General features: G+C 51.3%; 93 protein-coding genes, 3 tRNA genes and 3 pseudogenes. 52 read left to right on the forward strand and 47 right to left on the reverse strand.

Features of this window, described 5'->3' with window-relative positions; all coding sequences use genetic code 11:
• Window positions 1–556 precede the first annotated feature (556 nt).
• The 7 genes and pseudogenes from QOX26_RS14340 to QOX26_RS10665 all read left to right on the forward strand — a co-directional run bounded on the left by QOX26_RS14340 (window position 557) and on the right by QOX26_RS10665 (window position 5,843).
• Window positions 557–912: pseudogene (locus QOX26_RS14340) on the forward strand (ABC-three component system protein).
• Window position 913: 1 nt separating this feature from the next.
• Window positions 914–1,411 (forward strand): three component ABC system middle component, encoded by a 498-nt coding sequence (locus QOX26_RS10640; protein ID WP_154666380.1) that lies wholly within the window; start codon window positions 914–916, stop codon window positions 1,409–1,411.
• Window positions 1,408–3,324, forward strand: coding sequence for a DUF3732 domain-containing protein (locus QOX26_RS10645; RefSeq protein ID WP_050696809.1), 1,917 nt, complete (start codon window positions 1,408–1,410; stop codon window positions 3,322–3,324). Before QOX26_RS10640 ends, QOX26_RS10645 begins: the two co-directional genes overlap by 4 nt.
• Window positions 3,325–3,731: 407 nt before the next feature.
• Complete coding sequence (locus QOX26_RS10650) at window positions 3,732–4,130, forward strand: NifB/NifX family molybdenum-iron cluster-binding protein (protein ID WP_283674961.1); 399 nt, start codon at window positions 3,732–3,734, stop codon at window positions 4,128–4,130.
• Window positions 4,131–4,185: 55 nt separating this feature from the next.
• The gene (locus QOX26_RS10655; RefSeq protein WP_283674962.1) at window positions 4,186–4,509 is read left to right on the forward strand and encodes a rhodanese-like domain-containing protein; all 324 of its coding nucleotides are present in this window, start codon (window positions 4,186–4,188) and stop codon (window positions 4,507–4,509) included.
• Window positions 4,510–4,848: 339 nt separating this feature from the next.
• On the forward strand, window positions 4,849–5,265 hold the full coding sequence (locus tag QOX26_RS10660) for an RrF2 family transcriptional regulator (protein ID WP_283674963.1): 417 nt from the start codon (window positions 4,849–4,851) through the stop codon (window positions 5,263–5,265).
• A 35-nt stretch (window positions 5,266–5,300) separates the two neighbouring features.
• Window positions 5,301–5,843 carry an NADH peroxidase gene (locus QOX26_RS10665; protein WP_283674964.1) on the forward strand — a complete coding sequence of 181 codons (543 nt, stop codon included), beginning with the start codon at window positions 5,301–5,303 and terminating at the stop codon, window positions 5,841–5,843.
• A 211-nt stretch (window positions 5,844–6,054) separates the two neighbouring features.
• On the opposite strand, the gene QOX26_RS10670 is transcribed toward QOX26_RS10665, so the two are convergent.
• The 5 genes from QOX26_RS10670 to QOX26_RS10690 form a co-directional block, all read right to left on the reverse strand.
• Window positions 6,055–6,462, reverse strand: coding sequence for an arsenate reductase ArsC (locus QOX26_RS10670; protein ID WP_283674965.1), 408 nt, complete (start codon window positions 6,460–6,462; stop codon window positions 6,055–6,057).
• Window positions 6,463–6,529: 67 nt separating this feature from the next.
• On the reverse strand, window positions 6,530–6,895 hold the full coding sequence (locus QOX26_RS10675) for a thioredoxin family protein (RefSeq protein ID WP_442870230.1): 366 nt from the start codon (window positions 6,893–6,895) through the stop codon (window positions 6,530–6,532).
• A gap of 149 nt (window positions 6,896–7,044) precedes the next feature.
• Window positions 7,045–8,058, reverse strand: coding sequence for a permease (locus QOX26_RS10680; protein ID WP_283675049.1), 1,014 nt, complete (start codon window positions 8,056–8,058; stop codon window positions 7,045–7,047).
• Between the two features lie 91 nt (window positions 8,059–8,149).
• Window positions 8,150–8,470: an ArsR/SmtB family transcription factor gene (locus tag QOX26_RS10685; protein ID WP_283674967.1), complete on the reverse strand. Its 321-nt coding sequence runs from the start codon at window positions 8,468–8,470 to the stop codon at window positions 8,150–8,152.
• A gap of 90 nt (window positions 8,471–8,560) precedes the next feature.
• The gene (locus QOX26_RS10690; protein ID WP_283674968.1) at window positions 8,561–8,890 is read right to left on the reverse strand and encodes a winged helix-turn-helix transcriptional regulator; all 330 of its coding nucleotides are present in this window, start codon (window positions 8,888–8,890) and stop codon (window positions 8,561–8,563) included.
• A 158-nt stretch (window positions 8,891–9,048) separates the two neighbouring features.
• On the opposite strand from QOX26_RS10690, the gene QOX26_RS10695 reads away from it, so the two are divergent.
• Both QOX26_RS10695 and QOX26_RS10700 read left to right on the forward strand, forming a co-directional pair.
• The gene (locus QOX26_RS10695) at window positions 9,049–9,450 is read left to right on the forward strand and encodes a pyridoxamine 5'-phosphate oxidase family protein (RefSeq protein ID WP_283674969.1); all 402 of its coding nucleotides are present in this window, start codon (window positions 9,049–9,051) and stop codon (window positions 9,448–9,450) included.
• Window positions 9,451–9,679: 229 nt separating this feature from the next.
• Entirely contained in the window at window positions 9,680–10,222 is a 543-nt protein-coding gene (locus QOX26_RS10700; RefSeq protein ID WP_283674970.1) for a flavodoxin family protein, read from the forward strand.
• A 169-nt stretch (window positions 10,223–10,391) separates the two neighbouring features.
• Here QOX26_RS10700 and QOX26_RS10705 read toward each other — a convergent pair whose 3' ends face one another.
• On the reverse strand, window positions 10,392–11,072 hold the full coding sequence (locus tag QOX26_RS10705; protein ID WP_283674971.1) for a Crp/Fnr family transcriptional regulator: 681 nt from the start codon (window positions 11,070–11,072) through the stop codon (window positions 10,392–10,394).
• Between the two features lie 69 nt (window positions 11,073–11,141).
• Between QOX26_RS10705 and QOX26_RS10710 the strand changes: the two genes are divergently transcribed.
• Window positions 11,142–11,492, forward strand: a complete 351-nt coding sequence (locus QOX26_RS10710) for a TIGR04076 family protein (RefSeq protein WP_283674972.1) — start codon at window positions 11,142–11,144, stop codon at window positions 11,490–11,492.
• Between the two features lie 94 nt (window positions 11,493–11,586).
• Here the strand turns inward: QOX26_RS10710 and QOX26_RS10715 are convergent, their stop codons facing one another.
• On the reverse strand, window positions 11,587–11,985 hold the full coding sequence (locus QOX26_RS10715; protein ID WP_331488479.1) for a hypothetical protein: 399 nt from the start codon (window positions 11,983–11,985) through the stop codon (window positions 11,587–11,589).
• A 90-nt stretch (window positions 11,986–12,075) separates the two neighbouring features.
• On the opposite strand from QOX26_RS10715, the gene QOX26_RS10720 reads away from it, so the two are divergent.
• From QOX26_RS10720 to QOX26_RS10755, 8 genes are all read left to right on the forward strand, one after another.
• Window positions 12,076–12,327, forward strand: coding sequence for a hypothetical protein (locus tag QOX26_RS10720; RefSeq protein WP_283674973.1), 252 nt, complete (start codon window positions 12,076–12,078; stop codon window positions 12,325–12,327).
• Window positions 12,328–12,382: 55 nt separating this feature from the next.
• The gene (locus QOX26_RS10725) at window positions 12,383–12,760 is read left to right on the forward strand and encodes a DUF3783 domain-containing protein (RefSeq protein ID WP_283674974.1); all 378 of its coding nucleotides are present in this window, start codon (window positions 12,383–12,385) and stop codon (window positions 12,758–12,760) included.
• On the forward strand, window positions 12,757–13,566 hold the full coding sequence (locus tag QOX26_RS10730) for a DNA-3-methyladenine glycosylase family protein (RefSeq protein ID WP_283674975.1): 810 nt from the start codon (window positions 12,757–12,759) through the stop codon (window positions 13,564–13,566). Before QOX26_RS10725 ends, QOX26_RS10730 begins: the two co-directional genes overlap by 4 nt.
• Window positions 13,567–13,586: 20 nt before the next feature.
• On the forward strand, window positions 13,587–13,895 hold the full coding sequence (gene trxA / locus QOX26_RS10735) for a thioredoxin (protein ID WP_442870227.1): 309 nt from the start codon (window positions 13,587–13,589) through the stop codon (window positions 13,893–13,895).
• Window positions 13,896–14,099: 204 nt separating this feature from the next.
• Window positions 14,100–14,627 carry a sigma-70 family RNA polymerase sigma factor gene (locus QOX26_RS10740; RefSeq protein WP_283675050.1) on the forward strand — a complete coding sequence of 176 codons (528 nt, stop codon included), beginning with the start codon at window positions 14,100–14,102 and terminating at the stop codon, window positions 14,625–14,627.
• Window positions 14,628–14,638: 11 nt separating this feature from the next.
• Complete coding sequence (locus tag QOX26_RS10745) at window positions 14,639–15,424, forward strand: SPOR domain-containing protein (protein WP_283674977.1); 786 nt, start codon at window positions 14,639–14,641, stop codon at window positions 15,422–15,424.
• A gap of 277 nt (window positions 15,425–15,701) precedes the next feature.
• Entirely contained in the window at window positions 15,702–16,250 is a 549-nt protein-coding gene (locus QOX26_RS10750) for a hypothetical protein (protein WP_283674978.1), read from the forward strand.
• A gap of 4 nt (window positions 16,251–16,254) precedes the next feature.
• Window positions 16,255–17,793 carry an esterase/lipase family protein gene (locus QOX26_RS10755; RefSeq protein ID WP_283674979.1) on the forward strand — a complete coding sequence of 513 codons (1,539 nt, stop codon included), beginning with the start codon at window positions 16,255–16,257 and terminating at the stop codon, window positions 17,791–17,793.
• Between the two features lie 8 nt (window positions 17,794–17,801).
• Here the strand turns inward: QOX26_RS10755 and QOX26_RS10760 are convergent, their stop codons facing one another.
• From QOX26_RS10760 to QOX26_RS10775, 4 genes are all read right to left on the reverse strand, one after another.
• Complete coding sequence (locus QOX26_RS10760; RefSeq protein ID WP_283674980.1) at window positions 17,802–18,146, reverse strand: GIY-YIG nuclease family protein; 345 nt, start codon at window positions 18,144–18,146, stop codon at window positions 17,802–17,804.
• Between the two features lie 155 nt (window positions 18,147–18,301).
• Window positions 18,302–19,510 carry an MFS transporter gene (locus QOX26_RS10765; RefSeq protein WP_283674981.1) on the reverse strand — a complete coding sequence of 403 codons (1,209 nt, stop codon included), beginning with the start codon at window positions 19,508–19,510 and terminating at the stop codon, window positions 18,302–18,304.
• 94 nt (window positions 19,511–19,604) lie between these two features.
• Complete coding sequence (locus QOX26_RS10770) at window positions 19,605–20,462, reverse strand: NAD(P)/FAD-dependent oxidoreductase (RefSeq protein ID WP_283674982.1); 858 nt, start codon at window positions 20,460–20,462, stop codon at window positions 19,605–19,607.
• 50 nt (window positions 20,463–20,512) lie between these two features.
• Window positions 20,513–21,358: an aminotransferase class IV gene (locus tag QOX26_RS10775; RefSeq protein WP_283674983.1), complete on the reverse strand. Its 846-nt coding sequence runs from the start codon at window positions 21,356–21,358 to the stop codon at window positions 20,513–20,515.
• Between the two features lie 101 nt (window positions 21,359–21,459).
• Here QOX26_RS10775 and QOX26_RS10780 point away from each other — a divergent pair, with 101 nt between their 5' ends.
• On the forward strand, window positions 21,460–22,017 hold the full coding sequence (locus tag QOX26_RS10780) for an epoxyqueuosine reductase QueH (protein WP_283674984.1): 558 nt from the start codon (window positions 21,460–21,462) through the stop codon (window positions 22,015–22,017).
• 43 nt (window positions 22,018–22,060) lie between these two features.
• Window positions 22,061–22,137 (forward strand) — tRNA-Arg (locus QOX26_RS10785).
• A gap of 186 nt (window positions 22,138–22,323) precedes the next feature.
• On the opposite strand, the gene QOX26_RS10790 is transcribed toward QOX26_RS10785, so the two are convergent.
• From QOX26_RS10790 to QOX26_RS10800, 3 genes are all read right to left on the reverse strand, one after another.
• Window positions 22,324–22,470, reverse strand: a complete 147-nt coding sequence (locus QOX26_RS10790) for a hypothetical protein (RefSeq protein WP_283674985.1) — start codon at window positions 22,468–22,470, stop codon at window positions 22,324–22,326.
• An 83-nt stretch (window positions 22,471–22,553) separates the two neighbouring features.
• Entirely contained in the window at window positions 22,554–22,820 is a 267-nt protein-coding gene (locus QOX26_RS10795) for a substrate-binding domain-containing protein (RefSeq protein ID WP_283674986.1), read from the reverse strand.
• Between the two features lie 470 nt (window positions 22,821–23,290).
• Window positions 23,291–23,596 (reverse strand): helix-turn-helix transcriptional regulator, encoded by a 306-nt coding sequence (locus tag QOX26_RS10800; RefSeq protein ID WP_283674987.1) that lies wholly within the window; start codon window positions 23,594–23,596, stop codon window positions 23,291–23,293.
• A 224-nt stretch (window positions 23,597–23,820) separates the two neighbouring features.
• Here QOX26_RS10800 and QOX26_RS10805 point away from each other — a divergent pair, with 224 nt between their 5' ends.
• Entirely contained in the window at window positions 23,821–24,732 is a 912-nt protein-coding gene (locus tag QOX26_RS10805) for a trimethylamine methyltransferase family protein (protein ID WP_283674988.1), read from the forward strand.
• A gap of 150 nt (window positions 24,733–24,882) precedes the next feature.
• Here the strand turns inward: QOX26_RS10805 and QOX26_RS10810 are convergent, their stop codons facing one another.
• A complete protein-coding gene (locus tag QOX26_RS10810) occupies window positions 24,883–25,518 on the reverse strand; it encodes an SGNH/GDSL hydrolase family protein (protein WP_283674989.1) in 636 nt (211 codons plus the stop codon).
• Between the two features lie 229 nt (window positions 25,519–25,747).
• Here QOX26_RS10810 and QOX26_RS10815 point away from each other — a divergent pair, with 229 nt between their 5' ends.
• The 6 genes from QOX26_RS10815 to QOX26_RS10840 all read left to right on the forward strand — a co-directional run bounded on the left by QOX26_RS10815 (window position 25,748) and on the right by QOX26_RS10840 (window position 33,319).
• Window positions 25,748–26,851 (forward strand): ROK family transcriptional regulator, encoded by a 1,104-nt coding sequence (locus QOX26_RS10815; protein WP_283674990.1) that lies wholly within the window; start codon window positions 25,748–25,750, stop codon window positions 26,849–26,851.
• 31 nt (window positions 26,852–26,882) lie between these two features.
• Window positions 26,883–28,883 carry a fructose-1,6-bisphosphatase gene (locus tag QOX26_RS10820; protein ID WP_283674991.1) on the forward strand — a complete coding sequence of 667 codons (2,001 nt, stop codon included), beginning with the start codon at window positions 26,883–26,885 and terminating at the stop codon, window positions 28,881–28,883.
• 307 nt (window positions 28,884–29,190) lie between these two features.
• A complete protein-coding gene (locus tag QOX26_RS10825; protein ID WP_283674992.1) occupies window positions 29,191–30,450 on the forward strand; it encodes a Glu/Leu/Phe/Val family dehydrogenase in 1,260 nt (419 codons plus the stop codon).
• Window positions 30,451–30,519: 69 nt separating this feature from the next.
• Window positions 30,520–31,965, forward strand: a complete 1,446-nt coding sequence (locus tag QOX26_RS10830) for an aldehyde dehydrogenase family protein (RefSeq protein ID WP_283674993.1) — start codon at window positions 30,520–30,522, stop codon at window positions 31,963–31,965.
• 22 nt (window positions 31,966–31,987) lie between these two features.
• Window positions 31,988–32,866 carry a sugar phosphate isomerase/epimerase family protein gene (locus QOX26_RS10835; RefSeq protein ID WP_283674994.1) on the forward strand — a complete coding sequence of 293 codons (879 nt, stop codon included), beginning with the start codon at window positions 31,988–31,990 and terminating at the stop codon, window positions 32,864–32,866.
• 21 nt (window positions 32,867–32,887) lie between these two features.
• Window positions 32,888–33,319 carry a hypothetical protein gene (locus QOX26_RS10840; protein ID WP_283674995.1) on the forward strand — a complete coding sequence of 144 codons (432 nt, stop codon included), beginning with the start codon at window positions 32,888–32,890 and terminating at the stop codon, window positions 33,317–33,319.
• A 90-nt stretch (window positions 33,320–33,409) separates the two neighbouring features.
• On the opposite strand, the pseudogene QOX26_RS10845 reads toward QOX26_RS10840, so the two are convergent.
• The 4 genes and pseudogenes from QOX26_RS10845 to QOX26_RS10865 form a co-directional block, all read right to left on the reverse strand.
• Window positions 33,410–33,844 (reverse strand): annotated as a pseudogene (locus QOX26_RS10845) (aldo/keto reductase); the annotation flags it as partial.
• 108 nt (window positions 33,845–33,952) lie between these two features.
• Window positions 33,953–34,138 (reverse strand): hypothetical protein, encoded by a 186-nt coding sequence (locus tag QOX26_RS10850; protein WP_283674996.1) that lies wholly within the window; start codon window positions 34,136–34,138, stop codon window positions 33,953–33,955.
• 28 nt (window positions 34,139–34,166) lie between these two features.
• Window positions 34,167–35,500, reverse strand: a pseudogene (locus tag QOX26_RS10860) (MATE family efflux transporter).
• 6 nt (window positions 35,501–35,506) lie between these two features.
• On the reverse strand, window positions 35,507–35,959 hold the full coding sequence (locus QOX26_RS10865) for a MarR family winged helix-turn-helix transcriptional regulator (protein WP_283674999.1): 453 nt from the start codon (window positions 35,957–35,959) through the stop codon (window positions 35,507–35,509).
• A 343-nt stretch (window positions 35,960–36,302) separates the two neighbouring features.
• On the opposite strand from QOX26_RS10865, the gene rbr reads away from it, so the two are divergent.
• On the forward strand, window positions 36,303–38,351 hold the full coding sequence (rbr, locus tag QOX26_RS10870) for a rubrerythrin (protein WP_283675000.1): 2,049 nt from the start codon (window positions 36,303–36,305) through the stop codon (window positions 38,349–38,351).
• Between the two features lie 64 nt (window positions 38,352–38,415).
• Window positions 38,416–38,973, forward strand: a complete 558-nt coding sequence (gene bilS / locus QOX26_RS10875) for a flavodoxin family protein BilS (RefSeq protein WP_283675001.1) — start codon at window positions 38,416–38,418, stop codon at window positions 38,971–38,973.
• 841 nt (window positions 38,974–39,814) lie between these two features.
• Here the strand turns inward: bilS and QOX26_RS10880 are convergent.
• From QOX26_RS10880 to QOX26_RS10890, 3 genes are all read right to left on the reverse strand, one after another.
• Window positions 39,815–39,899: transfer RNA gene (locus QOX26_RS10880), tRNA-Tyr, on the reverse strand.
• 30 nt (window positions 39,900–39,929) lie between these two features.
• Window positions 39,930–40,005: transfer RNA gene (locus QOX26_RS10885), tRNA-Thr, on the reverse strand.
• A gap of 108 nt (window positions 40,006–40,113) precedes the next feature.
• Window positions 40,114–40,770 (reverse strand): helix-turn-helix domain-containing protein, encoded by a 657-nt coding sequence (locus QOX26_RS10890; protein ID WP_283675002.1) that lies wholly within the window; start codon window positions 40,768–40,770, stop codon window positions 40,114–40,116.
• Window positions 40,771–41,107: 337 nt separating this feature from the next.
• Between QOX26_RS10890 and QOX26_RS10895 the strand changes: the two genes are divergently transcribed.
• The 3 genes from QOX26_RS10895 to QOX26_RS10905 are packed head-to-tail and all read left to right on the forward strand — an operon-like array spanning window position 41,108 to window position 43,058.
• Entirely contained in the window at window positions 41,108–41,524 is a 417-nt protein-coding gene (locus QOX26_RS10895; protein WP_283675003.1) for a PaaI family thioesterase, read from the forward strand.
• Entirely contained in the window at window positions 41,524–42,576 is a 1,053-nt protein-coding gene (gene mutY / locus QOX26_RS10900; protein ID WP_283675004.1) for an A/G-specific adenine glycosylase, read from the forward strand. Before QOX26_RS10895 ends, mutY begins: the two co-directional genes overlap by 1 nt.
• Window positions 42,573–43,058, forward strand: coding sequence for a DNA-deoxyinosine glycosylase (locus QOX26_RS10905; RefSeq protein ID WP_283675005.1), 486 nt, complete (start codon window positions 42,573–42,575; stop codon window positions 43,056–43,058). Before mutY ends, QOX26_RS10905 begins: the two co-directional genes overlap by 4 nt.
• A gap of 46 nt (window positions 43,059–43,104) precedes the next feature.
• Here the strand turns inward: QOX26_RS10905 and QOX26_RS10910 are convergent, their stop codons facing one another.
• Both QOX26_RS10910 and QOX26_RS10915 read right to left on the reverse strand, forming a co-directional pair.
• The gene (locus tag QOX26_RS10910; RefSeq protein WP_283675006.1) at window positions 43,105–43,695 is read right to left on the reverse strand and encodes a dipicolinate synthase subunit B; all 591 of its coding nucleotides are present in this window, start codon (window positions 43,693–43,695) and stop codon (window positions 43,105–43,107) included.
• On the reverse strand, window positions 43,692–44,234 hold the full coding sequence (locus tag QOX26_RS10915) for an NAD(P)-dependent oxidoreductase (protein ID WP_283675007.1): 543 nt from the start codon (window positions 44,232–44,234) through the stop codon (window positions 43,692–43,694). The genes QOX26_RS10910 and QOX26_RS10915 overlap by 4 nt, the downstream gene beginning before the upstream one ends.
• 13 nt (window positions 44,235–44,247) lie before the next feature.
• Between QOX26_RS10915 and QOX26_RS10920 the strand changes: the two genes are divergently transcribed.
• Window positions 44,248–44,379: a hypothetical protein gene (locus tag QOX26_RS10920; RefSeq protein WP_283675008.1), complete on the forward strand. Its 132-nt coding sequence runs from the start codon at window positions 44,248–44,250 to the stop codon at window positions 44,377–44,379.
• The gene (locus QOX26_RS10925; protein ID WP_283675009.1) at window positions 44,376–45,992 is read left to right on the forward strand and encodes a recombinase family protein; all 1,617 of its coding nucleotides are present in this window, start codon (window positions 44,376–44,378) and stop codon (window positions 45,990–45,992) included. The genes QOX26_RS10920 and QOX26_RS10925 overlap by 4 nt, the downstream gene beginning before the upstream one ends.
• 57 nt (window positions 45,993–46,049) lie before the next feature.
• Here QOX26_RS10925 and QOX26_RS10930 read toward each other — a convergent pair whose 3' ends face one another.
• From QOX26_RS10930 to QOX26_RS10985, 12 genes are all read right to left on the reverse strand, one after another.
• Entirely contained in the window at window positions 46,050–51,095 is a 5,046-nt protein-coding gene (locus QOX26_RS10930; protein ID WP_283675010.1) for a DUF5057 domain-containing protein, read from the reverse strand.
• 83 nt (window positions 51,096–51,178) lie between these two features.
• On the reverse strand, window positions 51,179–51,700 hold the full coding sequence (locus QOX26_RS10935) for a PilW family protein (RefSeq protein ID WP_283675011.1): 522 nt from the start codon (window positions 51,698–51,700) through the stop codon (window positions 51,179–51,181).
• A 14-nt stretch (window positions 51,701–51,714) separates the two neighbouring features.
• A complete protein-coding gene (locus QOX26_RS10940) occupies window positions 51,715–52,227 on the reverse strand; it encodes a type II secretion system protein (RefSeq protein ID WP_283675012.1) in 513 nt (170 codons plus the stop codon).
• A 26-nt stretch (window positions 52,228–52,253) separates the two neighbouring features.
• On the reverse strand, window positions 52,254–54,317 hold the full coding sequence (locus QOX26_RS10945) for a hypothetical protein (RefSeq protein ID WP_283675013.1): 2,064 nt from the start codon (window positions 54,315–54,317) through the stop codon (window positions 52,254–52,256).
• Between the two features lie 34 nt (window positions 54,318–54,351).
• A complete protein-coding gene (locus QOX26_RS10950) occupies window positions 54,352–55,572 on the reverse strand; it encodes a prepilin-type N-terminal cleavage/methylation domain-containing protein (protein WP_283675014.1) in 1,221 nt (406 codons plus the stop codon).
• Between the two features lie 33 nt (window positions 55,573–55,605).
• Window positions 55,606–56,262: a hypothetical protein gene (locus QOX26_RS10955; RefSeq protein ID WP_283675015.1), complete on the reverse strand. Its 657-nt coding sequence runs from the start codon at window positions 56,260–56,262 to the stop codon at window positions 55,606–55,608.
• A 15-nt stretch (window positions 56,263–56,277) separates the two neighbouring features.
• Window positions 56,278–57,963: a pilus assembly protein PilM gene (pilM, locus tag QOX26_RS10960; RefSeq protein WP_283675016.1), complete on the reverse strand. Its 1,686-nt coding sequence runs from the start codon at window positions 57,961–57,963 to the stop codon at window positions 56,278–56,280.
• An 87-nt stretch (window positions 57,964–58,050) separates the two neighbouring features.
• Window positions 58,051–58,791 carry a prepilin peptidase gene (locus tag QOX26_RS10965; RefSeq protein ID WP_283675017.1) on the reverse strand — a complete coding sequence of 247 codons (741 nt, stop codon included), beginning with the start codon at window positions 58,789–58,791 and terminating at the stop codon, window positions 58,051–58,053.
• A gap of 41 nt (window positions 58,792–58,832) precedes the next feature.
• Window positions 58,833–59,294: a prepilin-type N-terminal cleavage/methylation domain-containing protein gene (locus QOX26_RS10970; RefSeq protein WP_283675018.1), complete on the reverse strand. Its 462-nt coding sequence runs from the start codon at window positions 59,292–59,294 to the stop codon at window positions 58,833–58,835.
• Between the two features lie 92 nt (window positions 59,295–59,386).
• The gene (locus QOX26_RS10975) at window positions 59,387–60,604 is read right to left on the reverse strand and encodes a type II secretion system F family protein (protein WP_283675019.1); all 1,218 of its coding nucleotides are present in this window, start codon (window positions 60,602–60,604) and stop codon (window positions 59,387–59,389) included.
• A gap of 57 nt (window positions 60,605–60,661) precedes the next feature.
• Complete coding sequence (locus QOX26_RS10980) at window positions 60,662–61,717, reverse strand: type IV pilus twitching motility protein PilT (RefSeq protein ID WP_283675020.1); 1,056 nt, start codon at window positions 61,715–61,717, stop codon at window positions 60,662–60,664.
• A 29-nt stretch (window positions 61,718–61,746) separates the two neighbouring features.
• Window positions 61,747–63,453 carry a GspE/PulE family protein gene (locus QOX26_RS10985; RefSeq protein WP_442870228.1) on the reverse strand — a complete coding sequence of 569 codons (1,707 nt, stop codon included), beginning with the start codon at window positions 63,451–63,453 and terminating at the stop codon, window positions 61,747–61,749.
• A gap of 371 nt (window positions 63,454–63,824) precedes the next feature.
• Between QOX26_RS10985 and QOX26_RS10990 the strand changes: the two genes are divergently transcribed.
• From QOX26_RS10990 to QOX26_RS11000, 3 genes are all read left to right on the forward strand, one after another.
• Window positions 63,825–65,258, forward strand: coding sequence for a vWA domain-containing protein (locus QOX26_RS10990; RefSeq protein ID WP_283675021.1), 1,434 nt, complete (start codon window positions 63,825–63,827; stop codon window positions 65,256–65,258).
• A 142-nt stretch (window positions 65,259–65,400) separates the two neighbouring features.
• A complete protein-coding gene (locus QOX26_RS10995; protein ID WP_283675022.1) occupies window positions 65,401–66,801 on the forward strand; it encodes an MATE family efflux transporter in 1,401 nt (466 codons plus the stop codon).
• Window positions 66,773–67,210 (forward strand): MarR family winged helix-turn-helix transcriptional regulator, encoded by a 438-nt coding sequence (locus tag QOX26_RS11000; RefSeq protein ID WP_283675023.1) that lies wholly within the window; start codon window positions 66,773–66,775, stop codon window positions 67,208–67,210. The genes QOX26_RS10995 and QOX26_RS11000 overlap by 29 nt, the downstream gene beginning before the upstream one ends.
• Here QOX26_RS11000 and QOX26_RS11005 read toward each other — a convergent pair.
• From QOX26_RS11005 to QOX26_RS11015, 3 genes are all read right to left on the reverse strand, one after another.
• Window positions 67,198–67,737: a dipicolinate synthase subunit A N-terminal domain-containing protein gene (locus QOX26_RS11005; RefSeq protein ID WP_283675024.1), complete on the reverse strand. Its 540-nt coding sequence runs from the start codon at window positions 67,735–67,737 to the stop codon at window positions 67,198–67,200. The genes QOX26_RS11000 and QOX26_RS11005 overlap by 13 nt on opposite strands.
• A gap of 90 nt (window positions 67,738–67,827) precedes the next feature.
• Window positions 67,828–69,924: a hypothetical protein gene (locus QOX26_RS11010; protein WP_283675025.1), complete on the reverse strand. Its 2,097-nt coding sequence runs from the start codon at window positions 69,922–69,924 to the stop codon at window positions 67,828–67,830.
• Complete coding sequence (locus QOX26_RS11015) at window positions 69,911–72,208, reverse strand: efflux RND transporter permease subunit (protein WP_283675026.1); 2,298 nt, start codon at window positions 72,206–72,208, stop codon at window positions 69,911–69,913. Before QOX26_RS11015 ends, QOX26_RS11010 begins: the two co-directional genes overlap by 14 nt.
• A gap of 190 nt (window positions 72,209–72,398) precedes the next feature.
• On the opposite strand from QOX26_RS11015, the gene QOX26_RS11020 reads away from it, so the two are divergent.
• The gene (locus tag QOX26_RS11020) at window positions 72,399–72,953 is read left to right on the forward strand and encodes a TetR/AcrR family transcriptional regulator (protein WP_283675027.1); all 555 of its coding nucleotides are present in this window, start codon (window positions 72,399–72,401) and stop codon (window positions 72,951–72,953) included.
• Between the two features lie 47 nt (window positions 72,954–73,000).
• Here QOX26_RS11020 and QOX26_RS11025 read toward each other — a convergent pair whose 3' ends face one another.
• Complete coding sequence (locus QOX26_RS11025; RefSeq protein WP_283675028.1) at window positions 73,001–74,140, reverse strand: MGDG synthase family glycosyltransferase; 1,140 nt, start codon at window positions 74,138–74,140, stop codon at window positions 73,001–73,003.
• A 55-nt stretch (window positions 74,141–74,195) separates the two neighbouring features.
• Window positions 74,196–74,456 (reverse strand): septation regulator SpoVG, encoded by a 261-nt coding sequence (gene spoVG / locus QOX26_RS11030; RefSeq protein ID WP_283675029.1) that lies wholly within the window; start codon window positions 74,454–74,456, stop codon window positions 74,196–74,198.
• Between the two features lie 128 nt (window positions 74,457–74,584).
• On the opposite strand from spoVG, the gene murC reads away from it, so the two are divergent.
• Both murC and QOX26_RS11040 read left to right on the forward strand, forming a co-directional pair.
• Entirely contained in the window at window positions 74,585–75,958 is a 1,374-nt protein-coding gene (gene murC / locus QOX26_RS11035; protein WP_283675030.1) for a UDP-N-acetylmuramate--L-alanine ligase, read from the forward strand.
• A gap of 154 nt (window positions 75,959–76,112) precedes the next feature.
• On the forward strand, window positions 76,113–76,724 hold the full coding sequence (locus QOX26_RS11040; protein WP_283675031.1) for a cytidylate kinase-like family protein: 612 nt from the start codon (window positions 76,113–76,115) through the stop codon (window positions 76,722–76,724).
• Between the two features lie 101 nt (window positions 76,725–76,825).
• Here the strand turns inward: QOX26_RS11040 and QOX26_RS11045 are convergent, their stop codons facing one another.
• Window positions 76,826–77,401 carry a hypothetical protein gene (locus tag QOX26_RS11045; RefSeq protein WP_283675032.1) on the reverse strand — a complete coding sequence of 192 codons (576 nt, stop codon included), beginning with the start codon at window positions 77,399–77,401 and terminating at the stop codon, window positions 76,826–76,828.
• Window positions 77,402–77,527: 126 nt separating this feature from the next.
• Here QOX26_RS11045 and QOX26_RS11050 point away from each other — a divergent pair, with 126 nt between their 5' ends.
• The gene (locus tag QOX26_RS11050; protein WP_283675033.1) at window positions 77,528–77,908 is read left to right on the forward strand and encodes a metallopeptidase family protein; all 381 of its coding nucleotides are present in this window, start codon (window positions 77,528–77,530) and stop codon (window positions 77,906–77,908) included.
• Window positions 77,909–77,918: 10 nt separating this feature from the next.
• Here the strand turns inward: QOX26_RS11050 and QOX26_RS11055 are convergent, their stop codons facing one another.
• Together QOX26_RS11055 and QOX26_RS11060 are read right to left on the reverse strand one after the other, a co-directional pair.
• Complete coding sequence (locus QOX26_RS11055; RefSeq protein ID WP_283675034.1) at window positions 77,919–78,455, reverse strand: transcription repressor NadR; 537 nt, start codon at window positions 78,453–78,455, stop codon at window positions 77,919–77,921.
• Window positions 78,456–78,534: 79 nt separating this feature from the next.
• The gene (locus QOX26_RS11060) at window positions 78,535–79,221 is read right to left on the reverse strand and encodes a 3D domain-containing protein (protein WP_283675035.1); all 687 of its coding nucleotides are present in this window, start codon (window positions 79,219–79,221) and stop codon (window positions 78,535–78,537) included.
• A gap of 564 nt (window positions 79,222–79,785) precedes the next feature.
• Between QOX26_RS11060 and QOX26_RS11065 the strand changes: the two genes are divergently transcribed.
• On the forward strand, window positions 79,786–81,444 hold the full coding sequence (locus QOX26_RS11065; RefSeq protein WP_283675036.1) for a ribonuclease J: 1,659 nt from the start codon (window positions 79,786–79,788) through the stop codon (window positions 81,442–81,444).
• Window positions 81,445–81,522: 78 nt separating this feature from the next.
• Window positions 81,523–82,329: a 4Fe-4S dicluster domain-containing protein gene (locus QOX26_RS11070; RefSeq protein ID WP_442870229.1), complete on the forward strand. Its 807-nt coding sequence runs from the start codon at window positions 81,523–81,525 to the stop codon at window positions 82,327–82,329.
• A 34-nt stretch (window positions 82,330–82,363) separates the two neighbouring features.
• Here QOX26_RS11070 and QOX26_RS11075 read toward each other — a convergent pair whose 3' ends face one another.
• Both QOX26_RS11075 and QOX26_RS11080 read right to left on the reverse strand, forming a co-directional pair.
• Window positions 82,364–82,903, reverse strand: coding sequence for a hypothetical protein (locus QOX26_RS11075; protein WP_283675038.1), 540 nt, complete (start codon window positions 82,901–82,903; stop codon window positions 82,364–82,366).
• Window positions 82,904–82,924: 21 nt separating this feature from the next.
• Window positions 82,925–83,905 carry a biotin--[acetyl-CoA-carboxylase] ligase gene (locus tag QOX26_RS11080; RefSeq protein WP_283675039.1) on the reverse strand — a complete coding sequence of 327 codons (981 nt, stop codon included), beginning with the start codon at window positions 83,903–83,905 and terminating at the stop codon, window positions 82,925–82,927.
• Window positions 83,906–83,987: 82 nt separating this feature from the next.
• Between QOX26_RS11080 and QOX26_RS11085 the strand changes: the two genes are divergently transcribed.
• Together QOX26_RS11085 and QOX26_RS11090 are read left to right on the forward strand one after the other, a co-directional pair.
• A complete protein-coding gene (locus QOX26_RS11085; protein WP_283675040.1) occupies window positions 83,988–84,785 on the forward strand; it encodes a YlmH family RNA-binding protein in 798 nt (265 codons plus the stop codon).
• A gap of 70 nt (window positions 84,786–84,855) precedes the next feature.
• The gene (locus tag QOX26_RS11090; RefSeq protein ID WP_283675041.1) at window positions 84,856–86,931 is read left to right on the forward strand and encodes an S-layer homology domain-containing protein; all 2,076 of its coding nucleotides are present in this window, start codon (window positions 84,856–84,858) and stop codon (window positions 86,929–86,931) included.
• A 45-nt stretch (window positions 86,932–86,976) separates the two neighbouring features.
• On the opposite strand, the gene QOX26_RS11095 is transcribed toward QOX26_RS11090, so the two are convergent.
• Entirely contained in the window at window positions 86,977–88,284 is a 1,308-nt protein-coding gene (locus tag QOX26_RS11095) for an alpha-amylase family glycosyl hydrolase (RefSeq protein ID WP_283675042.1), read from the reverse strand.
• 207 nt (window positions 88,285–88,491) lie between these two features.
• On the opposite strand from QOX26_RS11095, the gene rplS reads away from it, so the two are divergent.
• The 7 genes from rplS (at window position 88,492) to iolE (ending at window position 96,238) form a co-directional block, all read left to right on the forward strand.
• Window positions 88,492–88,833, forward strand: a complete 342-nt coding sequence (rplS, locus tag QOX26_RS11100; protein ID WP_283675043.1) for a 50S ribosomal protein L19 — start codon at window positions 88,492–88,494, stop codon at window positions 88,831–88,833.
• A gap of 201 nt (window positions 88,834–89,034) precedes the next feature.
• On the forward strand, window positions 89,035–89,454 hold the full coding sequence (locus tag QOX26_RS11105; RefSeq protein ID WP_283675052.1) for an RrF2 family transcriptional regulator: 420 nt from the start codon (window positions 89,035–89,037) through the stop codon (window positions 89,452–89,454).
• A gap of 104 nt (window positions 89,455–89,558) precedes the next feature.
• A complete protein-coding gene (locus QOX26_RS11110) occupies window positions 89,559–91,466 on the forward strand; it encodes an acyl-CoA dehydrogenase family protein (protein ID WP_283675044.1) in 1,908 nt (635 codons plus the stop codon).
• 21 nt (window positions 91,467–91,487) lie between these two features.
• On the forward strand, window positions 91,488–92,699 hold the full coding sequence (locus QOX26_RS11115) for an FprA family A-type flavoprotein (RefSeq protein WP_283675045.1): 1,212 nt from the start codon (window positions 91,488–91,490) through the stop codon (window positions 92,697–92,699).
• Window positions 92,700–92,846: 147 nt separating this feature from the next.
• Window positions 92,847–93,899: a LacI family DNA-binding transcriptional regulator gene (locus QOX26_RS11120; RefSeq protein ID WP_283675046.1), complete on the forward strand. Its 1,053-nt coding sequence runs from the start codon at window positions 92,847–92,849 to the stop codon at window positions 93,897–93,899.
• Window positions 93,900–94,294: 395 nt separating this feature from the next.
• The gene (locus QOX26_RS11125; protein WP_283675047.1) at window positions 94,295–95,320 is read left to right on the forward strand and encodes a LacI family DNA-binding transcriptional regulator; all 1,026 of its coding nucleotides are present in this window, start codon (window positions 94,295–94,297) and stop codon (window positions 95,318–95,320) included.
• 27 nt (window positions 95,321–95,347) lie between these two features.
• Window positions 95,348–96,238, forward strand: a complete 891-nt coding sequence (gene iolE, locus QOX26_RS11130; RefSeq protein ID WP_283675048.1) for a myo-inosose-2 dehydratase — start codon at window positions 95,348–95,350, stop codon at window positions 96,236–96,238.
• Window positions 96,239–96,459 lie beyond the last annotated feature (221 nt).

Raw genomic sequence — 96,459 nt, forward strand, 5'->3', positions numbered from 1 at the left:
GGCTGGCTTCATTTTACCAACTCCTCGGAGGTTGTGCAGTCTTGGCGAAAAACTGTGCACTTTATGTGTCGAAAAACTGTGCAGTTCTATTGGCTGAAAAGTGTGTACTTTATCTTACCATTTACAAGAATCTCAGAACAAAGGTCACCAAAGTTATTATAAAGCATTTACCAGTATGCCAGAATCGCAAATTCAGCAATTGTTAGATTGTATTTATGTAATTGACAAGAGCAGCAATATTGTCGATGTTGAATCTGATATAAAAAAAGCCATTAGATATAGTAGCCTTCCTCAATATATTGATAAAATATGTGAACGTTTGGAAGGTTGGTGGTACAAAAAAGCAATAGAAGCTTTATGCTCAGAAACACCAATATTCATATCTCAGAGTCAAGTGCGTTCACACATAGTTTCTATAGGATTGGAATATGCACCCGACAATTTGCCTATTGATGTGGACGAATCCGAAAACTTCGAATTAGATGAGTTGTCTCCAAATGATCAAATATTTTATGAACAATTAAAGCTGATTTGCTTAGGAAGCAATAGACTGAGAATGGCAATTAGAGATTATTATCGTGCCTTCAAACAGCGAGCAAACTGGGTCAGGGAAGAATTGTTATATACAAATGAGCTGGACAAATATGAAAAAAACTTATTGATGAATGGGAACATTCATTTTATGCAATGCAAGACGAATTGTCAGATTATGGAGATCAAATTACAGAAAATACTAAAGTATTAAATGCAAAAAAACTCTATAAGGAAATTGAAGAAAAGGATATACGTATTAGAGATCGCTGCAGTGATGCATTTGTAATGAGAGGCAGTTATCATATCTTAGCGAATCAGCTTAGAGTAGGATGGCATATTGATTTTTATGAGCGTTTGGCGCAATTATTAAAGAACTGAGGTGATTTATTTGAGGAATTGGGGGCTTAGGGCAAAGGAAGTCGCTTATTTACTTAATCCGGCGTTTTGTGGTAGGTTATTATACAGTTGCATTAAAACATATAATGAGATAACAAAAAGAGCTTTTCCATTTCCTCTTATTTATCTGATTCTTCCATTGATACTTCATAAAAAAACTAGAGAGTGCATATCAAGTCGTACACAATTGATCATATGGCAACAACGATATCCTGAATTATTGATAGGTTTTGCAGAGAGAACAAAAGATATGGTTCAAATAACCAATGAGGCTATGGAGTTTTTGCTCCAAAGTGGTGTCGTACTGTTAACGAACGCTGCAGAGCTTGAAATATCTCAAACGAGCCGACCACTCAGTAAGACAAAATATGTTAATGACGAAATCAGAGATTGCCTTAATAAAAGCGAACACGTTGCAAAATGGTTTGCTGCAGCAGGAAAAGTTGAAACAGTATATGTTGGTTTGGGGGTAAGACCATGATGCAGATACGAGAATTAGTCATATACGGATTAAATGGACAAGTAAGGCATTTGCCATTTCAATTAGGAAAAGTGAACATAATATCCGGAAAATCGAAATCCGGAAAATCGGCTGTAGGCGACATAATTGACTATTGCCTAGGCGGGAGTTCTTGTGATATTGCAGATGGCGTAATTAGAGAAAATGTGTCGTGGTATGGATTGCTATTGCAGTTTGATAGCGAAAGAGTGTTTGTAGCTCGCCAAAATCCGCCTCCTGGTCAACAGTCGACGGGATTTTGTTATATTGAGGTCGGAGAAAAGATTGAAGTTCCTGAAAAATGTGATTTTGTTTCCAATACTAATGTTGCTGGATTGGAGGAGGCCTTAACTAAGAGATTAGGCATTTCTGAAAATCTAAATATACCGCCGGACGGACAAAGCCGTGATCCTTTAGCAGCTAATATTCGACATGCATTATACTACTGCTTTCAAAATCAAGATGAGGTAGCAGCAAAAACTTTTTTATTTCATAAGCAGTCAGAGGATTTTATTACGCAAGCCATAAAAGACACTTTGCCATATTTTTTAGGTATAGTGAATGAGGAAGCGTTAGCCTTAGAAAATGAAAGAAGTATTCTAAAAAGAAGATTAGCAATTGAAAGACGTAGGCTAGAAGAAAATAGAATGCTTCAAGGAGGAGGCTTGCAAAGAGCCATTTCGTTAATATCTGAAGCAAAGTATGTAGGTCTCGTATACGATAATATTGAAGTGGATTATGATAGTTACGATTCTGTCTATAAAGTTTTAAAAAACGTGAATGAATGGACTCCTGTAAATGCTGAAACGGTTGGTATGGATCGTTTAAGCTTTTTACAGTCAGAACTAAAAAAAGCCGAGGATGAATTAGAACAACTGAATCAGGATATTAGTAATGCAAAAACATTTGCGGGAGAAACAAGCGGCTATGCAAATGAAGTCGAGCATCAAAAAATTAGGCTAAGCTCAATTGGTTTATTCGAGCAACTTGATTTTAGACCGGATCATTGCCCCTTATGTGCCAATGAACTAGAAACACCTTTACCAAATATCGACATGATAAGAACCGCTATAAAAAACCTAGATGACAATATACAAAATGTTACCCGGGAAAAACCGAAATTACGAAAATATATTGACTCCCTTGAATCAGAGAGGGAAAAAACACGGCAAGACATTATCCAAGTAAAGTCTGAAATTGATGGCATTTATACTCAGAATCAGGATGCCATTGCATTAAAAGATTTAAATTCTAGGCGTGCAAAAGTAGTTGGTAGAATTAGTCTATGGCTGGAAAGCGTAGAGCAACATGATGACTCTACAGGTAAAGAAAAAGTCATAAAAAAGATTGAGGATAGAATATGTGAAATTAATGAAACGTTAGATAAAGACTCACTAGAAGATCGTAAGCAATCTGTATTATCACGAATATCTGTAGATATGACTGAATGGGCTAAGGAGCTGAACTTAGAACATTCGGATAACCCATATCGTCTAGATATGAACAAAGTTACAGTTATTGTCGATAAAGCTGATCGCCCTGTTCCTTTAAAACAGCTCGGCAGTGGATCAAATTGGGTTGGGATACATCTAATAACTTACTTTGCGTTACATAAATATTTTATTACGCTTAAAAGGCCAGTGCCTAATTTTATATTTTTGGATCAACCTTCACAAGTATATTTTCCATCTGAGTTAGATGAAAAAAATACAGATTGGAATATGGTTGGCACCTTATATAACTTTATATCCGATAGGGTATCGGAACTAAAACAAAAGCTTCAAGTCATAATAGTAGATCATGCTAACCTCAAAAATGAAAGTTTCCGTAACTCTGTTATTGAAGATTGGTGGAATGAAAATAACTTGATACCGGAAGATTGGTACAAAAAATAGATTATTAACAATGCTTTTGGCCTGCATCTATTTTGTACTAACGACACAAGGCGAGTGGTCTTATAGCATTTGAGATGCTATAAGACCATTCGCTTTTTATATGCCTTTTCGCAAAGGGTGTCGTCTATCACTGTCCCTTGCTTGTTTTTTGGAAAGAATGAGAGTATACTACAAATAGTACGTGGAATTGAAGGGTGAAATGGGCTTTGCGTATTCCATGCTGAAATGCCGGTACAGCAAGACGTTTTGCATATTTGGCGGCATTTTAGGAAAGACTTTACGCAGACATGAACTTGCGGAAACAGTACATCATAGAATCCTGCACATCACAGGATTATTTTTTAGAATTGATGACTTCTGTTGAAAATAAAACTATAATGGAAACAGAAAGAAATTGGAGGTAAGATATGAAGCTTGCAGTCGCATATGAGGATGGTCAGGTCTTTCAGCACTTTGGCCATTGTGAATATTTTAAGATTTATGACGTTTCGGATAAGAAGGTAGTTGCGGCAGCCGTCGTAAGCGCTGTCGGCAGCGGACATGGTGCGCTGGCCGGATTCCTGCAGACAAACGGCGTGGACACACTGATCTGTGGCGGAATTGGCGGCGGTGCACGTGTGGCACTGGAGCAAGCAGGCATCCGACTGTATCCCGGTGTGGTCGGCGATGCAGACGAAAGCGTTGCTGCTCTTCTCGCGGGAACGTTACAGTATAATCCGAATACGCTTTGCAGCCATCATCATGAGGATGGGCATGCAGAACATCACTGTGGTGAGAATAAACACGGCTGTGGCGGTAACCACTGAATAGGAGCATATATGATGACGATTCAAAATCGTGCACAACAGCAGGTGGGGTAGTATGGGATTGTTTGATATGTCAACAAAGCGCATGACACTTTCCCGGGGAATAGAGCTGGCGCAGAGCACGCCGCATGCTGTGCTGCTGGATGTGCGAACTGTGGAGGAATTCGAACAGGGGCATTTGCCCGGCAGCGTAAATCTTCCGGTGAACCGCATACAGAGTATTGCATTTGATAAGCAGATTCCGCTTTTTGTATATTGTCAAAGCGGAATGCGCAGTGGACGCGCTTGCAGCTATTTGCAGCAAGCAGGGTATACGGCAACCAATATCGGCGGTCTCGCGGGCTATCAGGGCACGTTGGAATCCGGTAGGACAACCTGAAAAGTCGTAGATGCAGAGGGATTATCCGTAAACTACTCTGCAAATAGGCTGAAAGCTCCTTTTGAAACGGATCAGAAGGAGCTTTCTTTCATTTATCATGCGTAGAAGCAGGGGTGGTTACATTTGTGCGATTTTCGTGCAAAAGTTTCTGAAAATGAAATCGACAAAAAGGACAAGCCGTGGTATACTTTAGATGTAAGGAAATTTAATGAAGAAATGTGTAGTAAGGCACTTTAATTGATAATAATTATTAATTGAAATATTTTATTAAAAAGCTCTTGACATTATGAGGGTTTGATACTATACTAAAGATGTTCCCAATAGAAAGGAAGGATCGAATTGAGAATCACGCACGAAGCAGATTACGCAATTCGCGTAACCTACTGCCTCGGACTTGCAGGCGGTAAGCAGTGCGCAAAAGACATTTCAGAAATGACGGGAGTTACATTGCGTTTCGCCCTTAAAATTTTGAGAAAGCTGACGCAGTCCGGCATTACCAAATCCTATAAAGGCGTTGCGGGTGGGTATGAACTGAACCGTGACCCTGCGGAAATCAGCCTCGGTGAAATCATTGAGTGCATTGACGGACCGATTGCGATTAATCACTGTCTGTCCAATGAATTTCAGTGCACACGCGTAGGCAATCGAAATGAATGCGATTTTCATCTTGTCTTTAGCGAAATCAACAAATCCTTACGGAATGAGTTGTTCGCGATTCGGATGGATCGATTCCTTCCACAAAAGCTAACCAACTAATTTTTTATAAACATTTATTTTAGGAGGAAAAAATCATGAAGAAGTTTGTTTGTTCCATCTGCGGTTATGTACACGAAGGCGACTCCGCTCCGGCTGAGTGCCCGATCTGCCACGCTCCGGCTTCCAAGTTCACCGAGCAGTCCGGCGAGCGCGTCTGGGCTGATGAGCACAAGGTCGGCGTTGCTCAGGGCTGCGACGAAGAGATCCTCAAGGGTCTGCGCATGAACTTTGAAGGCGAATGCACCGAGGTTGGCATGTACCTGGCAATGGCTCGTGTTGCACATCGTGAGGGTTATCCGGAAGTCGGCATGTACTACGAGAAGGCCGCTTACGAAGAGGCTGAGCACGCTGCAAAGTTCGCTGAGCTGTTGGGCGAAGTGGTAACTGACTCTACCAAGAAGAACCTGGAGCTGCGTGTTGACGCTGAGTGCGGCGCAACCGCGGGCAAGAAGGAGCTGGCTTCGCTGGCTAAGAAGCTGAATCTTGATGCGATTCATGACACCGTTCATGAGATGGCAAAGGACGAAGCTCGCCACGGCAAGGCATTTGAAGGCTTGCTGAACCGCTACTTCGGCTAAGCATAAAGTCCTCATTCGGTCGCTAAGATACGCCTCAGTACTGGCTAATTGCGAAGAATAAAGAAAAATAAATACGAGAAGTTATGCTTTTCACTTAAAATGCGGTTCACGATCAGTCGTGAACCGCATTTTTGCGCTTAAAAATAAAATCTTATTTTTTAAAGAAGATAATGGGCATACAGGCATAAAACGCCTGGTTTGAGAGTGGAGGTTACAACGCATGCATTAGCAATCGGTTTCGCAACTCTTGAATTTTGGTGTATATCACTCCTATCACGTGTTCAAATGCCGCATCACCTTGCCCGGTGGGATCGTCAATGCCCCAATCCTCGCGGTGCTTACAGGGCAGGGAGGGACATTGGACGTTGCACCCCATCGTTACCACGATGTCGACAGGCGGAATATCGTCAAGCAGCTTACTGCACTGGGTTCGCTCCATATCAATGTCATAAAGCTGCTTCATAAGGCGCACGGCATCGGCGTTTATCTGTGGCTTGGTTTCTGTGCCGGCAGAATAGCTGACGAACACGTCTGAAGCCAGATGCTCGCCCAAGGCTTCGGCAATCTGGCTGCGGCAGGAGTTGTGTACGCAAATAAAGGCGACTTTGGGTCTATTCATGCAGAAAATTATCCTTTCGTTTTGGTAGAAAAGCGGTGCTTAAAGGTGTGTGTGCAGAGGGGAACGCTTACTGCTGTACTGTGGGTAAAAGTTTTATGATTTCATCTTTTTTCAGAACCTTACCAAAAGAAACGACCTTGTCATCGACCCCCAAAGCCGGGGTGCTCATCACGCCGTAAGCGGCAATCTGAGTAAAGTCAGTCACGTGCTCGATTGCGGTATCCAGACCAAGCTCCTTCAAGGCTTCCTTCACAGCTGCTTCCAACGCGTTGCACTTTGCACAGTTCGAACCAAGCACCTTAATTGCCGAACCATTGATCGGTGCAGGTTCTGCCTTGACCGGCGTTTTGTCATTACAGCGGTTACCGCAGCAGCAGCTTGTATGTTTTTCTTCATCGGTTGGCTTTAATGCAGCCTCAGTAGGCTTGCATATGCCGCCGCACTTGCATTGTGAAGTCTTATCTGCGGTATCTTTTTTCTTTCCAAAACCGAATAATCCCATAATCGATTCCTCCAAATCATATTTTGCGGTTGAGAATGTGATGGTAAATGATGCCCGACGGTGGTGTATACGCCCAATCCTTACACAAGAAGATACTGAAAGATATTGAACAGATAACCTACGATGATAATGCCAACGGTGCAAATTGCAATAAAGGTGCCTAACAGCTTCGGCTTAACGGCCTTGCGCAGCATAATCATGGACGGCAGGCTCAGCGTTGTCACCGCCATCATGAAGGCAAGAACCGTACCAAGCTGCGCGCCTTTGAAAAGCAGAGCCTCGGCCACGGGGATTGTACCAAAGATATCGGCATACATTGGCACACCCAGTAAAGTGGCCAGTACAACACCAAAGGGATTACGGCTGCCGAGAACGGATGCAACCCAACCTTCCGGAATCCAATTGTGGATGATTGCCCCGATGCCGACGCCAATCAGAATGTAGGGGAAAACTTTTTTGAAAGTGGATGTCACCTGATCCTTTGCAAAAAGCAGCCGATCCTTTCTGGTTAAATCGGGAGAGGCAATATCAATGTTACTTGCAGACCGAATGAATTCTTCTACTTGCGTTTCCATATGAAGCTTTTCAATCAACGTACCGCCAATCACGGCAATCATCAGCCCGACGACTACGTAGACAATCGCAACCTTTGCGCCAAAGATGCTCATCAGCAGCACCAAGGAACCAAGATCCACCATGGGGGAGGAGATTAAGAACGAGAAGGTCACGCCCAACGGCAGACCGGCGCTGCTAAATCCGATAAACAGCGGAATAGACGAGCAGGAACAAAACGGCGTTACGGTACCCAGCAGCGCCGCAATAATATTTGCCCACACACCATGAAAATGCCCTAAAATTTTCTTGCTGCGCTCCGGCGGGAAATAACTCTGAATATATGAGATGATAAATATAAGAACACAGAGCAATACGGTGATTTTAAGCACATCGTAAATAAAGAATTGCAGGCTGCCGCCAACCCGATCAGCTACGTTTAGCCCGAGCATCGAGAGCAGGCTGCCAATTGCGGTGTTAAGCCATTGCATGCCCAGCACCTGATTCTGAAAAAACAGCCATACAGCTTGAACAGATTCCATCCGGTAAATACCTCGCTTTCTAAAAAAGAGAATCATATCAAAAAAGTTGATATGAAATCCTGAATAAAAGCCATCTCTCACCGGATGGCTTTTATTCCTGGCAGCACCCGATATCCGCCGCTGTTGCCGCCGCATATGGGGTGGTGATTGCTTTCAGCAACAGCAAAGCTTGGTCGCTGCCCTGCTCGCTGATTTTATAGTGTGTCCATTTGCCTTCCTGCCGACTCTCAACGATGCCGGACTCGCACAGGATTTTCATGTGGTATGACAAGGAGGACTGACCGATTTCCATTTGCTCAATTAAAACACAAGCACATTTTTCACCGCTGCGCAGTAGTTCTAAAACGGCCAGGCGTTTTTCATCACAAAATGCCTTAAATACCTTGGCGTTTTGCGTGGGAGTCAAATCCATACTTGCTCACCTCACATCAAATTATTTCGATATATCACAGTATATGCCTGAAATCAAAAAATGTCAATGTAAAATGAGACACAAGTTCACTTACTTATTCTGCAACTGATACTGCTCTCCCCAATCCTCCATGGAATCCAAGATGGGCTTCAGGCTGTATCCGGTTTCCGTCAGGGTGTATTCCACGCGCGGCGGCACTTCTGCGTAGACTTTTCGAGTGAGAAGGCCGCATTGCTCCATGGTGCGCAGCTGAGCGGTTAATACCTTTTGGGTGACGCTGCCAATCGACTTTCGAAGTTCACCAAATCGCTTTGTTCCCGGCATCAAATCCCGCAAAATAAGGATTTTCCACTTGTCTCCAATTAGTGCCAGCGTTGTTTCCACGGGGCACGCGGGCAATATCTTTTTTTCTTCCGTCATTTTATCCTCCGAAACCGTTGGTATGGCGCAATAGTATCTAAAAGGTAACTATGGCGCAATATTGTGCTTACTTTACGATTACGCTGTATGGAATTATTATAATATCAGCGGTAAACAAACGCAAGCCGCACAAGCCGAAATCTTTGGAGGTATTTTCAATGAACGAAGTCGTAAAATTTTTGCAGGAAAACCCCGTGCAGTATCTAGCAACCGTAGGGCGTGATGAAAAGGCAAAATGCCGTCCCTTTATGTTTTGCTTTGAGCAGGATGAGAAATTGTGGTTCTGCACCAACAACACCAAGGATGTTTATCAGGATTTGCAGAAGAATCCCTACATTGAGGTCTCTGTGTCCAGTCCCTCCTATGCCTGGATTCGTTTGAACGGCAAGGCGGTTTTTGAAAACAATATGGCGGTCAAGGCCGAATGCATGAACAACCCCATTGTCAAGGGACAGTATCAGAGCGCAGAAAACCCTATTTTTGAGGTGTTCTACCTGGCGGACGCAAGAGCGGTGATTGCCGACTTTTCCGGCAATCCGCCCAAGGAGTACACGCTGTAAAAGATAAAGGCTCGGCAGGAAGGCGAAAACGCCCTGCCGAGCTTTTTACATGCACGGGTTAGAAAAAATTCAAAAAGGCTCTTGACTTGAAGTGCACTCCAAGAAGTAAAATAAGGAAGTGGAAAAAGGCTGCGGCGATAAAAGATACAAGGAATAGGCAGGTTAAGCGTGTTTGTTTTGAGAAGAACGGAGAAAATGCTGCCTCCCAAGATTGAAAGAAGGTATTTTAATGAGTAAGAATGTTTTGGTGATTTCTGCAAGTCCTCGTAAGGGCGGTAACTCGGACACCCTGTGTGATGAATTCGTCCGAGGTACGCAGGAGAGCGGACATCACGCAGAAAAGACTTTCCTGCGTGATCATCAAATCAACTACTGCACAGGCTGTGGCGTTTGCAATACCACGCATCAGTGTGTGCAGAAAGATGATATGGCGAAAATTCTCGATAAAATGGTACATGCAGATGCAATTGTACTGGCGACTCCGGTCTATTTCTACACCATGGACGGACAGATGAAGACCATGATTGACCGTACGGTGCCACGCTATCTGGAGATTGCAGATAAGGATTTTTATTTTATCGTAGCCGCAGCAGACACGGAACAGGCGGCAATGGAGCGCACAATCAGCGGCTTCCGCGGCCTCACGGAAGATTGTCTGCCCAATGCGCATGAAAAGGGTATTGTTTATGGCACCGGCGCATGGCAGGTGGGCGAGATTAAGAGCAGTCCCGCCATGCAGCAGGCATATGAGATGGGCAGAGCGATCGTCTAACAGCACAGATACGGTTTTCAAAAAGCGAGGATACGGAAGCGTATCCTCGCTTTTTTCGTGCAGGCAAAAAATTGGAGACTTATAAAGAATGCGTTGTGTATCATTTTTAGCAGACAGAACGCAGAAGCGCCCGTACAATACAGAGGAAGAATAGGAAGTTATTGCGTAGTTAAAGCGTTTCCAGTGAGCAGTATTCCATCAATGCTGTGGGGTTGATAACCGTGATTTTCCGTCGCTCGGTATGGATGATATTTTCGCTGCGAAGCCGGGCCAGTCCGCGTGTCAGGTTGACTCGGCTCGTGCCGAGAATGTCGGCGATGGCATCCTGCGTAATGCAGCCGACACAGGTTTGTTTTCCGGCTTCACTGACCAAAAGAAGGTATAGCAAATTACACAGTTTTAGAAAGGAACTGTTATATTCCTGATGGGCGGTTTCGTAGAGCAGCAGATTTACGTATTTTGAAAACCAGTCAATCACCTGCGCCTGCAACTCGGTATTTTCATAAAACATGGTGCGAAATTCTGCTTTGGTGAATTCCAATACTTCCATGTTGGACAATGCGACGGTGATAAGCGAGCTTTCGATTTTGTAATCTATCTCATGGTATCCTGGAAACACGGTTCCGGTTGCATGAAAGGATACAATTTTTCGATGCCCGTTTTCATGTTCAACGTAGTTCTGCGCAATGCCGGAAAGAATAAAATGAATTCTCCCAAACGGCTCGTTTGGCTGCCATAGAAAATCATCCGTTTGAAAGGTACGCCTAACATGCGGTTTTGATAAAAAGTACGCATGGAACGGCTCGAAATCTTGCGTAAAAATGTAGCTTGGAGTCAGCAGAAAAATCATTCCTTTCCATTGCTGCCGGTTGAGCAAACAGGGTTCCTATTTTCAGACTATTTATACGAAGGAGAATGAATGTTGACGCATCAATGCAAAATTACAGTTTTAGAAACGAAGGTGTTTCCTGACTATCAGGAGACATACTTAGCCGATCCGAAATCCGGTCCCTGCCCTTGCTTTAAGCCGGGCGATACCTTTTTGCTGGAACGAACCGGACAAAGGGATGATTTCTGGCACATGCTGGATGGCAAGTTCTGCTCCGAAGCGTGGGACGCCATCAGCCGTTATGTGTATGCGACGCTGCAGGGCGGTTCTATCATGAAGGGCTGGACGAACGATGAAAAGATGATGATTGCCTGCTGCAGCGATGGCACACGACCCGTTATCTTCAAAATTCAGCGGATTGACATTGAAGATGCCCAATGAAAACGACAGCTGTATGATCGAGTACCTGCCTACGGAAAAGACCCGGGGGAGAGTTAGGGACATCGGCCGTGATATTCACTGCGGATGATTTCGTTCATCTCTTCGGGAGTCTCCCGACATCCGCCATTGAGCCATCTTTTGAAAAATGTAATCTGATAGGCGTTGCTGTTGAACTTTTGCTCGACTTCCGAGGCATACAGTTGATTGAACTCATCTTCCAAATGCGCCCTTGCTTGATCGGAAAGGGCGTAAATGTCCACAAAATTGGCAAAAAGGAACTGCGGTTCATTTCGGCAGCTTTGCAGACGTCCGAAACGCTGATTTGGCTCAGTTTCTTCGCCTGCAGTGCTTCCACGAACGCGTTTTCAATCTTTTCCACCGATTGGCAGTGGCGCTCTGCGATCCGCCGGCCTTCCGGCTGAGCATCGCCCCAAGCATGGGTTTTGCGGCCTGCAATCAACAAAAAACGTTTCGAACCAGAAACCGCGGCCATTTCGGCACTTCCACGGGGTTAGACAGAGCAGTTCCTGATGTGGATATTTTCACAGACGCTGCCGGGGCGGAGTCTATGTTGGACGGTTACATGAAGCTGGGAAAGTTTGAATCCCGCTTTGTGTCCGTCGCCGTCAACAGCGCCATCCGAACGGCAGCCAAAACGGAGGAGGCGTTCAATGTTATGATTTGCTTTCCGTCACCCGTGCAAACGAGTAAGTCATACGGACAAACCAAGCAGCCGGGCAATCGGCTGCTTTTTGCGTTGTCCAAGAGAGAAGGGATAGATAAGTCAAAGTGCTGTCATTCGCAGCGGTTTTGGAAGTGGCACCAGTCTCTGTAAAATCAGTTGACAGACGTGTTATAATGAAGAAAAACAAAGATAAAGGAGAATGAACATGCCTTCCTCTAAAGAAGTAGCGTTATATTTTGATCCAAACGGCGGCGAACAGACAGCTTTGCTAAAGAGCATTCTCGTGCGCATGGGTGCACGCATTAAGAATGTAGCAGCCGATCAGGTTGGGCAGACGGTTGGCTGTCTTCTGGGCCGAAAGGGATATGATGCACGTGAAAACGCCGAATCTCCCGCTCTCGAGCAGCCCATGCTGGTGCTGGATGGCTTTACGGATAAACGTCTGGAGCTCCTGCTGCTTGAGATGAAAAAGACGGGCGTAACCGTTCCGTATAAGGCGGTTGTGACCGAGAGCAATCTCGGCTGGCTGCTGCATCAGCTGTATGAGGAGCTGCGCGCCGAGCATGAGGCCATGCAGCAATGATTGAGCGGCGCATTCCTGATTTTGATCTCGACCAGATTGCACGGTCGGGTCAATGCTTCCGCATGGAGCGGACAGGGGAGGACAGCTTTTCCCTGATTGCACATGGGCGCTACTTAACGTTGGCGCAGCAGGGGGACATAATCACCTTTGGCTGTGAAGAAGACGAATTTCAGCAGCTATGGCGGCATTATTTTGATTTGGATACCGATTATGGCGCCATCAAGCGTGCAGTGTCCAAGCGGGATAAGTACTTGCAGGCCGCGGTAGAAATCGGCGGCGGTATCCGCATCCTGCGGCAGGATTTGTGGGAGACGATTGTATGCTTCATTATTTCACAGCAGAACAACATCACAAGAATTAAGAAATGTGTCGAAAAATTGTCTTTGCTTTTGGGAGAAACCTGCTATAATAAGAGCAAAGAAGTGTATTATTCTTTTCCGACCCCGGAAGCACTTGCACGTTGTGAGGTTGAGAATTTGGCCGATTGCCGCTTGGGCTACCGCGCCAAATACCTGATTCGCTCCGCACAGCAGGTGGCGACGGGAGAGGTCGATTTGGAAGCGATTCGGCTTATGCCGTATGAGCGAGCCAAGGAGGAGCTGCTGCGCTTCACTGGCGTAGGGGTGAAGGTTGCTGAGTGCATTTGCCTATTTGCGCTGCACCATGTAGACGCATTTCCGATTGACACGCACATTCGTCAAATGCTGGATGAACATTACCCGAAAGGATTCCCGATGAAGCGATACAAAGGATTTGCGGGAATTTTGCAGCAATACGGATTTTTTTATGAACTTCAGGCAAACTAGACAAAAAGGAGATGACAGATATGGCAGTTCATACCATTACCAAGGATAATTTTCAAAATGAAGTGATGCAGGCGGACAAGCCTGTGCTGCTGGATTTTTGGGCGAGCTGGTGCGGTCCGTGCCGCATGGTTTCACCGATTGTGGACGCAATCGCTGAGGAACGCGAGGATATCAAGGTCGGCAAGATTAATATTGATGAGCAAATGGAGCTGGCACAGCAGTTTGGCGTTATGAGTATTCCGACTTTAGTTGTAATCAAGGACGGCAAAATCGCCAACCAGACCGTTGGGGCAATGCCCAAGGAAAACATTCTGGCTCTGCTGGATTAACGAGAAACGAGCCGGAAAATACCCGTTCGGTCAGAATGTAAAGCAGCATGATGTGCGAAAGTATATCACGCTGCTTTTTCTTTCGGCGTGAGAACCTGTCAAGGGTGCGCATGCGAGAAATCGCTAAAACGGCGTAGTGCCGCGTAAGGATGGTGAGAAACGGTGAAAAAAACCTGCATAGACAAATACCGATTTGCTGAGCTGGTGCAGGCAGACAAGCAGAAGTATTATCGGATGGCATATTGCTATGTGAAAAATGAACATGACGCGTTGGATATTGTGGGAGATGCGGTTTATAAAGGATTCAAGGATTTGCATACCCTGCGGCAGCCGGAATATTTTACGACATGGATGACCCGCATTGTGATTCATGCGGCGATTGACTTCCTGCGGAAAAATTCTCGCTGCACGGCTTGTGAAGACGACGTGCTGGAAACGGCAGCAGTGCCGGAAAAAGCGTTGACACCGGAGGACACACTGGATATTTATGCCGCGCTTGACGCCCTCAATGAGCGGGATCGATCCGGCGTGGTGCTGCGATATTTTGAAGGGTATTTCTTTCCGGAAATTGCAGATATTTTGAAGGAGCCTGTGCCCGCCGTGAAGTCACGGCTGTATCGCGCATTAAAAAAGATGCGTATCCTTCTGGAGAAAGGGGTTAGCGGAAAATCACGAATCAGGGAAAGGAAAAGTATGAGCAGATCCCAATCCCGGAAGAACTGGATCGGGTAATTTGGAATGGCATGAAACGCGCAGAGCGTGAGAAACAGCGAGCGACGGCAAGAAAGTGGATTGCCGCTGCTGCTGCGGTTTTTTGTCTCTGTTTTGCCGGTGCCAATATAGCGCCGATTTACGCATATGCTTCCGATCTGCCGGTGATTGGTACGATTGTTCGGGTGCTGCATATCGGAACCGGCGGAGCGCGTACAGACGGCGCGCACATCACCGCAAACAAGCAAGGAGAGATCGTAGATTTTCGGTTTGAGAGCAATGCGGGGGAGCTGGATGCCGTGCCGGTTTACACCGCGATACAGGAGCGCGCACCCAATCGGCTGGTTCTGACCTTGCATGGCGTGCGTACCATGGACGCGGCGGCCATTCTGAATAGCCCATTGGAGACGGACGCTGTGCAGGATGCTTACTTAGGCATCCTTGGGGATGATTCTGCATATGAGTTTGTGATTGTGCTCAACACGGGTTATAATTACGAGATTACCGAATACGAAAATCCATCTTCACTCGCGGTGCGCTTTTACCCGGACGAAGCTGACGGGTCGGAGCAGACGGTATACTATCTGCGGACAGCGGCGATGCCGTATGGTGAGGAATTGGGGTTGACGGCAAAACAGTTTTATCCGCACCATGCAACGCAGCTGAAAACAAAGAGCGGGGAGTATATCGTCGTGGTCGGACAGTACGCTACGGAGGACGAGGCTGCAGCCGCACTGAAAACATTGGAGACAGAGGTCGGCGGTGAAACGGGATTGTTTATCGCATCCGGCACGGCAGACGCGTTACCGGAGCAATAATTAAAAAGCTGCACAAGTGGTGGCGTGCCGCTAAAAAAATTTCGACAGAGGATGATATTTTTTGTAGTATTGCATAGCCTAGTTCCGAGGGCTTTATTGCCGCTGGAGGCAAAAGGCCGCAAAAAGTAAGTGGGTTTTCATATGGAAGCAATATCTGATATGTAGCTGAGACGTTAAAAAATAAGAAAAATAAGTGAGACGTTTTGCTGCTGACCGCCGTCTAACAGGTGTCACGACAGAATCTGTCGGTAAAACTATGAAAAATGAGGACTACAAAATGCAAATCAAAAGAAATATGGTACGCTTTACTTCCGCACTCGCACTGTTTTCGCTGCTCTTATCCGGCTGTGGCAAGGCGAATACAGAATCGCAGACACCGCCGGCAAATCAGCCGGACTCCTCGGTATCAGACGGACAGAGCACACAAAACGGGCAGGGAGATGCGCTGATGCAGGTGGCCGATATGCTCGGAAAGTCGGACGACGAAGTCAAAGACCTCTATAACGGCGGAACAGAAAATAAGACAGAGGACGGATCTATGCTGCTGGGGCGTACCTATGCAACGACGTTGGACGGAAATGCAGTCACCCTAGAGACTATTTATTCGGATACGCTTTCCGTCGATTACATCTCGGCCTCGTTTACCGACAAAACTGCTGAAGAAGTAAAAGGAATCCTGACCAACGCTTTTGGAACACCGGAAGTAGTGGAGGAAAAGGATGCCGTGGAGGCGAAGTATCTCAAATGGACGAAGGATAAGGTGCAGATTACGGTAAATGAAAGCTATGGAATGGCTGCTGTAAACTTTTCTCCAGTTATGGGGTGATTAAATGAAAAAGGTATCTATGCTTTTGACCGGTCTTCTGCTGATTGTGATGACCGGCTGCGGCACGCAAAAACAGCCGACACTGGACGGTCGGCTGCTGAACTACGATTTGGGAGAGAGTACGCTGACTGACTCCACCGGAAGAGAGGTGCCCTATCAAATGCAAGGCGTGCTGGGCATACCGGAGGAAAAAAACTGCCCGGTGGTTGTTCTGATTCACGGCGCACATCCCATTGAGAAGGCCTCTGAGGATCGGTATGATACTGGATTTAACTATCTTGCGCAGTCCTTGAGCGAACAAGGAAATCTGGTTATTAGTATGAATGTGGCCATCAACTATTCCTTTGAGGATGGAGAGCCCAATGGCAACGAGCGCACCCGACAGGTCGTTGCGCAGCAGCTTGAACGGCTGAAAAAGGCGGTGGACGGCGATAAAGAACAGTTTGGCTATGATTTATCCGGGGTCGGTGACTTTACCAAGGTTGTTTTGATGGGACACTCCCGCGGCGGGTTGGATGTGCTGGAGTGCGCGAAAAGCCTGCCGTCGGACGCACAGCTGGCGGGCATCGTCTCCGTAGCGCCTGCCACCTATAAAGTGCGGGAAACTGATTTCCCGAATGTTCCGATCGGCATTATCATTCCGCAGATGGATGGCGATGTCATTTCACTCGATGGCAGCGATATTTATGAGGAGCTCCTCGCCGATGAACAGTATACCGGCGATGCAGAATTGATTTACCTCAAAGATGCAAACCACGCATATTTCAACACACAGCTGACACAGCCTGACTTGAATCACAATGATGCAGACATTGCAAAGCTTATGCCTGCGGAGCAGCAGCGCAGCTTCCTTACAGGCTACCTTGCTGACTTTGTGAAAAGTGTGACCACGACAGGAAAACCTGTGTTTGCATCGGCCTCGGAGTTGGAGAGCGAAGCCTACGGCTGCGATGTTTTACTGCGGGTTCATTCCGGTACGGAGAAAAGGCTTTATACTGTAGGAAATAGCGCTTCTCTTGTCACCGCAGGCGCGGTGACTGCCACACAGGAGATTGCCAGCAGCCTGCCGGCAGAGCACACGGTGAAAACCTTTAAAATGCCCGGTCTGGCCTTTGATCACTATGCGCTGCAGCATATCGTGTGGACGGAAACGGGTTCAAATGTTACGATTCCTCTTGCAGGGGGGATTGGGAACTCCCGCTTTCTGGATATCGATATGGCGGTTGACAGTACGGATTTGAAAAATATAAACGGTCAGTCTATGAGACTGTCCTTTACCGATGCGGATGGAAATATAGCCTCCTATGCGGTGGATAGCAGCGCTGCTGCACTGCGTTGGCAGCAGGGAGAGCTTGTGGAACAAATGGGATGGGACGGAAAACCCATGCAGGAGTATTCCACATATACCCCACTGGTTACGCTGCGTATTGACCTGAGCCAATTTAGCAGTATCAACCTAAGCGGGATTGCAAGCCTCAAGCTGTCTTGGGAGGAGTCTGCCGCCGGCAGTATCATGCTGCGCAGCATCAGCAGCGTTGTTTGATATGGGTATTAGTATTGTGGGGCACTGCCTAGCTTTTGCTGCCACAGCTCATACAGCGTTTCAATATCGGCACGAAACTCAGCAGGGGTCTGCGTTTCCTTCTGCTCGAGTGTTTCAAGCACTTCCCATACAAAGATTTGTTTGCCGTACTGCCGCCAGTCGGCTTGAAGAGCATAGTCGACACAGCTGTCGGTAAGTTGGGCGAATTGAAACCGGTTTTTACTGCCTTGCAATTCGGTTGTTCGACCAAGCAGGATACGTCCGGTTTGCGTATTGCGAATTTGATAGATACCGCCTTGAAGCGGCGTTGCCTTATAGGCGGCGACCGCCTCACGGCGGTTTTTCTTATCCATTTTAATTACTCCTTTCAAAGCAGAATTACTAAATTACTAATTTACTAATATGATAAGCGCTTTTGAGCGCTTTGTCAAGATGCATGGTGAGTAGATTCTCGTAAACACATCAAAAAGCAGCCGACAAATCTTTGTCGGCTGCTTTTGATGATGTGTTATTGGTGCAGCCTGCGAATAACAAACAGGCTGAGCAGGGGGAGAATCGTAATGGCCACACCGGATACGATGAACCAAAAGTCTACGCCATAGCCCTCGGCAAATGGGCCGGAAACCAACAGGCCAATCGGCATGGTTAGTGATAACATGCTGCCAATCAGCGAGAATACGCGTCCCTGTGCGTGCGGCGGAATGCTCTCCTGCATATACGCAACCATCGGAATGGAATAGAAGTTGCTGCTAGCACCCATCAGCCCACAGCAGACTGCAAAAATCCAGAAGCCGGTGAGTGTTGGGGGCACAAGGCCGGAGAGCAGTGTGGTCACACCGATGCCGAGCAATCCCAGATGCGCCATCAGCAGTTTGCGATGGATTTGCCCAAACAGGCTGACGATAAATGAAACCAGCATCATGCCGGCGGCGAAGGTGAATTCCACGACGCTGCCATAAAGTGCGGACAAGCCGAAATAGTCGCTGGACATCAGCGGGTAATAGGAGGACAGCGGCATGAAAAATACCATGCAGCCTGCGACAGAAAGCAGCAGCACACAGAGTGAACGGTCGGTGGTGAGTGCCTTCCAACCATCGCGAAACTCTTGAATGAAGTGGTGCTTTTCCGTGTGCGTATGCGGCGTCTCGTTGATGCGGACAAACCCGAGCGTCAGGTTTGCGGCAATCGCTCCAAGCAAATCGCTCAGCAGAATAACGGGCAGCGGCAGCACGCCATACATGATTGCGCCTAATACGGGCCCGAGCATAAATGCACCGGACTGCAAAAACTGCTGCCATGCGCCGACGCGCACCAATTCATCGGTCGGCACAAGCTGAGGAATCAGTGCCTGCATCGCCGGCGCTTGAAAGACAGAGCCAATCGCGCGCACGCCGAGCACAAGGCAGGCTGTCCAATAGGGCGGCGTATGCACCAGAAAAGCGGCAGCAAAGGCGACGGCAACCAGACCCTGAAACATATCCGAGATCAGAACGACTGTTTTGCGTTTCATGCGGTCAATCCACACACCGGCAAAGGGGCCTAAAATAGCCTGCGGCAGAAACGCAACCAGACCGGAGAGCGCCATCATCAGGGGAGAACCGGTTTCACTTGCAAGCCACCAAATCAGTGCGAACTGCACAGCAGATGAGCCAACCAGCGATACTGTCTGTCCGGCCATGATGGTAAAGAATTGGGACTTCCATTTGGGTTGTGACATAAAGTGCTCCTTGCGCAAAATGGGGTACAAAAAACAGGCGGAACGCACTGAAATAAGGGCATTCCGTCTGCCTGTAAAACGGAGAAAACGGTAATTAAGTGCGCATGTGTTTGACCGCCGTCATCGCTGCTGCCGCACCGTCATGCACGGCCTTGGCAATCTGCAGCATACCGCCGGTGCAATCGCCTGCGGCAAACAGACCGGGAACGCCGGTGGCCATAGCGGCATCCGTCTGAATGCGGCTGCCTTCGGTCATTGCACCCAGTTTGCGGGCAAAATCCGCGCTGCCCGCGGTGCCGTAGGCAATGAACAGACCGTCGATCGCCAGAGAATCTCCCTCGGTGAACTCAATTCGGCCGATTTTGTCGTCCCCTGCGGCGGCTGCAACAGGTCTGGTATCAACCAACAGGTTGGCGGGTAGGCCTTCGGGCGGCTGCTGACCGTTGGTCAGCAGCGTGACGGAGGCCGCAACCGGAAGCAACGTGCGCGCCTCTTCAATTGCATATTCGCCCTGTCCCAGCACGGCAACCGATTTGCCGCGGTAGAAAAATGCATCGCAAACAGCGCAGTAGCTGACGCCATGCCCCTCAAAATCTGCGATGCCCGCAATCTTGGGCACTGCGCGGGGCGCGCCGGTTGCAAGCACGATTGCCTTAGCGGGATAGCTGCCGTCAATCGTTTTGACGGTAAAGCCCTCGTCCGCGTATTCGATGCCGGTCACCTCGGTTTCGACCAGTGTCACACCCAACCGGGCGGCTTGCGCGCGACCCTGCTCCAGCAGGTAAGCGCCGGTGACGGGCTCGGGAAAGCCAAAGTAGTTTTCGATTTTATCGGTTTTCTGCAGTGCGCCGCCGTCCTTGTACAGAACAAAGGTCTTGATATTGGCGCGGGCGGCATATATTGCGGCGGAAAGTCCGGCAGGGCCGCCGCCGATGATGACTAAAGATGACATGTTTGATTTCCTCGCTTTTCTATATCAGATAGTATGCCGAGAATTTGCAATTATCGGGCAGTTTCTGCATCAAATTTCTGCTGATAGGCATTTTGCAGTGCCTGCATTAAGACGGGTTCTTTACCGCCGACCGGCTTGCCGTCAATATGGCTGACGGGGGCGCCGAGACAGCCGGAGGAAAGGACAAGCACCTCGTCTGCCGCAAATAGCTGCTCCAGGCTGATAGGGTCTTCATTTGTGGGAATGCCAAGCGACGCACAGAGTGCAAGGCAATGCTTGCGGGTAATGCCGGGCAGAATCAGCTGATTCAGCGGAGGAGTGCAGAACACGCCGTCCTTAAACATTGCTATGTTGGAGTGCGCGCATTCGGTAACATTATCACCACGGTGGAACACGACTTCGTCGCAGCCGGCCTCCCGCGCCGCCTGTGTAGCGAGAATATTGGGAATCAGGTTGAGCGTTTTGATGTTGCAGTGGAAAAAGCGGGTGTCTTCCACGGTAATCAGCTTCATGTGCTGCCTAACATCATCTACGGTGGTTGGCTCAATAAAGGCCATCAGACGTGGTGCTGTATCCTGCGGAAAGGAATGCTTACGGTGCGCCGCACCGCGCGTCGCCTGCCAGTAGCAGATGTAGTCACCGTTGGTGTCCAAGCGTGTGCACAGGTCACGCAGCAGGGCATCCAGTTGTGCGCGAGGCATGGGGGATTCGATTCGCAGCAGGCGCAGGCTGTTATAAAACCGGTCAAGGTGATCGTCGAGTGCAAACGGCTTTTTGTTGCGCACGCAGGCGGCGTCATACACACCGTCACCAAAGTAAAAACCGCGGTCGGTAATTGGGGCCTTTATTTCATCAATCCGGCCGATTTCGCCATTGTAATATGCGATGTCCTTCATGGTTGATCCTCCTCAGTTGTCGATACACACAGTATACTGGAAATATGCGCACTTTGCAAGAAGAGTCGACTGTGCTACAATGAGTACGGGAGAGTGATAGGATGAAAACACTGCTGCATATTTGCTGTGCGCCGTGTTCGATTGTATGTATCGATACACTGCGGCAGGAAGGCATTGAGCCGGTGGGATTTTGGTATAATCCGAATATCCATCCGTTCACTGAATATAAGATGCGGAAAAACACTTTGGTTGAGTACGCCAAGAGTATTGATCTAAAGCTGGAAATCGAAAATGAATATGGTCTGCGCCGCTTTATTGAGGGCGTATATCCGGATTTTGATAAGCGATGCGCGTTTTGCTATGCGATTCGGTTTGAAGAAACGGCGCGATATGCTGCCGAGCATGGCTTTGACCAGTTTACTTCAACGCTGTTTGTCAGTCCTTATCAGAATCAAGAACTGATGCGCACGGTGGCAGAACAGGCCGCGGAGAAATTTGGGATACAATACCTGCACCGCGACTTTTCAACGCGCTTTCGAGAAGGACAGGATCAGGCTCGCGAATTGGGGCTTTATATGCAGAAATACTGCGGCTGCATCTTCAGTGAAGAGGATCGGTATAAGAAAAAGCCTAAGAAACCAAAGACAGAGGTAGAATAGCTTTACAAACCGGGCAGGGTCTGCTATAATACATAGCATACCCGCGCCCGTAGCTCAGCTGGATAGAGCGTTGGACTCCGACTCCAAAGGTCGCAGATTCGAATTCTGTCGGGCGTACCATATAAGACTGCTTATTCGCAAGAATAGGCGGTCTTTTTTATTCATTGGCGGGTATGGCATGAATGGAGTTGTCAGACGATGTGCATTGGCTCAGCCACCTGCGCATACACGGTGCCTTGGGCTACTTGTAGCCAGTGCAGTCCTTATAAAAACCGGATGGAAAAGTGTTGACGTTCCGCGTCGCATTTAAATCCGAAACACTACTACAAGCATGCAATCAACCCCAGCGGCGGTAAAGTTGGATGCATTGTCCGCTTCGATGCAGATATTAGGCGTAACCGTCTCCTTGGCAACTTTGTCACCGTCGCCGTTCAAATACGCGAGCGCAGCCATGATTTGAATCTGCGTGTTGGTCGAAAATCCTGCATGGACGTGCCGACAAAACAGCCGCCGGACGCAATAACGTCTAGGGCGCCCTATGTGCCGTCGACCGAAAAGAACATGATGTCGTCATCGCGGCCGACGTTGTGGGTTGCTTGGATTGCCGCCAGCGTCGTCAAATCAAATTGACCGAAAACAGCATCGCTTTCGGGATATTTAGATAAGTAAGACTCTATCACATTTATCGCTTCCACGGTGGGGCATTGAGCTGTCTGCTCTTTCAAAATCTCATATGCCGGATGGCTTTGCAGCACACCGCGGAAACCGGCGGTGCGGTTGACCTGGCAGGTAGAACCGATCATGCCATCAATCTGCCGCCATCGGGCAGCTTTTCCATCAGCATGGTCGCCGCCTGCTGCCCTGCCATTTCACGATGCGAAATGCTTTTACAGGACGAATCGTCTATCTGACAACAGGTCCTAGCAGACGTGCAGGAACTCTTTGCTTTTATAAATACAAAATCGCAAGGGCTGCCTTTGAGAAGATTGAATTATACCATAAAAATGTTAGAAAACAGCATGTTTTGGTGTCTTATATCGTTGTTCAAAGCATATGTCTACACAGTGGATTTGTCAACACTTCGCAGGAAGGATGACAGTATTTTAATAAAATATTCCAGATTTTAAACATTTACTCTGACACCTGTTTGCATGACTCATTGAAACAGGTGCCGTATGCAGAGCATGCTAAGAATCCATCGATAATCGGCATTACTCTCGTGACGGAGTTGACTTTTGTCACTGGCGTGGATACTCTGTAACCAGTTTCAAAGTCAACGCTTACCGAACCGAACCACAATATTATGTTGGGGTTTGCCCAATGCGCTTTTAAACGTAGAAGCAAAATGCTGGCCGTCGGTATATTGCAGACGCTGTGCAATTTTTTGTATGGACATTTCAGAGGTCAGCAGATAAAGATTGGCGGCATTGATTCGCTTGTCCATTAAGTATTCATACGGCGTGAGCCCGAATTGCTTTTTAAAGATGCGTGTGATTTGCGACTCGGATTTAAATGCAATGCGGCACAGATCCTGCATGAAGACGACGTTTTTCAAATTGCAGTCCAGGTATTCTTTCACCTGCAATGCCGCCTGAGAACTAAGGGTTGGCTGCGCTATTGATGGTGAACTTGTCAAAATCCCTGCAGATATCACCCGTAAAGCGATTGAAGGCACTCCTTCCGGCTGGACGATTTATGATAAGCACGGCAATTCGCGGATGGATATCGGCACGGGTCATACTTGCTATGGAACTGCGGATGTTGCTGTGGAAATTTTAAATTATCGCACCAACAAAAAGCGGCTTGCAAGATACGAGGGATGCAGCACGCGTCGTCAGCCAACTGCCTAACATTGATTTCGTCTGTCCATTCGGCACTCCAAACGATGTCCCGGAAGATCAGGCGACTCCGGTTTCCTTTCAGGTGCTGATGGAGTTTACGGATAAGCCGATTGCATTCGTTGCGCACAACTTGGATAACATGCGTGAGGTTTATAAAATTGCAGCACGTCAGATCGGCTCGATGGAAAAGCTCGCTGAAAGGCCATTTTTAATTACGCTTCTGGAACCCTGTACGCCTTTCGTGTTTCCGGAAGAAATACTGAAAAAGATTTTTTGGTGCTCCGAGCATCAAATGTCGTTTTGCTTTAATTCTGCCATTTTGCTGGGCGCTTGCATTGGAACATTGGATATACGGCGAGGCACATTCAGTGTGGGCACGCCGGGATATATTCTTGCAAACGCGTCGTTTGTTCAGATTACACGATCCTTACATATCCCGGCATGGACCAACGGCTGCTGCACGCAAGGTAAGGCCGTGGATCAGCAGGCTGCAGCCGAAGTGATGATGTCAGCATTCATGCCGATGTACGTAGGTGCGGATATTGTATATGACGCCGGTTATCTGGAATCGGGTATGTTCAGCTCATTGGAAATGTGTGTCATGGCGGATGAGTTCATCAGTTACGCGCGCCGTATTTTGCGGCAGGGTGTCAGCGTGGATGAAGATTCCATTGCGCTTGACGTGATTGCAGAAGTCCGCGCAGGCGGCAACTTTCTTGATACGGATCATACGTTTGACCATTTTCATGAGGAACTATGGATGCCGCAGTTTATGAATCGAGATCCGTTTGATATCTGGGAGCAGGACGGGCATAAAACGATGCGTCAAAGAATACGCGAAAAGATTGACAGTATATTGGAAAAGGCCGAATAGAAAAGCGAAAATAAACCAGCGTGTGATAGATTGAGTGTTATCCTATGATTTCAAAGATAGAGACACGGCGCCGTATTTTCAGCGCCGTGTCTCTATTGCTTTGCTGGTGTACGTGACACCGAGGCATAATTGCGACAGCGGACATCTGAATTAGATAAGGATTTCACGAATTTTTCGCGCCATGGCATCGGCAAGCCGTGTGTGTCCGTCAGCGGAAAAATGAATCTGATCCTCGCCCGGCGCGCAGTATGCGGCGGCATCCAGAAATGCACACTGATATTGATTGGCAAGCTTGACGTACACGGATTTCAGCCGCTTGGAATGCTCAACCGAGGTCTGGTTATAGTAAAAGCCGGCATTGGTATGTACCACACCCGGCGCAATTTCCGGCGGGGAGACCAGCAGAATTTGCGGAGTTTGATGTCCGAGCCAGTGCTGCGGTGTACGGGTAAACAGAATGTACCGCTCAAGGGCAAGCGCGCTTTCCTCGGGCGATACGATGAGCTGTGCGCGGCGGTCGTTGGTGCCCAGCATCAGTACAACCAAATCAATCGGATCGGCACTGGACAGCGCGGCAGGATAGGCAGCATAGCCGTTGCGGTCGGGTTCGAGGGGAAGTTCATACGAGGTGGTGCGGCCGCAAAGTCCTTCTTCAATGATGCGGTAGTCCGCGGGCAGCAGTGCGGACAGTCGGCCGGTCCAGCGCTGTTCAAAGGGAAAACGTGCATCGGTGTCTGCATCATATCCCCAGGTGTTGGAATCTCCATAGCATAGAATATGTTTCATGATCGCGCTCCTTCATTTGATTTATTCGACTAAAATATAGCACAACGACGCGCGATGTCAATATCAAAAAAATAAATTAAAATAATTTTGATATACATTATCAAAAATAATATAAGAAAATAGTGCAACTATTGACACCGGGTGGTTGAAAATGCTATGATGCTTATAGAACTGCATGCGGGAAGCCGTATGTTCGGAACAAAAGATCCATGAAATAGGGTGAAAAAGCATGCTGACAATGCGCAATGATATTACAAAGGTAAAAGAAATCAACGTAGAATTAATCAAGTCGGCACTCAAAGAGCTGGGTACGGCCACTAAAGCGCAGATTGCGGAGGCGACCGAAATCAGTGTGGCGACCTGCGGAAAGATTCTAAACGAGCTTTGCGAGAGCGGAGAGGTGCTCGAGGATGCCATTACCTCGGGCGGTTACGGCCGCCCGGCAAAGAGCTATGCATATAACGGTAATTTTTCTCTGATTGCCTGTGTTTATGTGGCGACCGACCTTGGAAAGGTCACGGTTTCAGCAATGGTAAGTAACCTGCGGGGCGAAGTGCTGGAGGAATATACACGGGAGATTGATCAGGTCACATACGAGGTGCTGGAGCAGACAATCGAACGTCTGGTTGAAAAGCACGGAAAATTGCGTGTGGTTTCGGTCGGCATTCCGGGTTATATCACAAATGGCGTGGTCGGTCTGTGTAATTTTGTAGACCTGATGGGACTGCCGCTCAAAAGCATGTTGCAGGAGAAATTTCAAAAGATCAAGGTTCTGGTGGAAAACGACATGAACGCTGCGGCGTATGGCTTCTATCAGAATAACTGCCGGGGGCGCGACACTACAATTGCGTTCATCTATTCTCCAGTTGACGCACAAACCGGAATAGAAGGCAAGTTGGGCAAGGACCCTGGTGTGGAGATGAGCGAGGAACAGCGCACTCTGGTCAATATTTCGATTAACTTTGGTGCGGGTTTTGTGTCAGGCGGCCGCATTCTGCGTGGCTTTTCGGGCTTTGCGGGTGAGGTGTCGTTCCTGCCGGTCGTCCGTTCACAGGAACCTGACCCGGTGGACGCTTCCGTGGATGCAATGGCGCATATTATTGGATCCATCGTACCTATTCTGAACCCCGAGATTATTGCGCTGACAGGTGGGTACTTTGATAAAACAACGGTGGATGCCATCCGCGCCCGCTGTTTGCGGCTCATTGCGCCGCAGCATATGCCACAGATTATCCTGCGCGATAATATTCACGACGAGTACGTAGGTGGGCTTTTAAACCTTGCGCTCGAGGAATTGTCTTGCGGCGTGATGCTGGTCAAACGAAAGGCCTGACGAAGCGGCATCAGGCGAGGGGGAATACCATATGAAACAAAATTCGATGAATCAGCAGAAATATCTGCGCCTGCTTGCGCAGCAATACCCGAATGTGCGCGCGGCAAGCAGTGAAATCATTCATTTGGAGGCAATTTTGAATCTGCCGAAGGGTACGGAGCACTTTATGAGTGATCTGCACGGCGAGGCGGATGCGTTTGTACACATTTTAAACAATGCGTCTGGCGCAGTGCGCGAAAAGGTTGATTTGGTGCTGCAGGACAGTCTGCCCGCCGATGAACGGGCACAGCTGGCCACGCTCATTTATTATCCGGAGGAAAAGCTTGAGGAACTCGTTTCGGTCGCACCTGATCGCGCTGAGTGGTATCGGATTACACTGAGCCGGTTGGTTGAAATCTGCCGGCTGTCCGCGTCCAAATACACCCGTGCCAAGGTGCGCAAAGCGCTGCCGCTCTGGAATGGGGATATCATCAACGAGCTGCTAAACAAGAACAATGACATTCTCAACAAGCGGGAGTACTTCAGCAGCGTGATTGCGACCATCATTGAGACGGACTGCGCGGAAGATTTCATTATTTCAATGTGCAATCTGATTAAACACCTTGTCGTCGATCACCTGCATATTGTCGGCGATATTTTTGACCGTGGACCGCGTGCGGATATCATCATGGATTTGCTGATGGAGCATCATTCGGTCGATATTCAGTGGGGCAATCACGATGTGCTGTGGATGGGCGCGGCAACGGGCAGCCGTACCTGCATCGCGACTGTGCTGAGCAATTCTATCACCTATCACAATCTGGAGATGATTGAAACCGGCTATGGCATCAGTTTGCGTCCGCTTGCGTTGTTCGCGGATGAGGTCTATCGTGATTCCGACGTCTCCTGCTTTGTGCCGAAACCAACAGCGGACAGCAAGGAGTCCGCTGTCGATATCACGCGCGCTGCGCGGATGCATAAAGCGATTGAAATCATTCAATTTAAACTGGAGGGACAGACGATTGGGCGCAATCCGTCCTTTGGGATGGATGATCGGCGGCTGCTTCATAAAATTGACTTTGAAGCCGGCACGGTGCGGCTTGAAAGCGGGGTGCACCCGCTGCGGGATCGCGATTTTCCCACCATTGACCCCGCTGATCCATACGCGCTGTCATCCGAAGAGGGCGAACTGATGGTGCAGCTGGAAAAAGCGTTTCTGCGCAGCGAGAAGCTACAGAGGCACATTCGTTTTCTTTACTCCAAGGGTGGACTGTACAAGTGTTTTAACGGCAATCTGCTGTATCACGGCTGTGTTCCGATGCAGGAGGATGGTGCCTTCCTACGCTTCGCCTTTGACGGACAGACGCTTTGCGGCAAAGCCCTGCTCGATTGGTGCGAGAGCGCCGCGCGGCAAGGGTATTATGCACAGAAGGGCACGCCTGAGCGACAGTTCGGCAAGGATTTTCTGTGGTTTCTATGGTGCGGGCGTCACTCGCCCCTTTTCGGGCGGGATCATATCGCGACCTTTGAGCGTCGGCTGATTGAGGATCAGAGTACCTGGGTCGAGCCGAAAAATCCGTATTATGCGTACTATAACGATAGCGAGGTCTGTGTCCGCATCCTACGTGAGTTTGGTCTCGAAGGAGACCATTGCCATATTGTCAACGGTCATGTTCCTGTCAAGACGAAGGATGGAGAAAGCCCAATCAAGGCGGATGGACGGCTGATTGTTATCGACGGCGGCTTTTGCCGCGCCTATCAGCCGACGACGGGTATCGCGGGTTACACGTTGGTGTATGACTCGTGGGGCATCCACATTACGGCGCATGAGCCGTTTCCGGGCAGGCGTAATGCCATTCGGGAAAATAAGGATATTCTTTCGACCTCGATGGCGTTTGACCGGTCGGAAGCGCGCATCCGCATTCGTGAAACCGACATCGGTGCGGAGCTGCAGCAGACGATTGCCGATTTAAAGGCACTGCTTCGCGCATTTAAGTGCGGAGAAATCAAGGAGGACAGTTCGCTCTCCATGGCAAATAATACACAGGGATAACGAAAAGAAGCCGCACGGGAATGCGGCTTCTTTTTTTAATGAGATTCCTACGAAGTGCACAAAAAATGAAATGCGATTCTGAAGAACTAACCAAAAAAATCTTTTCTGGAAAACGATTGACAAAAGCGTTGTAGGAGACTATTATTAATGCAACAACTAATTAAAGAATAAATTAAAAGTAAAATCATAAAACAAATTGAATGTGATTTTACCGCGGGAGAGTCGTTTGCGAGAGGGGGCGAAGGGGTGCATCCCGCGTGAGAAAACAACAGGTTTCAGTGAAACGCAAAGTGAGGTAAGAGAAAAAATGGAACGATATAATCCGTTTGACAATGTCATCACTGTAGTGGAAAATGCAGCAAGTAAGCTAGGCTATGCACCGGCCGACTATGAGACGTTAAAGCATCCCGAGCGGGAGCTGCAGGTTTCGATTCCGGTTCGCATGGATGACGGCACAATTCGTGTATTTGAAGGTTACCGTGTTCAGCATTCTACTACGCGCGGCCCTGCAAAGGGCGGCATTCGTTTCCATCCGTCGGTCAATAAGGACGAGGTTAAGGCATTGGCGGCATGGATGACGTTTAAGTGCGCAGTCGTAAATATTCCGTACGGTGGTGCCAAGGGCGGCGTTGTCGTCGATCCGAAAAAGCTTTCCAAGTCAGAACTGAGACACATGACGCGCCGCTTCACCACAATGATCGCCCCGATTATCGGACCGGATCAGGATATTCCGGCGCCCGATGTAAATACCAATCCGGAAATCATGGGTTGGATTATGGATACTTATTCGATGCTCAAGGGTCACAGCGTGCCTGGCGTGGTCACCGGCAAGCCGTTGGCAATCAATGGCATTCCCGGCCGCATGTCGGCCACCGGACGCGGCGTAATGTTTACAACGAAGAATATTCTCAACAAAATGGGGATTGATTTCAAGAATGCAAGCATTGCGATTCAGGGCTTCGGCAATGTCGGCGGTACGGCGGCACGCCTGCTGCATAAGGAAGGCTTCAAGATTGTTGCGGTCAGCGATGTTTCAGGCGGGCTGTACTGTAAGGACGGTCTCGATGTATACGCGCTGCTGGACTTCACCAAGAACAATCCTGATAAGCTGTTTGAGGATTATGAGGCTGCAGGTGTTGCGCATATCAGTAACGCAGAAGTGCTGGCAACGGAGTGCACCGTGCTGATCCCGGCGGCGATGGAAAATCAGATTAATGAAGAAACCGCAGATTCGCTTCGCTGTCAGATTGTTGTTGAGGCAGCAAACGGCCCGACCAGCCTGGAGGGCGACGAGATCCTCGGCAAGCGCGGCATCACGATTGTGCCGGACATCCTGTGCAACGCGGGCGGCGTGGTCGTATCGTATCTGGAATGGGTGCAGAACCAGCAGGCTATTTACTGGGAGGAAACCGAAACCAACACCAAGCTCAAGCACGTCATGGATCGCTCGTTTGAAGAAGTGTGCGAGATGGCAGAGGACAAGAAGGTTACACTTCGTGAGGCAGCGTATATGATTGCAATTCAGCGCGTTGTTGAAGCCAAGAAGATTCGCGGCGTATGGCCGTAATAGTTTAATCAGTTTTGATAGAGTAAATAAAAATAGTAATCATAATAAGTGTTATAACTGGAGGTATTTATGTACATTCAACTGGGAGGTGGGCGTATCGATAAGGAACGCGAAGCGCTGCCCGTCTGCAATCCGGTGAACGGCGAGGTGATTGACACTGTACCCGGACTTACCCCTGCGGACATTGCCACTGCGGTGGAAGCAGCTGCCGAAGGCCAGCGTGAGTGGGCGGCAAAGCCGCAGACCGAACGCAACCGCATCCTCCGCCGCTTTGCAGACCTGCTGCTCAGCCGCCGCGCCGAATTAGGGGAACTGCTTTGCAGAGAAAATGGTAAACGCATCTCCGAAGCTGAGGAGGAATTTGACACCGTTGCGGCGCTGATTGAAAGCTACTGCGATAAGGCCGGCCATCTGTACGGCGTATCGCTCCCGAACGTTACGGACGCGACCTCGTGCCACGGCGATGTAATCTTTACGCGTCATGAACCGCTCGGCGTGGTTGCCTGCCTGCTGCCGTTCAATTTCCCGGTTGAACTGTGTGGACATAAAATTGCTCCCGCGCTCGCAGCAGGCAACGCGGTCATCATCAAGCCGCCCTCTGACTGTCCGCTGGCGATTATCAAGCTGGTTGACTGCCTGCATGAAGCGGGCGTGCCAGCCAAGGCCGCACAGGTCGTAACCGGGCGCGGTTCGGTCATTGGCGACGCACTGGTGTCCCATCCGGGCATTGCGGCGATCACGATGACGGGCGGCACCGAGACCGGTGCACACATTGCATCGGTTGCGGCAAAGAATCTGACGCGCTGCTTCTTCGAGCTGGGCGGCAACGATGCGTTCGTCATTCTGGACGATGCGGACATCGACCTGACCATCGGGCAGGCACTGGAAAGCCGCGTCAACAATGCCGGTCAGGTGTGCTGCGCATCCAAGCGGTATATCGTGCACGAATCGGTTGCGGAGGAATTCACCGATAAGCTGATTCTGGCGCTCAAACAGCTCAAGATTGGCGATCCGGCCGACCGCTCCATGAACGTGGGCGGCATGATTTCGGAAAAGGCGCGCGACGAGGTCGTCGAGCAAATCCGGCACACGGTTGGGCAAGGTGCGACGCTCGTATACGGCGGCGAGGCGCAGGGAAAAAATTTCCTCGTTCCGGCTGTGCTGACGGGCGTGACAGGCGAAATGGATGTGGCGTGCGATTTGGAGATTTTCGGCGCTGTATTTCCGATTATTCGATTTAAAACCTTGGAAGAAGCGCTTGCACTGGTTAATCATTGCCCCTACGGTCTTAACAGCGCGGTGTTCTCCAGAGATATGGCAAAGGCTATTTCGTTCGCCGAGCAGATTCAGGCGGGCAGTGCTGTGATTAATGGCGGCGGCAATTACCGCACGGCAACCATGCCGTTCGGCGGCTTCAAGAAGAGCGGCATCGGCCGCGAAGGATCGTCCCGCACGCTTGAGGAGTTCACGCAGGAAAAATCCTACGTACTCAAGGCAGTACTGGGCAACCGATAAAACAAGAAGGGATGAAAGCATCATGATGAGAATCGGTCTTAATACCAACACCTTCGCAGGCGAGCAGCTCGACGTGCTGCTGCCTCTGGCAAAGGAGTTCGGCATTTGCTATCTGGAGCTGTGGGGCTCCAATCTGGAGCCTAATGGTAAAAAGGCGGTTAACGGCTTTGCATTTTCTGATAAAAACCTTGAAAAGGCCAAAAAGCAGATCGAGGATGCGGGACTGACCGTAGGTGCGATTTCCTCCGGCCTTGGTCTGGACACCCAAATGACCAGTGACCCCGAAGCCTTCTCTAAGGAACTGGTGGCCACGGTCGAAGCGGCAGCTATCTTTGGCGCGAAGATTGTCAACCACTATTCAGACAAGATTCAGCCGGGTACCACACCCGAAATCGACCGTCTGCACCAGTACTTCGACGCGGCGCTTGCGCGCGCAGAGGAGTTAGGCATCGTGCTGGCACTGGAGAACGAAGCGGGCGATGCGTCCCGCACGCCGGAAAACATGCTGGCGATTGTCAAAGCGTTTGATTCTCCGAATTTCAAAACCAATTTTGATGCAACCAACTATTATCATGCATCTTGTGAGGCATTTCCGTACGCGTATGAGCTGTTGAAAGAGCATATTGCCTATGTACATATCAAAAACGGTCGACTCTACCGTCCGGGCGGCTTCTGTCCGGATACGAAGTGGTTTGGCGGCGCGATGACCCGTGAGCCCGGCACCATTTATTATTGTGAAGCCAAGGACGGCGTGGTCAATATCAACGGGCTGGTGCACCGTTTGGCGGTCGACGGCTACGATGGTCTGTGCACGCTTGAGCCGCATACCACGCGCGAAAACGCAATTGAGGCCATCCACGGCGAGGTTAAGTACCTGCGTGCGACCGGTCTGTTTGAATAATCAGAAAAAGGAGTGTGGCGGATGAATCCCACAACCATTGAATACATCCGCGGTCTGAAGCCTGCACCGCACGAAGACGGACGTACGCTGGTCAAACAGGGTATCGAGATCGGAAACAGCTTTGAAGCACCGCTGACGTGGTATGAGGGCTATCGAAACCACATGGAGTTTAAAAAGGCCTATCAGCGGGAGGGCAGGATTTACTGGTGTCTGCTGATGGGACTTGCCACCATGGAGGATGAGGTCGCAGCAGTCAAGAAGATTGACGAATTTCAAAAGCGCACCGGCTTCAAGCTGGGTTCCCTCTTACATATTCCGAGCGGCAACGTCGCTCTGCCTCGCGCATACCGCGAGAACGCGCCCAAGACGACCAGCTTTGTGCTGGATGATTTGGATGACTGGCTGGCACTGCGCAATGCCGCGCTGATTGAGCATAACATTACTGAGCAGTAAATATACCATTTCGAACAATCTGTTTATTTGCATGTTCTCACACCTCTTAGGTTTATTATAAGAGGATAATATGACATCGGAAAGACATATTTAAAAAATTGCCTTGATAATGACAGCTTTTCTTAAATACTGCGTTCCGAATATGGCCGGGTTAGTCCTTGGATAAAGACGGTGCGTAAGTTCTGCGCTCAAAACAACTGAAATTTTGAAATAAAAAAAGAACGACAGGGGGAACCCAGCCGTTCTTTTTTGTTGCTCCTGCATCGCCATCTCAACAGTTCTTGGATTGTTGTATGCAAGCCATAAGGATTTTTTATCATCTAAGGTGCGCAGTTCCTCCATTTCCTCACCTGTGAGAGAACAATCAAAAATATTGAAGTTTTCTATTATATGCTCGGATGAAAAATTCGATATACCAATCGCACGAATTTTTCCTTTTTGATATAAATCCGCCAGGGCGTGATAGGCTACATAGTAATTCGATAAGCACGGATGAATCAGCACAAGGTCAAGATAATCGGTTTGCTGCTTTTTCGAAGATTATTCCACCGAGGCAATGGTTATTTCATTGGTGAATTCTGTCACACAAACCTTCGTGGTAAGAAAGATGTCCTCTCGGGGCACACCGCATTGTCACAAAGCGGTTCCGACCGCTTCTTCATTGTGGTAAGCTTGCGCTGTATCAATGTGGCGATAGCCAACCTCAATCGCATCAAGAACGCTCTTTTCACAAGACCCGCCTTCAATTAAAACTACACCAAAACCCATCATTGGCATTTTCACGCCATTGTTCAAGGTTGCATAAGGGATGTTTTTCATGCGTTCTCACTCCCTTTTCTGTTATGATTTAATAATGATATCGCGTTTTCATTTTAACAAAATAGAAAACGGCCATCAAAAGACCTAAAAACTCCGCCACTGGAATCGCCAGCCATATGCCGTTGACGCCTAAAAAATGAGGCAACAGTAATATCGCAGAAATTGTGAAAATAATTGACCTGCACATGGCTAAAACGGCAGAAACCAAACCGTTTGAAAGGGCCGTAAACATAGAGGAAGCAAAAATATTGACACCCATAAATAAAAATCCGGTTGCAAACAGCCTGCATCCCCCTACGGCAAGAGCGTAAACGGAGCTTGTGTGGTGAGTGAAAATCCGTACCAGTGGCTGAGCGAAAGCGATACTCAGCGCAAAAACGGCAACCGATGAAATTATGAGTATTGCCATACTGCTTTGGAATATTTTTTTAAGCGTTGCGTTTCATTCTTTCCGTAGTTGTAGCTGATAAGCGGTGCAATGCCAACGGAATAGCCCATAAAAACAGAGCTCATAATGCTCATTAAATAAAGCGCAATGGAAAGCGCCGCCACCCCGTCCGAGCCGAGCATGCTCATTATGGCAAGGTTAAACAACAGGGTCGTAATTGCCACCGATAAGCTGTTGACCATTTCAGAAGCACCGTTTGTGCAGCTCTGCCAGAGTGCTTTTCCGTCAAATTTGGGTTTGACCAGATACAGAATGCCCTTGCGGTTGCACGCAAAGTCAAGCGCACCGATCACCGCAGGAATGGCATAGCCAAGCGCTGTGGCAAGTGCCGCTCCGGTGATTCCCATATCAAACGGTACAATCAGTACATAATCCAGAATGATATTGATGACGCCGCCGAGTACCGCAAGCGCTAAGGAAAGATGTGCCTTGCCTGCCGCGATAAAGGCATTTTGTGTAATGACAGAAAAAATAGTCAGCGGCAAAATTGCCAATACAACTACCGCATAGTCATAGCACAAAGCGTACAAAGCCTTATCTGCTCCAAGCAGATAAATCATCGGCTCAATATATAAAAATGCCACTGCGGAAATGATAACACTTACGATAAAGGCAAGAAGCATAATCAGAGAAAGATTTTCTCGCGCTTCCTGCTCTCTCTTCTGCCCAAGCTTTCTTGCGATAACGGCAATTCCGCCCGTGCCAAGCATCATGCCGACTGCTATAGAAAAAAACACGATCGGCATCATTAAATTCACGGCGGAAAGAGCATCTGTGCTGATGAAATTCGCTACAAAAAATCCATCTATCACGGAATATAATCCTGTGAACGTCATCGATATAATGGTTGGAAGAGCGAATTTTAATAAAAACTTGGTTGAGATGTGTTTGTCTAATTGATTTGCTTGTTCCACGCTAATTTAATCCTTTTTGAATAGATTTTCTGTTTGTATTTTCAAATTTGACAAGTGCTTTTTACTCAAACAAAGTAACTCTTCTCGCTCCGCAGCGGTGAGCATCCCAAATGCCCGATGCTCCGCGGCCATCAGGCGGACTACTGTTGCGTCGGCTACTCGTTTGCCTTCCTCAGTCAGCACCGCACCCAGCATTCTTGAATTATGCTCTAAGGGTGAAACTTGAATATAGTTTGCAGCAATCAGATTTTTCCATGCGGAGTGAATGGTTTGCTTTTTTAAGTAATACCTTTCGCCAATTTCTTTTTGCGTGCAGGGTCGATTGGTCGCACTCAGCTCATACAGAATGATAAATCCACTTTCCGGCAGACCGGATTTTACTGCTATATCATGATATAAATCGTCCGCCTCCTGAAAAAGTTGATTGTATTGGGCAAATTGCTCTTTTATTTCATCCATTATTAAAACACCTCTACAAGCAAACTGAGTACTATTTCGTACTGATGCATTATACCAGTCCGATTTCATACTGTCAAGGGGCGGCCGAAATCTTTCGAGTTTGCCGCATGTATTTCATATTGCAGGCGGGCTCATAGAGGTGGACTGTCGAAATCTATTGATTTTTGATGGAATAAAGAGTATTATATTCCATTATAGGAGCAATATTGAAGTGGTAGGTTGGCGGAACATGTGCCATAACGCTGTGTGAGTATGGACATGAACATGCAGCTTCTCTGCGGAAAAACAATGCGAAATCGCGATTTTCCTGCCCGATTGCAGCTGAAAATTAAGGAACAAATATATGAGTAAACATCTACCGATGGAAGTGCGAGTGCCCATTGAAAGGGACAATCCATCAATTTGCCGCGATGAAACCAAGTGCATCAAATGCGGCCAGTGCAAAAACATTTGCACCGAGTTTATCGGTGTTCATGGAACTTATACGTTAGCGCAGACCGGCGACAACGCTATCTGCATCCACTGCGGGCAATGTGCGAATGTTTGCCCGGTGGACTCCATTACCGAGGCGTATGAATACCCGGCAGTGGCCAAGGCGGTTGCCGATTCGGACAAGGTGGTCATTTTCTCGACCAGTCCCTCGGTCCGCGCCGCATTGGGCGAGGAGTTCGGTCTGCCGGATGGCACATTCGTGCAGGGCAAGATGGTGGCGCTGCTGCGGGCGCTGGGTGCGGATTATGTGTTGGATACCAACTTCGCCGCTGATTTAACCATTGTGGAAGAAGCCAGCGAGCTGATTGAGCGAGTGTCCAAAGGCACTCGTCCGCTGCCGCAGTTCACTTCCTGCTGCCCTGCGTGGGTCAAGTATGCAGAACTCTATCACCCGGATATGCTGCCCAACCTGTCCACGGCCAAAAGCCCTATTGGTATGCAGGGACCTACGATTAAGACCTATTTTGCCAAGAAGATGGGCATTGACCCAACGAAAATTGTCAATGTCGCAGTGACGCCTTGTACGGCGAAAAAATATGAGATTCGCAGAGAGGAGATGAATGCCGCAGGCAAGCAGCTGAACGTGGATGACATGCGGGATATGGATCATGTTATCACCACCCGGGAGCTGGCGAAATGGGCCAAGGAGCAAGCCATTGACTTTGCCGCGCTGCCCGACAGCAACTATGACCGCTTGATGGGCGAGGCCTCCGGCGCAGGTGTTATTTTTGGCAACACCGGCGGCGTTATGGAAGCGGCGCTCCGCACGGCTTATGCCTACCTCACCGGCGAAACGCCCCCTAAGGAGCTGTACACGCTTACTCCGGTGCGCGGCATGGAGGGGATGCGTGAAGCAACACTGAGCATCGCCGGCACAGAGCTAAATGTGGCGGTGGTTTATGGTACCAAAAACGCCTCGGAGATGATACGCCGCGTCAAGGCGGGCGAAAAGCAGTATCATTTTATTGAGGTGATGACCTGCCCGGGTGGGTGCATTGGCGGCGGCGGTCAACCCAAGAGTATGCTCGACAAGGGCGACGCACTGCGGCAGGCTCGTATTGACAGCCTGTATCAGAGAGACGCGGCGCTGCCGCTGCGCATGAGCCATGAGAACCCGGAAATTAAAGCGCTTTACGAGGATTATTACGGTAAACCTCTTAGCAAATTGGCAGAAAAAATGCTGCACACGATTTATCAGGACAAGAGTTCTGAATTTACAGGAGGAAAGAAAACAATGGAAAAGTGGAAATGTTCTGTTTGCGGGTATGTTCATGAAGGCCCGCTGCCCGACGATTTTAAATGCCCGGTCTGCAAGCAGCCGGCATCGGCATTTGTGAAGCTGGAAGAGAAGGCGCAGACCTCCGGCAATCCCTACGCCGGAACAAAGACCGAGAAAAACCTGCAGGAGGCGTTCGCGGGTGAGTCCCAGGCACGCAATAAGTATACCTATTTCGCAAACATCGCCCAGCAGGAGGGATATGATCAGCTGGCAGAAATCTTCCTGAAAACTGCCCGCAACGAACAGGAGCATGCCCGCATCTGGTATCAGGAGTTGGGCAATCTGGGTAAGACCGCTGAAAATCTACTGCATGCCGCCGAGGGTGAAAATTACGAATGGACAGACATGTACGACCGCATGGCGAAGGACGCTGAGGAGGAAGGATTCCACGAGTTGGCAGAACGCTTCCGTAGAGTAGCTGCCATCGAGAAAACCCATGAGGAGCGCTACCGTGCTCTGCTGAAAAACGTGGAGATGCAGCAGGTGTTCTCCAAGAGTGAGGAGAAAATTTGGGAGTGCCGTGTCTGCGGTCATCTTGTCATCGGCCGTGAAGCGCCCGAAGTCTGCCCGGTGTGCAGCTTCTCCCAGAGCTATTTCGAGGTACGTAAGGAAAACTACTAAAGGCATTTGCGAACAGGAAAGAGATGCAATAAGAGCGGCATGTCTGTGGCACTTGGTCATAGACATGCCGTACTATTTAACCGGAAAGGTAGGACAAAACAGTATGAGATGCGCCATCGTTTACAGCGGCCAGACCGGCAATACTGCGCTGTTAGCGCAGCGGCTGAAGGCTATGCTTTCAATCAGTGACTTGGTTTATTATGGTGCGCCGGATGGCAAGGGTGCTGTGGCTGATGTGATATGGGTTGGATTCTGGACAGATAAGGGCAGCAGCGATGAGTTGGTGTCCGCGTTTTTGCGAACCCTGCAGGATAAGAAGGTGTTTCTGTTCGGCACGGCGGGATTTGGCGGAAGTAAAGCATATTTTGCGCAGATTTTATCCCGCGTGCAGGAAAACCTTAACCCATCGAATACCGTGGTCGGCAGCTATATGTGTCAGGGGAAGATGCCCGCATCGGTGCGGCAGCGATATGAGGCGCTGCAGGTGCAGCAGCCGGAACAAATGCGGCAGCTGATTGAAAATTTTGACGCTGCACGGTCTCATCCGAATCAGACAGATTTGGATGGATTAGAATCCGCGGCAGCAAAAGCAATTTGCACTTTGCGTGAATGTTGCCAATAACACACAGCGCGCTCGAGAAATAGAAGTATCCCGAATGATTAATGCAAAACCAGACGTGTCCTGCGATTGGATATCAGTCCGTTTCGATTTGTGTTCCTGTAACGGTAACGCCTTTTGCACATACGCTCGCAACATCCACAAAATGCTGTCATGAGCCGGTTGTTACTCCAGAAAGCAGACTTTCAGTGGCACGAAAAACGGTTCGAGCTATTTTACCATCGGCCAAGATATCTGCGTGGCCGTTCCGGTAGAGTTTGGTGAATTGCCACGGTGGAAGACACCTACGTTGACTGTAACGGTGCTTCCGGAGAGGATATCTGTGATGGCTGCGATAAAGAGTCCGAGCTTGAAACCCCGATTGCATCTGATGTGAGCGCCTAATCGTGGAAGAGCCGGATAAAGCGTTGGCGTACGAATGCACTGCAGAAACCTGCCGTAGTATCAGTGCGTAGCATGCGGATGTCAGTTTACCGGTTCAGCTAGAGCCGTACGCCACGCTTGGAGAGGTTCAAACCGAATGTTGTGGAGAACCATCGTAACGCTCCGGCAAAGCAGCACGTGCGGATGCACAGTCCTATGTGAACTGACGATTACGCAAAGCCTCTGCCTGAAAATTTCCATTGAATACGGTGCAACTGCACAGGGCGGCGATATCAGCGTGTGCTGCAAAAAGACACTCCTCACCGCAGAGCAAATAGACACTGCTGAATATAAAAAGCGAGCAGCCAAATGGCTGCTCGCTTTCATTTTCCGGGGAATACCGATTGCAAGATAAAAAACGCTGCAATTACTAAAGAGGGAAGAATAAAGAAAAACCGCTTCGAATGAAGCGGTTTTCAATTGGTGGGAGGTGGTGGATTCGAACCACCGAAGTCATAGACGACAGATTTACAGTCTGTTCCCTTTGGCCACTCGGGAAACCTCCCATATTTAATTGATGCCCACCTACAAGATGATGGAGCTGGTGGACGGACTTGAACCCCCGACCTGCTGATTACAAATCAGCTGCTCTACCAACTGAGCTACACCAGCGTTTCGCAGGTTTCTGTCGTGTATCAGCGACGTTTATTATATTATCATGTGGGCGGGGGAATGTCAACACTTTATTTTGAATTTTTTCAGAAAAAGAAAATTTATTTGTCAGAGCGCGTCGATTGCATCAGAAACCTGCTGCAGCACAGTCAACAAGGATTTGGAAATATCTGGATAACGGCGGCTGATTTCGTTAGGCGAAACGCAGGGACGGTGCATCTCTTCGGGCGTTAGGCCAAAACCGCCTTCGCCATGCGCAGCTACGCGGATACGAAGCTCGTGCTGCTTGAGGCGTGCATCGCAGAGGAAGTCGAAGTGTTCAGGGCCGGTACGGAACACTGCTTCAACCCCGGCGGGGTCAGCCATAAACAGATAGCGATATACTTTATAGATTGCAATGGATAGATAGCCTTCGATCTCCGCGGGAAGCTGTGCGCTGCCGGTTTGTTCGGCAAGCGTCAGCAGCAGGGAAGCGGCTTCAATCACCTGATTGCTCTGCTGGGGTGCGGCAGCTTCCTTTGGATCCATACGGGCAGCGGGTACAGCAGAACCGTCCCGCGCCATCGAGCGGCCTAGCAGATAGTCGCACGATACGCTATAATAATCCGCCGCACGGACAACAAAAGAAAGACCTGGTTCACGCAGGCCGTTTTCGTAGTGACTGAGCAGAGCCTGTGATACCGCAAGATCCCCGGCTGCCGTCCGCTGGCTTATTTTCTTTTCCCGGCGCAGCAGCGCGAGTGTGCGTGAAAAATCACTGGACATATCTTTTCATTACCCCACTGTGAAAGTAAATCTATTATACTCGCTGTATTACCTTTTGTAAAGTACGTAAAACATGGATTTTGCCGGAAAACCAAAGGAAAAAACAAGCGAAAAGTGATGATAATACGACATTTGGTGATTGGCACGTGCGATTTCAACTAGATATAGGGGTTGCGGAGCGGATACGGTCGAAAAGACTTTTTTACCGTCGGTATTGTTCGAATGGGCCGCGCTTGACATTCGGTGCTTTGAGTCGATATAATAGGTAAGAAGAAAATCATGGGTGCGGCAGACGCGCAGGATGTCTGCCGCACCCAACTTTTTAGGAGGATGAAGAATGACCAGACAGGAAATTCTAAAGTGGCGGCAGGAAGCGGGCGGCATGAATAAGCTGCTCGGCATTCAAATCATAGAATTAGACGAAGGGTGTGCGACCGCGTCGTTGAACCTGGTGCCGGAGGTGCTCAATCCACTCGGCATGGCACACGGCGGCACCATTTTCACTCTGTGCGACGTGGCAGCCGGCACAGCGGCGGCATCCCGCGGGCGTGTCGCCGTGACGTTGAGCTCATCAATTGACTATTATAAACCGGGCAAAGCGGGAGAGACTTTGATTGCCCGCGCAACCGAGCGCAAGCATGGCCGTACGACCAACGTGTATCATGTCGAGGTGCAGGATACGCAGGGAACACATGTGGCGGATGCACGTTTTATCATGTTTTATACGGGTGCGATGATTGAGGATCTGCGCTGATGAGTGGCGGCTTGTCCAAAGCAATGATAGCGCCGCTGCTTACGTGGTATGATCAGGCACACCGGGAGCTGCCGTGGCGAAGCGAGCCGACACCTTACCGCGTCTGGGTGAGTGAAATCATGCTGCAGCAGACGCGGGTGGAGGCAGTGCGAGGCTATTTTGAACGTTGGATGGCTGCCTTGCCGACCGTGCGCTCACTGGCCGAAGCCGATGAGCAGGTGTATCTAAAGCTGTGGGAAGGTCTGGGTTATTACAGCCGTGTGCGCAACCTGCACCGCGCGGCGGTCGATTTATGTGCGCAGTATGACGGAATGCTGCCTGCGGATTATGAGAAGCTGCTCGCACTGCCCGGAGTCGGCGATTATACAGCGGGCGCGGTGGCGTCCATTGCATTTGGTATTCCGGTGCCTGCCGTGGACGGAAACGTGCTGCGTGTTGCGGCGCGGCTGGATGATGATGTCACACCCATCACCGACCCGAAGTATAAAAAAGCACTGCGGGAGCGACTGCTCGATATCATGCCCACCGACCGACCGGGGGATTTGAACCAATCCTTAATGGAGCTTGGCGCGACGGTGTGCCTGCCCAACGGTGCACCAAGGTGCGGCGACTGCCCGCTGATGCATTTATGCCTTGCCTACCATCATGGTACGACCGCCATTGTGCCGGTGCGTGCCCAGAAGCGATCGCGCCGTGTCGAAGCACGCACAGTGCTGTTGGTGCGATACGGAAAAGCTGTTGGACTGGCACGCCGCCCCAAACAAGGCCTGCTTGGCGGCTTGTGGGAGCTGCCGTCACTGGATGGACATGCCACGCCGGATGAACTGCGAACGGCGCTTACACTGCGCGGTTGGCAGGTAAAGGATTTGAAATCGCTGCGTCCCGCAAAGCATATTTTTACCCATGTTGAATGGCATATGAACGGATATTATGTGGAACTGGATAGCCGGCCTGAGGAGCTGACGCTTGTCACGCCGTCCGCGCTGAGGGCAGAGTATGCGCTGCCGAGCGCCTTCCGCGCATTTCTGAGTGTAATAGAGGGAGAAGAATGAAAAGCGAGACTGTCATTCATAACATTCCGCCGCTATATGATGAAACATCACGCGTGCTGCTGCTGGGATCGATTCCAAGCCCGAAATCGCGTGAGGCAAGGTTCTTTTACGGTCATCCGCAGAATCGATTCTGGCGCGTGCTGGCGGCCGTACTGGGCGAGGATGCTCCGCAGACGGTGGAGCAGAAACGTGCCATGTGTATCAAGCACCATGTCGCCTTGTGGGATACCATTGCATCCTGTGAGATTGAGGGTGCTTCGGACACCTCAATTAAAAACGCGGTGCCCAATGATATTGGCAGTTTACTTGCAAAAACGCAGATTACCCGTGTTTTTGCAACAGGCGGCAAATCGGCGGCACTGTATCGCAAGCTGATTGAGCCAAAGACTGGCGTGCCGATTACACAACTGCCATCTACAAGTCCGGCCAACGCGGCATGGTCACTTGAACGGCTCATCGAGTCCTATCGTGTAATTTTATAGACAAATCGTAAAAAGGCTCTGAAACAGTGGTTTCAGAGCCTTTTTTTCACCCTTCATTCGGTGCAAGCAGCAAGGGTTGCAGTTGATAGCCGTGCAGCGCGGCTTCAAGTGTCGCAGGGATTTGCACCATATCTGCAACAAGCGAGCAGGGTTTGGCGGTAGGCGCGTCCTGCCGAAGCGGTACAAAATAAAAGTGCTTACGGTTGAGAAGCGTGCCGATGTTGGCGGCACTGCCCGAAAGGGCGTCATTGGTGGAAACGGCGAGCAGTACGGGGCGCGCACCGCGAAGATGGCTTTTGACAGCCATGGTCACCGGCGTATCGGTGACGCCGTGCGCGAGCTTGGCAAGCGTGTTGCCTGTACAGGGTGCAACAATCAGCGCGTCGAACATCGCCTTAGGGCCGATTGGCTCTGCGGTGACGATACTGTCGATAATCGGCTTGCCGGTGGCCTCGGTTAGCCGTGTGCGCCATTCCTTGGCGGTGCCAAAACGGGTGTCAAAGGCACCTGCGTTTTCGGACAGAATCGAGGTTACATCAAATCCGCGCGCCACCAAATCGTTAATGGCGGTCAGCGCACGGGCAAAGGTGCAGAAAGAGCCGGTCAGCGCAAAACCGACACGAATTGGCTGGGTCATAGAATGCCCTCCTCGGTAAGCATGGTGAGCACGGTGTCGCGTACGGCGCGTGCAGCGGAGAGCGGCGCGACCTTGCCCGGCAGAGACAGCGCATGCATGATGCGGCAGCCGGACACCACGGGCGCACCTGCTTCCACGCCGCCGGGCAGACTGGCTAAATCCATCACAAGGCAGGGCGGTGTCAGTTCAGACAGCTCAGCTGCGCCGAGCACCGGCGCGGGTACCGTGTTGAAAATCAGGTCAAAGCCGGACAGATGTCCGGCGAGTTTGCGGGTATCGAGCGAGGGCAAGCCTGCCGTCGCAATTTTGGCAAAGTCCCGGGCATTGCGCGCGGATACGGTCACGTGTGCACCAAGCGCCTGCAGCTTATGGGCGAGCAGACTGCCCAGCCGTCCGTTGCCGATGATGAGACACTTTGAGCCTTGGATGGTGTGCGGCGTCTCCTCCATTGCAAGCTGAATCGCGCCTTCGCAGGTGGGGAGAGTATTAGCGGTAGGAGTGACATACTGCTCGCGGCAGGCAGCATATGCTGTGAGCAAGGAGGGGAGCGATATGACCGTCAGTCAGCAGGAACGTGAGGAATTAGAACGCCTGTTTAAAATCGGCATGCTCAAGGCGCTGTACGATGCGCACAAAATCAGCGAGCAGCAGTTTTGTCAGGCTATGAATGCCGTAGGCGCATGAGAGGAGGAAGTAGCGGCGTGGCGCTTCGCGTTGCGGCATATTGCCGTGTTTCGACCGAACAGGACGACCAGCTCAACTCGCTTGCCAACCAGAAACGGTATTTTGATGAGTACATACGCAGGCAGCCCGGCTGGCAGCTTGTGGAGGTTTATGCGGACGAAGGGCTGTCGGGCACGTCATCCAAAAACCGGCCGGCCTTTCAAAAAATGATTGCAGCGGCCAAACGAGGAGAAATTGATTTGATCCTGACCAAGGAGGTCTCTCGTTTTGCCCGTAATACGATTGATACACTGGCGCATACCCGGGATTTGCGAAAGCTGGGCGTGGGTGTTATCTTTATCAATGACAATATTGATACGCGTCAGAACGACGGAGAATTTCGACTGACAATCATGGCAAGCGTGGCGCAGGAGGAGAGCCGCAAGACCTCGGAACGGGTCAAGTGGGGGCAAAAACGCTCGATGGAGAACGGCGTTGTGTTCGGCTGCAATAATATGTATGGATACGATTTGCAGAATGGCAGGCTGCGCATTCGGCCGGATCAGGCTGAGGTGGTTCGGCTCATCTATCATAAGTTTCTCCATGAGGGGAAAGGGACGCACGTCATCGCGCGCGAGCTGTATGAAGCGGGCATAGCTGCACCAAAGGCCAAGGATAAACCGTGGTCGGCAGTTATGATTTATCGTATTTTGAAAAATGAAAAATACTGCGGCGATTTGCTGCAGAAAAAATCCTATACGCCAAATTATCTCGATCACAAAAAAATCTTAAATCACGGCGCAGAGGAACAAGTTTATCTCCGCGCACATCATGAGGGAATCATATCGCACGACTTATTTGAGCGCACGCAGCAGGAGCTGAAAAGACGCGCACCGTCCGCTGCGCAAGCGGCACGCTATTCCAACCGATACTGGTGTTCGGGCAAAATTCGATGTGGCAGTTGCGGAGAACGGTTCATGCCTCGAAGACGGACGCGTTCGAGCGGGTTTGTCTATCAATACTGGGTATGTCATGCAAAGGGGCATTTCGGCCGAAAAAAGTTGGATACGCAGGGGCGTGCAGTCGGATGCAGTATGCGGTCGATTCACCATCAGACCATTTGTGCGTGCATGGAGTACGTGATTCGGAAGCTTCCGATCGATGTAGATGCATTGATTCGGGAGGTGCTGGCACTTCTGGAACGCGAAAAACCGCAGACGCACGAGATAGAGCAGCTGCAGGCAAGGCAGCAGCGGTGTATGCAAAAAAAAGACACCGTGCTTGATGCCTACTTTGAGCAGACAATCAGCAAGGAGGAACTGGAGCGGCTGCGCTCGCGGTACGATATAGAGCTTGCACAGCTAGGGAAGCGCCTGTCGGTGCTGGCGTCGCAGCAGACAGCGGCACAGCGGACGAATGGCAGTGCGGATGAAGTGCGGTGCTTTTTGCAGCGTCAGGCATTCTGCGCGGAAAGCGTTTTTGGGGAGTTGCTGGAGCGGTTTACAGTATATGAGGATAGCGTGACGATAAAACTAAATGGTATATCGGCCGTATTTCGTATCGGTTACACAACTAGCGGGCAAATGGAGCACTACCAAACAAATATCTTGTCATGCGACATGATAGACCTGTAGAAAAAACAAAACGGACGCTGTGTAATCAGCGTCCGTTTTGTTTGCGATGAATAAGGGTTAGCGTAAGGTCAGCAGACCCAGTTTGCGCAGTTCAAGTTTGGCGCTGCCGTCATAGATGCTGTCGCCGATGGTCGTCACAACCCGTACATATAGTGGCAGGGAAGAATCTGAGCTACCGCCAAAGGCCTGCAGCACTTCGTCGCTCAGGTAGGCGGTGTACAGCACACCGCTGCGCAGTGACGTCCCTTCGACAGCCTGTCGATCGTTCAGGTAAATCGGAAGCGTGACCTTCTTGGCATTCACCACGACACCCTCGGTCAGCTTGACCGAAGGGGCGGAATCATCCGCGTAATAGAACTCAACTGCAACAGATTTATTGGTGGCGAGGTTGGGGTCGGAGATGCTGAAGGTAATTGCCCGGTCTGCAGCAGTGGTTTCGCTGCCCACCAGCACCGAACCGGTGTAGCTGTTGCTGCTGCTGTACTCCATTGGAAGGAGGAAGTAATCAACTGCTGTGCCGACGGAGGACTCAAACGCTACGGTGGGGTTTTCCGCCCCGGCGCGGTAGGCCGCGATCATCGTATTGACGAACAGCTTGGCTTCTTCCGCACTATCGGGGTCGAAGTGACCGGCACCGGAATACGTAACATTGCCCTTGTTGTAGATGTAATAGTTGTTGAGCGCATCATTATAGTGGGCCGTATAGTTGTTTTTCTCTCCGTTGCCGGGGTCGGCAAGGCTGTACCACACGACGATATCATCCGAATTCATATTGAGCTGATAATACTGTTCGTGTGTTTGCGCAACCGACAGGCGGGAAGAACCGTTGAGGTTGTAGGGGAAGGTCGTAATCTGCCCCTGATTCACCTGAGATACATATTTGGTAAAGCTCTGTGCACCACCGCCGCTGTATCGACCATCTGACGTGGGCAGAAGTAGCGATGAAGTGCGGTAACGGGACAGGTTGTGTGTGGTATAACCCTGTGTCTGCGCAAGCAGCGTTTTTCGGCTACTGCCCGGCTGATAGGCAATAGAGTAGCCGGCCTTGACAAGTGCGTCGAGGGATGCGCCGGAATAGCCGCTCGCCACCGTACCGCTGCCGCGGCTCAGACCAAGCTCCTTGTAAATCGGCGAATACTTAGAGAAACCATAGGTGCTGTCCACTACGCCATATCGATCCAGGCCGACCAAGTTGCGTAGAATCGCGTTAAAATAGTAGGCAGAGTACCAACCGTGATTAATCTGCTGTGCTCCGGAGCTGCTCGAACCGGGATAATAGGAATAGGTTTGGGGCAGATTCGCGTTTGAGGTCGTATCGTGGGTAAACAGAATGGCCTTTCCGCTTTTGATGTAATTGGAAACAGCATTTGCAACCGTCAGATTCAGACCGTCACCGTTTTCTTTAAAGCCGTAGGAGTCACCGAAGCCGAGGATGAGCATATCGAAGCTGCCCAGATATGCGGTCAGTTCCTCAGTTGTATCCAGTTTGCCATTCCCGTTTTTGTCGAATGTGCGCTCTGCGCTGCTCAGCGTCCATGCTCTACCGGATCTGTTCTGCCCAATGTTCATTTCACTTACTGTGTGGGTGTTGATTTGAATATCATACACACCCTTGGCACGAAGGTCGTTAAATAGGGCGGAATAAGTGCTGCTCTCTGCAAGAGAAAAGGTTCTCCTTGTCTGTTCGGAATAGGAAGTGACCTGCAGAATATTAATGGAAATCATTTCGTTTGCTTGAGGCTTTAAATAGGTGTAGCCCACCTGCGAAGTATGCGTGCGTTCAGAACCGACCTTGATTACCTCGAGCCTCCAAGGAATAATGCCGCTGAAGCTTTCCGGCAGCTGTCGGGTGAGGGTATAGGTCACTCCGGCCATGAGTTCACCCGAAGCGACCGCTTTACCGGTGGAGGCATTGACGATTTGCAAATCAGTGAGTTCTTCGCTTGCAATATAGCGTCCGTCTGCGTTCTGATCCATGAACAAGCTGGTAAAATAGCGGGTGGATGCGGGTGTGCCGTCCGTTGGGTTTGCAATGGTAAAAGTATAGGACAACGTTCGCTTATTCTGGTCAATCAGCGTGGTTTGGAGGGCGCCTTGGTATTCGCCGGGCTTTAATTCTTGGCCGTTCGTATCTTTGGCAAAAACAATGCTCGGTTTGGAAAGATTTAAGTACTTGAGCACAATGTTTTTCTGCTGTGCGGCTTCGGTCGTTGACAGTACGTTTGTGCTGGACAAAATGCCGGACAGTGTTTCATAGACGATGGAGCAGTTGTCCACGCGTTTTGAATTGACCACATTACCTGCGGCCGGAATGGTAACAGACGTGCCGCCGGTGTTCTGCGTCACCTGCCAACCGGAGGAGACGGTGTAAGTTCGGCTAGCAAGTGCCCCGTAGCTATTGACGACGATGCAGTAATATCTACCGGGTTCAGTTACAGTTATGGTGGAATTAGAGCTAAACCGGTAACCATCCTGATACCATTGTAGCGAAGCACTTTTCGGTGATACGCTGGAAGAAAATTGTATACCGCTAGTGGTGACTTGGGGAGCATTCACGCTTAGCAAGTATTTCCAATTGTAATCGTAATCCCCGCTCGTTGGCGAAACGGACAGACCACCTGAGGATACGGTAACGGTGTTACTCTTGCAGGTATAGGTCTTGCCGTCTACCGTGATGGTAGCGGTGCAGTAATAGCTGCCAGCCGATGGGGTAAAGGAATAGTCGGACCCGGTGTAGACGGGGGGCTGACCATTGTTCTTGTACCAAGAGTAGGTGACGGCTCCGCTGCCGCTCGGGACACTGGAAGAGACAGCATTCAGAGTAACTTGTCCATAGTAACTGTAGGAACCCGATGCGGTAACGGAGAACTGACTGGCTTGATGGCCGTCGGAGAGCAGATTGGAGGAGATGATGACCGGAAAGCCGGAGGTCACAAAGTCCATCAGCTCTGATTTCTTGTTATAGGTGATATCGTTGCCGGAAAAACGGAATTTAGTGGAAGAAGCCTCTTGAATGTAATATTCATTGCTATAATAGTTCTTTGATTTGTTATAGTCCGAATCCAAAAGACCAGTAAGATTAAGACCCGAAGAATAGGTGTCTCCAATGCTGGTATAGAGCATGCCGTTCATATTATCGCTGTCATTATAAACTGTAGTTCTGTTGTCGCCGGAGCCGGTTGTATTAAAGCCATCCAGACTGGAGCCGAAGTATACCATATCATATTTTTCATTGATATCTTCGATTTTACCGATGAATTCCGCGGTGGACATATGAGTGATATTAATCGAGGTCACACCGCTGTCGCTCGGCAGCCAGTCCCGCACCATCGCTTCGGTCAGCATACCGTTGAGGCTCTTAGAAGTATTGCTGGTGCTTGTAATGGTCAGCGGCTCGATGTCCAGTACATCAATCGAGGTCTTCTTGTTCTGAATACGCTGACCGCGGTAGTTGATGATATACCGCATACAATTGCCCATCGTAACTTCGGCGGGCAATAGCTCTTCGGAGGGTTTGTCGCGCCGCAGGAAGTTCTCATACTTAATTTCATTCATTACCGAATAATAGCAATCGCCTTCTGCGGCGGATAGTGAACCGTCAAAAGCGGTGGGCAGGTGTTTGGTGATTAAAGCGGAACGAGAATTATCGGGTGCGAAGCTGTATACACTTCCCGCGACCATGGCCGAGGATTGAGAGCCGGCCAACGTGAGAACGAGCGCTTGCAGATTGGTCTGTGTTGCATTTTGCAGACGTTGGTCGAGCAGAACCGGAAGTCCGTCCCGCTGCACTGCAGTTTGCAGGCGTGTGCATACGGCCGTGGTCAGGTCGTTGCCGCCGGTATATGAATTGACAAGGGATGTCATGGGGGAGGTGGGGTCAAAACCTGCCGAGAGCACGAGCAAATCGGCGGTGGCGAGCTGATCCACGGTCACCTTGCCCGCAAGTAGATCCTGCGGGGTTACCGAAATCACCTGAATGGAAAAACGGTTGGTATCCGATTCGTCGAGCACATAGTTTAGAAACCAGTTATTATTGGAATATCCGCCGGTCACATAAATTTGGCTATATGCGACAGGGAATTTTTCATTGCCGGATGCACTGTAGGCATAACTGCCTTTCCCATCCCCCACATAGACATAGCCGCTGATGGTCATGGTGAAATAACCGAAGCCATTGGCGACCGGCTCAAAGCCGGAGGATACTGCACGATAGGGATGCGCCGCATCACGAACTGCGGAAGGAGCGGCAGTATCGGTAACATAGTAATATGCGGTATCTGCATCCAGTGAAAATCCAGTGTCACCAAGCGTGCCCTTGTATTCGTAGGCGGGGATGGTCTGCGTGTCAACACTGCCGGGAGTCATCGGTTCGGTCACTGTGATTGTCTCATACATGGCTTTGCCCATGTAACTGGCCTCGTTTGCTTCCAAATCAGACAAATCTAGCTGCGCAAACACAGGTTGATAATAATAGTAGGAGCCGTCAGTTGAAGTATCCGCAGCAGTATAAACAAAATGCTGAATGCTCTGCTGATAGTCACCGGTAGCGCCGGGGAGCAGCGTCGGAGTACTGTTTTGATTGAAGGATCCCTGATTGGCGCCCTGATAGGAGAACGTGCCGGTAATCGGTTCGGCGGCATTCTCAGTGCGAGGCTGCCCGTCTTGATCCAGCAGTGCTATGGTCTGCGCACCGGCAGGGCGGGTGACCCAAGGCAGCGTCTCGGTATAACTGACGCTGCTTTTGAGTGGGGTATCGGTTCCGCTGCTCAGCAGACCGGCATCTCGAAGCGAGGTGAACAGCTTGTCGGCATAAGCCTTGCGCGCAGTGCTGCCCTCGGTGGAGGCGAGCACGGTTTGCCAATTCGCCGTCGGCTCCTGCCCCTTGACGTAGTAGCCGATGCTGCCGGTACCTGCCTGCGGCGTGAGCTCTACAATGGTAAAGGGAGTGCCGGAGGAGGCTTTTTCGTTCTTGATGGTCTCGATGTGCTCAAGAGACTCATAGCTTGCAGCACCGGCCAGATTGGACTCTATCATCAGAGATGCACAAAGTGCGGCCACAAGAAGCAGCGCGGTCAGGCGTGTCGCGGCTTTTTTATGTTTCATACGGAGGTTCATCATATACCTGCTCCTTTCTGTTCCTGCACGCAGGACAACACCGCATGATTGCGGCTTCGCTGTCTCTTGCCCTAGGTGCCGCCGACCAGTACGGTCGGGTGGTTGCGCAGTGCAATGGTTTGCGTTCCGGTATAGGATTTGGTCTGCCGCTGAAACGTAAGCTCCAGCGTGATTGATTTTGCCGTAGTAGCATCGGTTGCAATGTTTGCAGAGAAGTCGGTTAAATGCTCGGCGAGCAAATCAGCGGCGGTCACAGTGCTTGCGGGATCGCCTGATCCGAAATAAAGGCACTGATTTACGGAATCATACTGAAAAACGTAAAGAGTGCGGTCGCCTGAAGCTGCCGTTTGGATGACGGACAACGTGTCGGCTGCGTCATCCCATTCGATACTGTCATTGCAGTCGAGCAGATACGTCTGCAGCTGTGCCAGAGCAAGCTGAGATTCATATTGCAGGCGCAGTGTGTAATTGACGGAACTGTAAGTACGCGCACCGGTGGACATAAATCCCATGGCCGCCAGTGCCAGAATGCCCATGATGGCAGAGCCGACAATCAGCTCCACCAGAGTAAAGCCCTTGTTGTGATGTTTCATATCCCGGTACCCCCTTATCGGTTCATCCGGTGGTAACCGGTAGAAGGTGTGAGCGTGATAGAGCGACTGCCCACAGTGATTGCAGTGCAGTATTCATTGCCCGTCCAGAAGAAATCTTCCGAGCGATCTGCGGCCTTGCGCAGAGGGAGGAATGCACCGGTCTCCCGGTCAAACGCCAGACATAGGCTTTGCGTTTCTGAAATGGCAGGACTGACAGCTCCGGCGCTGAAGGTGAGGTCGAGATTGTCCGAGCCCAGCTTTTCTTCGCCGCGCGGCGAGCCGTCGGTATAGACTGCGCCATAGTAGTCACCGTTCTTCACATACAATCGGAGATAGGGTGATTTTCCGCCGCTTAGAGTGGTGACCCGGCATTGCGAGAGCAGCGCATCAATGCTACTGACACATTTACGGGCGCGGCTGGAAGAAACAGTGGAAATGGACATGCCTGCCGCCGTGGCGAGAATGCCCAGAATCGCGATGACCACAATCAGCTCGATCAGTGTAAATCCTTTGTAATTTTGCTTCATAGGCCATCGCCTCCTTTTCAATCAAGTTAGTTTTTGGACCAGTTTCGGAACGCAACCAGGCTGTCCAAACTCCAGTTACTGCTGCCGCCGCCGACGGTATTGCCGCCCTCGGTAACGCCGACGTTCAGGAAGTCGCTGAACTGCTGACCTGCCTCGTTTAGTCCGGTGAATGCACCGATAACTTCTTCTTCGTTGGATACAACGGCATTGACCGAGCCGGTCATCGTGATGGTATTGCCGGAAATAATCAGTCCGCTGAAGTCGCGGTGCACGGTCACATTGCCGGTCGCGAGGATGACACGCACCGTGTCGGGCGTGTCGCTGTTGATGGTGTAATCGCCGCGCACGATGAGTGCGACTGGTTGAAAAACACCGTTTTTATCCTGATAAAACCACGTTTTGCCTTCTGCAAGGTCGGCAAGTGCAGTGCCTTTCACCAGATAGTCATAGGGGTTGGTCGCTGTGGTGGTGCTGTTGTTCGCGGACAGGGTGACGCACAGCTGACCATACATTTTGCTGAGCTGAGAAGCGGTGGTCGTCAAGCTGTCGGCAGGAACGTACTCGCGCAGTGCGTAAGCATCGGTATCCGCATTTTTGACCAGCGTATAGCCAGAGGTCTGGGTGCTGCCGAGCGCGGTGGAAAGAGTGGTGTACATTTCCAAGTATTCGGTGAGTTGTGCCTGATTTTGGGTGAAGTAATCCTTAAAATGGCGGTTAGCATCCTCCACCGTGGGGAACTTCATAAAGTAGTAGTAAATCTTCTGATGGGCACCGTTTACACTGAGTATCACGGGTTGGGGCGTTACACCATAGGCGCGCAGCGCCGAGCCGGACCGCAGCGTGACCGTCGGCGCGGGTTCACTGGTGCCCAGCGGAAGCGGATTGCGGGCTACACCCTCCAGCTCGCTGACGGGAATGAGATACGCCTGCTGATTGCTCTTAACGGAAACGGATTCGCCCATAAGCACGCTGCCGTTGACGACGGAAGGACTTACCGAGCCGGTTACAAAGCTGTTGCCGGCCAGCATCAGACGTTTAGCATGAGAAAGGTCAAGCGTGGTATCACGGCCGTTGATGAGAATCGCACTGCTTTTCGTGGCGTCGGTCAGGCTGCTGCCAAAACCGTAGTAGCTGCCGTTTAAGTAGACGCTTGATTGCGTGCCGTCAAGCGTGAGGTCATCGGCCACGTAGGCCGTGCCTTGCAAATTGAGCGTGCCTGTCGAGTCCAGCACGATGCGGTTGGCCCATAAGTTTGCATTGTCTGCCACAGTGAAGCGGTAGCCATTGCGCGGGCCTGCATCCCGGATTGCAACATTGCCTCCGCAAATCAGCGTGCCGCCCTGAATGGTCAGTGAATTGCCGGCGGTGCTCAGGTCAATCCGTCCTGCGTAGGCACTGCCGGTGATGTCGAGCGTGCTGTTGCCAATGGTCTGCTCAAGCGACTCCTTGGCGATAACGGCAAACTGAGGCAGGCCGGAAATGCTGTATTCCGAGAACAGGTAGTAGAAATCCGGCATACGGATGATGATGTCGCTGGTAACTGTTTCGGTCAGATCGTTATGACTGCAGGAGACACTGACGTTTTTCAGCGTGATGACGCCGCCTGAATAGCGCGCGTCCCGCACGCCGGAGGTATCCACCGTGGCATCGGCCGGAGCGGTCAGAAAAGTGCTTAGCACGTTGGGGTTGTAGGTGTAGATGCCACCGCCGACCGGCGCGAACAGCGCGCTGCCACCGGCGTTTTTCCAACTCCAAACCGCTTTACGAAACTGCTCCTGAAACTGGGTGGTCATATCGGTGGTAGCGTAATAATGGCTGTAATTTACAAGCGCATCCTGATACGCGGCAGCGATGGATTCGGTTACCACCTGCTGTACACCGGCTTGAATCTCAGTCATGGCAGAGGCGGCATCATAAAAGGTTTCCTTGCCCTGACGCTCCGTGACCTTCATCAGGAAGCCGGTGTAGGACATGTACAGCAGGGTAGCGCCCAGAATGGATACGAACAGCATGCACACCAGCACGGTGACGATGCCGGAACCCCGGTTGTCACGCAGGGCATTCAGGCGCTCTTTCCAGTTTCGGAACATATGCCGTTCCTCCTTTCTCAAAATCGGGACGCCGTTACTGCAGCTTGGTGGTATGGAAAGAATAAATCGGATCTCCGCTGAAATCGCTTCCGGCAGGATAGAGATCCACGGTCACCTGATACAGACGGTTGCGCGAGGTCTTGTCTACCAACGTGCCAGACAGGTTGCCGGTGTAGCTGACATAGGTACTGCGGTAGATATTGAATCGCACGGTCGCAATGCTTGTTTCATCATCCAGCTTGACTGCGGCATTGGACAGGATAGTCGCACCGGCATTCGGTGCGCAGGTCTGACGCAGGTCAATCTGCGCACGGTATTGGTTTTCTGCACCGGCCAGTTCGGTATCACTGAGCGAAGGGTCGCGCTGCTTGACGAGAAACAGGGTGAAGGGAATGTTGCTTCGGTTGTACACGGTAATCAGGTCTGCGGTTTGGCCGCGCTGTGTGTACCACGGATAGTACAGCAGATAGATGTCCGGAGTTTTGCCGCCGGACAGATCGAAACCCTGCGGGAAGAGGGACATATGCGTGTCCGCTTCCTCAAAAGATCCACGCACGGTTTCGGTGGCATCCAACAGTCCGCCGCCCGCATCGTACAGGTGCTTTTCATAAGTATAGCGGTATTGATATCGGTAGGTAAGTTCCGCAGACAGCTTGCCGTCCGTCTCGGTTGTATCCAGTATGATTTCACGCGAGATAACTGCACTACCACGGTTGTAGGAGCCGTCAATGGTCAGCAGGTGCTGCTCAAAAGCGTCCCAAGAGCGGGTGTCGACATCGTCGCTGCCGTGCACGATGGGCTGCGCATATACCGCATCCATCGCGGAGTAGTTGGTCACCGGAATATCATTGATTGCGGCATAGCCGCTGTCTGCGCTGAGCGTGGCCATAGCGCTGAATTCAGTAGAACCGGAGGTGATACCGGTCACGCCGATGTGATAGGAGTCCGCGCGGTAGCTTTGCGTGTTTGCGTCGGCGGTGTAACCGGTTCCGTCATAGGTGTAAAAACCGGCGCTGACACCGTGCAGCGCGTCGCTTGGATTATTCAGCAGGTCACTTAAGCTGGCGGCTTCGATGGATTCCGCAACATTTTGCGCGGCCAGCGTAGCGTCGCCCAGTTTGCGGCTGCGGGCGGCCGTACCGGCAGAGGTAACAAAGGTTTGCAGCAGCGGAGTCACGACGATGCCGAGAATCACGATGGCAATGAGAAGCTCTACCAGAGAAAATCCCTGATTGCTGCTATTTTTGCGCTTCAAGGCCGCCGCCTCCTTCCTGCGAGTCATTCAGAATCAGGTTGTGCCGAACAAATCGGAGACACCCTTGCTGGTTTTGGGCATGATGGCAGGCTCATAAACCGCACCGTCCCAATTAATATAGTACTTGGAAATGCTAAAGCTGCCGGACAGGCCGCCGGTCTCGGCGTTATAGCTGAGAGAAACAGAGTCCAGTGCGGTGCGCTGCCTGCTGTCGTACAGATATTGGATGCCCTGCTTGAGCTGAGGATAGTTGAGCGTGCAGGTCATGACCACGCCTGTGCGGTAGGCAGATAAATCCGCCCGTTTCAGTTCACCATCCTGCTCAACATCACAGGGAAATTCGAGTAGCAGTCCGGGCTCGTCGAAGGACACACTGTCCATCGTCAGGCCGACCTTCTTTTCCATGTCCAACAGGTAAACCAGAAAGTCTTCGTTTTCAATGTCCGCAGGGTAGTGCGTCAGCTGCTCGGCGATAGCCGTGCGGGAGTCCTCAATGCCCTGCTCGTAGGTGGCGAGGTTCAGGTATTGCTCCTCCAATGCGGCGAGCTGTGGCTCCAGCTCGCTGATCGCGGTATGAACTTCCGCCGATTTCTCCTGATAGTGGGTGAACATTGTGAAATACAGCAGCAGAAAAATAAGCAGGCCAGCCAGTATGAGCAGCAGCTTAATATCGCGTTTGGAAATCTTCATGTGTTGCTTCCTCCCTTATTCCGCAGGTGCTGCCGGCGTTTCAGCGTTCGGCTCTGCTGCGTTCTGCGTTTCCGCGGTTCCCCCGGCGGCGGCCTGTTCTGCCGCGGCTTGTGCGGCGGCGGCTTCGGCAGCGGCTGCCTCGGCGGCGGCATAGCCGCAGGTAAGAGTGAATGAGGCCGTGGTCAATCCGGTATCGTCGGCAGACTCGGTGATGGTGCCGACTGTGATATTGGAGATGCTTTCAAAGGTGCGCATCTGGTCGATGACCACAGCGGCCTCCTCCATACCGGGGGTGGTGACGTTCATCGTCACGCCATCCGCACCGCACACGGCGGAGAGCAGCTGGATGCTCGAGGGCATCTTACGCTCCATTTCCTCCAAAAAGTCGACCAGTTCGGCGTTCGGCGTTTCAGAATACCCGTTTACCACGGAGAAGTTATCGGAAAACTGCTGATATTCGAGATAAGTATTATAGGTCTCGGATACGTGAGACAGCTCGCTCATGCGCTGCTGAATTTTATCCTGTCGGTTGACGGCGAGCAGATAGCCGACCACGGAAGCGATGGACATGCCTACCGCAACGACAACGCACAATCCGCAGATGACAATGCCGGAGGTCAGCGAATCGTTCTCGGCTTTCCCCTTTCCGGCACGTCTGCGCTGACGCAGTTCCTCGGGCAGTAAATCAAGGGGGGACACCAGACTGCCGATGCAGGAAATATAGGCGGACACACCCTCAATGGAATTTGCCACAAATTCTACGCCGGATACCTCGGTCAACAGCATGGTCTCTTCGCCCAATTCTTCAGCAACCATGCGCTGCAGTCCTGCAATTTGTGAGCATACGCCCATCAGCACGACTTGCTCGGCGGTTTCGTTCACGCGGCCGGACTTGAAAAAGTCAGCACTGCGGGCGATACCGCCAACCAGACGGCTCAGGCAGTCCGTGCGGTCTTCCTCGGAGAGCAGGGAAGAGAGCCAGTTCTCATCAGAGGTCTGCTCCAGTGTGCTCAAGTACTCTTCATCCGGCCGTCCGGCGGCGTGCAGCGCGGCAGTCACCAAATCATGGCCGCCGAAGCTGAAGCTGCGCTGCAGCAAAAGCAGACCGTTCTGCATGAAGGTGACCATGGTGTGCGTCAGCCCCACATCCACATACATAACAACCTTGGTGCTCGGCACACCGCGCAGTACCTGATACTGGCTGTTGCCGCAGTAGTCGATGGCGCTCAGAATAAGGTCGGCCTGCTCGGCCAGACGCATGTAGCCTACGAGCAGCGGCTTAGGCGCCGCCATGACGAGCACACGGCAGCCGGGTTCGGGTTCGCCGGTGCGTTCGAGCAGGTTGTAAGCCACCTGATAGTTGCTCATGTCCACAGGGAAGTAGTCCTGCGCGTTGGTCTCCACCACGGATTTCAGGCGGTTATCCTTCACGGGTGGCAGCGTAACTTCGCGGCTGGCAACCTTGGAGGAGGACAGTGTGAAGGTCACGTTTTTCACATCGGAAGCACCGTGTTCGGCCAGTTCCGCGCGCAGACGTTCAGCCAACGCTTTGGGATCGACAATCTGTCCGTCGCTGACGGTCTGACTGGGCGTTTGAAACAGGAAGCTGTCCTGAATCTGATAATTTTTGCCCTTTTTGATGGAGCAGCACACCTTGACCAGGTGATCGCCCACCTCAATATTCAATACTTTTGCGGCCATAGCGGAAATGGTCTCCCCTCTGTCGTGGAATATGTTTATCAATGAAGCTCAAATGAGCGGGATTGCAAAGTTAAATGCGGTGAAAGGTTAAAAAAGTCCGAAATACCAACCGAGCATTGCGTCTCCCCAGAGAAGGGAGAGCATTACGCCCGCGGCAAGATAAGGCCCGAGCGCCAAATCACGGCCTGCGCCGCACAGCTTCATGCGGGCAACATGGATGATTGACCCGAGCAGGCAGCCCAGAAAAAAGGCGAGCAGATTGAGCCGAAATCCCAGAAACAGGCCGCAGCCGGCCATCAGCTTCACATCGCCGCCGCCGACAGCCGCGCCGCCGGACAAAAATAGAATCAGCAGCAGCAGGCCGCTGACGGTGATAAATCCCAGTAAATGACTGGGCCAATTGTCAAGATGTAAAAAAAGCCGGAGTACGCCGAGGACGGCGATGGTAATCGTCGTCCCGGGCGGAATCTCACGGGTGCGGGCGTCGATGACCGACGCCACAAGCAGTGCTGAGGCAAGAAAACAGCTCAGCAAGGTGTCGAGCGAAAGCCCGAAGCGGTGGTAGACCAGCATCCAAAGCACGCCGTTTGCCGCCTCAATTAGGGGATATTGGACGGAAATGGAGCTGTGGCAGCCGGAACACCGACCCCGCAGGGCAAGCCAGCTAAACAGGGGAACCAGCTCCCACCAGTTCAGCTGTTTGCCGCATGTGGTGCAGTGGGAGGACCCAAAGACGACACTTTCCCCCATCGGAATGCGCAGGATGCATACATTGAGAAAGCTGCCCACGGTAATGCCGAAGAGGAATACGATTATGAAGTTGAGCATCGTCAGAAAGTCCATTTAGAGAGTTCCTTTTGTGTTTGAAATTAAGCTGTCCATGCACCGGTAGCGCCGGTAGAAGTAACAGTAATGGTGTATGTTGCACATTTGGTTCCAGCGGCCTCAGCCTTTGCAGCGGTGCCCTTGTTTTGTATTTTGATTTTATTCCAATTGGGATCTGCGGCATTAAGTGCAGCTTCAAGGTCGCTATCAATACTAGTAGAAGTTACGCCGGTGGAGGTAACGGTAATTGTGCTTCCGGTGACATCCTTGCCATCTTCACCACACTGAACAATACCTACCTGCACTTCGTGCAACAGCGTAGCCACGGTGTTTTGGTCAGTGGACCAGCGGGATTTATCAACATACTTAATGTACTGCGGAGCCAGAACAGCGGCCAGAACAGCGATAATCGCGATAACGATAATCAGTTCGACCAGAGTAAAGCCCTTATTCTTATTCTTACGATTCTTCTGAAGCTTGTTCATCTGATTAACCATAAAGTTCATGAGTTTCGTCCTCTCTTTATTTGTGATTTTTTTATAAACCCGGCCGCGCCCCTTCGCGCCCGATGGTTCACTTAGTTAAATGCCCTGTCGGTTTACAGGCTGTCCAAACCGGTGTACATCGCGCCCATTGGCATGATGACCGCCATGACGATTGTGCCGACAACCAGAGCCAGTACAACGATAATCAGCGGCTCGAGCATCGCCATCACCTGCTGCGTGGCCAGTTCGACTTCTTCGTCGTAGTAATCGGCCAGTCGGGTGAGCATGCCGTCCAAATCGCCGGTTTCCTCGCCAATGCCCATCATATGGTGCACAAGCGGCGGGAACAGCCCGCAGCGGGCAATCGTTTGGGAAATGGGTTCGCCCATAGCGACATCGTCTTTGCCGTCCAGCAGCGCTTCTTTAAAGAAAAGATTGCTCATGGTGTTGCCGGTGATTTCCATTGCGTCAATCAGCGGAATGCCTGCCGCCAGAAGCGTGCTCAGCGTGCGGGACATGCGCGCGGCCGCGGTCTTAACGGTGAGCTTGCCGAGCACCGGCATTTTCATGCCGATGCGTCCGAACAGCCGCTGTCCGGCTTCGGTGGTTCTGGCATAGCGCACCCAAAAGACAAATCCGGCAATCAGCAGCAGCACCAGCCACCAGTAAACCTGCATGAACTGGCTCGCGGCGATGACGGCCTTCGTCACGGCGGGCAGCTCGACACCTAAATCGAGCAGCATGTCCTCAAAAGTTGGAATAACGAAGGTGAGCAGCATCAGTACAACGGCGAATGCCACCACGCAGACGACAATCGGATAAATCGAAGCCTTTTTGACAAGCCCTTTGAGCTTCGCGTCCTTTTCAAAATGGTCGGCCATACGGGAAAACGAGGTTTCCAGACTGCCGGAGGCTTCGCCGGCGGCGACCATGGTAACGAATAAATCGGTAAACACGCGGGGATAGTCGCGCATGGCTTCCGAAAGGGAAGCGCCAGCCTGAATGGACAGGCGGCAGCCGTTGACGGCGGCGGCAAGCAGCTTGTTTTCCGTCTGCTCGGCAAGCATTTCGAGTGCCGAGGTGACAGGCACGCCGGCGGACACGATGCTGACGAACTGGCGGCAGAACACCGCCAAATCGCGCGGCTTCGGCTTGCGCTGTAAAAAGCTGATTTCTACGTTTTTGGACAGTGCGCCTGCTTCGTCCAGAGAAATCAGCGTGCTGCCGTCACGCTTGAGCTGACTGGCGGCTTGATCGCGGGAATCAGCTTCCAGTGTGCCCTTTCTAGTTTTTCCGGCCGCATCGAGCGCAACATATGCAAAGGTGGCCATAGTATCACATCCAATATTCAAAATGGGAAAAGAGGAGCGTGCCGCAAACAGACAGCATTACAGCAGTCGCTTAGACAGTGTGGCACGATCCTGCGCAAAGGCCAGTGCCTCCTCGCGGCTGATTTCTCCGGCCTGAAAGAGGTCGAGCAGCGCGTCGTCCATCGTGCGCATGCCTGCCTTGCGGTTGGTCTGCATGACGGAGGGAATCTGGAACGTTTTGCCTTCGCGAATGTGGTTGCGCACCGCGCTGTTGGTCATCATGATTTCCATGGCTGCCACACGACCGTGACCGGACTGCTTGGGCAGCAGCTGCTGCGAGACGACACACTCCAGCACATCGGCCAGCTGTGTGCGAATCTGCTGCTGCTGATAGGGCGGGAACACATCAATAATACGGTCGATGGTGTTTGCCGCGCCCACGGTATGCAGGGTCGAGAAGACAAGGTGTCCTGTTTCCGCAGCGGTTACCGCGGTGGAAATCGTCTCAAGGTCGCGCATTTCGCCGACCAGAATTACGTCCGGATCCTGTCGGAGCGCTGCGCGCAGGGCAGAAGCGTAACTCGCGGAGTCGCTGCCCATTTCGCGCTGATTGACGATGGATTTCTGGTGGCGGTGCAGGTATTCAATCGGATCTTCCAGTGTGATGATGTGGTGGGTGTATTTCTGATTAATAATGTTGATAAGCGAAGCGAGCGTGGTCGATTTGCCGCTGCCGGTTGCGCCGGTAACCAGCACAAGACCGCGCTTTTTATCGCACACGGATACGACGGAATCGGGAATGCCCAGCTCCTGTGGACTGGGAATGCGCAAATTCAAAATACGCGCGACCAGTGCCATCGTGCCGCGTTGATGGAACACATTAATACGAAACCGTCCGACCTGGGGGATGGAGTAGGCAAAGTCCACTTCGCCCAAATCGGCAAGCACCGCTTTGTGATGATCCGTCATAATGCTCTCAGCCAAAAGGCGAACATCATCCGGCATGCAGATTCCCTCGGCAATCGGCGTCAGCTCGCCGTCGATACGGGCGGTGGGCGGGATGCCAACGCTCAGGTGCATATCGGAGGCGCGGCGCTCAAGCGCCAGTGTAATCAGCTCTTCAAAAGTTTGCATGTTTGAAAGATTCCTCTCTCCGTTGCAGGTCAGCCGTCAAAGGAGACCTTCAGCATTTCATCGACGGTAGTAACCCCTTCCAGCACATAGTACGCCGCACTCATGCGCAGGGTATGCATGCCTTGGGTAAGCGCCGCATCACGAATCTGCTCGGTAGAGCCGCGCGACGTGATGATATTTTTCAGTTCAGGCGTCATTTCCATGATTTCGTATACGCCGATTCGGCCGTAGAAACCGGTATCGCCGCACAGCGGGCAGCCGCAGGGATCGTAGACGGTAATGTCTTCCGACGCAGAGACGCCGAGCAGCGTCTTTTCTACTTCGGTTGCGGGACGGGGCTTGCGGCAGGCCTTGCACAGCTTGCGAACAAGTCGCTGGGCGATAACGCCCACCACGGAATCGGCCAGCAAGTAGGACTCCAGACCCATGTCCAACAGACGCGTGATGGTGGCAGCGGAGCTGTTGGTATGGAGGGTACTGACCACGAGGTGACCGGTGATGGAAGCCTGAACGGCAATTGCGGCAGTCTCGTAGTCACGAATCTCGCCAATCATAATGATATCCGGGTCCTGACGCAAGATAGCGCGCAGGGCGGTGGCAAAGGTCAAATCCGCTTTGGGATTGACTTGCACCTGGTTGATGCCTGCAATATTGGCTTCCACAGGGTCTTCAACTGTAATAATGTTAACGCTTTCGCGGTTCAGCTCGGAAAGCGCGGTGTACAGTGTGGTGGATTTGCCGCTGCCCGTAGGGCCGGTGACCAATATGATGCCGTTTGGGTTCGCCAGAATATGCTCAAACCGGTTCAGCTCCCAACTCTGCATGCCGAGCTCGGCCTTGGTGCGGGTCAGCGCAGTAGAAGAAGCCAAACGCATAACGATCTTCTCACCATAAGAGGAGGGAAGGATGGAAACACGGATGTCGTACTCATTACGGTCAACCACGAGGGTGATGCGTCCGTCCTGCGGCTTGCGCTTTTCGGAAATATCCATTCCGCCCATGATTTTGATACGCGTGACAATGGCGGGCAGCAGGCTGATGTCATACAGCATTTTCTCAGCCAGCACACCGTCGATACGATAGCGCACACGTACCTTCTTTTCCAGTGCATCCAGATGAATATCACTCGCGCGCTGACGCACGGCTTGCTCAATGATGGAGCGCACCAGCTGTACGATTGGGGCGTTATCCACCTCGGACTGTTCTTCTTCTGCCGCCGCAGCAAGCTGCTGCAGCTGCGTTTCGCGCTCCTTGGTGTATTGCTCGGCCGCGGACATTGCTTCATCCGTGCCGAAATATTTATCCAGTACCGCGTTAATTTCGCCAACTGTGGCAATGCGCGGCTCAATAACGCAGTTGGTAATAATAGAAATATCATCCTGCGCGACCATGTCCAACGGGTCGGACATCGCGAGGATGAGTGCATTATTATCAAAGGTAATCGGAAGGACGGTATGCTTGCGCAGCACGGAACCGCTGACAAGACCGATGATGTCGCTGTCAATCCGGATGCCGCGCAGGTCAATACGGGGGATGCCAAGCTGCACCTCCAGAACGTTGACGATATCATCGTCGGTGACCGCGCCTTGTTCCACTAAACAATCGCCCAAATGCTTGTGATTCTTTGCCTGTAGGGTTAGTGCGGCATGCAGCTGCTCTTCCGTTATAATGCCGCGCATGACCAGCAAATCACCCAAGCGGTACTTTGCCTTTTCCAGCTTCATAGTTCGCTCCATATCCTATACCATGCATTCAAAATGGGTCCCACATTCAAAAATAGGGAACAAATTCGATAAATGCATAAAAACCCCAACAAGTGTTGAAATATCTAAACTCTATTCTTCTATATTTTAATGAGTTTGGAATTGCGTGTCAACAAGTTGTGACAAGAATTTTAACTATTTCTGAATAAATTGTAAATAGAACAATTTATTGCTGATTAAATATTGGAAAATTCGTGATTATCAATCATACCTTTGTACTAACATTTGAGGAATGAGAAATTTCACGCTTTTTATTGTAAGTAGAGACAAAATAGAATAGAATATTATTTATTGTAATATAAGAGATACACGCCGTTACTCAGGCCGGCTAGGGGGAATAGGCAATGCGACAGAAATATTTACTATGCATTTTTTTACTGGTGACAATGCTGCTGCCGCCAACGGCCGGAGCTGCAACCATCGAACAGGTGCAGGCGGTCATGCCTGAAATCAGCGTCTATCTGCATGATGACGACGGCGCAGTCGCACAGTGCGATAAGAATCAGATCAAGGCAACATTGGAGGGGGAGGCGCTTACGGTAGACAGCCTTACTCCTTCGGAACAGGGAGTGTTTTACATCTTCATGATGGATGTTTCCGCCTCTATTCCGTCCGCATATTTCCAGTCAGCTAAACAGGCGGTACTGGATACTTACAGCAAAATGCGGCAGCAGGATCGGTTGGCGGTCATTTCGTTCGGCAGCGAAGTGCGGCTGCTGCTCGATGGCAGCGAGTCCCCTGAGCAGGTGACTGCGGCACTGGATAACCTGGCATGCAAAGATGTGCATACCCGGTTCTATGAAGCGATGAATCTGCTGATTCAAACGGCGAGTGAGGTTGAGGACATGCGACGCGTTGCCGTCGTGATTTCCGATGGAGTCGACGATGCCGATGCAACGATGTCGCGGCAGGAGTTGGAGCGCCTGCTGCAGCAGAGCGGTGTGGCGGTATATGCGTTGGGCATTGACACGGTGACCGCCGAAGCAGCGGAGAGTTTTCGCAGCTTTATCCGCCTTTCCGGTGGAGAATTGTATCTGTTTTCACCCAATACGGTGGACGCGGTGTTAAGCGATTTACTGAGCCGAATCGGCGGAATTTGGAAACTGGGGCTGCGGGCAAACCACAATCTGGCCGATGGACAAGCCCACACGCTGACTGTGGAGTTGGGTGTGGCGGGTTCGGTGACTGCACAGGTGCTTACCGAACAGTGGACGCCGGATGATAAGCCGCCGTATCTGCTGTCCTGCGAGGCAGATGCAGACGCGGGGACCATTACATTGGGGTTTAGCGAGCCGGTCAGTGGATTGGATCGGCTGGAGAGCTATGTGCTGCATGACCCGGAAGGACAGCTTGTCCCTGTATCCATTTCATCGGCTGAGCGTGACCGTGTCGTGCTTGCGGTGCAGGGACTGACCGAGCAGGCCGGTTGGATGCTGGATGTAGAGGGCCTGACCGATTTGTCGATGGAAAAAAATTCGATGGCGGAGTTGTCTGTTCCGCTGTTTAATGAAGCTGGGGTGACAGAGCTCAGCAAGACAACAGAGGACACGGCGGCAGTTCCGTCCGGCCGCAAAGAAGGTCTGCATGCGCTGGTTCTTTTGGCGGCAGTAATCCTGGGCGTTGTCATCCTTGCGGTGCTGCTAGTGCTTTGGGTAAAATTCCGGCATAAAAAACCGCGTGAGAAAACGGAAGAGAAGCCGGCACAGCCAGCGGGCAAGCAAACGGTTCGGTTTTTGTTCCAGTCGGACGAGTCGGCAGATCATTCACGCAAAAAGTAAATCAAACATGCTTTAAAGTGAGAAAATTCTTCAAAATTATGCGCGTTTATACAATATAATACAGTACTTGCGTCTGTGAGCGTGTTGTGGTACAATACTCCTTGCTCGTTGCGCGCGCAACGAAATTTGAAAGGAGTATTCTATGAGCAGCAAAGCAGTAAATTCAACATTGGGTGAGGAGAAAATCGGGAAGCTGATTTTGAAATACTCTGTCCCCGCAATCATTGGACAGATTGTAAACATGCTGTACAGCGTGGTGGATAGAATCTATATCGGCAATATTCCGGGCGTGGGAGGACTGGCGATTACCGGCGTTGGCATTACGATGCCGATTACGATGATTATCACAGGACTTGGCATGCTCGTCGGCATCGGCGCCGCGGCAAATATCTCTTTGGCGTTCGGTAAGGGAGAGCCGGATCGCGCCAAAAAGATTCTGGCAAACGGCATCGTCGGTACGGCAATTATCAGTATTTTAACTGCCATCCTAGGCAATCTATTTGCACCGCAGATTATGCAGCTATTCGGCGCGACTGACGTAACAATGCCCTTCGCCTTGACGTATCTGCGCCCCATTCTCTTCGGTACAATCTTTAATTTGACTGCATTTGGCCTCAATGGTTGTATCAGCAGTGACGGCAATCCAAAGCGCGGCATGATGACGATGGTAATCGGTGCGGCCATTAATATCATTTTGGATCCTATCTTCATCTTTGGCCTTGATATGGGTATCGCAGGTGCAGCCTATGCAACGGTGATTTCGCAGATGGCCGCCTCCGGCTGGCTGTTGTTCTACTTCTTCCGCAGCAAGAAGGCAAACATCAAGCTGAAACTTGCTGACTTAGGGTTGGACTGGTCCATCATGAAGAACATCCTGAGCATCGGCTCGGCACCTTTCCTGATGCAGTTTTCGAGCAGCATCGTGCAGCTGCTTTCCAACAATGCGCTGCTGACTTATGGCGGCGACTTGGCAATCGGCGCAATGGCAGTTATTACATCGATTTGTTCCATATTTATTATGCCGATTATTGGCCTGACGCATGGCTGTCAGCCGATTATGGGATATAATTTCGGCGCAAAAAAGTATGCGCGTGTTCGCCAGACCTACTCGCGCGTTCTCATGATTGTCACAGCGGTGCTGCTTCTGGGATATGCCGGCATCATGCTGATTCCGAACCTGCTCGTCCGATGCTTTTCGCCAGATGCGGCACTGTCACAGATTGCAGTGGACGGCATGCGCATTTATCTGTTCATGCTGCCGCTGATTGGCATTCAAATGGTATCAACAACCTATTTCCAGTCGGTTGGCAAGCCGGTGTTTGCGATGATTATCGGCCTGACGCGCCAAGTGATTTTCCTTGTTCCTGCATTTATCATTCTGCCGAAGATTTACGGTCTTCGCGGCGTGTGGTATGCAGGACCGGTTGCGGATTTACTGGCTGTTTCCCTGTCGGCGATACTGATTGTGCGGGAGTTTAAAAAAATTCATCGGTTAGAAGATTCGGAGGACAACAATGAGCGAAAAGCAGAAGAATACGCTTGACCCTGTCAGCTATTATTTGGGACATCTTCATCGCTTGAGCACTATTTATTTGTCAAAACAGTTTGCGGACCTGTCCATCGGCTTTGGACAATATCTGTTCCTGATGCATTTGTACGGCGAGAACGGACTGCGGCACGAAGAGCTGACGGCGCGGTTGCATGTCGATAAATCCACCACGACACGTGCCATCACCAAGCTGTACGAAGCTGGATATGTCACGGTAAAGCAGGAGGATATTGACAAGCGAAAGTTCAGAATCTATCTGACTGACAAGGCGATAGAGCAAAAAAAGACCATTCTGAAAATCGCCGACGAATGGGAAGCACGTCTTGTGGAATGCCTCGAGCCCGAGGAGCAGAAAGAGCTGTTTCGCCTGCTGAAAAAGATGGCTGATAATCAGCCGGAGTAAGCAAGCAAAATATGCGGGACTGCGCAAAACGCGGCTTTCAGCATGCCAATTCTGATAAAAGCGCCCGGAACAGTAGTTTCGGGCGCTTTTTCGGTTGAGGTACGCAAAAGGGTCTGTATCGCTAATGCGACAGGGACGGCGTTTAGGGTCGCGAGTTCCTCACGGGATAAGTAGTCGAGCAGTTTGAGTTCGTTTTGCACGGCGCGGGCATGCACCCAGAAGGGAATCGCACCGCCAAGCGTCAGCGTGCCGGCCGGAATCGAATCCAGCACGTCGGCAAGGGGATGCGGCGCGTTGGATAGCGGTGCGTTTAGCTGACCATCGCCGTACTGCACCGGCATGGGCAGAATAACCGCCTGCACACCGATCAGGTCGGTGCGCAAATCATGCATGGGGATACCGTCGTCTATCTTATGGCGTTCGAGTGCAAAAACGCGAACCTCATGGCCTTCAGCGTGGAGAAGTCCGGCCAGATACGCCTGCCGTACATCGCCGCCGATTACCGCGAGTGTCGCCGATTTCTTCATATCAAAACCTCCTTTGCGCCAGTCTATGCGGCGCAGGGGGATTGTGTCCGCGCGCAAACGGCGCTCCCAACGATTGGGAGCGCCGTTTTGTCAATCATTCTGCGTAAAAACGCCTGTAATTGCGGTGAAAAGTGCTTTGAAAATATTGACGATGCGACCAAAGACACCGATGTCCTGCGTCGCGGCTTCGTCCTGCTGCACTTCGGCCGAATCATCAACCGAAATTTCCTGCGTGCGCAGAATAAACTGCAGACTGGATGGCGTTGGATTTTCCGAGGAGGTGACCGATTGCAGCGCGGCGGCGCTGTCCAGATTGATGAGATTGGTATCCTCCTCCAAATCCTTCTTGCCGTCGTCGATGGCACTGTGAATCTCATCGGTTGCGCTCTGCAGGCTGCTTGAGCTGTTGGATGCAGTTGCTTTGGCAAGCACATCAAGAAGCCCGTCAATCGAACTGGCTACACTCTGATCGGACTGGTCGCGAACCGAGCGCAGGGTGTCCTGCGTGGACTGAAGCAGCTTGGTGGACGCGGTCAGCGCGTTGGAGGTGGCGAGCATCAATTCCGAGCCTTTGTCACATGCGCTGGTTGCCGTGCCGGTCAGCACATTCAGGCTGTCAGTCAGTGCGGGAATATCGGCCAGCAACTTGTGAATCGATTCGAGAGAGGTGTTTGCAAGCTGCGTTAGACGCTGTCCGTCAGCGGTCATATCGCCGGGCAGGGATTCGTAATCATCAAGCAATTTGTCAATATCCTGCAGTGTAGATACCGTGCCCTGTGTCGTGCTGCTTAAATCGCCCAGACTGCCGCAAAGCTTGCCCAGACTGGAAACCAGATTGCGCGTTGCTTCCAAAGAGCCGCCCAGTGTCTTGACTGCGGCGGCAATCAGTGCATCGGTCTGTGCATCTCCCGTGCCGGGCAGCGCACTCAGTCCTGCAAGCACCTGTTCCATTTGCGCGATGGATTCATTCAGGCGGCTCAGCGCGCTTTTCAGCTTAGACAGGTCGTCAGTCAGCGTTTTGACAGTGTCCTTGAGACTGCTGAGCTGTATCCAGCTGTCACTGGTTTTGTCGTTCAGTGCGTCAATCAAGTCGTTCAGATTGCCCAGATTGTTATTGATGTCGCGCAGCAGCTTCTGATACTCCGTCACGTTGCTGTCGGTGTCGCTGAGAGTGCCGAGCAGGCTGTTGGTCGTAGCATTGAGGGTGGCAAGCGTGGATTTCAGCGTGGTCAGCTCGGGAATCAGCGAGTTGGATTGACCGGCCAGAGTGTCCAGCGCGGCGAGCGCGGCATCGGACTGTGGGTCTAACGTCCCACGGGAGGCAATCAGCTGCTTGCGCACTTCGTTGATGCCGGAAATACCGCCGGACAGTGTGCCGAGGCCGCTCTGCATGCTCTGCATCGTGCTGAGCATGTCGCTCAACCCGCTGTACAGGCTGTCGCCCGAGTTGCCGAGCCGGTCCTTGATGTCACGCAAATCCGCAAGCATATCGAGGGAAGACAGCGTGGCCGGTGCCATCAGCATAGCTATGCCCATGCTCTCAAAGCTATTGGATCCGATGCGGACGGTAAACGTGCTCTCCTCACCGGGCATGCCGAGAAAGGCCACCAGCTTATAGGTGCCGAAGGACTGTATCTGCGCGCCGGGCGCTTCAATCGACAGCGCCTTGCTCATGTCAATGCCCGTGCCGACAAGCAGGGTCATATTGTTCTTATAATATGCGCTTGCGGCAGCATTGGGGGTGGCGTGCACAGTAATCTCAATCAGACCGGCTGCACCGGCGCACTTTTCGGCCGTTGCGGGCACACCGTTAATCTTGTAGGAAACATCAAAATTCCACGGCAGCTGGATGGACGAATTGTCGGAGGGGATGCACTCATAGTAAAAGCGCTGTTGATCGGAATCAGTCAGATTCCAAGTGACAGATGTATCCTCGACGGTCGGCTTGTCATGGGTAGACATATTGTACACATCTGAATAGTTGCCAAAATCGGTGAAGGTGTCCAATCCGTTCAGGCTGACGCCCTTGACAATGCGCATATCGTCCGGTATGCCGTAGTAATCCATGTTGATATAGACCGACTCGTCGGTTTCGACAGTCGGCGCTGCGGCGCCTGCCGTCTGCGACAGCAGCAGGATGGCTGCAAGCGCACCCGCGGTCAGGCGGCGATAGTTATTTGTTTTCATCTTGATTTGCCTCCTCGTTGGGGGTGTCGGATTGTTCGGGTGGCTGCGCGGTGTTCTTTTTGCCGCAATGTATCAGCTTATCCCGCAGCGCCTTGTGCCGTTCATGACGGTTTTGACGTATTTGCGCATGCAGCTGCAGACGCTGTTTACGCAGCTCGTTGATGGTGGGAAGCACCAGCTTATGTGCGCGGATGCGGTTCATGCGAGCATGCTTGCGAGTGGCATAGTCGGGCTTGATAATCCACTTGTCGAAAATCATTAAGCAGATTGGCAGCATGAACAGTACCAGAATCACGGAAAGCAGTGCGCCGCGGCCAATCAAACGGCCAAGTCCTGCGATAGCTTCGATGGTAGTCATGAAATACAGGCCGTATGCCACGGTCATGAGAATCAAGCCGGAGGTGAGCACGCTCAGTGCGCTTGATGCAACGGCGCGGATGGCGGCCTCCTTTTTGTCACCCTGCGCACGGGCATCCAAATAGTTGTTGGTCAGCAGAATAGAGTAGTCGATTGTTGCACCAAGCTGCACACAGGATACGATGATGAAGCCAAGGAACATAGTGCGCTGGCCGTAAATATAGGGCAGCGCCGTGTTGATATAAACCGCCGCCTCGATTGGAATGAGCACAACGAGCGGGAGGATGAACGACTTGAAGGTAATACCAACCACAATGGCCACACCAATCAGCGAGATAACGTTGACAAAGCTGTAGTCCGTGGTGATGACCTGCTTGATGTCCTGCGTGGAAGGGGTTACACCGACAAGATACGTCTGTTGATCGGGGTAGTACTTTTCAATGGTGGAACGGATTTGATCCGAATAGCGGAAGGCGGCGTCACTCTCGCCTGCGGAGCGGACGTTTACAATCACTCTCGCCCAGTGCTCAGAGTGAAGCTGACTGGTCACACTGCCGGGCAGAAAACTCTCCGGAATGCCGTCTGGCACGGCGGATGCCAGACCGAGAGCGTATTTCACATACGGTAAATCGGCGATTTCATCGGTCATCTGCTTTTCGGTTACATTATCGCCGACCGGAACGAGTGCGAGCATCATATTGCTTTGTCCGAATTTCGCATTCATCTCCTGTTCCGCGTCATAAACCGGTGTGCCGGGGGAATTTGCTACGGCTTCGTTGCCGTATGTAAAGTCTGCCATGCCTTGACCGATAAAGCAGGGGATAACCAGCACAAGCACAACAATGAGCAGTGGCTTCCTGATTTTGTATGCAAACTCGCCGAAGCCGCGGAACTGCGGCATAAAGGAACGGTGGTGTGTTTTGCCGATAATGCCCTGAAAGCGCAGAATGAGCGCAGGCATCAGCAGCAGCACGGTCGCAAGGCTCAGCACAATGCTCTTTGCAAGCACCAGACCCATGTCGCGGCCGATTCCAAATTGCATGATGGCGAGTGCAAGGAAACCGACAATCGTGGTTGCACCGGATGCACCGATGGAAGTAATGGCGCTGCGTAGCGCGTTGGCCATGGCCTGCTCAGGCTCGATGCCGTTTGCCTTTTCTTGCGTGAAAGCATGCAGCAGGAAAATGGAATAGTCCATGGAACAGGCGAGCTGAAGCACAGCGCCCACGGCATTGGACATAAAGGAAATCTCGCCGAAAATCAGGTTTGAGCCCATATTAATCACGATTGCGATACCCATGATGGATAGAAACAGCACAGGCTCAAACCAAGAGGTCGTGGTTAACGTTAGGATTACGAAGATAAAAATAACGGCCAATACCATAACGCGTGCGACCTCAGCATTGATGGTAGGCCCTAAGTTGGTATCAGAGGTGGCCGAGCCTGCGACCAGACCACGGTCTCCGACGATGGCTTCGATTTCATGGATGGCCTTATGGGTGCGGGCGGATGAATCGCTTTCCGTAAAGGTGAGGTCCATGTATGCGCAGTTGTCCTTATAGTAGTCGTCAATCTGGGAATAATCGATAAACTGGCTCGAACCATAAATGTTGGTCGAGGTGTCGCACCACATGATGAGGTCTACGCCGTCAACATCTGCAATACGGTCTTTGATGGCCTTGGCTTCGTACAGCGTCACATCCTTCAGCATAACGCGGCCCATGCCCGGATAAGTAAATTCTTCCTTCATGATATCAAGCGCTTGCGCCGATGGGGTTGAGTCGGGAAGATATTTCGTCAAATCATAGTTGACGCCCACAATGGGGATGCAGATTAGGCTCAGCACCACTAGAATGGTAAAGACTTTTTCGATCAGCTTTCGATGGTTAATAATTAGATCGACAGGACTGTGTCCCTTCAGTTTCACAAGAAAAACACCAACCTTTCGGAAAATAGACATTGCGTTCGATTTCTTTCTGTGGTAAAGTATAGTACAGAAAGATAAGCGACACAACATTCAAATTTAAATCAAATGTATAAAATCATACATTGTGAATGATATATGTGCAAAATGTCATAAATTTTACAAAAAGCAACAAAAGAATGGAGGATGGACGATGAAGGAGCAGGAGGATAAGCGAATCCGCCGCACCAAGAAGCTGATACGGCAGGCGCTAACAACACTGATGCAGAAAAAAGAGTTCCAGAGCATCACCGTAACGGACATTGTCCGCGAAGCGGATATTAACCGCGGTACGTTCTATGCCCATTACCGGGATGTTTATGATTTGCGTGAGAAAATTGAAAGCGAAATGATCAGTGATTTTAAAAGCATGATTGACGGCTTTCGCCCGAATACCGTAGACACCTCTCTGCGGCCGGTGCTGGTGCGTGCACTGGACTATCTGGAAGAAAACAGTGATGTCGTCACAACGCTCATGCGGGTGAGCGGGGAAGAAGGATTTGGCCGCAAGCTGATTGAAATTATTGAAGAATGCCGTTTGGCGACGGTATCCGGTCCGAGTCTGGAGGATTCCTATATCGGCCGGTTTGTTTCTACGGGTTTGGTCGGACTGCTTGAAAAGTGGGTCAAGGAAGAAGCGCCGCTCACGAAGGATGAGATGATTCGCCTGATGGAGAAGATTTTAAGTCCGTTGATTTATCAGACATGAAAAAGCAGCGTGTTCTCGTTTGAGAACACGCTGCTTTTTAATATCGTTTACTGCCAGTTTAGGACAAAGTCGGCAAGCCGTTCGGTTGCGTCCGGATGAGCGACGGCCTTCATGGTTTGGCGCACGGTCTGCAAGCGGGCGGGATTGTGAAATAACTGATAGACCGCTTCATCGACCGGAAAGTGCTTGGTAATCAGCGCCGCCATCCCGTTGTTGACCAGAAAATCAACGTTGCGTTCCTCGTGCCCCGGAATGGGGTCGACGAGCAGCATCGGCAGGTTTTTCGCCAACGCTTCGGATACTGTCAATCCGCCGGGTTTAGAAATGATACAGTCGGAAGCGCTCATCATCACTTCAACGTTCTGCACGAAGCCATACGGCTTAATGATGCAGTCGCCTTCATAATGCGCGGCATACTGCTCCACGCGGAGAAACTGCTTCTTGTTGTTGCCGCATACTACCAAAAACTGAAGCGGCAGACCGATCTGCGTCAGCTTTTCAAGATTTTTGACATTGTCGGCATACCCCATACTGCCGCCCATGAGCAACAGAGTAGGGCGTGCGGGATCGATGCCGAGCTGCTGCGCCGCATCCTCCCGTGAAAGGAGCTGGTTGAATTTGGGGTGCACCGGAATACCGAATGGGAGCAGCCGTTCAGCCGTGATGCCGCGCTTGATGCAGCGGTAGCTGAGCAGCTCGCTCGCGGTCACGATATACTGCACACGCGGCACATCCTCCCAATAGGGATGAAGCGTATAGTCGGTGACGATGCCGATGGTTTTGATATCGTCCAGTTTTTTGCGCTTTTTCAGTTCGTCCACCATCTGCGCGGCAAACACATGAGTACAGATGATGACGTCAGGTGCATAACCCGCCAGTACTTTGGCAAATTTAGATGCACCGAGCGCGTTAACGATGTTAATCATGCTGGAACCGGCACTTCCGGCCGTCAAATAACCCTGCCCGCCGTTTTCGGCAAGCTGGTAGATTAGCCGGTAAAGCGTCTGCATATGCTTGGAGGAAAACAGATAACCCTTATCGATCGTGTTTTTCACAAGATTGCTGATATAGGCGTAAACATCAAGTGTGTGGACTTCAGCTTTCTTTGCCGTCAGCATATCCCCAATTGCCTTGGCGGTCGCATGATGACCAAAGCCGGCCGTCACGGATAAAATTAATACTCTCATAGAGCTCCTCCTCGTACTGGGGTTATTTTACACCAAAGAGGAGAAAAAAGCAAATCTATTGCAAAACAGACTCCTGATAGGCGTCAAGCACGCGATGCTCAAGCTCGTCGCGCAGCGCATTGCCGACCGGATGAGCAATATCACGAAACTTACCGTCAGGCATGCGGCGGGAGGGCATGGCAAGAAATAAGCGGTCGTGGCCGTCAATAATCTTGATGTCGTGCACGGCGAAAACGCCGTCGAATGTAACCGAAACAAGTGCTTTTAAGCGACCGTATTCCGCCAGATGGCGGAACTTGATGTCTGTGATTTCCATAGTGTACTCCTTCTTAACCTAATTTCATGTCAATTTCGTCTGTTTGCCTATATATATTTTGGACAAAGTGTCATATAATATACGATAGACTTTTTAAATGACTAGAGAAATTGAGGAGGCCTAGGTGTATGGCCCTGTCTATTCAACCCTATATTGACCAAAAGAAGACAATTCACCTCATTGGTATCGGCGGCGTTTCAATGAATTCGCTCGCCGAGCTTCTGCTTTCAATGGACGTACCGGTCACCGGCTCTGATCGCAGCGAATCCCCGGTGACGGATCGGCTCGAACGTCTGGGGGCGCGTATTACTTACGCGCATCTGGCGGAAAATGTGGATGGTGCGGCGCTGATTGTCCGTACAGCCGCAGTGCATGATGACAACCCGGAGATTATTCGCGCGCGGGAGCTCGGTATCCCTGTGATGGAACGCGCCGAAGCGTGGGGACATCTGATGCGCGATTACGAACACGTTGTCTGCCTCTCCGGCACACACGGCAAAACAACGAGCACCTCGATGATGACGCTGATTACGATGGAGGCCGCGCTCGACCCCACCGTAATGGTCGGCAGCCATCTGCCGGCGATCGATGGTACGCTGCGCATCGGCGGTAAGGGATGTTTTGTGGCCGAAAGCTGCGAATACTGCAATTCATTCCTGAACTTTGCGCCGACCGTGGCGGTCGTGCTCAATGTTGAAGCCGATCATCTGGATTTCTTTAAGGATATCAACGATATCATTCACTCCTTCCGCTCGTTCTGCGAGCTGACGCCGATGAGCGGTCTGGTCGTCGTGAATGCAGATGATGCAAATGCAATGCGCTGTGTGGATGGTATCAACCGTGCGGTCAAGTCGTTCGGCCTGTCCGAAACGGCCAATGTACGCGCGGTCGACGTGGAAGATGTGAATGGGTACTACCGCTTTACAGTCATGATTGACGGCGAAACGTACGCCAAAGTCAAGCTGTCCGTTCCCGGACGGCATAATATGCTCAACGCGTTGGCTTGCTGTGCGGCTTCCTCCTTCCTTGGTATTTCGGGCGAGGTTGCAGCACGCGGCCTGAATAAGTTTACCGGCTCATCCCGCCGGTTCCAGCTGGTTGGCAAGATGCCGTGCGGTGCGACAGTGGTGGACGATTATGCACACCATCCGAGCGAAATGCGTGCGACGCTGTCGGCGGCAAAGGAGATGCACTTTGATCGCATTCTGTGCGCGTTTCAGTCGCACACCTATACACGCACCAAAGCGTTGTTCGGAGATTTTGTTGAGGCGCTGAAGATGTGCGATTTGGCGGTGCTTGCCCCTATTTATGCGGCGCGTGAGCAAAATACGATCGGCATTTATGCAAGTGATCTTGCGGCACGGGTGCCGGGCGCGGTTGCATTTGACAGCTTTGATGAGATTATTGATTATATTCGCCGAGAGGCGAGGCCGGGCGATTTGGTTCTGACCATGGGAGCCGGCAATATCAATGAAATCGGGCCAAAGCTGATTGAAGGATAATAGAAAGAAGAGACGCGTTGTGTGACGCGTCTTTTTTTCTCAAGATTTGAAAAAAATACGCACGCAAGCTTGACAAAAATCATAAACTGGTGCATAATAAGCATGTAAAGATTGTATATATTGTATAATCTTCGATTGGTAAGGAGGGTGCGTTATGAGTAACAATTTAATTATTACCATAGGTCGTGAATACGGAACAGGTGGCCGTGAAATCGGACAAAAGCTAGCGCTCCGCCTTGGTATTGCGTTCTATGACCGCGAATTAATCACACGCGCGGCCAAGAAGACCGGCTTTGATGAAAAGCTGTTTGATCAGCTGGATAAGCGTGCAACCAACAGCTTCCTCTATTCGCTGACCATGTTCGGCTCAGTCGGCCTGAACGGTATGAGCTTGACCGATCAGCTGTATCTGGCTCAGTCCAATACCATTCGCGAAATGGCGGAGGACGGTCCGTGCGTCATCGTTGGCCGCTGTGCAGACCATGTGCTGCGCGATTTCCCAAATCGCTTTGATTTCTTTATCCACGGCTCAATTGAGGATCGTGTGAAGCGGATTCAGACCTGCGGGGATTACGAAATTGAGGGTAAAACACCGGAAGCGGCACTGGAAAAGATGGATAAACAGCGCTCTACATACTATAACTACTACACCGGTAAGGTATGGGGCAAGTGCGACCATTATGACTTGTGCGTCAATGCAGGCCGTCTGGGCGTTGAAAACGCGACGGAGATTATGCTGCATTACGTTGACAAGCTGAAAAAGTAGACCCTGTTGCATGGGGGAAGAAGAGAAGAGGGCAAACGCCGCCGTGTCTACGGCGGCGTTTTGCTGCAAAAAAAGACCGGTCAGATGACCGGCCTTTGTGTTTATGCAGTTTTTGCACCAGCCTTGCGGATGGAGCAAATCGGTTTCCAAACCAGAATCGAAATACCGTAGTCAATCATCGAATGAATCGCAGTGCCAAGTCCGACCAGCAGCAGCACGCTCATCACGAAGCCGTTGGCAAGCTGCTCGGGCTTAAAGAGTGAGCCTGCAAAGAAGAAGGGGGTCACGACTGCGATTTCCGCCGCGGCATGCAGCAACGCAATCAGCAGGTTGAACACCGTGCTCTGCACCGGATGGTTAATGGTTTCGGGATGGCGGCGCAGATACCATGCACCGGCCAGCGCAAACACAATGTGAGACGCGGCTCGCAGCGCGATAATCGGCGGTGTGGTGAAAAAGAAGCCGAGCGTTGTGCCGAGGCAGACGGCGGCGGCGACACCGGGCGAAATGAACATGGCAATGAAAATTGCCACGTGGCTAGCGAGCGTGAACGACATCGGGCCGAGCACGACCTTAGGCATGAACATAGGTACAACGATACCGACGGCGCAGAGTACACCGGCAAATACCAGATTGGTGAGGCTGTTCTGTTTGGTCATAATGAGGATTCCTTTCATTTGTCTGTTTACCGAGGTTCAGTATACAGCAAAGTATGCCACGTGTCAAGACACCTGTTAAACAAAATTGTCAGGTTGCACAGCGGTACAGGATGTGATATAGTAGGTGCGAAAGGAACGGTACTTATGATTTCTATTGATGAATTTGAAGATTTGCTTGATGAAATCGCGCAGGAGATACCGCCGGTGTTTTTCGAAGAACTCAACGGCGGCATTTTGGTCGATCCGGGGCATCCATGCCATCCGGAGAGTGTAGACGGCAATTTGTATATCATGGGCGAATACCGTGTCCATCCTGCGATGGGCAAGTATATTGTCATCTACTACGGTTCCTTCCGAATGGCGTACAGTGAACTGCCGCTCGCGGAACTGCGGGGGGAGATGCGCCGCGTGCTGCTGCATGAATTTCGTCATCATGTGGAAGGCCGCGCAGGACTGCGTGATTTGGAGATTTTCGACGCGGAACAAATTGCGGGTTATAAAGCAGAACATAAAAAAGAAGGCTGACCGGTTGGGGTCAGCCTTCTTTTTCGGATTCTGTCACCAGAAACTGTTTTTCCTGCAGTGCGGTGATAATACGCCCCAACGCCGCTTCATCCGCGGCGCGAATGCGGTGCAGGTGAATACCGCCGGTCAAATCGGAAAGCGGCTTTACCTGATAGTCAGAAAGCTGCTTTATAAATTCGTCCGCGTCAAAGCGGGAGGAAATATGCAGTTGGCCGCACAACTGGCCGTAGACGGCGTGCTCCACGGTCACGTCAATCACTGTGCCGCCCAGGTCGACAATGGTGTACAGCTCCTCAAGCAGCCGGTCGTTTGCATGGCGGCAGGCAACGCTGCAGTGAGCGAATACGGGAGCCGCGGGCTGCGTTTCCAGAACATAGCCGCGCGGGGTCGCCAACACGGCCAGACCGCCTGCGCGCAGCAATGCAACATCTCCGACGATAATCTGACGGCTGACACCGCATTGCGTGGCCAGTACGGTCGCACTGACCGGACCGGGAGCGGAGAGCAGCATTTGTTTGATTTTTTGGCGCCGTTCGCCTGCGTTCATCGTCAGTCACATCCTTTGCTTTCTATCATAGCAAAAGAAAAGGGACTATGCAAGCGGCATAGTCCCAATGCTTTATTTTTTAGTCCAACACATAAATGTCTGCATACTTGATGCCCAGCTCATAAGCACGGCCGTGCGAGGAGACGCAAACGTCAATACGTGAGCCCTTGATGGCTCCACCGGTGTCCTCAGCGATGAATACACCGTAACCGTCGATATAAACGCGGCTGCCCAGCGGGATGATCGAAGAGTCTACCGCGATGGTGCGGCCCTCGGACATCGTGGTGCCCATTGCCGTTTTTGCATCCGAACGGCCGTTGCATTCTGCACAGGGGCAGTAGAACGACAGCTTGTAGTTGCCCAGCTTTGTGGCCTGCGACTTGATGGTGTCATCCGCCAGAAGAGCAGCCGAGTATGCAACCGCCTTGGTTGCAACCGGTTCGCTCAGCAGGGTATTGTACTTTGCGGCAGCGGCGGCCTTTGCCTTGGCTTCCGCCTCGGCCTTTGCCTTAGCCTCCGCTTCCGCCTTTGCCTTGGCTTCCGCCTCAGCCTTTGCCTTTGCCAGCGCCTGCTCGGCGGTGGTGATTTCAGATGCGGTCAGTGCAGTGCCGACCGAGGAAGTCAGGTTCGAGGACAGAACAGCGACAGGCGCTGCATCCACGGCTACGGTACTGTCCACAGCGCCGGCCGAAATAGAAGCCAGCGAACTGATGGCGAGCGCGGCGGCAATCAGCTTGCCAAAGCGCTTTCTCAGATACTTAGACATGTGATGAATCTCCTAAATCTGGTGAAAACCCGCGCAGAGCGCGGCATCGCCGGAGCGATTTGTTTTCGGGTTGTTACTGTTTTGTAGTCGGGTTGTTTCCGATCTGTAACCAATGATACGATATCGTAACCTGTTTGTCAAATGGTTTTTATGAATTCTGTGCAATCCCGCTAATTGTTTTTTGAGTGTAAGGGAAAGCTATGTGTATAATGCTAAAAAGTTCAGCTTTTTTGACAAAAAGTGGTCTTTCATCATGAAATGGTACGGGGTTACAAAAGGAAATCCTCGATTGGAATAAAGAATTTTGATATGACCATACTGTTTTATAGGATGGCCAAACAAAAATTCCTTTACAGCACATTGCCGTTATGGTATTCTGATAGTAAGTGTTTGCAGGCTGTGCGCGGAATGAGCCGCCAATTTGCGGTATGGCCGGTCTGCGGTTTCACTATAGGAAATAAGACGGAGGAACGGGAATTCATACCGTCTTTTTTGAAAAGAAGCGGGCAGGAACCCGCATAATTTACGATACTGTAACTTGAAAAGGAAAGTGATAAAACGATTATGAAAGAAAAACTGAAAATTATACCGCTGGGCGGTCTCAATGAGATTGGCAAGAACATGACGGTGATCGAGTACGGAAACGACATCATTGTTATCGACTGCGGCATTGCATTCCCGGATGACGACATGCTGGGCGTGGATCTGGTAATTCCGGATACGACGTACCTAAAGCGCAACTTGTCTAAGCTGCGCGGCTATCTCATTACGCACGGACATGAGGATCACATCGGTGCCATCCCGTACGTGCTGCGTGAGGCCAATGCGCCGGTGTATGCCACCAAGCTGACCTGCGGTATTGTCGAGACTAAGCTGTCGGAGCATAAGATGCCTCAGAAGGTCAAGCTCAACCGCGTGAAGGCGGGGGACTCGATTAAGCTGGGCTGCTTCAAGATTGAGTTCATCCACACCAATCACTCGATTGCCGACTCGGTTGCGCTGGCGATTACGACGCCGCTCGGTGTGCTGGTGCACACGGGCGACTTTAAGATTGACCTGACGCCGGCCTATGGTGAGATGATCGATTTGGTGCGCTTCGGTGAACTGGGCAAGAAGGGTGTGCTCGCGCTGATGAGCGATTCGACCAACGTTGAGCGCCCGGGTTATACGCCGAGCGAGAAAATCGTCGGCAAGTCGCTCGAGCGGTTTATTACCGAGAGCGATCAGCGCATCATCATTGCCACCTTTGCCTCGAACGTGTCCCGTTTACAGCAGATTTTGGACATTGCAAACCGCAGCGGCCGAAGGGTTGCAGTCTGCGGACGCAGCATGGAAAAAATCTCGCAGGTTGCGGGCAGCCTGGGCTATTTAAAGGATACCGGCAAGTGCATGATCGACATTGCGGAAATCAAGCGCTACCCGCGTGAGCAGCTGATTATTGTTTCCACCGGTTCGCAGGGCGAGACGATGTCGGCGCTTTATCGTATGGCCTACGGCAGCCACAAGCAGGTAGAGGTCACCTCGGGCGACCGTATTCTGATTGCGGCTTCGGCGATTCCCGGTAACGAGAAGTCGGTCAGTAACATGGTGAACGAGCTGTATAAGCTGGGTGCAGAGGTCATTTATGACCGCTCGGCCGCCATCCATGTTTCAGGTCACGCCTGCCAGGAAGAGCTGAAAATGATGCTCGCGCTGTGCAAGCCCAAGTATTTCATTCCGGTACATGGCGAGCACCGTATGCTCAAGATGCACGCGGCGTTGGCGCATGAAATGGGCGTGAGCCCGAAGAACACCATCGTGACAGAAATCGGCCGTCCGGTCGAAATCGGCGAAAACTCGGCGCGTCTGGCCAATCCCGTTCCGGCCGGCCGCCTGCTCGTTGACGGACTGGGCATTGGTGACGTCGGTACTGCGGTGCTGCGCGACCGTAAGCATCTGTCTGAGGACGGTTTGCTCGTGGTTGTCGTTACCGTTGATGCGACGACCGGTGTCGTGATTGCAGGACCGGATATCGTATCCCGCGGCTTTGTTTATGTCAAGGAAGCTGAGGGTCTGATGGAAGAACTGCGCAAGCTGTCGCAGGCTGCGCTGGAGCGCTGCTCTTCTGAGGGCGCGCGCGACTGGAACAGCCTCAAGACCGCCATCAAGGGCGACCTGAGCGACTACCTGTTCAAAAAAACCAAGCGCAGCCCGATGGTGCTGCCGATTATCATGGAAATCTAAAAGTAAAGCGGCTGTCCGATGGACAGCCGCTTTTTTGTTTGCTATACTTACCTTATATAATGATAGGGGATGAGTGTAATGACGGTTTGGGCAATGTATTGGAGCGCGACCGGAACAACGGAAAAGGTAGTTACGACCATTGCGCAGACAACTGCGGCGTGTCTGGGGGCGGCATTTCAGTCCTACGACTTTACACTGCCGGGCATGCGGGAGCATGCGCCGGAATTCATGGCGGATGATCTGGTCGTGTTTGGCACGCCGACCTATGCGGGGCGTGTGCCCAATGTGCTGCTGCCGTACTTGACGACGGTGCGTGGCAATGGCGCGCTCGCTGTTCCGATTGTACTGTTTGGCAACCGCAATTTTGACGATGCACTCATTGAGCTGCGCGATATTCTGGCGGCAGACGGCTTTCGTCCGTTTGCGGCGGCGGCCTTTGTGGGAGAGCATTCCTTCTCGAATACCCTCGCCGCCGGACGACCGGATGCAGACGATTTGGCGCTTGCGGTGCGCTTTGCAGAGCAGGTGGCGAATCGGCTGCGGGACGGCCGAGTGGATTTGATTGAGGTGGACGGTCGTGCCGAGGGGCAGCGAACTTACTATCAGCCGCGCGACCGGGCGGGAAATCCAATCGATATTCGCCGCGTTAAGCCGAACACGAGCGATGCGTGCGATGATTGCGGATTATGTGCTGCGGCGTGTCCGATGGGATCAATCGACCTGCAGGATGTGAGAAACTATGTCGGCATCTGCATCAAATGCGGTGCATGCGTTAAAAAATGTCCTCATGGTGCCAAGTATTACGATGATTCGGGTTATTTGTATCACAAGGCCGAACTCGAGGCGGAGTATCAGCGACGCGCAGAGCCTTCTTGCTACATATAAAGAAAAAGGGCGGCTGTCAAAGCCGCCCTTTCGATTATGCCTGATACATGCCAATCTGACTCAGTGCTTCAATCATGTCGTCGATGGTTTCACCGCCGATTTCCAGACTTTCGGCCATGCCGGGATGCTCTTCGGAAAACGTGTCCCACGCGGTGGTGAGTCGTTCGACACGCTCGACGCCGAAACGTTCAAGCAGGGGTATAAAACGCATAAGATTCGGTGAATAAATTGAAATCACCTTGTATTTCTGAATGAAAATCTCCTCTTCGCTTTCGTGGGACGCGAGCGCAAAGGAGGACAGCCCGTCCTGATACAGCAGCTCGCCATAGCCGTCCAGAATGGTGGCCAGCTGCTTTTTGGTCATGCCGTCGAGGTAGTAGACCAGCTCGCTGTTTTCTGCATCCGGATGCACAGCCAGAAACAGCGGGGCGGGCAGCATGGCGTAAAACGCCTGCACAAATTCGGGCAGCTTATCAAAGCTAAGATTAAGTGTCAGCGTGTCGCCCTCGACCTGATACTGCTCAAAAAGCTGCTCGGGGAAGGGAACGGTAACGCCTGCGGCGGTTTGAATCATATTTTAACTACTCCTTGTGAATCATGTGGATAGACGAATGCTGATTTCGCCGGAGGAAAGAGTGTGGGCGGTGCCCTGCGCATCCTGCACAAGCAAATGGCCGTTTTCGTCAAGACCGGTGCAGATAGCTTCGTATTTGGCGGCCGGTGTCATAACCGTAACGGTCTTGTCAATGCAGCACAGGCGGCGCCGATATCGTTCGAGCAATACGGCAGAATCGCCTGATTCCAGCAGCTGGTACGCATGCTCAAATTGCTCGAGCACAGCGGCGGCCAGTACGGCGCGGCGCGGGGGCGTACCGAAATCGGCGAGCGAGCCGGCAACTGTGCGCACTTCCTCCGGCCAAGCCGGATTGTCGCGCAGGTTGATGCCGATGCCGACAACAACCGCGCCGATTGCGCCGGTTTCGCCCTCAATGGTGGCCTCAGTCAGAATGCCGCAGAGCTTTTTGCCATGCATCAGCACATCGTTGACCCACTTGATCTCGGGCGAAAACCCCGCCGTCTGCTCGATTGCATCGCAAACAGCGACAGCAGCCGCAATGGTCAGCAGGTTCAGTCGGTCAAGCGAAAGCTGCGGGTGCAGGAGCATGCTCAGATACAGCCCTGTGCCCGCGGGAGAGGAAAACGTGCGTCCGAGACGGCCGCGCCCGCCGGTCTGCTCTTCCGCAATCAGCGCAAAGCCGTGCGGTCGGTCAAGGTAGTCCTGCTTGAGCACGGTGTTGGTGGAGGAGAGCGACGGCAGAATAAGGCAGCTACGCCCGAATGCTTCGGTTTGAAGCAGTGCGGAAATACCGGCTTCGGTCAGGCTATCGTCATCCGCTTCGAGGAGATACCCCTCGCCGGGCACGGCGTCGATTTTCAGACCGCCGGCGCGCAGCGCGTCAATCGCCTTCCAAACGGCTGCACGGGATACACCGAGCGTTTCCGCCAGTGCCCCGCCCGAGATGCGTGCGCCGCGCGTCTCTTCGAGTGCCTGCAGCACCGCGTCCTTTACCGCCATAGCATGTATCCTCCTTGTTAACGATACTACTATTGTAAACCAAAGCGACAAATAGTACAATGGGGGAAAGGGGAGAATCTGTTTGAAAACAAAGAATGAAATCATTTCTGCACTGGCGCACAACGGAGAAGAGCGAATGCTGCTCGCCCAACTGTTTGACAAAGAGCAGACCTGTATGCAGCGCGGGTATCTGACGCACACGCGTTTTCTTGATTTAAACGAGCGTGCGCTGTGCACCGAAGCAATTCGGCAAATGGGTGCATCCGGTCATGCGCTGATTTGGGGCGGCTATGACGACGCGGAACGCGCGGTGGCTGTTTTTTATCCGGATTATCTGGATGAGTCGTCTGCCAGAGAGACCGCACCGCTCGTTCTGCTGCGTGCGCATAAAAACGAGGGCGACGCGCTGATGCATCGGGACTATCTGGGTGCGCTGATGGGGCTGCAAATTGAGCGTGATACCGTGGGCGACATATTGGTGCATGAGGAAGGCGCCGACCTGATTGTCATGGAAGACATGGCGGAGTTTCTGCTGCTTCATTATGATAAGGCGGGCAGGAAGCGAATCACTGTCACGCAAGAGCCGTTGGATAGCCGGAAGAGCGCAGCGGTTGAGGAGAAGACAGGTTCAGGCTCGGTATCCTCGCCGCGCTTGGACAGTGTGACCGCGCTGGTGTTTGGCCTGTCCCGTACCGAAGCACAGGCGCGTATTGCTCGGGGACTGGTCTTTCTGAACAATGCCCCCTGCATGAAGGATGAAAAAAATGTAAGCGAAGGCGATAGGCTAACACTGCGCGGTATCGGCCGTGCAAAAATTGATTCTATTGGCGGAACCAGCCGAAAAGGACGAATTTTTGTTCATTATGTCAAAACATGCTGAACGAGATTAGGTGTTGTAACAAGAGGCGGCATATGTTACACTTAAGTCAGCAATAGTGAGGTGTAGGATTATGAAAAAACGATGGATGGCTTGGGTTTTATCCGCAGTCATGCTGATCGGCCTTGTACCTGTCGCATCTGCTTCCGATTTGGACGGACACTGGGCGAAGAACTTTATTGAATATCTGAACCAGGAAGGAGTGTACAACCCGAGTGCGACGACGGGGGATTACGACCCGAACCGCGAAATGACGCGCGCCGAATTTATGCGCTATATTAACCGTGCGTTCCATTTTACCGAAACGACTTCGATTTCATACAGCGATGTGAAAACGACCGCGTGGTACTATGAAACGGTGCAGATTGCAGCGAAGTACGGTTACATCAACGGCGTGGGCAACAACAAGATGGATCCGGAGGGAAAGGTCACGCGTGAGCAGGCTGCCGTGCTGATTGGCCGACTGTTCAAGGCCGATCCGGGAGGTGTTTCACCTTCCGACTTGGTCTTTCAGGATAAAGGTAAGGTTTCCACATGGAGCGCGGGCTATATCAAGGCTGCAAATGAAAAAGGATTTCTCGCCGGGTATACCGACGGAACGTTTCGGCCGCAGAAGGTTGTAACGCGTGCTGAAGTCGCCAAAATCCTGTATTACTATCTGGGCACATCTTTGTCTACGGCAGGTAAGGCATACACGGGCGCTGATCTGAAAAGCGACACCACCAACGTTACAATCAGCGAGAATTGCACCCTGTCCGATGCAACGATTGCCGGCGATCTGTATATTACGGAAGGCCTCGGCTCAGATGCTGTTACCCTGACCAATGTCACGGTACAGGGCTCTATTATTGTGTCCGGCGGCACAGTTACATTGATGAATACGACCAGCGATCATATGATCATTGAGTCCTCCATGGGGCGCCTGCTGCAAGTTACTGCAACGGGCGCTAGCCATATCCGGAATACCGAGATCGGAACCAATGCCAGCCTGTACGAGCGCGGTTTATCCACGAGCGGGTATGATGGTTTCGTCAATGCCTCGGTGAACGGTGAAAGCCGCATTACGCTTACACTGGATGCGGCGCTGACCAACCTCGACCTGAACAGCGCGGTTTCGGTCAGTATGACCTCGAGCGCGGCTGTCTATCAGCTTAATTGCCGGCAGATCGCCACAGTGACCGGCTACGGCAAAATCTATCAGGCAGATATCAGGGTAGCGGGCGTAAGCCTTGCGATGAAGCCTTCGGGATACACGCTCGCATCGGGTGTGACCGCCACTGTTGCGGGCGCGACGGTGTCGACCTCGAGCGAGGCCGCGGTATCGCCGACTACGCTTGCGGTTGATCTCAACAATCTGAGCACGCTCGGCGCGTCGGTCGATATTTCAGTGCCCTCGGGCATAACGGTAGCTACAGTTACCTGTGATGGGACACTGCTGTCGTCTCCGTCGGCCTACACAAAGAGTGACACAGGTCTCCGCGTGCTGACTTCGTACCTGGGTACACTGACGAAGGGGAGTCATGCAATGGTGCTTACGATGTCAGACGGCAATCGTGTGACTGTCACGATTGATGTGACCAATTCCAGTGCAAATGCCGATGCGGTAGAACTGAGCTTTGATCGTTACTATAAGAGCAAGGGATTTGTCGATCTTTCGGTAAGGCTGTCCGGCGTGAGTGCACAGTCGGATATTTCGGGTGTTGTGCTCGGTATGACCTCGCTTGATTATGAATTTAATTCTTCTGCCCGCGACCTGATTCTGCGCCGAGGTACCCTCGCGCAGCTGCGCACGGGCACTTATACCATCACGGTTGACTTGGCGAGCGGGGCCTCCAAGCTGATTCTGCTGACGGTGACCGACTCCGCGCCGGACAGCGTGACAGCACTGGTTGCGGAATATGATACATACAATCCGGTTGAACCGCAGTTCTCTCTGGCGCTGGATCGGCTGTCGGTTCGCAGTGTAACCACGGTGAAAAACGGTTCGACACAGACGCTGTCCTCGGGCACAGATTATGTGTCCGGCACACGTGTGCTGACACTCAAGAAAACAGCGCTTGAAAAATACCGCCGGTCGGGTGAATATGTGGAGTTTACCGTAACGCTATCGGATAATTCGGTCGCAACACTGGTGATTGACTACATTTAAATGAGAAAAGTGCTTGCCGCATTGCGGCAAGCACTTTTTTAATAACTATTCAACTCTCCAAAATGCAACGGAATAGGGGGGCAGCGTGCTACCGCCGCCAAAGTCATGCATCTGGTCGGTGATAAGGTCACGCGCACGTCCTGCACCCGCATCAAAGTGTGCGGTGTACGGTTCGCTGTCAATATTGATTGCAATCAGCACGCGCTCGCCATCGAAGGTGCGTTCCCAAATACACTGCTTGCATTGCAAAAGCAGCTGTTTAAAGTCCCCAAAACACAGTGCCTTGCTTTCGCGGTGCGCTTTTGCCATCGCGGCAATCTGATCGGTTAGCTCGTTCCATTGCGGCGCATCGAACGAGGGGCGAAGCGCATTGTCACCCTGCTGCTTTTGCCCTTCTGCACCCCATTCGCTGCCATAATAAACGCATGGGATGCCCGGCATACCAAACAGCAGACCATAAATCAAGGGTAGATGCTGCGGATTGGTCAGGATGGACGCGATACGGGTCACATCGTGGTTATCGACAAAGGAAAGCAGATGCTTGCCGCGGTAGAGCGACCAGTTTTCGGGACCGAACTGGCGAAGGAGAGAATGCGTGATTTCGAAAAGGTTTAAACTATTCATTGAAGAGTATAAACCCTTGTAGCACTCGTAGTTGGTGCAGGAGCGCAACATGCCGTCGTTTACAAACTGGTTGTAGTCACCGTGCAGCAGCTCGCCGACGAGGAAAAAGTCTGGCTTGAGACTATCGCAGAAGGTGCGGAGCTGCCGTAGAAAATCGTGATCTAAACAGTAGGCTACATCGAGCCGCAGACCGTCGATATCAAATTCCTCGACCCAACCGCGGATGCACTCAAAAATATGCGCCACAACAGCTGGATTGCGTAAATTTAGCTTGACCAGCTCAAAATGGCCTTCCCAGCCCTCGTACCAGAAGCCGTCATCGTAGTTGGAGTTACCGTCAAAGGAGATATGAAACCAATCTTTATAGGGCGAATCCCATTTCTTCTCCTGCACATCGCGGAAGGCCCAGAAACCGCGTCCGACGTGGTTGAATACGCCGTCGAGCACGACACGAATGTCGTGGCGGTGCAGCGTTTTACAGACCGCGGCAAAATCTTCGTTTGTGCCGAGCCGACAGTCGAGCAGACGGTAATCCCGCGTGTCATATCCGTGGCTGTCGGATTCAAAAAGGGGAGAAAAGTACACGGCATTGCAGCCGAGACGTTCGATGTGCTCTGCCCAGTCGGCGATTTTGCTGATGCGTTGTGCGGCCGTGCCGTCGTTCACGCGAGGAGCACCACAAAATCCGAGGGGATAAATCTGATAAAATACACTTTCATATGCCCACATGATAAAAGCTCCTTTACTGTGAATCTATTATACAGTATACTATGATTGACGAAAAAAACAAGGAAATGGGGCGCACAATAATATTTTGCGGAAAAAGTTCTTGATTTCTAAAGCGGAATATGGTATTATATTGCGGTAACACGGGCATTCCTCTGCTTATTTCAAGGGAAGTACGGCAAGAATGTCTAAGACGAAAGGAAGAAAAACATGGATCTGGTCAAAGTACTGTCCGAGCAGCAGCTGAAGAGCGATCTGCCGGATCTCAAGATCGGTGATACCGTAAAGGTTCACGCAAAGATCAAGGAAGGCAATCGTGAGCGTATTCAGGTGTTTGAAGGCATCATCATTGCCAAGAAGCACGCTGGCGTCAACCAGACAATCACCGTCCGCCGCATTTCTTACGGCGTAGGCGTTGAGAAGACCTTCCCGGTTCATTCCCCGAACGTTGCTAAGTTCGAGATTGTTCGCCGCGGTAAGGTTCGCCGTGCCAAGCTGTACTACCTGCGCGGCCGCGTAGGCAAGGCTGCCAAGGTTGCGGAAAAGATTTAAAGCAATCAAAACAAAAACGAGGAGCAATGCTCCTCGTTTTTGTTTTGCCCTATTCCAGATGGGCAATCTCCATAAAGGAAAGTGCTTCCATTTGTCCGTTGTGTAGAAATGAACAAAATGATCGCGCTTTAACTTGACTCAATTAGTCCACAATGATAAAGTGAAACCAGAAACACAGAAGAAGGGGAGAGCGACCTGCTGATTACACGGGAAGTTGATTATGCGCTGCGGATTCTGCGAGCGTTGTCGGACGGTGAGCTGTCCACCGCCGCGCAGCTATGTGAGCGGGAGGCGATTCCGAAACAATTTGCTTACAAAACCCTTAAAAAGCTGGAAAAAGCGGGGTTTGTTGCGCTGACGCGCGGCGCTGCAGGCGGATGCAAACTATGTGCCGACTTGCGGGAAAAGACCTTGTTTGATTTGGTTTCTGCTTTGGATGCGCAGTTACAGGTGAATGCATGTATGCAGGCGGACTACCAATGCAGTTGGAGGGAGGCGCACAAAGGGCGACCTTGTTTGATCCATACGCAGTTATCGGCAATTCAGCAGACGATTGATGCGGAACTGCGCCGATATAGTTTATCCTCGATCCTACTTGGAGAGGAGAAATGCGAGCTTTGAAGGTCGCTTTTTTCTCTCTTCTAAAGTGGACTAAATTAATCAAGTATCGAATGCGGCCCATCACGGTCACACGACAGGAGACAACCATGAAGGAGGCTGACCAAATGTTATTCCAAACCACAGAAGCGCAGGAAGCACTGCGCGCAAAAATCAGAGAATTTGCAGAGACAGAAGTAAAACCGATCGCGTTTACACTCGATCAGCAAAATCAGTTTCCGGACGAAGCAGTGCACAAACTGGCGGAACTCGGATTGATGGGCATCCCGTATCCGAAGGAATACGGCGGAGCAGGACTCGACGTGATGAGCTATGCAATCGCGGTGGAAGAACTCTCCCGCGTGGATGGCGGCACGGGCGTTATCCTTTCTGCGCATGTTTCACTCGGCTCGTGGCCGATATCGGCCTTCGGCAATGAGGAGCAGAAGAAGAAATACCTCATTCCTCTTGCAAAGGGAGAGAAAATTGGCGCATTCGGCCTGACTGAGCCCAATGCCGGTTCGGACGCAGGTGGAACAGAGACAACAGCGGTGCTGAAGGGTGATTATTATCTGCTCAACGGCGGAAAAATTTTCATCACAAACGCGCCAAAGGCGGATACTTACGTCGTCTTTGCCGTAACTACGCCGGATATTGGCACGCGCGGCATTTCGGCTTTTATCGTTGAAAAAGGTTGGGAAGGCTTTAGCTTTGGCGATCATTACGATAAAATGGGCATCCGTTCCTCTTCGACAGCGGAACTGATTTTCAACGACGTAAAGGTGCCAAAGGAAAATCTGCTCGGGAAAGAGGGCGAAGGCTTTAAAATCGCCATGGCGACGCTGGACGGCGGCCGAATCGGCATTGCCTCGCAGGCGCTGGGCATTGCGCAGGGCGCCTATGAAGCGGCGGTTGAGTATGCCAAGGAACGCGTTCAGTTTGGCAAGCCAATTGGCTTCCAACAGGCGATTTCGTTCAAGCTTGCGGACATGGCAACCAAGCTGCGCTGCGCACGTATGTTGGTTTACAGTGCGGCTGAACTGAAAGAGCATCACGAGCCGTACGGCATGGAGTCGGCGATGGCGAAGCAGTATGCCTCGGATATTGCACTGGAAGTCACCAACGACGCGGTGCAGATTTTCGGCGGCACCGGTTTCCTCAAGGGCATGGATGTTGAGCGTATGTATCGCGATGCCAAGATTACGACCATCTATGAAGGCACGAATGAGATTCAGCGTGTTGTCATCGCATCGCACATCATGGGCAAGCCGCCAAAGACGAGCGGAGAGGGCGGCCATGCCAAGAAACCTGCGCCGATTACCGGCGTGCGCAAAAAGCAGATTTATAAGGAAGGCGATGCAGCGGAGCGCGTTGGTGCACTGGTTGCAGCGCTGAAAAAGGATGGTTATGATTTCACTGTCGGCATTGCCGCTGACACACCGATTGTACAGGCTGAACGTGTGGTTTCGGCCGGCAAGGGCATTGGCGACAAGAAGAACATGAAGCTGATTGAGCGCGTGGCTGCTGCGGCAGGCGCGGCAATCGGATCGTCAAGACCGGTTGCGGAGACCCTCAAATACGTGCCGCTGAACCGCTATGTAGGCATGTCGGGGCAAAAGTTTACCGGAAATCTCTATATTGCCTGCGGTATTTCGGGCGCAACGCAGCATTTGAAGGGCATTAAGGACGCATCGACCATCGTTGCCATCAATAAGAACGGAAATGCACCGATTTTCAAAAACTGTGATTACGGCATTGTCGGCGATTTGATGGAAATCCTGCCGCTGCTTGCAGAAGCGCTCGATACCGGCGAAAAGCAGCCCGCACCACCGATGATTAAAATGAAGCGGCCGATTCCGCCCAAGGCGGCACCGATTGGCAAGAGCTACGTTTGCAGCGGCTGCGGCTATGAGTACAACCCGGAGTTTGGTGACGAGGATGCGGAAATCGCACCCGGTACTCTGTTTGAAAAACTGCCCGAGGATTGGGTCTGCCCTGAGTGTGCAGAAGAAAAATCCCAGTTTATCGAAGCGTAACGGCGAAAGGAGGAAGCGATTATGTATTGTGTCAGAAATGTGACAGAAGATCTGTATTGGGTAGGTGCGAATGACCATCGCCTTGCTCTGTTTGAAAATATTCACCCAATTCCGCGCGGCGTATCCTATAATGCCTACCTGCTTCTGGACGAGCAGACGGTGCTGTTTGATACGGTAGACTGGTCGGCCTGTCGGCAGCTGCTTGAAAATGTCGAGCACCTTCTGGATGGCAGACCGCTGGATTATCTGCTGATCAACCATATGGAGCCTGACCATGGTGCGTCAATTGAAGAGATTCTGCTGCGCTGGCCGAACGTTAAGATTATCAGCACCGAAAAGGCGTATATGTTTATGCGTCAGTTCGGATTTGAGGTAGACGGTCACGACTGCATCGAAGTCAAGGAAGGGGATACTTATTGCTTTGGCAAGCATACGGTTACCTTCGTCGCTGCGCCGATGGTGCACTGGCCGGAGGCGATGGTCACCTTCGACGTGACGAACGGTGTGCTGTTCGCGGCGGATGCCTTCGGTTCGTTTGGTGCACTGGACGGTAAGCTATTTAATGATGAAGTGGATTTTGACCGCGACTGGATTGATGATGCACGGCGGTATTTTACAAACATCGTCGGCAAATATGGCCCACACGTGCAGCTGCTGCTGAAAAAGGCAAGCGGCATTCTGGATCAGATTAAATTTATCTGCCCGCTGCATGGTCCGGTCTGGCGGAGCAATCTGGGGTATTTTATTGATAAATACGACCACTGGAGCCGTTATGAGCCGGAAGAGCAGGGCGTGATGATTGCCTATGCTTCGATGTACGGCAATACGGAGGCCGCAGCGCAGGCGCTTGCTTCCAAGCTATGTGAAAAGGGTATGACCAAGGTCGCACTGTATGATGTGTCCAACACGCATCTCTCGACACTGATTTCTGAGACGTTCAAGTACAGCCATGTGGTGCTTGCATCGGTGACCTATAATCTGGGCATTTATCCGGTCATGCACAACTATCTGATGGATATGAAGGCGCTCAATCTGCAAAACCGCACCTTTGCGCTGGTGGAGAATGGATCCTGGGCGTGCAAATCGGGCGACCTGATGCAGAAGTTCATCGATGAGGAACTGAAGAACATGACCGTGTTGAGCGAGCGGCTTTCGATGGCGTCGTCGCTGCATCCTGACAAAGCAGTCGAATTGGATGCACTTGCGGATGCAATCTTGGAGTCAATGCATTAACAATTAAACCGATGTAAGGCGGACGTTCTGCAAAAAAATGCAGGGCGTCCGCCTCTTGATTTATGATTTAATAGATGGTGTGCATATTTCGGTAGAAAAAGCACAATTTGTGTGATATACTGTTGTCCATAGAAAGGCGGGATGTTCATGCCGAGAAAGGCGACAATCAATATGGTGGCCGAGCGGGCGGGAGTCTCGCGCGGTACGGTAGACCGGGTGCTGAACCAGCGGCCTCATGTCAAGCCGGATATTTATGAGCGGGTTGTAAGGACGATGCAGGAACTCGGCTATGTGCCGCCGCGCGAGGAACAGGCCGAAGCGCTCGGACTGGCGCTGCCGTCCATGGAAACCTGTACATTGGGTGTTTTGCTGCCGAATTGGCATGGGTATTTTAAAAGTGAGGTGCTGCGCGGCATTGAAGATGCAATGACGCTGCTCAGAAATTATTCGGTTGAAATCTTGGTGGAGGAGTGCGAAAGCGACCTGCCGGATGAGAGCATAGAACGGTTGGAGCATCTGGCCGAGCAGGGCGTAAAAGGCATTGCGTTGTGTGCCAAGGATCATATCACCATTGTCGAGAAGGTGAACGAGCTATATGATCGGGGCATTCCGACGGTGACGTTCAATTCGGATTTGACGGACAGCAAGCGCCTGTGCTTTGTCGGGCAGGATTTAATGCGCGGCGGCCGTGTGGCGGGTGAGCTGATGGCCAAGTATCTGCAACCCAGCGATCGCCTGCTGATTGCGGTGGGCAATCCGGAATTCAATGCGCATCGGCTGCGCCTGCAGGGTTTTTGCGAGCGCATGCACGAACGCGGATTTGACAGTACGCATTTGGAAATTGTAGAAACGTACAATGATTACTCTCTCACATATCAGAAGGTGGAACGGGCATTGCAGAGCATTCCGAACTTAAAGGGCATTTATATGGCAAATCATAGCGTTACGGGGTGTGTAGAGGCGCTTCGTGCCGCGGGCCGGCAGCGGGAGATTCATGTAGTCAGCCATGATCTGACCGATTCGACAAGACGCCTGCTGCGAAGCGGCGAGGTCGATTTTGCAATCGTACAGAACATCTATCGGCAGGGATATCGGCCGCTGATTCTATTGCGCGAGTATGTACAGCGGCACATTTCACCACAGCTTGAAGCAGATCGGACGACAATCGAAATCGTTTGTTCGGAAAATATCGGTATCTAATAGAAGAAACGCAAGGGCGGAATCCTGAATGTTTAGGATTCCGTCTTTTTTTATTGATGTCGCATGAAAATCTCGGAAACAAAATGCCTGTGTGCATAAAAGCACATATATGAAACCGAAATTAGAATATGCAGCAGGGCGGAATGAGCAAAACAAACAATTATACATATAAAATATTGTGAAAAAGCTCTTAAACTGCTGAAATATCCCGATTTATTGACGAAGTTAATGAAATCGATAAGGTAAATCGGCACAAAGTGTGCACAAAACAAAAAAGAATTTTAACACGAAGAATAAGTTTGAATTTTCGAGATAAATCTGATTGACAAAGAGATTTGAGGGTGATATAAATTAATTGTGCTAAGAAGCACGGAAAAATAAAAGGCACATGAAATATGACGAGAGTAACAATACAAATGATTGCAGAGTATGCCGGCGTGTCGCGCGGTACGGTAGATCGGGTGCTGCATGACCGACCCAATGTCAATCCTGACATAAAGGAACGGATTATGCAGATTATTCAAACATCCGGATACGCGGCACAAATGGCACAGTCAGCGGGACTAAAAAAACGCATCGGCATCCTGCTCCCCGGCAACGGTTGGTTCTACGCGGATTTAAAGCGGGAGTGGCTCCGAGGCGTGAACGATGCGCGGCAAATGGTTGAACCGTTGGGATTTGAAGTGGAAGTGGTGGAGTGCGAGACGGACCTGCCATATGAATTTGCGGAAAAGATTGAACTGATGAGAGCGCACGGTCTGGATGGTCTGGCAATCAGCTCGAAGAACAATCCGGCAATCCGAAAGCTCATCGACGGGGTGGTGCAGGACGGCATTCCCGTTCTAACGTACAATAGTGACATTCCGGGAAGCCGCCGCCTCTGCTTTGTCGGTCAGGATTTGCACAGAAGCGGCAAGGTCGCTGCGGATTTGATTTGCAAATTTGCCGGCAGACAAGGTGAAATTTTAGTAGTTGCGGGTAATTTGGAGATTGACGCTCACCGACAGCGCGTAAACGGATTCATGGAAAAGTGTGCCGGAGAAGGCATTGGAGCGGATCGGCTGACACTGGTGGAAAGCTTCAATGAATACGTGCTGACATATGAAAAAGTGCGGGAGCAGCTGGAACAAAAACCGTCGCTGCGAGCAATTTATATGGCAAATGAAAGTGTGGCTGCCTGCGCAGAGGCGATTGCTCGAAGCGACAGGCGGGGAAAAATCATGGTGGTTGGAAACGATTTGATAGCACCCACCAGAAAGCTGCTTGCAGAAGGAACGGTTGATTTTATCATCGAGCAGAACGTGTACTGGCAGGGTTACGAGCCGGTGATGCTGCTGAAAAAGTACATCATGGCTCCCAATAGCCCGGTCGAACCGTTTTTGTTTACCAATATCAGCGTAATCAACTCGGAGAATATGTAACTGATGAAAATAAGAAGGAGGAAGAAAATGTTCAATAATGTAAAGCTCGGTATTGCACCAATTGGCTGGACGAATGACGACATGCCGCAGCTCGGCGGCAAACTGACTTTCGAGCAGATGGTTTCGGAAGCCGCGCTTGCGGGGTTTCAGGGAACTGAGGTTGGCGGTAAATTCCCAAGCGATCCGGCGGAGCTCGGCAAAGCGCTTGATTTGCGCGGTCTTAAAATCGCAAGCCAGTGGTTTTCCAGCTTTCTGTGCTCCACGCCATATGAGGAAAATGAGGAGGCGTTTCTCAAACAGCTGGAATTTCTGGAGGCCGTAGGTGCGCAGCGCATCAATGTCTGTGAGCTGACAAGATGCCTGTTTGCAGAGGAGTGCTCCATGTTCGGCGAAAATAAGCCGATTGCAACGGACGCGGAGTGGGACAGCCTGTGCAGTGGGCTGAACCGTCTGGGCAAAATTGCTTTTGATCGAGGCTTTAAGCTGTGCTTCCATCATCATATGGCGACTGTGGTACAGACATTTGCAGAAACAAAGCGTCTGCTTGATAACACAGATGCGCGCTATGTGTACTTATGTTTTGACACGGGTCACTTCACCTTTGCGGGCGAGGATGCGGTCAAGGCAGCACGGGAATTTGGAAACCGCATCGGACATGTGCATTTGAAGGACATTCGTCCGGCGCAGATGAAGAAGGCGTATGATGAGGGCTTCTGGTTTCGTAAAGCGGTGTTCGAAGGCTGTTTCACCATTCCGGGTGACGGCTGTGTTGATTATCCGGGCGTATTTGCTGCACTGCAGGAGGCGCATTACGAGGGTTGGTTTATCGTGGAAGCCGAGCAGGACCCGACTAAGGCGAATCCATTCGAATATGCGCTGATGGCACGTGAATACATTCGAAAAACTGCAGGAATCTGATAATAACATCCTCATTCTCTCTCTTTCTCGTTTGGTCGGCGGCAGTTTGGTTCGCATACCGAATTGCCGCCGGTGTGGAGGGAGATTCACATTAATAGGGAGGCGAACGGCAAATGAACGAGGAATACATCGTCCGCATGGAGGACATCACGGTTCAGTTCCCCGGCGTGCTGGCGCTGGACAAGGTGCGATTTGACGCGAAACCCGGCGAGGTGCACGTG

The sequence above is a fragment of the Butyricicoccus sp. Marseille-Q5471 genome (assembly GCF_951230135.1).
Lineage (GTDB): Bacteria > Bacillota > Clostridia > Oscillospirales > Butyricicoccaceae > Agathobaculum.

Excerpts from the sequence above, each read along its gene's own strand:
- QOX26_RS11000 (WP_283675023.1), top strand. The coding sequence starts at position 66,773 with ATGAGCGAAAAGCAGAAGAATACGCTTGACCCTGTCAGCTATTATTTG.
- QOX26_RS11075 (WP_283675038.1), bottom strand. The coding sequence starts at position 82,903 with ATGATTCAAACCGCCGCAGGCGTTACCGTTCCCTTCCCCGAGCAGCTT.
- QOX26_RS10835 (WP_283674994.1), top strand. The coding sequence starts at position 31,988 with ATGATGAGAATCGGTCTTAATACCAACACCTTCGCAGGCGAGCAGCTC.
- QOX26_RS10730 (WP_283674975.1), top strand. The coding sequence starts at position 12,757 with ATGATTGAGCGGCGCATTCCTGATTTTGATCTCGACCAGATTGCACGG.
- QOX26_RS10810 (WP_283674989.1), bottom strand. The coding sequence starts at position 25,518 with ATGAAACATATTCTATGCTATGGAGATTCCAACACCTGGGGATATGAT.
- QOX26_RS10695 (WP_283674969.1), top strand. The coding sequence starts at position 9,049 with ATGAACGAAGTCGTAAAATTTTTGCAGGAAAACCCCGTGCAGTATCTA.
- QOX26_RS11065 (WP_283675036.1), top strand. The coding sequence starts at position 79,786 with ATGAAAGAAAAACTGAAAATTATACCGCTGGGCGGTCTCAATGAGATT.
- QOX26_RS10700 (WP_283674970.1), top strand. The coding sequence starts at position 9,680 with ATGAGTAAGAATGTTTTGGTGATTTCTGCAAGTCCTCGTAAGGGCGGT.
- QOX26_RS10895 (WP_283675003.1), top strand. The coding sequence starts at position 41,108 with ATGACCAGACAGGAAATTCTAAAGTGGCGGCAGGAAGCGGGCGGCATG.
- QOX26_RS10830 (WP_283674993.1), top strand. The coding sequence starts at position 30,520 with ATGTACATTCAACTGGGAGGTGGGCGTATCGATAAGGAACGCGAAGCG.
- QOX26_RS11070 (WP_442870229.1), top strand. The coding sequence starts at position 81,523 with ATGACGGTTTGGGCAATGTATTGGAGCGCGACCGGAACAACGGAAAAG.
- rplS (WP_283675043.1), top strand. The coding sequence starts at position 88,492 with ATGGATCTGGTCAAAGTACTGTCCGAGCAGCAGCTGAAGAGCGATCTG.
- pilM (WP_283675016.1), bottom strand. The coding sequence starts at position 57,963 with ATGGCCGCAAAAGTATTGAATATTGAGGTGGGCGATCACCTGGTCAAG.
- murC (WP_283675030.1), top strand. The coding sequence starts at position 74,585 with ATGGCCCTGTCTATTCAACCCTATATTGACCAAAAGAAGACAATTCAC.
- QOX26_RS10755 (WP_283674979.1), top strand. The coding sequence starts at position 16,255 with ATGAAAAAGGTATCTATGCTTTTGACCGGTCTTCTGCTGATTGTGATG.
- mutY (WP_283675004.1), top strand. The coding sequence starts at position 41,524 with ATGAGTGGCGGCTTGTCCAAAGCAATGATAGCGCCGCTGCTTACGTGG.
- QOX26_RS10975 (WP_283675019.1), bottom strand. The coding sequence starts at position 60,604 with ATGGCCACCTTTGCATATGTTGCGCTCGATGCGGCCGGAAAAACTAGA.
- QOX26_RS11050 (WP_283675033.1), top strand. The coding sequence starts at position 77,528 with ATGATTTCTATTGATGAATTTGAAGATTTGCTTGATGAAATCGCGCAG.
- QOX26_RS10655 (WP_283674962.1), top strand. The coding sequence starts at position 4,186 with ATGGGATTGTTTGATATGTCAACAAAGCGCATGACACTTTCCCGGGGA.
- QOX26_RS10725 (WP_283674974.1), top strand. The coding sequence starts at position 12,383 with ATGCCTTCCTCTAAAGAAGTAGCGTTATATTTTGATCCAAACGGCGGC.
- iolE (WP_283675048.1), top strand. The coding sequence starts at position 95,348 with ATGTTCAATAATGTAAAGCTCGGTATTGCACCAATTGGCTGGACGAAT.
- QOX26_RS10715 (WP_331488479.1), bottom strand. The coding sequence starts at position 11,985 with ATGGCCGCGGTTTCTGGTTCGAAACGTTTTTTGTTGATTGCAGGCCGC.
- QOX26_RS11010 (WP_283675025.1), bottom strand. The coding sequence starts at position 69,924 with ATGAAAACAAATAACTATCGCCGCCTGACCGCGGGTGCGCTTGCAGCC.
- QOX26_RS10790 (WP_283674985.1), bottom strand. The coding sequence starts at position 22,470 with ATGGCTGCGCTCGCGTATTTGAACGGCGACGGTGACAAAGTTGCCAAG.
- QOX26_RS10865 (WP_283674999.1), bottom strand. The coding sequence starts at position 35,959 with ATGGATGAAATAAAAGAGCAATTTGCCCAATACAATCAACTTTTTCAG.
- QOX26_RS10670 (WP_283674965.1), bottom strand. The coding sequence starts at position 6,462 with ATGAATAGACCCAAAGTCGCCTTTATTTGCGTACACAACTCCTGCCGC.
- QOX26_RS11090 (WP_283675041.1), top strand. The coding sequence starts at position 84,856 with ATGAAAAAACGATGGATGGCTTGGGTTTTATCCGCAGTCATGCTGATC.
- QOX26_RS10815 (WP_283674990.1), top strand. The coding sequence starts at position 25,748 with ATGCTGACAATGCGCAATGATATTACAAAGGTAAAAGAAATCAACGTA.
- QOX26_RS11020 (WP_283675027.1), top strand. The coding sequence starts at position 72,399 with ATGAAGGAGCAGGAGGATAAGCGAATCCGCCGCACCAAGAAGCTGATA.
- QOX26_RS10980 (WP_283675020.1), bottom strand. The coding sequence starts at position 61,717 with ATGCAAACTTTTGAAGAGCTGATTACACTGGCGCTTGAGCGCCGCGCC.
- QOX26_RS10995 (WP_283675022.1), top strand. The coding sequence starts at position 65,401 with ATGAGCAGCAAAGCAGTAAATTCAACATTGGGTGAGGAGAAAATCGGG.
- QOX26_RS11110 (WP_283675044.1), top strand. The coding sequence starts at position 89,559 with ATGTTATTCCAAACCACAGAAGCGCAGGAAGCACTGCGCGCAAAAATC.
- QOX26_RS10690 (WP_283674968.1), bottom strand. The coding sequence starts at position 8,890 with ATGACGGAAGAAAAAAAGATATTGCCCGCGTGCCCCGTGGAAACAACG.
- QOX26_RS10850 (WP_283674996.1), bottom strand. The coding sequence starts at position 34,138 with ATGAAAAACATCCCTTATGCAACCTTGAACAATGGCGTGAAAATGCCA.
- QOX26_RS10820 (WP_283674991.1), top strand. The coding sequence starts at position 26,883 with ATGAAACAAAATTCGATGAATCAGCAGAAATATCTGCGCCTGCTTGCG.
- QOX26_RS11095 (WP_283675042.1), bottom strand. The coding sequence starts at position 88,284 with ATGTGGGCATATGAAAGTGTATTTTATCAGATTTATCCCCTCGGATTT.
- QOX26_RS10780 (WP_283674984.1), top strand. The coding sequence starts at position 21,460 with ATGAAAACACTGCTGCATATTTGCTGTGCGCCGTGTTCGATTGTATGT.
- QOX26_RS11040 (WP_283675031.1), top strand. The coding sequence starts at position 76,113 with ATGAGTAACAATTTAATTATTACCATAGGTCGTGAATACGGAACAGGT.
- QOX26_RS10985 (WP_442870228.1), bottom strand. The coding sequence starts at position 63,453 with ATGGAGCGAACTATGAAGCTGGAAAAGGCAAAGTACCGCTTGGGTGAT.
- QOX26_RS11055 (WP_283675034.1), bottom strand. The coding sequence starts at position 78,455 with ATGAACGCAGGCGAACGGCGCCAAAAAATCAAACAAATGCTGCTCTCC.
- QOX26_RS10840 (WP_283674995.1), top strand. The coding sequence starts at position 32,888 with ATGAATCCCACAACCATTGAATACATCCGCGGTCTGAAGCCTGCACCG.
- QOX26_RS10825 (WP_283674992.1), top strand. The coding sequence starts at position 29,191 with ATGGAACGATATAATCCGTTTGACAATGTCATCACTGTAGTGGAAAAT.
- QOX26_RS11005 (WP_283675024.1), bottom strand. The coding sequence starts at position 67,737 with ATGAAGAAATCGGCGACACTCGCGGTAATCGGCGGCGATGTACGGCAG.
- QOX26_RS10710 (WP_283674972.1), top strand. The coding sequence starts at position 11,142 with ATGTTGACGCATCAATGCAAAATTACAGTTTTAGAAACGAAGGTGTTT.
- QOX26_RS10930 (WP_283675010.1), bottom strand. The coding sequence starts at position 51,095 with ATGAAACATAAAAAAGCCGCGACACGCCTGACCGCGCTGCTTCTTGTG.
- QOX26_RS10970 (WP_283675018.1), bottom strand. The coding sequence starts at position 59,294 with ATGAACTTTATGGTTAATCAGATGAACAAGCTTCAGAAGAATCGTAAG.
- QOX26_RS10770 (WP_283674982.1), bottom strand. The coding sequence starts at position 20,462 with ATGTCATCTTTAGTCATCATCGGCGGCGGCCCTGCCGGACTTTCCGCC.
- rbr (WP_283675000.1), top strand. The coding sequence starts at position 36,303 with ATGAGTAAACATCTACCGATGGAAGTGCGAGTGCCCATTGAAAGGGAC.
- QOX26_RS10705 (WP_283674971.1), bottom strand. The coding sequence starts at position 11,072 with ATGATTTTTCTGCTGACTCCAAGCTACATTTTTACGCAAGATTTCGAG.
- QOX26_RS11115 (WP_283675045.1), top strand. The coding sequence starts at position 91,488 with ATGTATTGTGTCAGAAATGTGACAGAAGATCTGTATTGGGTAGGTGCG.
- bilS (WP_283675001.1), top strand. The coding sequence starts at position 38,416 with ATGCCGTACTATTTAACCGGAAAGGTAGGACAAAACAGTATGAGATGC.
- QOX26_RS10645 (WP_050696809.1), top strand. The coding sequence starts at position 1,408 with ATGATGCAGATACGAGAATTAGTCATATACGGATTAAATGGACAAGTA.
- QOX26_RS10955 (WP_283675015.1), bottom strand. The coding sequence starts at position 56,262 with ATGAAGATTTCCAAACGCGATATTAAGCTGCTGCTCATACTGGCTGGC.
- QOX26_RS10940 (WP_283675012.1), bottom strand. The coding sequence starts at position 52,227 with ATGAAGCAAAATTACAAAGGATTTACACTGATCGAGCTGATTGTGGTC.
- QOX26_RS10890 (WP_283675002.1), bottom strand. The coding sequence starts at position 40,770 with ATGTCCAGTGATTTTTCACGCACACTCGCGCTGCTGCGCCGGGAAAAG.
- QOX26_RS10650 (WP_283674961.1), top strand. The coding sequence starts at position 3,732 with ATGAAGCTTGCAGTCGCATATGAGGATGGTCAGGTCTTTCAGCACTTT.
- QOX26_RS10920 (WP_283675008.1), top strand. The coding sequence starts at position 44,248 with ATGACCGTCAGTCAGCAGGAACGTGAGGAATTAGAACGCCTGTTTAAA.
- QOX26_RS11120 (WP_283675046.1), top strand. The coding sequence starts at position 92,847 with ATGCCGAGAAAGGCGACAATCAATATGGTGGCCGAGCGGGCGGGAGTC.
- QOX26_RS11125 (WP_283675047.1), top strand. The coding sequence starts at position 94,295 with ATGACGAGAGTAACAATACAAATGATTGCAGAGTATGCCGGCGTGTCG.
- QOX26_RS10685 (WP_283674967.1), bottom strand. The coding sequence starts at position 8,470 with ATGGATTTGACTCCCACGCAAAACGCCAAGGTATTTAAGGCATTTTGT.
- QOX26_RS10775 (WP_283674983.1), bottom strand. The coding sequence starts at position 21,358 with ATGAAGGACATCGCATATTACAATGGCGAAATCGGCCGGATTGATGAA.
- QOX26_RS10720 (WP_283674973.1), top strand. The coding sequence starts at position 12,076 with ATGAAGCTGGGAAAGTTTGAATCCCGCTTTGTGTCCGTCGCCGTCAAC.
- QOX26_RS10765 (WP_283674981.1), bottom strand. The coding sequence starts at position 19,510 with ATGTCACAACCCAAATGGAAGTCCCAATTCTTTACCATCATGGCCGGA.
- QOX26_RS10760 (WP_283674980.1), bottom strand. The coding sequence starts at position 18,146 with ATGGATAAGAAAAACCGCCGTGAGGCGGTCGCCGCCTATAAGGCAACG.
- QOX26_RS10905 (WP_283675005.1), top strand. The coding sequence starts at position 42,573 with ATGAAAAGCGAGACTGTCATTCATAACATTCCGCCGCTATATGATGAA.
- QOX26_RS11060 (WP_283675035.1), bottom strand. The coding sequence starts at position 79,221 with ATGTCTAAGTATCTGAGAAAGCGCTTTGGCAAGCTGATTGCCGCCGCG.
- QOX26_RS10745 (WP_283674977.1), top strand. The coding sequence starts at position 14,639 with ATGAAACGCGCAGAGCGTGAGAAACAGCGAGCGACGGCAAGAAAGTGG.
- QOX26_RS10795 (WP_283674986.1), bottom strand. The coding sequence starts at position 22,820 with ATGATCGGTTCTACCTGCCAGGTCAACCGCACCGCCGGTTTCCGCGGT.
- QOX26_RS10750 (WP_283674978.1), top strand. The coding sequence starts at position 15,702 with ATGCAAATCAAAAGAAATATGGTACGCTTTACTTCCGCACTCGCACTG.
- spoVG (WP_283675029.1), bottom strand. The coding sequence starts at position 74,456 with ATGGAAATCACAGACATCAAGTTCCGCCATCTGGCGGAATACGGTCGC.
- QOX26_RS11025 (WP_283675028.1), bottom strand. The coding sequence starts at position 74,140 with ATGAGAGTATTAATTTTATCCGTGACGGCCGGCTTTGGTCATCATGCG.
- QOX26_RS10965 (WP_283675017.1), bottom strand. The coding sequence starts at position 58,791 with ATGCTCAACTTCATAATCGTATTCCTCTTCGGCATTACCGTGGGCAGC.
- QOX26_RS11080 (WP_283675039.1), bottom strand. The coding sequence starts at position 83,905 with ATGGCGGTAAAGGACGCGGTGCTGCAGGCACTCGAAGAGACGCGCGGC.
- QOX26_RS10945 (WP_283675013.1), bottom strand. The coding sequence starts at position 54,317 with ATGTTCCGAAACTGGAAAGAGCGCCTGAATGCCCTGCGTGACAACCGG.
- QOX26_RS10935 (WP_283675011.1), bottom strand. The coding sequence starts at position 51,700 with ATGAAACATCACAACAAGGGCTTTACTCTGGTGGAGCTGATTGTCGGC.
- QOX26_RS10990 (WP_283675021.1), top strand. The coding sequence starts at position 63,825 with ATGCGACAGAAATATTTACTATGCATTTTTTTACTGGTGACAATGCTG.
- QOX26_RS10925 (WP_283675009.1), top strand. The coding sequence starts at position 44,376 with ATGAGAGGAGGAAGTAGCGGCGTGGCGCTTCGCGTTGCGGCATATTGC.
- QOX26_RS10680 (WP_283675049.1), bottom strand. The coding sequence starts at position 8,058 with ATGGAATCTGTTCAAGCTGTATGGCTGTTTTTTCAGAATCAGGTGCTG.
- QOX26_RS11045 (WP_283675032.1), bottom strand. The coding sequence starts at position 77,401 with ATGAAAGGAATCCTCATTATGACCAAACAGAACAGCCTCACCAATCTG.
- QOX26_RS10910 (WP_283675006.1), bottom strand. The coding sequence starts at position 43,695 with ATGACCCAGCCAATTCGTGTCGGTTTTGCGCTGACCGGCTCTTTCTGC.
- trxA (WP_442870227.1), top strand. The coding sequence starts at position 13,587 with ATGGCAGTTCATACCATTACCAAGGATAATTTTCAAAATGAAGTGATG.
- QOX26_RS10665 (WP_283674964.1), top strand. The coding sequence starts at position 5,301 with ATGAAGAAGTTTGTTTGTTCCATCTGCGGTTATGTACACGAAGGCGAC.